Origin of the sequence: Kineosporia babensis (assembly GCF_021129305.1) — a bacterium.
Lineage (GTDB): Bacteria > Actinomycetota > Actinomycetes > Actinomycetales > Kineosporiaceae > Kineosporia > Kineosporia babensis.
This window is the reverse complement of sequence record NZ_JAJOMB010000004.1, coordinates 1-115,343: the sequence shown is the minus strand read 5'-3', so window position 1 is coordinate 115,343 and position 115,343 is coordinate 1. Positions and strand designations below refer to the sequence as shown.

Sequence of the window (115,343 nt, the reverse complement as noted above, 5' to 3'; positions counted from 1 at the left end):
ACCCGCAGGTGCGGGCCGGAGTCCTGCGGGTGCTCTCGACCATCCATGACGTCACGGTCGAGGAGACCACCACCAAGGGCCGGGCCACTCTCACCCTGAACTTCGGCATGAGCGTCTTCGATGACGACTCCTCGCAGAAGCTCGTGGTGGACGCCGAGACCGCCATGCCGATTTCTTCCGTCGTGAAGTCGGGCGATGCGACATCGGTCACGACCTACAAGGTCTCCCGGGTGACGCTCGCCGATCTCGCCGCGAAAGCCTGATCCCGAGAACATCTCTGCGGGTTGACGGGGTCTTGAGCCACGGCTCGGACCCCGTCTCGCGTGCAGTTTGGGCGGCGGGGCCTTCCTGCAGGACCGGTGGGCAGCGGCATGTCGATGCTTTGACCTACTCTGTCTCTGTGGTTCTCGGCGCAGAGCTCGTGACACGGATCGACCAGGCCGTCTCGCTCTACGGGCCCGGTCGGCCGATCCCCGAGCAGGAGCTCCGAGAGCGACTGAGCGGGATAGGACTGGAACCGGACCCGGAGTACGCAGCGTTCGTGGGCCGCTGGGGCGGGTGCTACGTCGGGGTTCCTGTCCACGCCTGGGACCATGCAAGCACTCTCGGCCGAGAGACTTGCGTCGACCTCACGCTCCGGGCTCGGGCCAACTTCGGCGAGGTGATCGACGGCCTGGTGTTCGCCGAGGACGGGTCCGGTAATCCACTCTGGATCGGGGCCGATCGGGCCGTCCACCTCTCGGACCACGACGGCGGTCCACAGATACGGCAGATCGCATCCAGTTTCAGCGCTCTGCTGAGCGAGAACGTTCACGATGAGAGCAGCACGACGTTCGGCTGATGGCCAGGTTGTCGAGATGCCCGTGCCAGACCTCGTCCAGCTGGACCCAGACTGTCGACGACAGCCTCAACATCCTTCATGGCTGCGGCTCAGAGCTCGCAGGACGGGCGCAGCACCGGGGCCGACGTCGGACGACGTGATGGTGCGCTGTCCTACTTCGCGGACGCCCAGGCGCAGGTGGCGCTGGGCAAGTGCGAGATCGCTGAGCAGGACGTGAATGCCGGGGATGCTGCCGCAGCGGAGCTGATCGAGGCCACGACGACTCTGAAGAGTCTGCGGGACAACGTCGTTCGTGCGCTCGAAGCCCGTTGCTGACGGCGCTGAACTGAAGTTCGCGGGATATTCCGGATCTCAGGCCGGCGGCGGGATCAGCGGCCCGCCGGATCGGCCCAGCCCGGACCGGCTCGGCTGGGAGCGGGGTGGTTCTGGACGAGCCGGTGGCTGGTGCGTGGCCGGCAAGATCGCGGTGTCCAGGACACCGGCGAAGCTGTCCTGCCATCCGAAGGGGGCGCCCACCCAGGAACTGGCCACCTCCAGAGCCGCCTGAGCCTTGGACCGGCCGTCAGCCCGCCAGCGCTCGTCCATCTGCTGGAGAACGGCCGTGCTCTGGGCCGGTTCGAGTTTCATCCCGAGGTCGAACATGACGGGGGTCCGTCCGTCCTTGGTATGGATGACGTTGACCCGGCTCTGTTCGGGCGTGTTGCAGATGGTCAGGCTTTCTCCACCGGCGCCGCCCATGGCGTTCTGGACCGGGGCGAGGATGCCGAGGACGGAGCCCTGCTCGAAGCAGAACCCGACGTCGGCCAGCGTGCCGACGCGCAGAAGAAGGTTCACCCCGGGATGGAAGAGCGCGATCGTTTCGGCGTAGCTGCGCGGTTGGACGTGCTCCGGCGCGACGGCGTACGCGGCGAGGACCCGCTGCACGTCCTGGCCGCGGCTGAGGCTCAGGCAGAAGCCGGCGGAGTTGAACGACAGGTCGGGCCAGTCCCACGGGGAGGAGGTCACAAGCAATTATCCGATCGAAGCAGCGGAATGCTGGGCCGGGCGCCCGGCGCGGGACGCCCGACCCGGCCTTGCAGATGTCGTCAGGCGGTGATGTCGAGGTAGTACTTGTCCAGGTCAAGCAGTCGCTGTCCCTGGGTGAAGTTCGACAGTGCGGTGCCGGCCAGCGAGTTGGACCCGCTGTCGACGTGCCCGATGACGCAGCGCTCGTTGCCCGTGGGTACCTTGCTCAGGTACCAATAGATCCCCCAGGTACCGTCGTCTTCCTTCAAGGGGAGGATCTCGGCGCAGCTGACGGCTGTTCGCCCAGTGGCCTCGTAGGTTGCGGCGAAGGGGAACTCGTCGCACGAGTCATTGGCGCCTACGTTCACCAGATCCTTGACGTAGACGCCGTTCTCGCAGGTGTTGTAGCGGTTCGAGTCTTGGATCGAGGTGTCGGCCAGCCGTCGCAGAGGCTGGTCCTTGCCCCATCCGTCGATCAGGACTTCCTGGGCCCAGAAGTAGGTCATGGCCGCACCGCCGTAGGTGGCGACCGACAGCGTCATGCGCGGGGTGATGCTCGGGTAGACGCACCCAGGGTTGTTGGAAACGATGTTGTCGCAGCGGATCACCCGGGGGTTGGTGAAATCGGCGCTGGGGTCGATCGGGATCGTCCCGGTCTGGGTGACGAAAAGAGAGTACTTGGTGGTGGTCTCGTCCGAAAGGCCCGTGGTCAAGGTCGTGGAGTAGCGGACCGTCCCGCTTGCGGACTGGTTCAGCGTCAGGGTACGGGCGCCGACCCACGGCGAGGCGGTGGTGGTCGTGCACTTGGACGAGCAGCTCGCGTTCAGTGCGACGTTCAGGCTGGGCACCCGAGCGGAGGTCGAGGTCAGCGTGACGGTGAGCGTGTCGCTCCAGGCGGTGCTGGTGGCGTTGAGGTTCATCGAGCCGTTGAGCGTCAGGACGGCCGTGCCCAGGGGTGCGCCCTTGTCGTCGTAAAGGGTGTACGTGACGCGGGCACCGCTCAGGCACGAGCTGAACCGGTCATACGTCCAGCTGCCGGGGGTGCAGGTGACCGCTGCCGCGCCGACATCGGAACCCTTGGAGGACTTCAGTTCTGAAGCCGGAATCGGGGTGGTGCGGGTGCACACCTTGGCCACGCCACTACGCGCTTGTGCCGAGGACTCGTCGGGGACCTGGCACTCCTGCCCACTGCTGCCCAGTGGTACCACCTGCTGGACATCGTCGGCGTCACTGGCGCCGGCCGGTGGTAGGTCGAGGGTGGCCCGGCCCATGCCGTCGAGATCATTCGGGTCGGATGAACCGGCCGCAGCGGCCGGCCCTCCGCCGAGCAGGCAGAGCGAGGCCAGCAGGAGCAGGGAAAGAAGGAGAGTGGGAAGAGAGCGTGGGAGAAGCCTTGGCATACGTTTGATTCCCATCAGTCAGGGCTGATCGACGGAATGTGTCGGCGGCATCAAAATATGACAGTTTGTCCGAGTTCAAGGTGTGTGGTGGAACACATTGCGATTCGGTCATCCGTCGTGAGTCGCCAAGCGCTGGGGAGATTCGGCGGAGGTTTCGATGACCGAGAAGCCTCGGCCGCGCAACCACCGACGTTCGTCGCCGAGGTGGGCCAGAGACCGCTCGCAGGTGCCTCGGGAGCGCGAAAGCGTCAGCTGGGAAGCTAGTTCCGGATCGTCGGCGGTGACAGCGTCGACGATGGCCAGGTGATCGTCGCGGGCCTGGGCGCGCGAGGGCGTCGCGCGGACCTCGAGCCAGCGGGTGCGGATGAGTCTGGCCAGTACGTCACGCATGCCCTCGGCCAGGAACGGGTTGCGCGACAGCCGGGACGGTGATGTTGCTCCTGGCCGCCAGCAGCGTCCTGCACCAGCCGATCCTGCCGGATCTGCCTGGTTCGGAAGGGCGCTCGGCATCCAGGACGCCGCGCAGTACATCGCCGAGCGTCTCGGCCTGGGCCCGGTCCAGCCCTGGAACCTCGAGGAAGCCGGACAGGCCTGGGGTGAAGGGTTCGCCCGCTTCGCCCTCGGATCCAACAGTCGGGTACGCGCAACCCGGGCCCGTGACCTCGGCTGGAGCCCTACCCGCACCTCCATCACTGCCTGGATCTGCGACGAAATGAAGATCGGCTGACCAGTTTTCTGACGGCGCCGACCCGGAACCCCGCAGAGTCCCGGCACTCCTGCGCAGGAATGGCTTCAGGGCAGCAGGACCGCGACCTTGCCGATCGCGCCTCCTGCGGCGACCACCGCGTGTGCCTGGCGCAGGGCCTCGGGGACGGGCCCCTCGAACGTGCGGGTCAGCGTGGTGCGCACCGCCCCCTCGTCGATCAGGTCCGCAACCTTGGTCAGCAGGCGTCCCTGCTCGGCCACGTCTTCGGCGTCGTTGGTGATCCGCGCGAACATCAATTCCCAGTGCAGGGCAGCCGATTTGGACTTCAACACCAGCGTCTCCTGGTTCTCTGGCTCGTCGATGGCCACCACGGCCCCGAACGGCTGCAGCAGTTGCGCGTAGATCGGCAGGTTTCCGCGGGTGTAGGGGGAGAAGATCCAGCGGACGCCGGTGGGGGCGACAGCGCGCAGGGCGGTGGGCAGGTCGTCGCGGTCGATCACGTGGTCGGCGCCCATCCGGAGGGCCCACTCCCGGGACTCCTCACGAGCGGCACTGGCGATCACCTGGACGTTCGGGGTGAGGGCTTTGGCCAGCTGGATCATGATGCTGCCGACCCCGCCCGCCGCTCCACCGACCAGCAGCGCACCCTTGTCCGTCGAACTGAGGCGCAGGTGGTCGAACAGCGACTCCCATGCGGTGATCGCGGTGAGTGGCAGAGCCGCGGACTCCGGCCAGGACAGCGTGGTGGGATGGCGGCCGACGATGCGCTCGTCCACGGCGTGCAGTTCGGCGTTCGTGCCGTCGCGGGTGATGTCCCCGGCGTAGTACACCTCGTCGCCCACCCGGAACCGCTGTGCCTGGGGACCGACCGCCTCCACCACCCCGGCCGCGTCCCAGCCCAGTTGCCGAGTCGCGCCGGCGGCCAGACCAGCCCGCACCTTGGTGTCCACCGGGTTCACCGACACGGCCCGGACCCGCACCAGGATGTCGTGCGGCCGCAGTTCCGGCACCTCCCGCTCCACCTCGAGGAACGCCGTCTCGTCGCCGGCGCCACCGAGGACCGGCCAGGCCTTGATGCTGCTCATCGTGCTCGCTCCCTTGATCGGTTTCCGATGCCGCCGACGGTAACTTGAAGACGCCAGTTACCCTCAAGGGGGACAAGTAACCTTTGGGAACCATAGGAGGTCAGGATGCCGACGGCCTGCTCGACCGGTCTACATGACGCACACGACGTCTACAATCCGGAATGCCCGTGCCGCGACCTGCTGGACGTGATCGCCAACAAGTGGTCGGCGCTGGTGATCGGCGCCCTGGAGCCGGGGCCGATGCGATTCGGTCAGTTGCGCACCCGGCTCAGCGGGATCAGCTCCAAGGTCCTGACCGCGACGCTCCGGCGGCTCGAGGAGGCGGGGCTGATCGAACGCGAGGTGTTCGCCGAGGTGCCGCCCCGGGTGGAGTACTCGCTGTCCGAGCTGGGCTACTCGGCCGCGCAGCCGCTGGCGGCGTTGCGGACCTGGGCCGAGGGGTCGCTGGACCGGGCCGTGGCGCAGCAATCAGGGTGAGACGGGTGCGGTGACCCGCAGGCGTCACTGGGTGATATCGGGCAGTGGGGTAGGTGCCTGTCGGCTGGGGCGGAGGCCGTCCAGCATGATTCCTACGACGCGGCGGTGGATCTGGGGGCCGCCCTTGCGCGATGCGAAGTCGATGCTGCTGACCGCGGCCATGGTGAGGGCGAAGAGGTCCGCGGTGGTCACGTCGTTGCGGATCACGCCGGCGGCCTGGCAGCGCTGCAGCATCTGTTCCAGCGAGGTGCGCATGAAATGATGGTGTTCCTGCACGATCTGCTCCACCCGTTCCGGCGAGGCACCCCGGGCCCAGCCGAAGCTGTCGGCATAACCGCTGACCACGAAATCGCGAAAACCCTTGTCCTGGGAGAACAGGCGCACGCCGCCCTCGAAGAACGTGACGAAACCCAGCCAGGGGTCCTCGGCCTCGATCGCCCGGCGCACGTCGGTCTGCGCCTTCTCGAAGTGGATCTCGAACAGGGCCAGGATCAGTTCGTCCTTGTTGGCGAAACGCCGGTAGACGGTGGCCACCCCGACTTCGGCCCGGGCGGCCACGTCGGCCAGGGTGGCGCTGAGTCCTTCGGCGGCGAACACCTCGCCGGCGGCGGCCAGGATGCGCTGCTGGATGTCGCCGGAGGCTCGGTGGACTGCGGTGGCCGATGCTTCGAGCGGCTCGGGCGAACTGTTCACCGGCCTAGCCTAGCAACGCGGAACAGTTATTCCGCTACAGTGGTCGTACGCCGGAACAGCTATTCCGCGTTTCGCCGCGCCTGCTGTCAGGTGTTGGCCCGTATGTACGAAAGGCAGACATGTCCGACCGCGCACGCACGGCGGCTTCTCAGACCCACGTCCCCGCCACCGGCCCAGACGGGCCGCCCGGCACCTCGCGCGCCCAGTGGCTGATCCTCGGGGTCATCTCGATCGCCCAGCTCATGGTGGTGCTCGACGCCACCATCGTGAACATCGCCCTTCCCGCCGCCCAGGCCGACCTGACGTTCGACGACGCCCAGCGGCAGTGGGTGGTGACCGCCTACTCCCTGGCCTTCGGCAGCCTGCTGCTGATCGGCGGCCGGCTCAACGACATGTTCGGCAGCAAGCTCGGCTTCCTCGTCGGCCTGGTGGGCTTCGCCGCCGCCTCGGCCCTGGGTGGCTGGGCGCCGAACTTCGAGATCCTGATCGTGGCCCGCGCCGCGCAGGGCGCCTTCGGCGCGCTGCTGGCCCCGGCTGCCCTGGCTATGCTCACCGTGAGCTTCGCCCACTCGCCCGACCGGGGTAAGGCCTTCGGGATCTTCGGGGCCGTGGCGGGTTCCGGTGCGGCGATCGGTCTGCTCCTGGGTGGAGCGCTGACCGAGTACCTGTCCTGGCGCTGGTGCCTGTACGTCAATGTGCTCTTCGCCGTAGTGGCCCTTCTCGGTGGACTGCGACTGTTGCCGGCCAACGAACGTGAGGGCGGACGTCCCTCGTTCGACTGGCCCGGATCCATCCTGGCCGTGACCGGAATCTTCTTCGTGGTATACGGTTTCGCCCGCTCCGAGACCGAAGGCTGGAGCGAGACGTTCACCCTGGTCAGTCTGATCGCCGGGGTCGTGCTGCTGGCCGGTTTCGTGGTGGCCGAGCGGACGGTGAAGCACCCGCTGCTGCCGCTGCGCATCCTGCTGGACCGGGTGCGCGGCACCTCGTACCTGGTGATGCTGACCGCGGCGATCGGCATGTTCGCCGTGTTCCTGTTCGTCACCTTCTACGTGCAGCAGGTACTCGGCTATTCACCGGTGAAGTCCGGCTTCGCCTTCCTGCCCATGGTTGTCGCCATCGGTGTCAGCGCCCAGTTCAACGGCAGCCCGGCCTTCCAGACCCGGATCGGCTCACGCCTGCAGATCGGGATCGGCTCGCTGCTGGCCGCCGCGGGCATGCTCACCTTTACCCGGTTCGAGGCCGACAGCAGCTACATCGCCGCCCTGCTGCCCGGCCTCGTCCTGGTCGGCCTCGGCCTGGGCTCGGTGTTCGCCGTCGCGATGGGCTCCTCCACGATCGGCGTCGAGGCGCATCAGGCCGGCGTCGCCTCCGCCACCGTCAACACCTCGCAGCAGGTCGGCGGCTCGATCGGGGTGGCCCTGCTGAGCAGCGTCTCGGCCTCGGCGGCCACCGACTACCTCGCCTCGCACGCGGCTGAAGGGGTTACGCCGCTGGTGGCGGTGCAGGCCCAGCTCGCCGCCTACGACGCGGTGTTCGTGTGGTCCGCGGTGTTCTTCGTGATCACCTCGGTCCTGGCCTTCCTGCTCTACCCCGCCCGGAAGGTCACGGCCGCGCTGGCCGAGGCCAACGACCAGGTGGCCGTGCACATGTGATGCGATCGGTGCCGGGCCCTCAGGGCCCGGCACCATCGATCGCGGAGCCCCTTTCTGGCCGAGGCAGAGCATCCGGGCCGCTGACTTCAGACCTGGGTCGAGCCACCGTCCACGTACAGTGCCGAACCCGTCATGAAGCTGCTCTGCTCAGAGGCCAGGAACAGCACAGTCGCGGCGATCTCCTCGGGCCGGGCCAGCCGCCCCAACGGAACCGAAGAAGCCATGCCCTGCTTGAAACCGGTGTTCTGGTCGGCGGGGACCAGGCCGTTCAGTCCCGGCGTCTCGGTCGGGCCGGGCATGATGGCGTTGACCCGGATGCCGCGCCCCTTGAGCTCGTTGGCCCAGGTGCGGGTGAACGAGCGCTGGGCGGCCTTGGTCGCGGCGTAGAGCCCGAACGCGGGTGCGCCCTGGTCGGCGTTGACCGAGCTGTTCAGCACGATCGAGGCGCCGTCGTTCAGGACCGGAAGGGCCTTCTGCACGGTGAAGAAGGTGCCGCGCACGTTGATGTCGAAGTGCCGGTCGTACTGCTCCTCGGTGGTGTCCTCCAGGGTCACGAACTCACCGATCGAGGCATTGGCGAAGAGCACGTCCAGGCCCTGGCCCCGGCTGCCGATCGCCTGGTAAAGCCGTTCCAGATCATCCAGTTTCGCGATGTCTCCGACGACCGGGGTCGCCGCCTCGGCGCCGATGGTCTCGACCGCGGCGTCGAGCTCGGCCTTGCGGCGGCCGGTGATGAACACGTGAGCACCCTCGGCGGCCATCCGCTCGGCGGCGGCCAGGCCGATCCCCGTGCTGCCGCCGGTGACCAGAGCGGTCTTGCCCTCGAGCTGTCCCATGACGCCTTCTCCCTGTTGTGTAGCGATCACTGCAGAACCAATGGACGACGGTGTCGCCCGCCGCTGCCGACTTCCGCATCGATCGATGCGGAATTAGGACCCTAACACTTCCGGATCGATCGATGCAGAATGTTCGGCATCGATCGCTTCAGAACGCTAAGGTGGTCGGCATGGTGACCAGGACGGACAAGCAGCGGGCGCCGATCGGCCGGCCCCGGGAGTTCGACGCCGAGGCCGCGCTGGAGAAGGCCATGCTCTTCTTCTGGGAGCACGGCTACGAGGGCGCCAGCCTGGCCGGCCTGACCAAGGCCATGGGTATCTCCACCACGAGCATGTACGCGGCCTTCGGCAACAAGGAGGAGCTGTTCCGCAAGGCCCTGCAGCGCTACAGCGAGAAGCCCGACTCCTACCTGGAACGCGGCCTGCTGGAACCCACCGCCTTCGGGGTGGCCAGCGTCGTCCTGAACGGCGTGGTGCGCAGCACTACCCAGCCCGAGCAGCCGCACGGCTGCCTCGGCGTCCACAGCGCCCTGGTCACCGGGGCCGGTGCCACCAGCATCCGCGAGCTCCTGGTCGAGTGGCGCACCGATTTCTACGAACGCCTGAACGAGCGCTTTCAGCGGGCGGCCGACGAAGGTGATCTACCCGAGGGCGCAGACCCGGCCGTGCTGGCCCGCTATCTCGCCACACTGGTCGGCGGTATCGCCGTCCAGGCCGCCGGTGGCGTCGCCCGTGAGGACCTTCAGGTCATGGCCGACGCGGCGCTGCGGACCTGGCCGCCCCGCTGAGAAATCGTAGGTGACTCCGAGGCGGTCGATTTCAGGGCATCGCCTCGATGAGGTGCGGGCTCGGTGGTCCCGGTGCCACAACGGCAAGGTCGTGGCACCGGGAGCCAGCTCGTCAGTGGATCGGGACGTCTCCGGTGGTTCCCCACACGGGCGGGTTCTGGCTGTAGGTCTCGGTGGAGCTGTAGAAGACCAGCCAGGTGTTGTTGGACGGGCGGAAGAGGGTGTGGTCGGTGCGGCCGTCGCCGTCGTAGTCGCCTTGGACGACCTGGTCGCCCTTGGTGCCCCAGTAGCGGTTCTGGGCGGTGTTGGTGGAACTGTTGATGACGTACCAGACGCCGTCGGAGGGACGCCAGAGCGCGAGGTCGGTGCGGCCGTCACCGTCGTAGTCGCCCGGGGCGACCTGGTCGCCCTTGGTGCCCCACTGCCGGTTGGTGTTCTTGCCGGTGGAGCTGTTCAGGACGTACCAGACGCCGTCGGAGGGGCGGAAGAGGGCGTGGTCGGTGCGGCCGTCGCCGTCGTAGTCGCCGGGGGCGACCTGGTCGCCCTTGGTTCCCCAGCGCTTGGTGAGCTGGGAGTTGGTCTTGCTGGCGATGATGTACCAGGTGCCGTCGGAGGGCCGGAAGACGGCGAAGTCGGTACGGCCGTCGCCGTCGTAGTCGCCGGGTGCGACCTGGTCGCCGGTGGTGCCCCAGTCGATGCTCTTGGTCCGGCCGTCGGAACTGGTGATGTACGTCCACGTACCGTCGTTGGGGTTCCACATCCCCACGTCGGTCTTCTTGTCGCCGTCGTAGTCGCCGGGGACCGGGACGTGGTCCTTCTGGCCGATGACGACTGCTGGAAGGGCCTTCGCCTGGTTCCCGATATTGGTGCGGGTGTGCCAGGTGCGGGTGGACGGGCGGTAGGTCGTCAGATCGCTCTTGCCGTCACCGTCGCGGTCCACGATGGCGGTCGCCGGATTGGTCAGACGCTTGGCGCTGAGGGCGTCCTGGGCCAGGGCGGCGCCGGAAGCGTGAGCGGCGCTGCTGGCCAGGGCGGGTGCAGGTGAGGCCACGAGCGCGCTCAGTCCGAGTGCGGCGCCGGCCAGGACGGTGGCCCGGGTGAAAGGGCGGTGAATTCTCATGGGCAGAACCATGGGTCAGGGCGAGCCCAAAGCCGTTGCCTGCCATCAAATGAGGGAAGGGGGCCGGGCCGGCGCAGGACGGTGGTGGTGCGATTCGGTGTAAAGTGCCCGTCGCTGGTGATGTGCTGCTGTGTCTTCACTTTCGTGTCACCGCCTGTTGCCCGGCGCCCACGAACGGTACTCATCCATGAACGGTCCGATCCGCCATCTCGCGGCGGTCATCACCCTGCTCTTCAGTGCGCTGTTCGTCGCTGTCACCTACATCCAGGTGATCGCCCGCGCCGACCTGGAGGACCACCCGAGGAATCTGCGGACCCAGGTCAAGGAACGCAGTCGCGAACGCGGCCAGATCCTGGCCGGGTCCACGGTCGTGGCCCGGTCAGAACCGGCCGAGGGCACCTACCCGTTCCTGCGCAGCTACCCCTTGGGTCCGATGTACGCACCGGTCACCGGCTACTTCGGGGTCAACCTGCAGCCGTTCGGTCTGGAGGGCCTGCAGAGCGAGTACCTGTCGGGCACCCACGACTCGCTGTTCCTGCCCAGCCTGGGCAGCCTGCTGACCGGAGAGCAGGCCAAGGGCGCCACGATCGAGACCACGATCAACCCCGAGGCCCAGAAGGCGGCCTGGGACGAGCTCGAGGACCAGCGCGGCGCCGTCATCGCCCTGGATCCGCGAACCGGCGCCATCCTGGCCATGGTGAGCCGGCCGTCCTACAACCCGAACCGGCTGGCCGTGCACGACACCGGGGCGGCGTACGAGGCCTACCAGAAACTCAACGCCGATCAGCTGCAACCGCTGCTGAACCGGGCCTTGCGCCAGACCTACCCGCCCGGCTCCACGTTCAAGATCGTCACCGCGGCGGCGGCCCTGGCCGACGGCTGGCAGGCCCGCTCCCGCGAGAACGTCAACGGCTCGAAGAGCCTGCGCCTGCCCGGTACCAACCATCGGGTCCGTAACAGCGGCGGGCACGGTTGCTTCGGCGGGCGGCCGACCCTGCTGCAGGCCTTCGCAGCCTCCTGCAACACCACGTTCGCGCAGCTGGCCATGGAGCTGGGCAACGACAAGATGCGCGATCAGGCGGAGAAGTTCGGCTTCGGACTCGAGCTGAGCGTCCCGCAGACCGTGACCCCCAGCGTCTTCGCCGACGGTGACCTCGACCAGTCCCAGCTGGCTCTGTCCGGGCTCGGTCAGCTGAACGTGCGGACCACCCCGCTGCAGGTGGCGATGCTGGCCGCAGCGGTCGCCAACGACGGTGTTCTGATGCGCCCCAACCTGATTCGGCGGGTGGTCAGCGCCAACGGGAAGACGGTTTCCGAGCCCGGTCCGGAGGAGCTGTCCACGGCGGTCAGCCCGGACGTGGCCGATCAGCTCGCTGACATGATGAAAGCGGCCGTGCAGAGCCCGCAGGGCACCGGTTCGGCGGCCCGGATCCCCGGGGTCGAGGTGGCCGGCAAGACCGGTACCGCCCAGACCGGTACCACCGACGACACTGCGCCGCACACCTGGTTCACCTCGTTCGCCCCGGTGGACGATCCCCAGGTGGCGGTCGCCGTGGTGGTGGAGAACGGTGGCCTGGCCGGTAACGAGGGCTACGGCGGCACGGTGGCGGCCCCGATCGCCGATGCCGTGACCAGAGCCGTCCTCAAGCGCTGACCAGCAGCCCGGATTGTGGTGGGGGTCTTTCTTGAGTTTCAGGCGGTCAGTCCCCACCAACGGCAGGGCGGCAGCGTCGGACAGCGGAAGGTTCTTGGGCTGAGCGCCCGCGCCTGAGCGATGGCTGAGAGGCCCGATCGCCGCAGGGCTGCTCTTTCTGCGGACTTGGCGCGATGCTGGCGGTGCGGGCCCGGTGCCCGCAGACGCACCTCAAGGACGAGCGTGCTGATCGGAGCGCGCCGCGGCGCCCGGCCGATCGTCCGGTGGTGCCGTCCCGGCCCGCCGCCCGCCATCCGGAAGGTGCGCTCCTTGCCTGCTCGTCGCCCGACCTTCGTCGGTGAACCGTGGATCTAGCGGGACGGCATGTGCGCGCCGCCACCGGAACGGATGCACCGGAGCACCGACCGGCGTCGAACCGCAGCCGGACGCTGTGGACCTTCACCGACCAGGCCCTGGCCAGCCTGTCGAACTTCGGCTTCTCGATCGTGGTCGCCCGTGAGCTCTCGGTGGGCGACTTCGCCTCGTTCAGCGTCATGCTGGTCACCTTCACCTTCCTGATCGGCCTGGGCCGGGCCGCGATCGGCGACCCGTACGTGATCCGGTTCACCGACGTGGCCCGGCCGGTCCGGCACCGGGCGGCCCGGCGGGCCACCGGTTCGGCACTCAGCTTCGGCGTGCTCAGTGGCATCCTCTGCGCGCTCGCGGCCGCTGTCGTCTTCGCCGTCTCCGGGAACGGGCACGCCGCCGTGGGCCTGGCCGGTCTGGCCATCGCCATGCCGGGCCTGATGCTGCAGGAGACCTGGCGCGGCGTCTTCTTCGCCGAGGGCCGCCCGCGCACCGCCGCCGGCAACGACGCGGTGCGCGCAGTGATCCAGTTCTCACTGCTGGCCGTCCTGCTCAGCCGGCCCGAGCCCTCGGTCCTCCTGATCACCCTGGCCTGGGGCGCCGGTGCCCTGGCCGCCGCCCTGTTCGGGATCGTCCAGGCCAAGGTCGTGCCGAACCCGTTCGGCGCCCTGGCCTGGTTCCGCGAGACCCGCGACATCAACGTCAAGATGGCCGCCGACTTCTCCTTCAACCAGGGCGCCACCACCCTGGTCATGTACTTCATCACCGGCATCGTCGGCACCGTGGCGATCGGCGCGATCCGGGCCGCCCAGACCCTGCTGGGCCCGCTGAACCTGGTGTTCTCCGGGATCTCCGCGGCCGGGCTGCCGCTGCTGACCCGGGCCGCGATCGGCGGCGGCTCCCTGATCCGGTTGTCGTTGCTGCTCAGCGGCGCGATCGGGGGCCTGGCCGGGCTGTGCGTGCTGGTCCTGCTGGTCCTGCCTGCCTCGATCGGCGCCGAGCTGCTCGGCCCGAGCTGGGCCAACGCCCGCGCGGTGATGCTGCCGATGGGCGTCATCGTGATCAGCGTCGGCTTCGTGCTCGGGGCCAGTCTGGGGCTGAAGGCCCTGCGTCAGGTGAACCGGATGCTCCAGGTCACCTTCGTGCAGGCGCCGCTGATGCTCGGCCTGGGTGCGCTCGGCGGCTGGCTGGGCAGCGCCCCGGGTGCGGCCTGGGGCATGGCCATCGCGCAGATGGTCGGCCTGGTGGCGTGCTGGGCGATCTTCGTACGGGCCGACCGTGCGCCCCGGCCGTGGATCGTCGAGGAGAACCAGGAACGGGCCCGGGAACCCGAACCGGTGTGATCACAGGGCTGTGACAGCGAGAACCAGTGTTGCGGCCGACAGCACGGTGAAGACCGCGGCCATCGGCATGCCCTTGAACGACCAGGCGCGCAGGTGAAAACCGAGGGCGCCCAGGAAGTACAGGGTGAGGCCGAGCGCGCTGGCGATGCCCAGTGGACGCCAGGCGATCCCGAGCAGCAGGCCAGTGGCACCGGCCAGGTTCAGCAGAGCCAGCGGGACGAACCACGAGCGGGGAACTCCGGCGGCCAGGAGCCCTGAGACGGCGGGCTCCATCCCCCGAATCTTGGCGTTGGCCGTCCCGGCGCTCATCAGGGCCAGAACAACAGCAACGGACGTGTATGCGGCGAACATTCGCAATCCTCAGTTCTTGACGGGGTGGAGTAGCGCGAACACGGGAAATCGTGCTCAAGGCATGTCCACGACGCTAGAAGGCCGTTAGGTACCTCCTGGTACCTTTCGGCTCATGAGCCTGCGCCCCGGCACGGTCTTTCTTGCCGACTGCCCGGCCCGGCTGGCGATGGAGATCATCTCCAGCAAGTGGGCCATGGTCACGGTGTTCGCGTTGAGCCAGGGCCCGGTCCGCCACGGTGATCTGGTGGAGCTGATCGGCGGAGTGTCGCGCAAGGTCCTGACCCAGACGTTGCGCCGGCTGCAGGAGCACGGACTGGTCGACCGGCAGGTGTACGCCGAGGCCCCGCCGCGGGTGGAGTACAGCCTTACCGAGCTGGGTCAGACTCTGGTGGAGCCGATCTCGGCCCTCACGGCCTGGGCCCGCGATCATGGTGAAGAGGTCTCCAGCCTCCATGAGGAGTCCGAGGCCGGCTGAGGTAGCCGTTCCTCACCTTCCGGGAGCGATCGCGTCATCCATGCTGAGGCCGTCTCTCTCGTCGTCCCAGGCCGCTGCGCTGATCCGCCATCCGCTCAGGGTCCGCACGAACTGGATGCTCTTCTTCCCGCGCCCGGTGAAGGAAACACCCTCGTGGATACCGGCCTTGGCGTAGCTGCACCAGTGCTGGGCGATGTCCCCGAAGACCTCGGTTTGCCCGGCCGTCTGCCACTCGCGAAAGTTCGCCAGTTTTCCGTTGGACAGCAAGGCTTTACGGGGAGCGATGAAATCCTCGACGCCGTACACCGTTGGTTCACCGCCGCAGGTTCGGACGATGACCGCGGCCGGCAGGAAGAGCGAGCGCAGGTCGTCCATCCGGGCGTCCAGGTCCGGGCCGGAGGTGAAGGCCGCGAAGAAGGTTCGCACGTGGGCGTCAATCTGCTCCAGGTCGCTGGCCGGAGCGGTTGAGGACGATCCATCGATGCTCATGCTCGAGGATCTCACCACCGGGCAGGACAGGTCCCCCGGTCTGCTGGCGGGACCGCTACCCACCGATGAAGGACGTTGGTGCGATCGGTGCCCACAAACGTCCCCCATTGGTAGTGGTCCAGTTCGGTCAGGTGCTGGGTACCGATTCGTTCGTCGTGCGAGGTGCAATCGAGGGGTAGTTCTGCTCGAGGAATTCGCGGTAGCTGGTGGGCCGGTAGCCGATGAGCTTTTCCAGGTCGTCGGTGTTCTTGCTGAACGAGCCGAGGCCGACGCCGGCGACCCAGGCCGTCAGGAATTCGGCGACGTGCTCGGGAATGCCTTTCTGGAGGTAGCTTTCGTGGAATTCTGCTACCGGCACGGGTAGGTACGGAACCGGCTTGCCGTGGATCGTGCTCAGGGTGGTGGCGATGTCCCGGTAGGACGCGGCCTCGCTCCCGTTCAGGGTGTAGCTCTTGTTCTCGTGGCCGTCCTGGGTGAGTACGGCGACGTTGCCGGCGGCGAGGTCGCGTAGCAGCGCGGGCGCCATCGTGCCCTCGCCCGGGGGAACCCGCACGCCGGTTTCGTAGGCGTCGGTTCCGATGTAGCCGGCGATCTGGTCCAGGTACATGGGGTTGTGGAGGATGGTGTAGGTCAGGCCCGAGGCTCGCAGCGTCTTCTCCGTGAAGACGTCGGATTCGGTGACTCCGACCTGGTTGATGCCCAGTTCGTCGTCGCGCTGGATCGACGTGTAGATCACGTGCTTGACGCCGGCCTGCCGGGCGGCCGTAATGGCCTTGTAGTGCTGGGTGTTTCGGTCCGTGAAAGCCTGTGCCGAGACGAGCAGGAGCTTGTCCACGCCTGCGAAGGCCTTGACGAGGGAGTCGAAGTCGGAGTAATCGCCCTGGCGGATGTCCACCCCCTGCGCGGCCAGGTCGGCGGCTCGCTCGGGGGATCGGGAGAGCCCGGCCAGTCGCTCGGCGGGGACGGTTTCGAGGAGTAGTTGCAGGGTGTGGCGGCCCAGATTTCCGGTGGCTCCGGTGACGAGGAGCTTGCTCATGATTCAGTTCCTGTTCTGGGTGATGACGGTTCTGCTTCGAGCGGAAAGGCTTTCACGGCGGCCGGCGCCTTCACTCGGGGTTCCCGTCCTGGCGCAGGGCGTGCAGGGCGGAGAGGGGGCCTGCGCCGACTTGCATGAGTCGCCCGCCTTCGCGCAACGGGCCCACGTCCACCGTCGCAAAGCCGACGGCTGCAAACGTCCTCTGGAAAAGGTCTTTCGCCTCGGTGTCGTCCCCGGCGTAGAAGAGCAACTGACGGCCCTCGGCATGCCGGGGATCTGCCGCGATGTACTGCCCGTACAGGGTGCTGAAGGCCTTCACCACGCGCGCACCCGGTGCCTGGCGGGCGACGATCTCGCTGCTGGTCTCCCCGCCGAGATCGGCGAGGTCGGCCGGGGTCGGACCCAGGATGTGATTGGTGGCGTCCACCAGGATGCGCCCATTCCATGCGGGCAGACCGGCCAGGGCGGTTGGTACGTCACTCCACCGCACGGCGAGGATCACCAGATCGGCTGCTGCCGCCTGGGCAGCGGTGCCGGCGCTGGCCAGTGGCCCGAGTTCGGCCACGACGGCTTCCAGTGACGCCGGGCCGCGACTGTTGCTCAGCATCACGCGGTGGCCCGCTGCCACGAGATGGCGGGCGATTGCTTGCGCGACGGTGCCGGCGCCGATCGTTCCGACGTCCATGCCTGACCTCACTTCCACTAACGATGACGGTCGTCATCGATATGAACAATGATGCTCGTCATCAATTGTTGTCAAGCCAGGGTGCCGAGCTCCCGGGTGGGCAATGATGACGGGTATCATCGACCGTGGGAGTGGCGTCGTCCCTGGTCGGACGCACGCCGTCGCCGGGAAGGAGATAGGCATGCCCCGCCTCACGCAGGAGCAGAAGAAGCTCAACCACGACAAGATCGTCGAGGCCGCCGGCCGGGGATTCCGGACCCGCGGCGTCAACGGCATCGGCATCGCCGAACTGATGAAGGCCGCCGAGATGACCCACGGCGGTTTCTACAACCACTTCGACTCCAAGGACGACCTCGCCCTGGAGGTGATCCGCGAGGGATTCAACAGTTCCCTTGCGGCCCTGGCGGGCATCCGCGCCGAACATCCCGGCTCGGCCCGGGCGGGACTGGATCACATGGTCGACCAGTACCTGAACGACGTGCACCGTGACCACCCCGAAATTGGCTGCGCATCAGCAGCTCTGGTCACGGACGCCGGACGCGAGGGCGTTGCGGCCCAGTCCGCGTACCAGCACGGGCTCGACGGCTTCTTCAGCGTCATCACGGACATGGTCCTCGAGAACGCATCGCAGTCCGGCACCGACCTGGACGCCGAACAGGCCCGCGAACAGGCCATCACCCTGTTCAGCCAGATGGTCGGCGCACTCGCCCTCTCGCGGGCGGTGGCCAAGTCCTCGCCGGAACTGGCGGACGAGATCATCCAGGCCAACCGCACGCGGCTCAAGCAGGCCTGATCGGAGGATAGCCACTGACCTGGCAGCGTTGGTGCTAAAGGGCTGCGGCCTCACCGGCATCCCCGTGAACCTCCTCGCTATCGTCTAGGCGCGGGTGGCACACCTCCTCCGGCGCGACTGGGTAGCGGTGTGGCATCCGCCATCTCGCCCGTTCGATGAAGGAAACGCAATGCCCGCACTGAAGTCGGTCACCGATGCCACATTCGTCGACGAGGTCCTCCTCGCTGCAGGGCCGGTGCTGGTGGATTTCTGGGCGCCGTGGTGCCGGCCCTGCCGAGCGGTGTCCCCGGTGGTCGAGCAGTTCGCCGCACGGAACCGGGGCAAGATCACGGTCGTGAAGCTGAATGCGGACGAGAACCGTGAGACAACAGGAACTTACGGCGTGAAGACGATCCCGACGCTGATGTTGTTCCGCAGCTGTCGCGAGGTGAGCTCGATCGTCGGTGCGCCGTCCCGGAAAGCCCTGGAGGCGAAGCTACGGGAGATGCTGTAGCCCGTCGCTAGGCCGCGGCGCAGAGCAAGTGTTTGAGAATCTCACCACCGCGCGGGACGAGGGCCCTGGTCGTCAGGAACCTGGCCGGCTGCCGCTGGCCACGGTGTTCGCGAGTGTCAGGTCCACCAGGGCGTCGATGAAGGCGGGGGTGACTGTCTCGCCGGAGACCAGCACACGGTAGTAGATGGGGCCGAACACCTGTGCGGCCAGCAGGTCCGGATCGGCGTTCTGGGGGAGTTCGCCCCGCTGCAGCGCGGCTTCCAGCGGCAGGCGTTCGTAGGTCTTCTGCTCGACCAGGAATTCGCTGCGCAGGCGTTCTGCCAAGTCGCCGTCGTGCTGGGCCTGGGCCAGCAGCGCCCGAAAGACTGCGCCGGCGTCGCTGTTGGCCATGAATTCGGCGACCCGCTGGGCGTGGGCGCGTAGGTCATCGCGAAGGCGTCCGGTGTCGGACGGAATCATCCAGTCGGAGGCGTCCTTGCTGAAGGCGTCCATCAGCAACTCGTCCTTGGAGGACCACCACCGGTAGATGGTCTGTTTCGACACGCCGGCCCGCTGGGCGATTCCCTCGATGGTCAGTCTCGCGTAGCCGATCTCGACGAGCAGTCCGTCCACGGCCTGCAGAACGCTGATTCGTGCCTCCTCGCTGCGGCGGTGCCGGTTGCCGTGGTGCCTGCGCGCGGCGGGGGCCGGTTCGTTCTCCGTGCTTTCCATGGCAGCAGTCTACCGTTGACTAGACGCAACGTTGCGTCTAGCGTAAAAATATGAACACGCTGACTTCCCCCGATGTGGCCGCCGTCCTCCATCACCTGCAGGCCGCCGCCGAGCACAGTGAAACCCATCCGACTCCCTGGACGTTGCCGAACTCCTTCTCGGCCAGTTCCGCCCAGGACCGGGCGGACGCACTCCAAGCCGACTACATGCCGGTGTCACGCTCGGGCTGTCACCTGCTCTATGCCCTCGCCCGCGCGTCCCGGCCCGAGGTGATCGTGGAGTTCGGTGCCTCGTACGGTCTCTCGACGCTGCATCTGGCCGCCGCGGTGGCCGACAACGGGACGGGCCACGTCTACACCACGGAAATGAGCGCGGTGAAGATCGCGGCTTTGCAGGAGAGCCTGCGGCGCAGCGGGCTTGACGACGTCGTGACCATCCTTCCGGGGGACGCCCTGGAGACCCTGAAAACGGTGGACGGCCCGATCGGCATGATCCTCCTGGACGGCTGGAAAGACCTCTGCCTGCCGGTCCTGCGCATGCTCGAGAAAGACCTCAAGCCAGGCGCTCTGGTGATAGCCGACGACACGACGTTCGAGAGCATGGCCGACTATCTGGCCTACGTGCAGGAGGCCGAGAACGGCTATGTCTCCGTGCCTTTCCCGGTCGAGGACGGCATGGAGATCAGCTGCCGGGTGTGAAACTCACCAACGGCACGGTCAGGACACGCGGAACACCGGCCATCCGATCTCGGTGCGCCACGCGGCCCGATCGCTCGTGTCCTGAGGCCGCACGAGGTAAACCTCCCGCACCGGCCCGGCCACCGACATCGCGTTCTCCACGACCCAGGTGCCGAGCTGGCCGTAGGTGACCTCGATGCCGTCGTGTTCACCGGGATGGGTGGTGACCGCCAGTTCGGCAGCAGGCAGGGTCACGGCGTGCACCCGCCCGGTGCGCGGTGGGGCGTCTGTCGGCAGGTAGAGCATGGCGTTGCCCTGGCCCTGCTCGAACAGGGAGTTGTCGTAATTGCCTCCGAAAGGCCCGGTCATCGCGTCGCCGACGGCTGCCTCCAGCTCGGCCATCGCGCCCGCATACCAGGCCGCGACGTCCCCTTTGCCGATCACGCCGGCCACCGCCGCGACGGTGCGGGCGGGCTCGGCGCGCAGCTCCACCGCGATCGGCGCAGGGCTGGGCTGCAGCAGGCGGCGCAGCGCCGCGACCGAGGCCCGGGTGCGCTCGAGCTCGGCCTCCAGGTGCTGCAGGTGGCCGGCGATCAGGGCTGCGCGGGCGCCGGGGTCGGGGGAGCGCAGGATCTGCTGCACGTCGCTCAGCGGGACATCGAGTTCGCGTAGCCGGTTGATGACCTGGGCCGTCGGGATCTGCTCGACGGAGTAGTAGCGGTAGCCGGTGGCCTCATCCACCACGGCGGGCTCCAGTAGGGCGCTGTCGTGGTAGCGGCGCAGGGTCCGCACACTCAGGTGGGTCAGGCGCGAGAACTCCCCGATCGTCAGCACCCCTGAATTATGAAGCCTCCCCCAGGGGGAGAGCCCAGTGCTTGACCCTCCGAGCACGCGAGGCCCCACGGTGGGCTCATGACGCAGAACAGCAACCTCCGCTCCGATCTCCTGCCGAGCACCATCAGCGGTTTCCTCGCCGCTCACATCGCCCTCGATGCCAACACAGCATCGACGTTCTTCGCCGAGAACGCAGTGGCCGTCGACCAGGGGCAGACCTTCCGCGGCCGGAACGCGATCCACGACCTCTTCCGCGACGCCGGCACCGAGTTCACGTACACGACCGAGCAGATCGGCGCTGCCCGGATCGACGACGAGCACTGGGTGGTGACCCTGCGCCTGGAGGGAAACTTCCCCGGCGGTGTCGCCGAACTCGACTACCGGTTCTCCCTGCGCAAGAACGTCATCGGTGAACTCGTCATCGCCAACCACGAGTCCTGACCAGACACGTCCACCAATACTTTTGAAGGAGAAGAAGTGTCCACTTCGGATCGCGATCGTCTTGACGGTCGCCGGGCACTGGTCACCGGAGGGTCGAAAGGCTCAGGCAAGGCCGTCGCGCAGCGGCTGCGGGAGCTGGGCGCCGACGTCTACGTGACGGCCCGGACGATGCCCGAGGGCTACGCATACCCCGACCGCTTCATCGCCGCCGACACCTCCACGATCGAGGGCACGAAGGCGGTGGCCGCCCGCATCGCCGAGATCGGTGGTGCCCTGGACATCCTGGTGCACGTCGTCGGCGGCGCCTCGACACCCTCCGGCGGGTTCGCGGTCATCACCGACGAGCAGTGGATGATCGAGCTGAACCTCAACTTCCTGGGAGCGGTACGCCTGGACCGGGCTCTGCTGCCGGCGATGATCGCGTCCGGGTCGGCGGTCGTGCTGCACTTCACCTCGATCCAGCGTGAACTTCCGCAGTACGACGCGTCTCTGGCCTACGCGGCAGCAAAGGCCGCGCTGCGCACCTACAGCAAAGGGCTGGCCAACGAACTGGCGCCGCGCGGTGTGCGCGTCAACGCGATCAGCCCCGGCGGCATCGAGACCGAGGCCTACGAACGGTTCGTGGACCGGATCGCCGAGGGCAACGGGATCAGCCGGGAGGAGGCCAAGCAGAGCATCTTCGACTCCCTCGGCGGTGTTCCCCTCGGACGGTTCGCCAACACTGATGAGATCGCCGACCTGGTGGGGTTCCTGGTCTCTGACCGCGCCTCGGCGATCGTGGGCGCCGAGTACGTGATCGACGGCGGAACCGTACCGACGGTCTGAGCACCCTGCACCCCGCTGACGACTGCCCTCCGGATGTCATGCGCTCTCAGACGGCTGCCCGAGAGCGCATGACAACGCGGGGTTCTCGTCAGGCCGGGGGAGCGCCCCAGGCCAGGGTGGAGCCGACGTAGGCCGTCACCTTGGTGTTGTCGGCGTAACTCGTGGCGGTGCCGCGGCTGTAGTCGTTCGACTCGTCGAAGTTCGACCAGTCGGTCTTGTTCAGCCGCAACTGGATCTCGCCGCTCTTAGCCCCCGCCGCCAGCGTGCCGCCGGTGAAACTGACCTCGAGGTAGGAGTCGGCGCCGTTCACTGCCGGGCTCAGCGGTACCACTCGCAGCCGGATCGTGTTGCAGTCGATCGTGGCGTAGTCGCACCAGGTGGAGAAGGTGCTGCTGCCGTTGTCCTTGGTGAAGTAGTACCTGGCCGTGACAGATGTCAGATTCAGCGCGGTGGTGCCAGGGTTGACCAGTTGCAGGCCAGGCTTGATCTGGTTGTCCCCGATCGCGGTGTCGTTGTTCTGGTACTGGACCTTCACGGCGCCGGAGCCACCCCCAGTGCCGCTGCTTGCCGTCGTAGCGGTGACCGCCGTCGACGGGCTGGACACGTTGGCGGCGGCGTCCTTGGCGCGCACGGTGTAGGTGTACGCGGTGGCCGCGCTCAGGCCGGTGTCGGTGTAGCTGGTGCCGGTTGTGCTGCCGGCCAGCGTGCCGCCCCGGTACACATCGTACCCGGTGACACCAACATTGTCGGTTGAAGCGACCCAACTCAGCGCGACGCTGCTGGCCGTTTTCGACCCGACTCTCAGGCCGGTCGGAACCGTGGGCGCGGTGACGTCGGAAGGCGGCCCGCTCGTGCCGAGCGGGAACTTGATCGAGGCCAGGTAGGCGTCCTTGGTGGTGTTGACCGTCGTCCAGTCGTCGTTCAGGATCCCTCCGGTGTCACCGGAGTTCGGGTTCCAGGACCAGAACGACCAGTTGAAACTGTCTCCACCGTTCGCTGTGGTGGGCCGGAGGTAGGAGACCAGGCTGCGCAGCCAGGTCTGGTCGATCGGGGCCTGCAAGGTGGTACCGAACTCGCCGACCCAGACCGGGGCGATGTTGTTCTTGTACAGGTATCCCCACGCGGCGTCCCAGATCGCGGGCATGTTCGCCGGGAACGTGGGGTCGTCGAACCAAGGCTGACGATGGACGCTGGTGGCGTACTCGTGCGGTGAGTAGACCAGCCGGTTGGCGACCGAGAGCCGGACCGGGTAGGTGCCTGCACCGCGCAGATTTCCGCCCCACCACGAGCTCGTGCCCTGGTACTTCTCCACCCCCTCGACGAAGATCAGCAGCTTCGGGGCGACTGACAAGACGGCGTTCCCGGCTCTTTCGGCGGCCAGCCGCCAGTCAGTGGTGGTGTCACCCGAACCCCAGGTGGCCGCGCCGTGCGGTTCGTTCATCAGATCGATGCCGATCACTGTCGAGTTGTTCTTGTATCGGGTGGCCAGGTTCTTCAGGCCCGCTATCCAGGTCGCCTCGGACACCGTGGGCGTGTACCAGAGTTCGGACTGGCCCGATGAGTCCGGCCGGTGCCGGTCCAGGATGATCTTCAGTCCGATCTGCCCCGCATAGGCGACAATCTTGTCCATGATCTGCAGCGGACTCAGCCCTTGCAGATCGGCGTTCTTGCCGCTGGAGAAGTCGATACCGTTCGGCACCATGCCGGGCTTGAAGATGTCGTCGCTGTACGGCAACCGGACCGAGTTGTAACCCGTGGTCTTGATCTGGTCGAGCATCGATCGGTAGCCACGGGTCCACAAGCCGTGCACGACATAGTTGGTCGTCTCGAAGCCGAACCAGTTGACCCCGGCAATCCGTACCGGTTTGTTGTTCTCATCGAGCAACTGCCGGCCACTGGTGTGCCAGTAGCCACTGCCGACCGGGTCACCAGCAGCAGCCTGAGCGGGGCTGATCAGCGTCAGCGAGGCCGCCAGCAGGGCCGAGATCATCGCCATGACGGCGACTGGTCGGGTACGCGTAATCGACCCGACCGTTGGTGGATTCGATCTTGCCAAGGTGTGCTCCTGTTCCGCGCCCGGCGACGCTGGACACTCGATGATCGAACGCCTGAGCGTCCATCACGGTCGGTGTCGAAGCAACGACCCGCAACCGTCGGGGCAGACCCCAATTGGGGCTACGCGGGAAGGCTCTCTGTCGTCGCCAGTGGCCGACTCCTTCGCTGAAGGCCATTGCGGTGAAGTAACTTTCGCCGGAGTATTCACCGAAAGATTGAGGTCGTGGGCGGTGTCACCGTGGCGAAGGGCGCTCTGACCGGAGAGCTCACCGACTCCACCGTGGAAGCCGGGCTGATTGATTCAATGCACGATTCCCAAACGATTTTCGCCGGGACCAGGCTTGAGGCCGGCTTGAAATCGGCCTCGATCCGGTGAAACGCGAGCTGCCGGTTGGTGAGCGGCGGAACGTCGAGACAGAACAGCGTGTGCTCCACAGCCGGCGATGGTGCAATCGGTCTGGACGGACAGCTGACGCAGGAATTCGGCCTTGAGCCAGTACGTCGCCGGATGTACGCCCCCGTACGTGTCGCAGGGCAGACGGTAGGCGGCCAGTGCCATGGGGGTGTGCATCAGTGCGGATAAGCCCAGCACCCGGACAGGCGTCATCGGCGAGATCGGTATCGGGAACCCGATACTTGTCGATTAGCTGCGGGAGATCGACCGGCGCAAGCCAGTGGGCACCTGATTCAGCTGACACGGGGTTGGTTGATCTCTATGGTGGTCGGCACCAGGGGCCCAGTCATGCGAGGTTTTCCCGGCTGGGCCTTTTCGTGTGCAGTTGGTGAGCTTTCCGTCAACGTCCCTGTTCTCCGGAGGCCCTGCCGTGGATCTGACCAATAGCAAGCGACTCCTGTTCACGGGTTCGTACGTGCTGACGAAATTCACGCCGGAGGAACAGCAGAAGGCCGAAGCCGAGTCGGGCGGGGCTTTCGTCAAGCTCAATTTGCTGCGGGCTATCGGTCTGACGTCCGATGACCTCGAGCGCCTCGAGCAGGCCCTGAGCGAGTCCAGGGTGGCGCACCAGTCGTCTGCCCTGAAGGAGCTCCTCACCACGGCCCGCAGGCTGGCGGCCTCGGACCGCCCCGGTGAAGGGCTCGATACGGCACCGCTGCTGGCTTCGGTGCCGTACGCAGCCTTCGACCTGCTGACTTCCCTGCTGGAGAGGGCGAATCCGGGCAAGGCCAGCTCGGCCCGAAGGCTGTTGAGGCTGAACAGTATGCGTCGTACGATCTCCCCGATCGGGCGGATTCATCTGGAGCGCATCGAGATGTACCCAGTCGGCGTGCAGCGGGGCGAGTTGGTCTTCACCGTGCCGATGGCGCCGGGGGAGAGCGTCACCATCGCCCACAAGGAATGGTCCGCTTCCAGCAGGGAATTCGAGGACGTCGTCCAGGACTACTTCGAGTCCTACAGCGAACGTGGTGTGGCTGAGACCGTCGATGCCTCGATATCGAGCGAGAACGAGGCCAAGCGCACGAACGGCCTGACCTTCGGGTCGTCACTCTCCGGAAGTTACGTCGGGGTCACCCTGACGACCACGCTCGGGATCACCCGGACCGGGGAGGAACGCGAGTCGGTCAAGCGGTCTGCGCAGGAGAAGCGCGAACTCACCGAGAAAGCCTCGGCCCGCACCCGTAAGGAACACAAGGTCTCGGTCAAGATCGTCACCGAATCCGGGGTGGAAGAGCAGTCGGGCAAGACCATCACCAACCCGGCGGCGACCCCGATCCGGATCGACTACTACCGGATGATGCGTAAGTGGCGCACCGATCTCTTCCGCTACGGCCTCCGGCAGACCTACGACATAGCCATTCCCGCTCCTGGCGTCAGATTGTGGGCCCTGCACCAGCAATTGGCTGGAATCGAGCAGGAGATCCGTAAGCCGCTGCAGTTCCCGTTGGAACCGAAGGACATCAACTGGACCAATTACGACCAGGAAGCCCGGAAGTGGGGAACGAGCGTGCCGGCGCCCCCGGCCGAGTCCATCGAAGAGATGAAGCACGGCCGCATCGACTGGCTCGATAGGAAGGATGCCGTCCGCACACGGTTCGGGCAGATCGAGTTCGATGTCCCCGCCGGATACGTAGTTGCGTCCAACGCTACGCTGCAGGCCGATTTCGCCCACTGGGCCGATACGAACTATTTCTTGCGGGTGATCAGAGGCGGCCCGGACACCGACCCGGACGACGATGTGGTCCGCAGCAATCTGGCCTTCCTCGCCGGCCGGTACGGCCATCTGACCGTGGTGTACTCCTATGCCAACATCAGTATGGGCAGTATCGAGATCAGGCTGAAGTACACCCTGACCCAGGAAGCCCGCCGGCAATGGCAGCAGACCGTCTGGCAGCAACTGCGGGCTGCAGCCGAAGCTCGCCACCTGGAGCGCGTTGCGGTGCTTCAGGAGCAGCGGGACACTCTGTGGCGCCTCCTGCACGCGAAGGACACCCTCACTCTCCGGCGGCTCGAACGTGAAGAGATCCTGCGCCTGGTGATGCAGTGGCTCCTGGGCCCGGACTTCCCGGTGGCCTCGGAAGGAGCCGTCGAGGACCTGGTCAGCCGGTTGCTGCAGAACGAGGTGGACTTCCAGCGAAATCCAGGTCTTTCAGATGCTGCCCGGCCGAACCCGACCTTCGCCGGGGTTCGCGAACAGCACTGGGAGCAGGCCGTGCTGTTCGGGGAACTGGTGAAATTCATTCACCAGGCGGTGGAGTGGGAGAACCTCATCTACTTCCTCTACCCCTACTTCTGGGGATCCGAGACTGTAGGACGCGGCAAGATGCTGTTCGAGCATCCTGATCCCGAGCACGAGCGGTTCCTGCGGGCCGGCTACACCAGGGTCGTACTCCCGGTCCGGCCGGGCTTCGAGGAGGAATTCACCGAACTGCTCGAGACGGGGGCACTGAGCAGACTCGGTTCCTCGCCCTACGTCAGCATCGCCCAGGAGATTGCCAACTTTGCGCGCACCAACTACGCGGGAGTACCGCCGGCGAACCCTGAGGAACACGCCCGGCCCCTGGTCTTTCCTGAGCAACGCGCGACCTGGGACACGATGCAGCAAGCCATGATCGACATCGAAACCTTCAAGAGCACCAACGGCCGCTATCCGACGGCCCTTTCCGAACTTGACAGCGGCATACCCGTCGATGCCTGGGGCAACCCACTCGTCTACACGCTGCCCGGTCTGGGCGCCGACTACGACCTCGTCTCCCTGGGGGCCGACAATGCCGAGGGTGGAACCGGATTGAACGCCGACATCTCATCTGCCGCCGGCGCCTCACTGGTGGCCACCTGGTTCGAGTACACCCCCACGAGCGCCCTGGACATCCACGTCGACACCCCGCTCACCGACCTGGCCTGAACACCGGAGCACATTTCGACGGCCCGAGAGGGAGACGTTGCCGCTGTGAAAAGGAAGAAGTACGAGGGGTGCTACGTCCTCGGTGAGATTTTCGACGTGACCAAGGACAAGGGGCAGATGAACGCCACCTCGGTCTTCGGTCTGGAGGTGGCGGAAAAGGTCATCTTCGGGGACTACGTGATGATGACCCACGAAGTGCCACCTCCATCCCCAGGCCTGAACACGATCGATTGGCCGGATCACGGCGGCAAGGGCGCTTACTGCAGGATGCTCAGTGAGCGCAACCAGAACGTCAGCCTCAGTCAGTTGATGAAACAGCCGATGCAATGGCCCGACATCGTGACCCACAACGGCCTTTCGGGGCGCCTGAGCCTGATCACCGGCAAGATCGTTCCAGCCGCCCCAGGACGTTACGACCGCAAGGAGTACTACGAGATCAAACCCGGCTCGGACGGTGGCCGGTATCGGGGCCGTCAGAAACTGAGGAACATCAAGAGCATCTACGACCAGTTCGCCCTGCCCTATCGACCCGGCAGCCTTTATCCTGCTCTTCGGCAGGTGTGGATTCCGCTGACCGGGGACCGAGCGTTCGGAAATTTCTGTCGAACACTCTGCGCGAGAGAGGGTCTCGCTGCTGTTCACGTAAGGCTGAAGGTTACCCGGCCGCAGGACGGTCTGCTCCTCTACAAAGTCTGCGTCGAGTTCGGCTATCGGGAGGAGCAGACTCAGAAGGTGAACGAAGCTGCCCTGGCCAAGCACATCATGGGCACATACCTCAGATGTATGGTTCCAGATCAGGTCAAACAGTTACTCGAGGAACTGGGCGACACCTCCTACAAAGGCGATCCGATCCCCCGGATCAAATGCCGGTTCGATGCGATCGAAGCACTCCGGCCCTACCAGCAGGCTATCGATGAGTCGCTGTTCCAGCGCGGGGCCGCCTATCCGGGCGACACCTTCCTCATCGTCTGCGACGAAGCCGCTTATCGTCATCTCATGCCGTATTACGGTCCGACCGTCCATTCGGTCTGGGCCAAGATCCGGGCCCTGGCCGAGACTTCGGCAGAGCTCTTCGCCGGACGGCAGGGAAAAACAGACCTGATCCAGCGGGTGATCGTTCCGGTCGAAGAGTTCGCCCGCCTGGCCGCTGAGCTCATTCCTGGGCTCAAGGAGTTCGCTGACGCCGTGCTCCGCTGGATCTACGAAAACCCTGGCAAGAGCGTCGCCATGGTGCTCGTTCCAGTGATCATCACCGGTGGCCTGGCGGTCGCGATCGAGCCGGCCCTGCTCGCTGCCGAGGCATTGATCGCCGAAGAGGCCCTGATCGCCACTGAGCTGACCGCCGGCGAGACCATCGGCGCGGAGATGATCGGAACACTTGGGCGAACTGCCCTTCCCCAGGCGCTGGTCGAGACAAGCTCCGGGAGCGCCGTAGCCTCCATGACAGCAAGCCGCGCAGTCGCCATGACCTTCGAGGAAGTGGCCCTGGCCCAACTAGGTGGAGCTGGGGCCGCCGCCAACACAACGAGCAACGTGGTCCCGCTGCTCACCGCGATGAAAGCCGCCGCACCGCACGTCATGCAGAAAGCTGGTCTCGCTGCCGCAGCAGGCGTTGCCGTCATGACCTTTTCGGCGCAGGCGTACGCGGACCCATCGCGGTCAGGAACACCGGGCTCGGCCAAGGGAGCCGGCACTCTGATCGCCGAGCACACCTCCGGGATCTATATGGTCCCCGAACGGGCGATGCCCGTGGGGCCCTCTCGCGGTCCGGTAAAGGATTCACTGATCAACATTCATGACTACGGGCAGACCCGCCAGAACAGTGGATCGTTGAGGCCCGCTGAGCGCCTGCCACCGCTAAAAGTGCGCTACCTCGGGAAAGTCACCATTTCCTGAACGAGGTACCGGCCTTGGCTGAAGCGCAGGTTCGGCCAGGGGATTGTGGCGCAGCCAGGGAGACTTGGGTAGGGACGAGTCGACGTTCCGTCCTGTCCTGGATCGCGCAGATCCGGTTGAAGCGTCGAAGGTAGGACTCATCGTGCTGCCGGGCCTGGGCTCCCACCAGGTCGTGTTTCGCCGAAGCGGTCAGAACGATCTTGTAGGGCGCAGGCCGAACTCTCGGCGCACCTCGGCGATGGTGAAGACGTCGCCTGCTTCGATGTCGGAGAGGCCTTCTCGAATGGCTGCAATCTCGTCGGGGTCGCTGAGGATCTCCAGGGTCTCCTCCAGAGCCTCGAGATCGTCCGCGGACATGAGAACGGCGTCTACCTCGCCGTTGCGGGTAATGCTGTAGCGGGCGTGCGTAGCCTTGACGTTGTCGAGCAACTCGCGCAGATTCGTCCGGGCATCGGCCATGGACAGGTAGGTCGCGCTGACAGGGATGGTCATGTGTACCTCACCTCGAGTTCAGCCAATGCTGGATGATCCCTCAATAGGGACACCGGTGGAAGACGGCCCCTGATTGACTATAGCCGCTTAGTAGCGGAAAAGCCGATGCGACTGTCGAGGCGATCGCGGCATGGTCGAAGGCGGTGACCTCGGTGTCCACCCGCTCGGCCGGGCAGGGCCGGCCCGGGCCCTCGATAGGCTCGGCGACGTGTCGACGATCCCGCGCCTCCGCAAGCCCAAACCGCCCCAGGTCAGCCGTGCTCTCACTCCAGCCACGATCCCCGACGATGCGTGGGCCGACGAAAAGACCTTGAAAGCAATGCTCTACGAGGGCACCGACTTCAGCGGGGCGCAGATCTACGCCTGCGACGTGGAGGAGAGCAGGCTGGAGGCGGTGCGCTTGTCCAATGCCTCGCTGGAGCAGGTCATCATCTCCGACGCCGTGATCGAGCGGTGTGACTTCGCCAACGTGCAGGGCCGCGATGTCTCGCTGCTGCAGAGCAGTCTGGAGGGATGCCGGCTGATGGGCTCGGCCTGGAGCGACGGCTTGTTCCGGGATCTGGTGTTCTCCGAGTGTCGGATGGATCTGTCGCGCTATCGGCAGAGCAAGCTGAGGCAGGTGGTCTTCGAGCGGTGCGACTTGCGGCAGGCCGATTTTCAGTGGGCCGAGTTGACGCACGTGCGCTTCTCCGGCTGTGACCTGACCGCGGCTCAGTTCGCGAACGCCAGGATGAGCAGCGTACTGTTCGAGAACTGCATCCTGGACGGGGTGGGCGGGGTGACCGGGCTCAAAGGGGCCACCGTGCAGAGTCAGGACCTCACGTCACTGGCCCCGAGTCTGGCGCATGAGCTCGGCATCACCCTGGCCGACTGAAGTGGCAGGACTGCGCTTCTGGCTCGAGGCAAGTGCTGAAACGTGTCGTGGATAAAAAGATATAGCGACGAGAGCACACCACCGTTGACCGGAATTGTGTCGCTGTACTGAACCACAACGTTTCCGGGCTGGACAGTCGCCGGTGCGTCCCGCGTCCTCACTTGTAACTTCTTATTGAGGACGATGGGCGCGCCGCCGCGGGTGGAGTCGCTTTGCGCAGTGGTCAGTTTCGCACTGGGCGAGTGCGGGTGTTCCTGGTCCAGAGGGCTCCGGCCACGGCCAGGAGCAGGGTGGCCAAGGCGGATATCGGCACCAGGTAGTAGCCGCCGCGAGGGCCCCAGTGGTCGATTGCGGTGCCGCCGATCAGGGCGCCGAGGGCGAAGCCGGCCAGGTTCGCGGTGGTGAGCCAGGCCAGGGACTCGGTGAGTCGTACTGCCGGGCTCTGTCTTTCGATCAGGCGGTTGGCGGCGACGCTGAACGGGGCGTAGGCCAGGCCGCCGGCGAAGCTCAGGGCCAGGACCGTGGGCACGTTCGAGGCGAAGGCCAGGGGCGTGTAGGCGATCAGGAAGAGCACGGCGCCGATGCTCACGCCCCGCTGGGGATCGGTGGTGGGGCTCAGCCCGGCCGTGAGGCCGCCGATCACCGCGCCCAGTGAGCCTGCTGCCACCACGGTGCCCGCCAGGCCGGGAACTCCGGCGTCCTTGGTGAAGGCTACTGCGGAGAGGTCGTTCAGCCCGAAGGTGATGCCGACGGCGAACATCGAGGCCAGGACGGCCAGGGCGGCCAGGACGCTGGGCGAGGTGGCGGGCAGGAACGAGAGTTTGCCGGTCGGTGCGGGCTTCGGGTCCGTGGCACCAGGATTCCTGGTGTCAGGGTTCTCGGCGCCGGGTTTCTGGGCGGCGAGCAGGATGCTGCCGAGGGCGCCCATGGCGCAGGCGCCGATCATGGCCAGGCGTGCGTCGGTGAGCGCAGCGAGGGCCGAGACGGTGACCGGGCCGCCCACCCAGACCAGTTCGTCGAGGACGGCTTCTACGGCGTAGGCCGTGCCGAGTCGTGCGCCATTCATCGGATGTCTGTCGGACGGCGTGTAGAGCTGTGACCAGCGGCCCCGGGTGAAGGAGCCGATCGGGACCACGCCCGCGCCGGCCAGGGCAGCGGCGGCCAGGATCGCCGGTGCGGGGGCGTGGGCGCTGGTTGCGAGCACGAACGCGGCCACGCCGAGCAGACTCAGGAGAGTGGCCGCGCGCAGGACCCGAGCCTGCCCGTGGCGATCGCCGAGGCGGCCAAGGGCCGGGCCGGCCGCAGCATTGGCGGCCACCACGACCCCGGAGACGGCGCCGCCCAGAGTGAAACTGCCGGTGGTGTCCTCGACCACCAGCAGCGCGCTGAAGCCGAGCACGGCCAGGGGCAGTCGGGCGAGCAGGCCGGCGCCGGCCAGGGCCTGGTGTGCGGGTGGGGCGAGGACCTCCGCGTAGGTGCGGGGCGAGGTGACCGGCATCGGGCGCTCCGTTGCGTCGCTATGCATTGACTGGCGGATCAGACATCCGATGTCTTGGGTAACGGTGCCGGGCGCGTCCAGGCGCTGTCAAGGAATGCGGGCGGACTCGGCCGATGAGTTCTGCGGACCCGTCCGGTCCAACCCGATGTACCGACGACACCGAACGACTTGGAGAGCTCGATCATGACCAGCACCCAGAACCCCGGCCGCATGTTCTTTCTCAACCTGCCGGTGGCCGACCTCGAGCGCAGCAAGGCGTTCTTCGCCGGTCTCGGGTTCGGCTTCGACCCGAACTTCACCGACGAGACCGCCGCCTGCATGCTGGTCGGTGAGCAGGCCAGCGTCATGCTGCTCACCCACGAGAAGTTCGCGCACTTCTCCAGGCTGCCGATGGGCAACGCCCGCACCCACGCCCTGGCGCTGTACTGCTTCAGCGTCGGTTCCCGGGAGGAGGTCGACTCGGTGACCAAGGCTGCCCTGGCCGCAGGGGCCACCGAGGCCGACGGCCTGGAGGACTACGGTTTCATGTGCTCGCGCAGCTTCTTCGACCTGGACGGTCACGGCTGGCAGGTGATGTGGATGGACCCTGCTGCTGCGCAGGCCGGTCCCGAGGAACTCATGGAGCAGACGGCTGGAGCCTGATCGTCATGCGCAACGGGGGTTCGGTCAGGAGCGGGGTCGCGAGCCGGACGTGGTGAGCTGGTTCTCCGCGAACTCAGCCTCAAAACCAGGCGACTCCGGCCTCGATGGCCGGAGTCGACGCGTCCTCAGTTTCTCAGCCCTTCACACCGCGGCCCGGTTCGCCCGCAACCGGGCGAGCAGCAGTTCCACCGCGATCGGGATCACCGAGACGGCCACGATGGCGATCAGCATCAGCTCGATGTGCTCCTTCACGAAGCTGATCTGGCCCAGGTAGTAGCCCAGCAGCGTCACGCCGCTGCCCCAGAGGATGCCGCCGCCGATGTTGTAGGTCAGGAAGGTGCGGTAGTGCATGTTGCTGGCCCCGGCCACGATCGGGGTGAAGGTGCGCACCACGGGCACGAAGCGGGCCAGGACGATCGAGCGGGCGCCGTACTTGGCGAAGAACTCCTCGGCCCGGACCAGGTTCTCCTGCTTGAACAGGCGCGAGTTGGGCCGGCGGAACAGGGCCGGGCCGACCTTGCGGCCGAACAGGTAACCGGCCTGGTCGCCGGCGATGGCGGCGATCGAGACCAGGAGGCAGACCAGCCACAGCGGCTGCTGCAGGTACTGCCCGTCGGCGACCAGCAGGCCGGCGGTGAACAACAGCGAGTCACCGGGCAGGAAGAACCCGATCAGCAGCCCGGATTCCGCGAAGACGATGACCAGGATCCCGAGCAGCCCGAACGTGGAGATCAGGTTCTCGGGGGTGAGAAACGACGGCATGACCCTCAGTGTGCCCGGACGAGCCTGAATGCGACCTGACCGTCGGTGCTCCGCCCGGGTGATTCGGCCTCATGGTGCGGACCCGGCCGAACGATCCTGCTGAGGTGGCTGCCGCGATGAAACTTCAGCTGTCGGTGCAGAAGTGGGCCAATGCGCCCGAACCGGACCTGAGGAACCAGGTCGTCCTGCTGTACGCCTTCCAGATGTTGTGCCCGAACTGTGTGAACGAGGCCACGCCGATGATGAACCGGGTGCACGAGGTGACCCGGCGCAAGGACGGCATCCAGGTGGTCGGGCTGCACACCGTGTTCGAGAACCACGCCAATATGGGCCCGGACGCGCTGGCCGGGTACATCGCCCGGGCCGGGGTCAGCTTCCCGGTCGGGATCGACCGGCACGACGGCGGCGACGACGCCCCGGTCACCATGCGCCGGCTGAACCTGATGGGCACCCCGAGCATCGTCACGGTCGATCGGGGCGGCACGATCCGGGAGAAGCAGTTCGGCACCCCGACCGAGGAGTGGCTGCTGCGGCGGGCCGACGGGCTGGCGGCCGAGGTGGCCTGAATCTCAAGACCTCAAGTCCGTGCCCGGGCGGTCGACTACTCCGGAGTCTGCTGAGCAAAAGGGGACATGGTGAGGGCCTGGACAGGTCAATGGCGGGCCGGGGCGTGGCAGTCGACGGCGTTCCCGGCCTGGGACGGCCCGTCGACGTTGGTGCTGGTGTTCGGCTCCGGCGAGGTGATGGATGCTGCCGTCGCGGCCGGGAGTGCCGACGCGGGGCCGATCAGTGAGGTACTGGCCGCGTATCCCACCTCGGTGGTGATGGGCTGCTCCACCGCGGGCGAGATCCTCGGCGAGGAGATCAGCGACGGCTCGATCACCGTCGCGGTAGCGAGTTTCGAGGCTTCGCGGCTGACCCTGCGGACCGCGGCGATGCCTGAGGGTGGCGATTCGCGCGCGATCGGGCATTCCCTGACCAGCGGGCTGCTCGAGGACGATCCGCAGATGGCCGCGGTTCTGGTGCTTTCGGACGGTCTGCGCGCCAATGGTGCGGAACTCGCCCGGGGTCTGAGCGAGGGTTGCGCGGGCCAGGCCGTCGTGGTCGGTGGGTTGGCCGGTGACGGGGACCGGTTCGACCGGACCTGGGTGCTGGCTGACGGTCAGATGCGCAACGGCGTGGTCTCGGTGCTGGGCCTGAGCGGCCCTCAGTTGCGGATCTGCTACGGAGCCGGCGGCGGGTGGGGCATTCTCGGCCCGGAACGCCGGGTCACCCGGTCCGAGGGAAACGTGCTGTACGAACTCGACGGCCAGCCGGCCCTGGAGTTGTACCGCAACTATCTCGGCGAGCGGATGGGCAGCACCCCGCAGTCGACCCTGCTGTTCCCGTTGTCGGTGCGCGGTGGCGACAGCGAGCAGAGCGCCGTGGTGCGCACGGTCCAGGCGTTCGACGAGGAGCGGCAGAGCCTGATCTTCACCGGCGACATCCCGCAGGACGGGGTGGCCCGGCTGATGCGCGCGAACATGGACGAACTGGTGGAGGGCGCGGGGGACGCCCTCAAGACCGCGGAGTTCATTCCCGGGGTGCCCACGCTGGCTCTGGTGGTCAGCTGCGTCGGCCGCCGGGCGGTGCTGCGTCAGCGCACCGAGGACGAACTGGAGACGGTGGCCGACCGGCTTCCGGCCGACGCCCTGATCGCCGGTTTCTACTCGTACGGCGAGATCTCGCCGATCGGTGAGCGGTCCTCGGGGCTGCTGAACCAGACCCTGACTCTCACCACCATCCAGGAACTGGCGTCGTGACCGATGAGCGATGAGCCCGACCTGCACCGGGTGCTGCGCCGGCAGCTGCGACGGCTGAAGCTCGGCCGGGACCAGGCCGTCGCCCCGGAGCAGCTGGAGCGGCTGCTCGAGCTGGTGTCCACCACCTATCAGGAGGCGGACAACGACCGGTACCTGCTGGAACGCTCGCTGGAGGTCTCCTCCACGGAGATGCGGCAGCTGCACGAGAGCGCGACCCGCAAGGCCCTGATGGACGAGCTGACCGGCCTGCCCAATCGCCGCGCGCTGCTGGAACGGCTGGAGCATCTGGTCGCCTCGCAGGGCCCGGACGGTCCGACGGTGGCGGTGCTGTTCATCGACCTGGACGGGTTCAAGCTGGTCAACGACAGCCTGGGCCATGACGCGGGGGACGAGTTGCTGGTCACCACCGCGCAGCGCCTGCGCACGGTGTGCCGCACCGACGACGTGGTGGCTCGCCTGGGTGGCGACGAGTTCATCGTGGCCGGCTCGTTCGTGGCCGCCGATCAGGCCCAGGCCCTGGCCGAGCGGATCGCCCACGCCCTGGAGGCGCCGCTGACCATCAAGCAGCGCAAGGTGGCGATCAGCGCGAGCATCGGCTGGACCCTCAGTGGGGTGCAGGACCTGGCCGCCGGGCCCGGTACCGACGCCATCCTGCAGCGCGCCGACCTGGCCATGTATGCCTCGAAGAACGGTGGCAAGGCCCGGATCAGCGCGTTCGACCACCGGATGCAGCAGGTCGTGGACGGCAAGATGCGGATCGTCTCGCAGCTGCGCTCGGCGATCGCGGACGACGAGCTGGCCCTGCACTACCAGCCGGTGATGGACCTGAACCGGCGCCAGATCGTCGGGGCCGAGGCCGGAGTGCGCTGGCAGCCGCCGGGTTCGGCGATCCTGACCACCGCCGACCTGGTGCCGATCGCCGAGGAGTACCGGATCATCGGCGACCTGGACGCCTGGGTGCTGAGGGAGGCCTGCCGCCGGGCTTCGCTGTGGCGTCCGGGGGCGGGCGGGATCTCGGTGAACATGTCGGTGCAGACCTTCGACTCGATCGATGTCGTCGCCCTGGTCCGCGAAACCCTGGCGAAGAGCGATCTTCTGGCCGATCAGCTGGTGCTCGAGCTGACCGAGGACTCGTTCCTGGCCGACAGCCCGGCGGTGATGGACAACCTGGCCGGGGTGCGCGAGCTGGGGGTCCGGCTGGCGATGGATCATTTCGGCTCCGGCCAGTCGGCGCTGTCACGGCTGCGGACCGCCCCGGTGCAGGTGCTGAAGCTGCACGACACGCTCACCGAATCGGTCGACCAGCACGAGGCCAGTGCCGCGATTGCCGGTGCCGCAGTGACTCTCGGGCACGCGCTCGGGCATCTGGTGGTAGCCGAGGGAGTGCGGCGCCGGGCCCAGGCCGAGGTGCTGCGCGCGCTGGGCTGTGATGCCGCCCAGGGCCCGCTGTTCGGCCTGTCCGGCCAGCCCGAGGTGCTCGACTCGCTCTTCGCGGCCGCGAATCCGCAGCCGATCGTCAGGTCGTGAGCGGAAGGCTCATCGCCAGCCGGAAACCGTGATCCGGCAACGGCTCGGCCTCCAGGCGCCCACGCAGCAGTTCGGCTCGCTGCCGCAGTCCGACCAGGCCGTGATGGGCGCCCGGCAGAGCCAGAACCGGTCGGGCCGGAGCGGAATTGGTGACGCTCGCGTGGACTTCTCCTTCTGCGGAAGAGATCTCGACCACCGCGGTGGAGCCGGGAGCATGCTTGCGGACGTTGGTCAGCCCTTCCTGAACCATTCTGTACAGGGCGCGCTGGACCGGAGGGGTGAGTTCGAGTTCGCCCGGCAGGTTCAGCTCCAGGCGGGCGTCCACGGCACTGTTCGCGACCAGGTCGGGCAGTTCGTCGAGGGTGGGCTGCGGGGTGAGCTCGGTGGCCGCGCTACCGGAAGTACGCAGCACGCCGACCATGTGGCGTAGCTCGTTCAGGGTGCGCACGCTGAGCCCACGGATCGTGCTGGCGGCCTCCTTCACCTCCGGGTCGTGGGTGCTGACCTGCAGCGCGCCGGCCCGCACGGCGATCAGGCTGACCTGGTGCGAGACCACGTCGTGCATCTCCCGGGCCAGCTGGGCGCGTTCGGTGGCCAGGACGCTCTGCGTGGTCAGGATCTGCTCGTGCGCCCGGGCTTGCTGGATCTCCCGGAGCCGCTCGGCCAGGTCGCGCCGGGCCAGGATCAGCTGGCCCAGCAGCACCGGGGCGAGCGCGGTGGCGGTGCCGTAGACCGCGGAGACCACGGTGGAGGTGGTGAGCATGTCGGCCAGCCGGGGATCCGGCCAGGGCAGCACCGTGCAGAACGCGAAGGCCAGGGCGCCGGCGATCAGCAGCAGCCGGTTGCGGGTGCGGGTGGCCAGGGTGAACAGCGCGATCAGCGGCGCGTAGATCGCCCAGGTGAGCGCGGCCGAGGGCAGGGTGGCCAGGAACACCAGGTGCGGGGCGCGGTTGCGGAAGGTCAGTGAGAGCGCGGCCACCAGCGCGAGGATCAGGCCGGTGCGCTCGTCGAAGTACACCTGGAACCAGACGTCCAGCAGCGAGACGACGACCAGCGCGGGCGTGATCAGGAACGGCGGGAAACGCCTCACCGCAGCAGGCCGGCCCGCTCGGCGGTCAGCGCGGCCTGGATCCGGCTGGCCACGTCGAGTTTCGTCAGGATGGCGCTGACGTGGTCCTTGACCGTGCCCGCGCTCAGGTACAGGCGCTCGCCGATCTCCCGGTTGGACAGGCCGTCGGCCAGCAGCACCAGCACCTCTCGTTCGCGCTGGGTCAGGCCCTCGACCGCCTTGAGGGCGAGGGCGTCGGCCCCGGCGTCCAGGTAGCCGTCGATCACGGTGCGGGTGACCGAGGAGGACAGCACCGTCTCACCCCCGGCCAGGGCCCGCACCAGGTCGCCGAGGCGTTCGGGATCGGTGTCCTTGAGCAGGAAGCCCGAGGCTCCCCGGCGTAGTGCCTCGGTGACGTACTCGTCGGCGTCGAAGGTGGTCAGCATGGCCACCACCGGCGGGGTGGCCAGCTTGCGGATGCCCTCCAGCACGCTCAGGCCGTCCACGTCGGGCATCCGGATGTCCAGCAGCACCACGTCCGGCTGCAGCGTGCGCACGCTGGCCAGGGCCTCGGCCCCGGTGACCGCAGCCACCGTCTCGATCCCGTCGGAGGCGTTCAGGATGTGCTGGAAGCCGCTGCGGATGAGGGCCTCGTCGTCGACCACTACTACTCGGATCACCCCTGATTGTTACCAGGTGCCCGGCCCGCCGGGTGGCTGCCGTTCACCCCCTGACCGGCGGATCAGGACTGAACCGAAGACGGATGGGCGCACCCCGGCTGGCTGGTCAGGATGGAGGACCGAACCGGTGGGGTCGCCCCTCGCCACGACCGAAACGAAGACATGACCTCCATCGCACCATCGGCGCAGCGCGAGCGACTGGCCCTGCTGTGGCGCTTCGCCCGTCCGCACCGCCGATCCCTGCTCCTGGCCCTGCTGCTCGGTCTCGGCACCTCCGCCTCCGGCCTGGTCAGCCCGCTGGCCACCCGCGAGGTACTCGGGGCCCTGGGCACCGGGAAGTCCCTGGCCGACCCGGTCCTGCTCCTGCTGGCGCTGATCGTCGTGGGCGCCGCGATGAGCTGGTGCCAGTGGCTGCTGCTGGGCCGCCTGGCCGAGCAGGTGGTCTACGACGTGCGGGAAGGGATGATCCGGCGTTTCCTGCAGGCCAAGGTGCTGCCGTTGCTGGCCCGGCCCAGCGGTGAGCTGGTCACCCGGGTCACCTCGGACTCGGTGCTGCTGCGCGAGGCCGCCTCCTCCAGCGTGATCGGCCTGGTCAACGCCTTCATCCTGCTGATCGGCACGCTGGTGCTGATGGCGGTGCTCGACTGGGTGCTGGCGCTGGCCACGGTGGGTGCGATCGCGGTGGTCACGGTGCTGTTCCTGGTCCTGATGCCGGCCATCGGGGTGGCGCAGGAGCGCTCGCAGGGTGCGCTGGGGGAGCTCGGTGGCGAACTGGAGGGCTCGCTGCGGGCGATCAAGACGGTGAAGGCGGCCAGTGCCGAGCCCCGTCAGCTGGAGCGGTTGCTGGAGCACGCTCGCCAGGCCCGGGCCGAGAGCGTGAAGGCGGTGCGGCGCGAGGCCCTGGTCTGGACGATCGCCTGGACCGGGGTGGAGACGGCGATTCTGATCATCCTCGGGGTGGGGGCCTGGCGGGTGGACCAGGGCGCGATGGACGTGCCCACCCTGATCGCCTTCCTGCTGTACGCCTTCGGTCTGATCGGTCCGGTGATGGACCTCAGCCAGAACGTGACCACGCTGCAGACCGGCCTGGCCGCGGCCGGCCGGATCGCCGAGGTGGAGTCGCTGGAGGTGGAGCAGCCGCCGGTGGTCCAGGGCCAGGCCCGGCGCCCGGACCAGGAGGCCCCGATCATCGAGCTCAACGCGGTCACCGCCCGCTATGCCCCGGGCGTACCGCCCGCGGTGAACCACCTGGACCTCAGCATTCCGGCTCGTGGGCATGTCGCCATCGTCGGGCCCTCCGGCGCGGGCAAGACCACGGTGTTCTCGCTGATGCTGCGCTTTCTGGAACCCGAGCACGGCCACCTGAGGCTGCGAGGCGTGCCCTACTCCGAGCTGGATCCGAGCGCGGTGCGCCGGCACCTGGCCTACGTCGAGCAGGAGACCCCGGTGGTGCCCGGCACGATCCGGGAGAACCTGCTCTTCTCCAACCCGGACGCCGACGAGGCCGAGGTGGCCGACGTGCTGCGCCGCATCCGGCTGCACGACAAGATCTCTGAGCTGCCCGAGGGCCTGGACACCCGGCTGGGCGACACCACCGTCTCGGGTGGGCAGCGTCAGCGCATCGCGCTGGCCCGGGCGTTGCTGGCCCGGCCCGCGGTGCTGCTGCTCGACGAGGCCACGGCCCAGGTCGACGGGATCACCGAGGCGGCGATTCACGATGCCGTGCGCCGGCAGGCCGAGGAGGGGGCCGTGGTGACCATCGCCCATCGTCTGTCCACGGTTCTGGACGCGGACGAGATCGTGGTGATGGAGGCGTCTCACGTTGTTGCCCGGGGTACCCACCCGGAACTCTTGGAAAGCAGCCCGCTGTACCGCGATCTGGTGGACGCGTTGCGGATCCGCGACACGCTCTGACCCGCGGGAGAATCTGTTATGCAACTCACGTGAACGTGATGAGTCGGACATATCCTGGCAACAGACTTCGTTCGGGCTTCATGTTCCTGATCATTCGGGTTTTCCTCGGTTCCCGAGCATGTCGGAATGCCCGAGAACCGCGCCCTCTCCGATTCCGCCTCGCTCCCGCTGACCTCGGCGCAGGCCGGCATGTGGTTCAGCCAGCAGCTGGACGACGACCGCGCGCACGTGATCGCCCTGTACATCGACGTGGTCGGCGCTTTGGACGCGGACCGGCTGGAACGCGCCATGCGGCAGGCGATCGGCGAGGTCGACGCGGTGCAGGCCCGGGTGGGGCACGAGGGGGAGCGGCTGCGGCAGTGGATCGAGGAGCCGGCCGGGTGGCAGCTGCCGCAACTGGATCTCCGGACGGCGGCGGATCCGGAGGCGGAGGCCGCGGCGTGGATGCGGGCGGACCTGAATCGCCCGCGCAGCCTGGACGATCGGCCGTATCACACCACCGCGCTGCTGCGGATCGCCGACGATCGGCGTTGGCTGTACCTGAGCATTCACCATGTGGTGCTGGACGCGCTGGGCGCGGCGATGATGGTCGGGCGGATCGCGGCGCTCTACGAGGCGCTGGCCGAAGGTAAGGACGTCGGGGCCGGGGCGCCGGGGCGGCTGGCGGACGTGGTGGCCGAGGATGCGGCCTACCGGGCTTCGGCGGATTTCGTTGCCGACAGGGACTACTGGACGCGGCAACTGGCCGAGTGTCCTGCCCCGGTTGCCCTGGCCGGAACGGTCACCCGGGCCACTCATCCGCCGCTGCGGCGGATGGAGAGCCTCGATCTGGTGATCGAGGCTGGGCTGAAGAAGGCCGCGCGCGCCGCGCGGGGGAGCTGGCCGGCCACGTTCGCGGCGGTGACGGCGGCCTACTTGCACCGGCTCACCGGTGAGCGGGACATCGTGCTCGGCTTCCCGGTGGCGGCCCGGGTCGATCCGGCGGCCCGGACGATTCCGGCGATGACCGCGAACGTGGTGCCGTTGCGGGTACGGATTCCGGAGGGCAGCAGCTTCGCCGATCTGGTCGGCGAGACCGTCGGGGCGATGAAGGAGGCGGTGCGCCACCAGCGGTACCGGCTGGACGACATCATCCGCGACCTGGGCCTGGATCCGGCCAAAGGCCACCTGCACGGCCCGATCTGCAACATCATGCCGTTCGACTACGACGTCAGGTTCGCCGGCGCCTCGGCGGCCATGCACAACCTGAGCAACGGCTGGGTCGCCGACCTGGTGATCAACTGCTACGGAGGACGTCCCGGGCGCAAGGAGCCGCTGCGGGTGGGCTTCGTGGCGAACTCGGGTCTGTACACGGACGAGCAGCTGGATGCCCACCGCGACCGGTTCCTGGCCTTCCTGAACGCCTTGGCCACCGATGAAAGCCTGCACCAGGTACCACTGTCCGAGGTCGAGGTGCTGGCGCCCGGCGAACGCGAGCAGGTCCTGAGCACCTGGAACGACACAGCCGCTGACCTGGCGCAGGACACGGTGCCCGCACTGGTCGAGGCACAAGCTCGCACGACCCCTCAGGCGGTGGCCGTTGAATACGGCGACGAGCAGCTGACCTACGCCGAGTTCTCCAGGAAGGTAGCGGCTTTGGCGTCGCTGCTGCGCTCGTCCGGGGTACAGGCCGAAGACCGTGTCGCCGTGGCGATGCCCCGCTCGGCGCACCTGCTGGTTGCCGTGCACGCCGTGCTGCGGGCCGCCGCGGTGTACGTGCCGGTGGACACCGAACAGCCCGCCGACCGGGTGGCCCAGCTGCTGGAGCAGGCGGCGCCGACCCTGGTGCTGACCATGTCGGGCACCGGCATCGACGGGCTCCGGATCGACCAGCCACTGCCGATCGCCGAGTTCGAGCTGGAACCGGTACCGGCGCAGCAGGCGGCCTACCTGATCCACACGTCCGGATCCACCGGCAAACCCAAGGGCGTGGTGGTCGAGCACCGCGCCATCGCCAACCGGATTGCCGGAATGCAGCGGGATTTCGGTTTGGACAGCACCGACCGGATTCTGCACAAGACCCCGATCGGCTTCGACGTCTCGGTCTGGGAACTGCTGTGGCCGCTCACCGTGGGCGCGACGGTGGTGGTGGCCGAACCCGGGGGACACCGCGACCCGGCCTACCTGGCCGAGCTGATCAGCGTTCGTGCCATCACCACGACCCACTTCGTGCCCTCGATGCTGCGCGTGTTCCTGGACGAGCCGACGGTCACGAGAGGTGCTCTGCGCCGGGTGATCTGCAGCGGCGAGGCGCTGCCCGGTGATGTGGCGCAGCGGTTCCAGCGGACCATCGGCGTGCCCCTGTTCAATCTCTACGGGCCCACCGAGGCCGCGATCGACGTCACCCAATGGCGGTTCGACCCGAGCACCGATGGACCGGTGCCGATCGGCCGTCCCGTGGCGAACGTCCAAACGTATGTTCTGGATGCCGCTCTGAACCCGGTGCCGCCGGGCCTGACCGGTGAGCTGTACCTGGCCGGAGCCCAGTTGGCGCGGGGCTACCGCGACGCTCCGACGTCGACGGCCGAGCGGTTCGTCGCCAATCCGCACGGCCCGGCCGGAAGCCGGATGTACCGGACCGGAGACCTGGCCCGCTGGCGCAGCGACGGTGCGCTGGAGTACCTCGGCCGCACCGACGACCAGGTCAAGATCCGGGGCGTGCGGATCGAGCTCGGCGAGGTGCAGGCTGTGCTGGCCGCGCAACCGGGGGTACGGGCCGTGGCGGTCACCGTGCGCGAGGATCAGCCCGGGCGCAAATACCTGGCTGCCTATGCTGTTCTCGACGACGCTGCAGCCGTGGAAGAACTGCGGGCGGCCGCCGAGAAGTCGCTGCCGGAGGCCATGGTCCCGGCCGCGTTCGTCACCGTTGACGCCTTGCCCACCACCCGCAACGGCAAGCTGGACCGGGCCGCGCTGCCGGCTCCGGACTTCGCCGCCACCTCCACCGCCCGCCCGCCGCGCACCGAGACCGAACGCGTCCTGTGCTCCTTGTTCGCCGACCTTCTCGGTGTGCCGAGCGTGGGCATCGACGACAGCTTCTTCGCCGTCGGCGGGGACAGCGTGCTGGCGATGCGACTGGTCGCGGCCGCGCATCGGCAAGGACTGGCGCTGACCGTTCGGGACGTGTTCGCGCATCCGACGGTTGCCGAACTGGGCGAGTTGGCCCGGCCGGTCGCAGGGTTCGCGGCCGCGGTGGAGCTTCCTGCGCTTGCTGATGACGAGATCGCCCGCATCGAGCACAGGTTCGGGCGGGTGGACGAGATCCTTCCGCTGACCCCGGTGCAGGAAGGTATTCTGGTCGAGTCGCTGCGGGGGGAAGGGCGTTACGTCGTTCAGGCCCGGGTAGAACTCCGGGGACCGGTGAACGAGAACCGGCTACGGCAGGCATGGCGGGCCTTGCTGAAACGGCACGAAGCCCTACGGGCGGTGTTCGTTCCGGATACCGCTCAGGGACCGGTCCAAGCCATCCTGGCCGAGGTACCGGATGCCTGGCAGGAATACGAGGGCGGCGACCTGGACCGGATCGCCGCCGATCAGCTGGCCGCCGGATTCGACGTTCGGCGAGCGCCGCTGATCCGGGCCGCTCTGGTGAAAATCTCCGCGCAGCAGCAGGTTCTGGTGGTGGCCTTCCATCACCTGCTGTTCGACGGCTGGTCGCAGCCGCTGCTGCTGGCGGAACTGCTGGCCTTGTACGACGATGCGGCATCCGTGAGCCAGCCTGCTCCTTCGCTGCGGACGCATCTGCAGTGGCTGGCCGGGCAGGACCGGGCCTCGGCGGTGACGGCCTGGAGGGAGGCGTTGGCCGGCGCGGAGCCGACGCTGACGGCCGCGGCCGAGGGGGCGGGAGCTTCGGTCGAACGGGAACTGCCGGCTGCGGTGACGACGCGTCTGGCGGCGCAGGCCCGTCAGCACGGCCTGACCATGAACACGGTGCTCCAGGGTGCCTGGGCGGTGCTGCTGGGAGCCATGCTGGGCCGTGATGACGTGGTGTTCGACGCGCCGAGCGCCGGCCGTCCGGCCGAGGTGGCCGGGGCCGAGCAGATGGTGGGTCTGTTCCTGACCACCGCGCCGGTGCGCGTCCGGATGAGGGCCGGGGAACCGTTCGTCCGTACGCTGGAGCGGTTGCAGTCCGAACAGGCCGAGCTGGCCGGGCATCAGCATCTGGGACCGGCCGAAATCGTTCTCCAGAGCGGTTATCCGGTGCTGGCCGACACTGCGGTGGTGTTCCTGAACCTGCCGGTGCGCCCGGAGGAGGTTGCTGCGGCTGCGGATGGAGTGCGGCCCGGGACGATCAGCGGTTCGGTGACGACCCACTATGCGCTGCGGCTGGCGGTGACGCCGGGGGAGCGGTTGCGGCTGGAACTCGGGTATCACACGGGTGGGTTGACGGCCGACGCTGCGCAGCGGGTGCTGGATCGGCTGGCGGCGGTGCTGGCTGAGTGTGCGGACGGGCTGGACCGGGTGGTGGCCCGGCACGGGGTTCTGGCGCCGGGTGAGCGGGAGCAGGTGCTGGGGGCGTGGGCCGGGCCGGTGCTCGAGGTACCCCGGCTGAGCCTGCCCGCGTTGATCGGGCAGCGGGCCGCGGAATGTGCGGATGTTCCTGCGGTGGTGTTCGGCGACGAGGTGCTGACCTACGCGGAACTGGATGCTCAGGCTTCGCTCCTGGCCCGGCGGCTGGCTGCGCGTGGGGCGGGCCCGGAGGTGCGGATCGCGGTGTCGATGCCGCGTTCGGCCGCTCTGGTGACGGCTCTGCTGGCGGTGCTGAAGACCGGCGCTGCGTATGTTCCGGTCGATCCGGGGTATCCGGCGGAACGGGTGCAGGCCATGCTCGAGGACGCCCAGCCGTTACTGGTGCTCGAGGACGCTGCCTTGGACGGCCCGGAGGTGGATCTCGACCCGGACCTGCATCCGGATCATCCGGCCTACGTCATTTTCACGTCTGGATCGACCGGCCGGCCCAAGGGTGTGGTGGTCCCGCACCGCGGTGTGACGGACTACCTGGCTCACTTGTGCGGCCCGGCCGGGCTGCGGGCCGGCGATGTGGTGCTGAACCTGGCGTCGATCTCGTTCGACCCTTCGGTGCGCGACCTTCTGGGCACGCTGGCCGCGGGCGGAACGGTGGTCATGGTCGGCCCGGACGAGGCGCGGGATCCGGTGGCCCTGGTGCGGGCGATGCACCGCCACCAGGTCACGGTGCTGCTGTCGGCCGTGCCCTCGATGCTGGCGGCGCTGGGTGATGCGGCGGAGCGGACGTCGGACTCGCCGGCGCTGCGACTGGTGATGACCTGCGGTGAGGCCCTGACCCGGGGGCATCTGGCCTCGATCCAGGCGCTGGGTGGTCCGCGGGTGCTGAACCAGTACGGTCCGACCGAGGCGACCATGACGGCCACGTACTTCCCGGTGGACGACTACCCCGGCACCGCACTGCCGATCGGTCGGCCCCGCCTGAACACCTCGGCCCGGGTTCTGGACCACCGGCTGCGGCCGGCCCCGCTCGGGGTGACCGGCGAGCTGTATCTGGCCGGCCCGGGCATCACGCGGGGCTATGCGGGCCGGCCGGGAGCCACGGCCGAGCGTTTCGTGGCAGACCCTTACGGTCCGGCCGGTGCTCGGATGTACCGCACGGGTGACCTGGCTGCCCTGGACGAGGCCGGGCTGCTGCACTACCGGGGCCGGGCCGACAACCAGGTCAAGGTGCGCGGGCAGCGGATCGAGCCGCGCGAGGTGGAACTGGTTCTGACCGCTCGGCCGGAAGTGTCGGCGGCCGCCGTGGCCGCGCACGGCGACCGGCTGATCGCCTACGTGGTTGGTCAGACGATCGATGCGGCGGCGTTGCGGGAGGCCGTGGCTGAGCAGCTTCCGGCCGTGTTCGTCCCGTCGGCGGTGATGGTGCTGGACGCGCTCCCGCTCACCCCCAACGGCAAGATCAACCGCCAGGCCCTGCCCGAACCGGCCCTCGAAGGACTGGCCGGCCGGGATCCGCAAACGCCGACCGAAGCGAGGGTCTGCGCGATCTTCGCCGATCTGCTCGGCGTGCCCACGATGGACCCGGACGCCAGCTTCTTCGACGTGGGCGGGCATTCGCTGCTGGCCACCCGGCTGGTCGGGCGGATCCGCGCCGAACTGGGCATCGAGGTCCCGATCGCGGAGGTGTTCACCCACCCCACCCCGGCCGCCCTGTCGGCCCGCCTGGACCAGAACACCGCTCCTGCCACCGTTTCGCTGACCCGCTACGCGACGCTGCCCGAGCCCCTGGCGCTGTCCGCCCCGCAACGCCGGTTCTGGGTCCTGGACCAGCTGGCCCCGGACGAGGAATCGGCTGCCGCCTACCACATTCCGCTGGCGGTGCGGCTGCGCGGCCCGATCGACATCGAGGCCCTGCGCTCGGCGCTGCAGGACGTGGCGCAACGGCACGAGGTGCTCCGGACCACGTACCCCGAGCATGACGGCACCCCCTACCAGCGGCTGTCCGCCCTCCCGAGGCTGACGCGGGATCGGCAGGCCGGCCGGTTCGACCTTTCCAGCGATTCCCCGCTGAGGGCAGAACTTCTCACTGAAGGACCGGACGAGCACGTCCTGTCGCTGACGCTGCATCACATCGCGGCGGACGGCTGGTCATTACGCCCGCTGGCCGCCGACCTCGCCCACGCCTACGCCCAGCGCCGCGCCGGTCTCGCACCGACGTGGGCGCCGCTGCCCGTGCGGTACGCCGACTATGCCCTCTGGCACGCCGAACACCTGGCTACCGGCGACGAACTGGGCTACTGGCGCAAGCGCCTTCAGAACCTTCCGGACGAGGTCACCCTGCCCGCCGACCGTCCGCGCCCGGACAGCAGTTCGACGGCCGGCACCGTTCACCTGGACCTGCCGGCCTGGCTGCAGGACGAACTCGGCCGGACCGCCCGCCGGCACGGCGCCACGGTCTTCATGACGCTGCACACCGCCCTCGCCGCGCTGCTCACCCGCCTTGGCGCGGGCACCGACATCCCGATCGGCACGGTCTCGGCCGGCCGCACCGACCCGGCGCTGGAGAACCTGGTCGGCTGCTTCCTGAACACCCTCGTCCTGCGGACCAGCACCGCCGGCGACCCCACGCTCGGCGACCTGCTGGACCGGATCCGCTCGAGCGACCTGGAAGCCTATGCCCATCAGCATCTTCCGTTCGATCGACTGGTCGACGAACTCGGCGTGACCCGGTCGCTGAACCGCACGCCGCTGTTCCAGATCCTGCTGGCCGGTCAGCCCGAGCTCACCGCCGACGAGGTGACTCTCGACGGCCTCGAGACCGAACTGCTGCCCACCAGCGTTCCCGGCGCCCGCTTCGACCTCTCACTCAACGCCCTGGAACGACGCAGCGCCGACGGCGGCGCCGAGGGCATTCAAGTGCGGGCGCAGTACCGCGCCGACATGTTCGACGAGAGCACCGTCCGGCGCTTCCTGGACAGTTGGGTGCTGCTGCTCACGGCCTTGGTGCGGGAACCCGAGGTCCGGCTGCATGCGGTAGAGCTTCTAGCAGAGGACGAGCGACGCGCCGTGGTCGGTGAGTTCAACTCAGCGCGGGTTGATTTTGAAACACCGCTGATTCCTCATGCCTTCGCGCGGCAGGCTGCTTCGACGCCTGCTGCAGTGGCCCTGGTGGAGGGGCCGGACAGCTGGACCTACCGTGAACTGGCCGCCCGCGTCGCGGATCTGGCCGAGGCGCTGCGCGGCCGGGGAGTCGGGGCGGAGGACCGGGTCGCGATCGTGCTGCCCCGTTCGGCGGATCTGGTGGCTGCGGTGCTGGCGGTCCTGATGACCGGCGCTGCGTATGTTCCGGTCGATCCGGACTATCCGCAGGACCGCATCGATCTGCTCCTGAGCGATGCGGCACCGACCTTCACCATCGACCCTGACTTCGTCGCCGGAGTGGTCTCCGGCGGGCGGGACCTGGACGTTCCCGCGATCGAACCCGAGCAGGCGGCCTACGTCCTGTTCACCTCCGGATCGACCGGGCGCCCCAAGGGTGTGGTGGTGCCGCACGCGGCGCTGGCCCTGCGGATCGCGGGCATGCAGCGCGATTACGCCCTGGACGCCTCGGACCGGATCCTGCACAAGACGCCGACCGGTTTCGACGTCTCGGTCTGGGAACTGTTCTGGCCCTTGACCACCGGCGCCGCGATCGTGCTGGCCCGCCCGGGCGGCCACCGCGAACCGGACTACCTGGCCGATCTCATCCGCACCGCCGGCGTCACCACCGTGCACTTCGTCCCCTCGATGCTGCGGGCCTTCATCGAAGAACCGTCCGCCGCCGGCTGCACCGGCCTGCGACGGGTGTTCTGCGGTGGCGAGTCCCTCAGCGGAGACCTGGCCCAGCAGGTGAGTTCCACGCTCCCGGCCATGTTGCACCACCTGTACGGCCCGACCGAGGCGACCATCGACGTCACCCAGGAACCGGATGTCCGCGACGCTGGTGACCTGGTGCCGATCGGGAAGCCGGTCGCCGGCACCCAGGTCTACGTGCTGGACGCCGCGCTGCGCCCGGTCGGTGTGGGCGTCACAGGAGAGCTCTACCTCGCCGGATCACAGCTCGCGCGCGGCTATTTCGGCGCTGCCGGGCTCACCGCCGATCGCTTCGTCGCCTGCCCGTTCGGCGCACCCGGTGCGCGGATGTACCGCACCGGCGACCTGGTGCGCTGGGGGAGCGACGGGCGTCTGGAGTTCCGCGGGCGCACCGATCAGCAGATCAAGGTGCATGGCGTGCGGATCGAACCGGCCGAGATCGAAGCCGCGATGCTGGCGCTGCCGGGCATCAGCCGGGCCCTGGTCCTGGCCCACACCACCGGCGAGGGCGCTCGGCATCTGGTGGCGTATGTCGTCGGACCGGCGCACGGGGTTCGGGAGCGGCTGGCCGAGGATCTGCCGGCGCATCTGGTGCCGACCACGGTGATCTCGGTACCGCAGATGCCGCTGACCGCCAACGGAAAGGTCGACCGGAAGGCCCTGCCGGAGCCGTCCTTCGCTGATCGGCCGACGGGTGGCCGGGCCGTGCAGGGCGCGGTGGAAGAGCAGCTGGCCGGCCTTTTCGCCGAGACGCTGGGGCTGGAGCGGGTCGGCGCCGATGAGGGGTTCTTCGCCCTGGGCGGCGACAGCATCATGGCCATTCAGCTGGCCGGGCGGGCCCGTCGGGCCGGTCTGACGATCGGTCCGCGCGACATCTTCGATCATCAGACGGTGGCTTCGCTGGCCTCGATCGTTGGTCAGGACGTTGCTGTGGTGGAGCCGCTCGATGACGGCGTGGGGCCGGTGGCGCTCACGCCGATCGTGCATCGCCTGCGGGAGCGGCCGGGCGCGGTTGAGGGTTTCTATCAGTCGGTCACGCTCGACGTGCCGTCCGGCCTGGACCGGTCGGCGGTGACGGCCGCGGTGCAGGCGCTGCTGGACCGGCATGATGCGCTGCGGCTCAAGCTGACTCGCAGTGCCGGTGGCCTGCTGTGGGCGCTCGAGGTGACGGCGGCCGGGAGCGTGCGCGCCGAAGACTGCGTCTTCGAGGAGAACTCGGACACCGCGGGACTGGAACAGGCGCTCGCCCGGCTGGATCCGTCGGCCGGGCGCATGCTGCAGGTCGCCCTGCTTCCCGACCGGATGCTCGTGGTGGCTCATCACCTGAGTGTTGACGGCGTCTCCTGGCGCATCCTCCTGCCGGATCTGCGGGAGGCGTATCAGGCGGCGCTCCAGGGGCAGCGCGCCCAGCTGGCGCCGGTCGCAACCTCACTGCGGACCTGGAGCCACCAGCTCGGCGAGCACGCCCAGGATCCGGCCCTGCTGGAGGAACTCACCTGGTGGGCGGAGGAACTGGGGGCACCCGGTGCCCGGATCGGAAGCCGGGCCCTTGACCCGTCCATCGATGTCGTTTCCACCGCCCGGAGCGTCACCGTCGATCTGCCGCACGTTTCCGATCCGGACGACACGCTGCTCGGTACCTTGGCGGTGGCGCTGCATCACTGGCGGGGCGGTGCGGCCCTGATCGACCGGGAGATCCACGGGCGTTCGGTCGATGGTCCGGGGGATCTTTCCCGCACAGTCGGCTGGTTCACCGCTGTTCATCCGCTGCGTCTGCCGGCTACGGGCGACGCTGTCGAGGCGGTGCGGCAGGTACGCGAGCATCGGGCCCAGGTTCCGGGCGACGGCACCGGGTTCGGTCTGCTGCGTTACGTGAACCCCCAGACCACCGCCCTTCTCGCGGCTCTTCCCAAGGCCGAGATCGCGATGAACTATCTGGGCAAGGTGACGGCCGGTGGCGGGCTGGACGGCTGGACGGTCCAGGGGACCGGTGCGGGTACGTCGCCGCAGGCTGCGCTGCCCTACGTCGTGAATATCACGGCGTTGGCGGTGGACGAGAGGCTCACGGCGACACTGACCTTCGCCGGGCAGATCCTGACCGAGGACGAGGTCGGCGAACTGGCCGGGCTGTGGGTGGCGGCGCTGCGCGGGGTGGCCGAGGAGCAGAAGGCCCCCGGTCTGGACGGGGAATCGGTAGCGCGGATCGAGGCGCGGTATCCGGGATTCGCCGAGGCGCTGCCGCTGTCCCGGTTGCAGGAAGGCCTGCTGTTCCACGCTCTGCACGAGACGTCGGACCCGTACACGCCGCAGTTGCTGGTCGATCTGGACGGCCCGGTCGACGGGGCCCGGCTGCGCTCGGCCTTCGACCAGGTGCTGGAGCGGCACGCCACGTTGCGGGTGGCGGTGCCGCACGACCTGGTGGATCGTCCCGTGCAGGTGGTCCTGCCGGGGCTGGGCGTGGGCTGGCAGGAACTGGACCTCAGGGCAACGCCTGGTCAGGCCGAGGAACTGGCGCGCGCTGAGGACTTCGTGCTGCAGGACCGGGCCCGGGGCTTTGACCTGACCCAGCCCCCGCTGATCCGGGTGACTCTGCTGCGCCTCGCCGACCAGCGCTACCGCATGGTGATCACCCACCACCACATCCTTCTCGACGGCTGGTCCATGGCTCTCCTGGCCCGCGAGCTGCTCACCGTGTGGTCCGGTGCTACCCCCGCCGCGCCCGTCCCTTATCGCCATCACCTGGCCTGGCTCGAAAAGCAGGACCGGGAAGCCGCTGTCGCGGCCTGGGCGGAGCGTCTGCACGGGGTGGACGGGCCGACACTCCTGGCCGGGCCCGGCGCCTCTGCTGCCGCTGGGGAACCGAGCATGCATGAGCAGGCGGTACCGGCGGGGCTGGGACGCCGGTTGATCGCCTGGGCCCGGGGGAACGGCCTGACCGTGAACACCGTGCTGCAGGGGGCCTGGGCGCTGGTGCTGGCCCGGCTCACCGGCCGGGGCGACGTGACGTTCGGTGCGGCGGTGTCGGGGCGCCCGGCCGATCTGACCGGGGCCGAAGACATGATCGGGCTGTTCATCAACACCGTCCCGGTCCGGGTGCCGGTGCCAGAGCACGTTGTACCCGTTGATCTGCTGAAGGATCTGCAGCAGGCCCAGTCCGCGCTGCTGCCGCACCACCACCTCGGCCTGTCTGATGTGCACCGCGCGGCCGGGCAGAGCGAACTGTTCGACACGCTGCTGGTGTTCCAGAACTACCCCGTGGCCGCTGACCTACCCTCGCCGCAGCCCGGCGTGGCCGTCACCGGCGTCACCTTCCGCGAGGCCACCCACTACCCCCTGGCACTGATCGCTTCGGACCGGGGCGGCGACCTGACGTTGAGGTTCGCCCACGACCCGGCGGCGCTGACGTCGGCCCGGGTGCAGGAGATCGCCGACCTGCTGGTGCGCGTGCTGGCGGCCGTGGTCGAGAACCGGCCGGTCGAGGCGCTGACCCCGGCTGAGGCGGACCTGGTGCTGCTGGCCAGCACCGGGGAGGACTCTGGCCGCACCCCGGCGGGGATCACCGAGACCTTCGCGCAGCAGGTGCTTCAGCGGGGTGACGAGGTGGCCTTGCGCGGCGACTTCGGCACGCTGACCTACGCCGACCTGGATGCCCGGGGGAACGAGCTGGCTCATCGCCTGGCAGCGCTCGGAGTGCGGCCAGGCGATCGCGTGGGCGTGAGGGTGCCGCGGTCGGTGGAGTACGTGGTCGCGCTGCTGGCTGTGCTGAAGGCGGGCGCGGCCTACGTGCCGGTCGACGAGCGTCTGCCGGATTCCCGGGCGCGGCTGATGCTGGAGGGCACGGCGGCGCTGGTGACTGACACGCCGGAGAACTCGCTCCACGCCACCATCGTGACCGTAGGCGCGTTCTCCGGTGCGGCGGAACCTCCGGCGCCGCATGCCCATCCCGATGACCTTGCCTACGTCATGTTCACCTCGGGATCGACCGGCGTGCCCAAGGGGGTCGAAGTCACCCAGAGCGGCGTGGTCGCGATCTGCACCCAGCGTCGCTGGGGTATTGCGGATGACGACGTGGAGCGGGTGCTGCTGCAGTCCGGTCCCGGCGGTGACCCGGCCACGTTCGAGGTCTGGGCACCGCTGCTGACCGGCGGCGAGATCGTCATTGCGCCCCCGGGCGAGCCCGGTGCCGCCCTGGTCCGCCACGCGGTGGGCAAGCACGGCGCCACCACCGCGCTGTTCACGGCCGGCCTCTTCCGTGTGCTCGCCGAAGAGGACCCCGACTGCCTGAACGGTCTCCGGATGGTCCTGACCGGTGGGGACATCGTCTCGGCCGCCGCCGTACGACGGGCGCTGACCCACGTCCCCCACTTGGCTGTCGCCGACGCCTACGGGCCGACCGAGGCCACGGTCTTCGTCACGTACTACGAAATGACCACCCCGGACGACGTCCCCGATGTTGTCCCAATCGGCAGCCCCGTGCCGGACGCCCGCGTCCACGTCCTGGGCCGCGATCTACGGCCCGTGCCTCCGGGGGTCCGCGGCGAGCTCTACCTGGCCGGCCCGCAGCTGGCGCGGGGGTACACCACGGCCACCGTCACCGCGGAACGCTTCGTCCCCGACCCGTACGGTCCGCCCGGAAGCCGGATGTACCGCACCGGCGACCACGCTCGCTGGACCGGGGAAGGCCTGCTGGAGTTCCTGGGCCGGACCGACGACCAGGTGAAGATCCGCGGCCACCGCATCGAACTGGCCGAGGTGGAGGCCCTGCTGACCGCCCGCGAGGAGGTGGCGGACGCAGTCGTCGTGGCCCGCGAGCAGCGGCTGGTGGGGTACGTGGTGCCCAGCGAGGCAACTGCTTTCGACCCGGAACAGCTACGGACACAGCTGCTCGCCTCGATCCCGACTCACCTGGTTCCGTCAGTGCTGATGGCCCTGCCGGTGCTCCCACTGACCCCACTCGGAAAGGTCGACCGCCGGGCCTTGCCCGCGCCCGCCGCGGTCACGACGAGCGCCGGGCGCGCGCCGCGCACCCCACGCGAAGAGCAGCTGTGCGAGCTGTTCGCCCACGTGCTGGGGGTCGAGCAGGTGGCTCCGGAGGACGGGTTCTTCGCTCTCGGGGGCGACAGCATCATGTCCATCCAGCTGGTCAGCCGGGCTCGCCGGGCCGGCCTGACGTTCACCACGCGCGACGTGTTCCGCTACCCCACGGTGGCCGAGCTCGCGGTGGTCTGCGAAGAGCTGACGGGGGACGAGGCCGCCTCACCTGAGGACGGGGTGGGCTTCGCCCCGTTCACCCCGGTGATGAAAGACCTGACCGCCCGCGGTGTGCTGACGGACCGCTTCCACCAGTCGGTCCTGCTGGCGGTGCCGGCCGGGCTGGGGGAGGAACCGCTGAGGGCTGCGGTGCAGGCCGTGGTCGAGCGGCACGACGCCCTCCGGCTAAGGCTCGACCGGGCCGGCCAGCGCCTGGAGATCCGGGCTGCGGGTTCCACTTGGGCCACTGAAGACCAGAAGCGCGAACCGGCAGGGGGAGGCCAGAACAGCGAACCGGCCGGTGGGGGCAAGAGCAGCGAACTGGCCGGGGGAGGCAAGAGCAGCGAACCGGCCGGTGGGGGCAAGAGCAGCGAACCGGCCGGGGGAGGACAGAGCGGTGAGCTGGCCGGGGAAGGGCAGAGCGGTGAGCCGGCCCGGGAAGGGCAGAACGGTGAACCGGTCGGAAAAGGCCAGAGCGGCGAACCAGCCGGGCCGGAGCAGCCGACGCAGGCCCGACCCGTCCAGCCCGGTCAACTCCTGCTCCGTCGGGTGCCGGTGAGCCCCAGCACCCTGGATCAGGCTCTAGCGGCCGAGGGCGAAGCGGCGGCGGCTGCGCTCGACCCGGAAAACGGCGATGTGCTGCGCGTGATCTGGTTCGACGCGGGCACCGAACCGGGCCGTCTGCTGCTTCTCGTGCACCACCTGGCGGTGGACGGCGTGTCCTGGCGCATCCTGGTGCCGGACCTGTACGAAGCCTGGCAGGCGGCAACCGAGGGCCGGGCGATCGAGTTGGCCCCGGTCGCAACCTCGCTGCGCGGCTGGAACCGGCACCTGGCCGAGCTCGCTGATTCTCCCCAAGTGGCCGGCGAAGTGGAGTACTGGCAGGCCCTGGGAACCGGCCCGGCGCAGGCACCCCGAGGCCCGGCCGTCCGCCATCGCCTCGACATCCCCGCCGGTGACCTGCTCGACCGCATCCCGGCCCGCTTCCACACCGGAGTCGACGACCTCCTGCTCGGCGCGCTGGCCGTCGCCCTGAACCGCGAAGCCCTGGTGGAACTGGAAACTCACGGCCGGGCCGAGCTCCCCGGAACCGACCTCACCAGCACAATGGGCTGGTTCACCGCCACACACCCCGTCCGCCTGCCGCTCACTACCGGCCACGGCCCGGCCGCCGCGGTCAAGCTGGTCAAGGAATCCCGCAGCGCGGTGCCCGGCGACGGTCTCGGCTACGGGCTGCTGCGCCACCTCAAGGGCGTTGAACTGCCCATCCCCGAGATCAGTTTCAACTACCTGGGCCGGGCCACAGCAGCCGGTAGCGCCGGTGCCTGGCACATGGTCCCCAACCCCCACGCTCCCGGCATGGGTGCCGACGTGCCACTCACCCACGTCCTCGCGCTGGGCGTGATCGTCACCGGCGAGACTCTCACCGCGAACTGGACCGCCGACCAAAGCCACTACACCGAAAGCGAACTCCGCGAGATCGCCGACCGCTGGGCCGAGGCCCTGCACCAGCTCCAGCGAACCGACGAGGGCGGCCACACCCCGTCCGACTTCCCCCTGGTCACGACCACCCAGGAAGACGTCGAGCGCCTGGAAGCGGCCTACCCGCAGATCGAGGACGTCTGGCCCCTGGCCCCGCTGCAGGACGGGCTGCTGTTCCACGCGCTGTACGACGAGCAGTCCGCTGACGTGTACACCTCGCAGGTGGAGCTGCGCCTGGACGGCCCGCTGAACCCGGCGGCGCTGAAACAGGCCTGGGAGATGCTGCTACGGCGCCACCCCAGCCTGCGGGCCGGGTTCGCCCACCAGGAAACCGATCAGCCGGTGCAGGTCGTGCTCGGCCACCCGGTGCTCCCGTGGCGGGAAACCACCCTGCCCGAGGCCACGCAGGAGCAGATCGACCAGCTCGCGGCCACGGAACAGGCCGAGAAGTTCGACCTTTCCCGGCCGCCGCTGCTCCGTCTGCTCCTGATCGCGGCCGGCCCGCAGCGCCACCACCTGATCTTCACCCACCACCACATCCTGCTCGACGGCTGGTCGATCGGCCTACTCGCACGCGAACTGTTCGAGCTCTACGCGGGCCGCGCCCTACCGGCCCCGGCGCCGTACCGCGACCATCTGGCCCGGCTGGCCGAGCGCGACCGGCAGGCCGCCCGAGAGGCCTGGCAGGAAGAGCTGAGCACCCTGGACGAGCCCACGCTGCTGGCTCCCGGAGCGCCGCCGGCCAAGGAAGCCGGAACGGTCGTCACCGCCGTGCCGGCCGACATCACCGACCAGCTCAAGGATCTCGCCCGTAGCACCGGCCTGACCATGAACACCCTGATGCAGGGCGCGCTGGCGGTAGTGCTGGCCCGGATGACCGGCCGGGACGACGTCACCTTCGGCGCGACCGTCTCCGGCCGCCCGGAAGACGTGCCCGGATCCGAGTCGATGATCGGCCTGTTCATCAACACCGTCCCGGTCCGGGTCCAGCTCGACGAGCCGGCGGACGCCCTCGACATCCTCACCCGGCTCCAGCACCGGCAGTCCGAACTCAGCGCGCACCACCATCTCGGCCCTGGCGAGATCACTCGTCTGTCTGGTCATCCCGAGCTGTTCGACACCCTGCTCGTCTTCGAGAACTACCCGATCGAGGCCCTGCCCAGCACGGCCGAGGGCCCCACCCTGGGCCACGCCGTGATCCGCGACGCCACGCACTACCCGCTCGCCGTTGCCGTGATCCCCACCGCCGGCAGCTATGAGTTCCGGCTCCGCCACAACCCGCGAGCCCTCACCGAAGCCCGCGTCACCAGCCTGGGTGAGCGACTCGTCCATACCCTGAAAGAACTGGCCGCCGACCCCCGCCGCCCGTTCACCGCGATCGATGCCCTACCTGCACCAGAAAAACACCGCATCCTCACCGAATGGAACTCCGGCACCTCTCCCCGCACGGACGCGTCGGTGACCGACCTGTTCGCCCGGCAGGTCACCCAGCAGCCGCAGGCCGTGGCCGTGCGCTGGGACGGCGGCCGGCTCACCTACCAGGAGCTCGACCGGCGGGCGAATGCCCTGGCCCAGCGCCTGAACCGGGCCGGGGTGAAGCGCGGCGACTTCGTGGCCCTGGCGCTGGATCGCTCGGCGCACGTGGTGGTGGCCGAGTTGGCGGTCCTGAAGGCCGGCGCCGCGTACGTGCCGGTGGAGGACCGGCTTCCGGACGCCCGCGTCCAGGTTCAGTTGGCCCAGGCGCAGGTTCGGGTCGCACTGGTGGACGAGCGACACGCCCCGGGTGCATCGGCGCGACTGGGCACCGAGCACACACTGCTGATGGACGACGCGACGGCCGACGAAGCCCCGCTGGTCCCGAGCGTTCCGGACGACGCGGCCTACGTCATGTTCACCTCAGGCTCGACCGGGGTGCCCAAGGGCGTGCTCATCTCCCACCGAGGGGTGGTCAGCCTGGCCACCGATCAGCGCTATCCGCGGGGCAACGACGAACGGGTGCTGCTGCATGCCCCGTACGGCTTCGACCCCTCCACGTACGAGGTCTGGCGGCCGCTGCTGCTGGGCGGGCAGATCGTCATCGCCCCGCCCGGAGACCTCGACGTGGCCACCATCAGCCGCCTGGTCTCGGACCACGGCCTGACTGAAATCCTGCTCACCGCCGGACTGTTCCGGGTCGTGGCCGAAGAGGACCCGGCCTGCCTGAACGGCGTGCGCGAGGTACTGACCGGCGGTGACGTGGTGCCCGCGGCAGCCGTGCGCCGGGTCCTGACGCACTGCCCGGGCACGCGAGTGAGCGACATCTACGGCCCGACCGAGATCACCCTGTTCGCCACCCAGTACCCGATGGACGAGGCGTCGGCCGTCCCGGCGAACGTCCCGATCGGCCGAGGCCGGGACGGCATGCGAGCGTACGTGCTGGACCACCGCCTGCGCCCCACCCCGCCCGGGGTCTCGGGCGACCTGTACATCGCCGGAGATGCTCTGGCCCGCGGATACCTGCAGGCACCCGGCATCACGGCCGAGCGGTTCAGCGCCGATCCGTACGCGCTCACGCCGGGCGAAAGGATGTACCGCACTGGCGACCTGGCCCGCTGGAGCGACGAGGGAGCGATCGAGTTCCTGGGGCGGGCGGACCACCAGGTGAAGATCCGTGGCTTCCGGATCGAGCTGGACGAGGTCGGCTCGGCCATCGCGGCGTGTGACGGGATCGTGGACGCGGCGGTCGAGGCGAAGCAGACCGCCACCGGCGCCAAGCATCTCGTGGGCTACGTGGTCACCGAGCCCGGGCACGTGCTGGACGAAGCAGCGGTGCTGAACCAGCTGGCCGCCGAACTACCGGACTACATGGTGCCCGGGCGCCTGGTCGAACTGGCCGTGATGCCCGTGACCAGCAACGGCAAGCTGGACCGCCGCGCCCTGCCCGACCCCGAACCGGCCTCCGCGACCGGGGCTGGGGGAGAAGCCCGGACTGCCGGCGAAAAGCTGCTCTGCGACTTGTACGCCGATGTGCTGGGCGTGGAACGCGTGGGCCCGGACGACGGATTCTTCGCGCTCGGCGGCGACAGCATCATGTCGATCCAGCTGGTGAGCCGCGCCCGGCGAGCCGGACTGCGGTTCGCGCCCAAGGACGTCTTCCATCACCAGACGCCGGCCGCCTTGGCCACGGTTGTCCAGGAGGAGCCGAACGGCGCCCCGCACGACGACGGCACCGGCGAGTTGTACCCGACACCGGTCATGGCCGATCTGCGTCGGCGCGGGAGACTGACGAACGATCTGCATCAGTCGCTGCTCCTGGAGGTCGGGCCGGACCTGGGTGAGCAGGCACTGATCGGCGCCGTGCAGACCGTGCTGGATCATCACGACGCGCTGCGGCTGTCGTGGGCCGGTGAGCTGCCGGTGATCTCGGCACCGGGCTCGGTCCGGGCCGAGGACTGCGTTCGCCGGGTGGCCGGTGATTTCCGCCAGGACGACGCGGAAGCCGCTGTAGCGCAGCTCGATCCGGCCGAAGGCCGCCTGCTGCAGGTGGTCTGGTTCGACGCCGGGCAGTTGCTGATCGTGGTCCACCACCTGGCCATCGACGGGGTTTCCTGGCGGATCCTGGTACCGGACCTGTACGAGGCCTGGCAGGGGAACCGGTCCCTCCTCGCCACCACATCACTGCGACGCTGGACCGCGCTGCTGCACGAACGTGCACAGGCTGCCGACGAACTGGCTTTCTGGAGCGATCTTCTGGGGGAAAGGGCTGCAGAACAGAGGACGATCGACGCGAGTGGGTCCGGCAGCGTCACGGTTTCGCTGGATGCGCGTTCGACGGAGCACCTGCTGACCAGCGTCGCTGCGGGCCCGGACGAACTGTTGCTCGGCGCGCTGGCCGTTGCCTTCCGCGGCTGGGACGAGGTCGGCGCGCTGGTCGATCGCGAGAGCCACGGCCGGCACACCGATGACTTCGACGACGTGGATCTGACCCGGACGGTGGGCTGGTTCACCTCGATCCACCCGGTGCGCCTGCCGGTGGGCGAAACCGATCCGGTCCAGGCAGTCCGGCTGGTCAAGGACCATCTGCGCACGATCCCGGGCCACGGCCTGGGCTACGGACTGCTGCGCCAGGCGCACCCGCAGGCCGCCGGACTGCCCTCGGCGCGAGCGTCGTTCAACTACCTCGGCCGGGTGCGGGCCGAGCAGAACATCGGCTCCTGGAAACGGCTTCCGAGCCCGGTCGTGCCCTCGCAGCACCAGGAGCCCGGCTACCCGCTGAGCATCAACGCGGTCACCGCCGAGGACGGCCGGCTCACCGCCACCTGGACCTGGGACCGGCGTTTCCTCACGCACGACGAGGTGCAGCAGGCGGCCACACGCTGGCTCACGACCCTGGAAGCCCTGGCCACCCAGCCGCAGGGCGGGCGTACCCCGAGCGACTTCCCCCTGGTCGAGCTGACCCCGGCGGACGTGGAGGCGCTCGAACAGCGGTACCCGGACCTGGAGGACGTACTGCCGCTCGGCCCGTTGCAGGAGGGCCTGCTCTTCCACGCCCGCGACGACCGCAGCACCACCGACGTCTACACCTCTGGCCTGTCGCTGGAGCTGACCGGCCCGCTGGACGAGCACGTTCTGCGCGAGGCCTGGAACACGCTGTTGCAGCGGCACCCCAGCCTGCGCTCGGGGTTCATCGACACCGAGGCCGGAACACCGGTGCAGGTGGTGCTGCGAAAGCCCGAACTGGCCTGGCGAACGGCCGATCTGCGCGGTGAGGCCAATGCCGAACAGCAACTCGAGGCTCTCACCGGGCAGGAGCGAGCAGCCCGATTCGACCCGGCGGAACCCCCACTGCTGCGTCTTCTGCTGGCGCGGCTGGCCGACGACCGGCATCGCCTGGTGGTGACCCCGCACCACATCCTGGTGGACGGCTGGTCGATGCCCGTCCTCGTCCGTGAGTTGTTGGCCCTTCATACCGGACGCACGTTGCCGGCGGCCGTGCCCTACCGCGAGCACCTGACCTGGCTGGCGCGGCAAGATCGTCGGGCTGCGCAGCAGGCCTGGGCCGCCAACCTGGACGGGGTGGACGGGCCGACCCTGCTGGCTTCGTCCACCGGCACTGCGCAGGAGCAGGAGTACCTGGCCGCGGATGTGCCGGCCCAGACGTCGGAGCGCCTGCGTCAGGTAGCGCGCACGGCCGGGGTCACCGTCAACACCGTGCTGCAGCTGGCCTGGGCTCTGGTGCTGGGACGGCGTACCGGTCGCAGCGATGTGGTGTTCGGCGCCACCGTCTCCGGACGGCCGGCCGAGGTGCCGGGGGTCGAATCCATCGTGGGCCTGTTCATCAACACCATCCCGGTCCGGGTCACCCTCGACCCCACGGCCTCGCTGAACCAGGTGCTGGCCAGCCTGCAACGGGCTCAGGTGGCGCTGTCGGAGTACCACCACCTGGGCCTGACCGAACTGCTGCGTGCGGCCGGTCACCCCGAACTGTTCGACACGCTGCTGGTCTTCGAGAACTACCCCCTCGACCCGGCCACGGCTTCGGCCGGTGGCGACCTGCAGATCAGCGGCGTTCAGGGCCGGGAAGGTACGCACTACCCGGTCAGCCTGATCGTGCTGCCGCGTCAGCAGATCTCGCTGCGGCTGGGCTACCGGCCGGACGTGGTCGGCGCCGCCCTGGCCTCGAGCCTGACCTGCGAACTCCTGAGCGTGCTGAACCGGCTGGCCACCGACCCGGACCAACCGGTGGCTTGCGTGGATCCGCTGGCGGCCGACGAACGGGACCGCGCCCTGGCCGCGGCGATCGGCGCTCACGCAGCGGTTCCCGAGATGTCCCTCGCACACCAGGTGGCTCAGCAAGCAGCCCGTACCCCCGAAGCCCTGGCCATCGTCGACGGCAACCAGCGCCTGACCTACGCCGAGTTCGAGCGGCGCGTCGGCGACCTGGCCGCGCAGTTGCGTGAACTCGGCGCCGGGCCGGAGCAGCGGGTCGCGGTCCAGCTGCGGCGCGGGGCCGGGCTGCTGATCGCGGTGCACGCGGTGCTGCGGGCCGGCGCGGTCTACGTACCGATCGACCCGGACCAGCCGGCCGAGCGCATCGCCGGGCTGCTGGCCGAGGCCGACCCCGTCCACGTCATCACCTCGCTGCCCGAGAGCACCGGCCGCGAGCTGAAGCCGGAGCCGGTGCACCAGCAGCAGGCGGCCTACCTGATCTTCACGTCGGGCTCCACCGGCCGTCCCAAGGGGGTGGTGGTGCCGCATCACGCGATCAGCTCGCGGATCGCGGGCATGCAGCAGGAGTTCGGCCTGGACACCGGCGACCGGGTGCTGCACAAGACCCCGATCAGCTTCGACGTGTCGGTCTGGGAACTGCTCTGGCCACTCACCACCGGCGCGGCCATCGTCATCGCCCGCCCCGACGGCCACCTGCAGCCCGACTACCTGGCCGCACTGATCCAGGCCGAACAGGTCAGCACCGTGCACTTCGTCCCGTCGATGCTCGCGGTGTTCCTGAACGAGCCGGCGGCCGGGCAGATCACCTCTCTGCGCCGGGTGATCTGCAGCGGGGAGGCGCTCGGCCCCGAGGTGGCCGCGCGACTCGACCGGACTCTGAACGTTCCCCTCTACAACCTGTACGGCCCCACCGAGGCGGCCATCGACGTCTCTCATTGGCGTCACGTACCGGGGGAGACGGTTGTGCCGATCGGCCGCCCCGTCCCCAACACCGCCACCTATCTCCTGGACGGCGCGCTGCGGCCGGTGCCCGACGGCGTCCCGGGCGAGGTTTACCTGGCCGGGGACCAGCTGTCCCGGGGGTACCCCGCCCAGCCCGCCCTGACGTCCGCTCGCTTCGTCGCCGACCCGTTCGGAGCTCCTGGCGCACGGATGTACCGCACGGGCGACCAGGCCCGCCGACGTCCGGACGGCGCCCTGGAGTACCTGGGCCGGGCCGATGACCAGGTCAAGGTGCGCGGCGTGCGGATCGAGCTCGGCGAGATCGAAGGCGTTCTGCTGCGCCACCCCGCCGTCGAGCAGGCCTCGGTCCTGGTGATCAACTCGACGCTGACCGCCTATCTGGTGCTGAACCGTCCGGCGGCCGACCTCAGGCAGTACTGCCGGACCCTGCTGCCTGAGGTCATGGTGCCGGCGGCCCTGGTCGAGCTGGACGAGATGCCGCTCACCCGCAACGGCAAGCTGGACCGCGCGGCCCTGCCCACCCCCGAGACGGAGACCACGCACGGGCGGGCCGCCGCCACCCCGCAGGAACAAGCCTGGTGCGACCTTTTCGCCGAGGTCCTGGAGCTCGGACCGGTCGGCGCCGACCAGAGCTTCTTCGACCTGGGCGGCCACTCCCTGCTCGCTCTGCGCCTGATCGCCCGCGCCCGAACGGTTCTCGGCGCAGAAATCGGTATCCGGGCCTTGTTCGAGCACTCCACACCGGCAGCCCTGGCCCAGCTCACGTCGCTCGATGCGGTGGGCGACCCACTCGTGCCGCTGCTGCCTCTGCGCGTGGAGGGCGAGCGTCCCCCCTTGTTCTGTGTGCACCCGCATACCGGGGTGGGCTGGCCGTACGCGGGGCTGCTGCCGGTCCTGCCCGATCGTCCGCTGTATGCGTTGCAGGCCCGCGGACTTCGCGAGATCGACCGGATACCGGCCTCGATCAGCGAGATGGCCAGGGACTACGTCACCCAGCTGCGCGAGGTGCAGCCATCCGGCCCGTACCACCTGCTGGGGTGGTCGTTCGGCGGGCTGGTCGCGCACGAAATGGCCGTCCAGTTGCGCGAAAGTGGCTCGCAGGTCGAACTGCTGGCAATTGTGGACGCTTTCCCGCCCGGTTCGGTGGACGAGAGGGCGCTCTACGGCGACGCCGAGATGCCCGAGCAGCTGCGGGCCTGGATCAGCGGTCAGAACGTGCCCTGGCGCGCAGTGCTCGGGCACCACACCGAGCTGATGAAAGCCTTCCGGCCCAGCGTGTTCGACGGTTCGGCGCTGCTCTTCACCGCCGACCGCGGGCGCGGTGACGAAGGCCCGGGCATCGAGCACTGGCGGCCCTACGTCAGCGGCCCTCTCGTCCGGCACCGCCTGGACACCACCCACCACAACGTCACCGAACCCGCGGCGCTCGCCCGGATCGGCGCCGAGATTTCCCGCAACACAATGGAGGAAACGCAGTGAGCAACCCGTTCGAGGACCCCGAAGGCCAGTACTACGTCCTGGTCAACGACGAGAACCAGCACTCGCTGTGGCCGGTCTTCGTCGACGTGCCCCAGGGCTGGCGGATCGCCTTCGGGGCGGCGCCTCGGCAGGAGTGCCTGGACCACGTCGAGGCCACCTGGACCGACCTGCGCCCGAAGAGCCTGATCGAGCGGATGGACGCGCAGGTGAAGACGCCGTGAGCGCCGGGTACGTCGAGGCCGGCCGCAAGCTGATCGATGCGCTGATCGGGCAGGATCAGGCCGAGGCCCGGCTGCTGCGCCACCGCTTCCTGGCCGAGTACGCCGAGCAGGTGTACGCCGAGCTCACGGACAACGGCCGGGAGTTCCTGCGGGTGGACGAGCTCACCGCGCAGGCAGCCGAGCTGCTGCCCGGCCTGGTCCCGGCCAAGGACGAGCTGGAGCAGGAGTATTCGCTGCCGCAGGCCGAGAAGAAGGGCCTCGAAGCGGATCACGGCATCTTCTTCGGCTCACTGCTGCGGCTGGCCGGTCCGGGTGCTCATCTGACCGAGGCGATGCGGCGCCCTACGACACGGGCCCTGTCGTTGCTGCCCGGCTTCCGCAGCACCGGCCAGGTCGACCTGGGCATCGTCCAGGTACACCGCAACGGCGACGTCGGCGAGGTGACGGTGGCCAACACCTCCGCCCTCAACGCCGAGGACGACCGGCTGGTCGCAGCGCTGGAAGTGGCCGTGGACCTGGTGCTGCTGGACGATTCGGTGCAGGTCGGCGTGATGCGGGGCGGCGTGATGAGCCACCCCCGCTACGCCGGGCGCCGGGTGTTCAGCGCCGGTATCAACCTGACGGCGCTGTACCAGGGCGAGATCACGTTCAACGGCTTCTTCATGGCCCGCGAGCTGGGCTACATCAACAAGATCTACCGTGGGCTGAGCACGTCCGGGCAGTCCTGGGCGCCGACCCCGATCGAGAAGCCCTGGGTGGCTGCGGTGGACAGTTTCGCGATCGGCGGCGGGGCACAGATCGCGCTGGTGTTCGATCGGGTGATTGCCGAGGAGGGAGCCTATTTCACGCTTCCGGCGCTGCGCGAGGGCATCATCCCCGGTCTGGCCAACCTGCGGCTGCCACGGGTGGCGGGCGGGCGGATCGCCCGGCAGTGCATCTTCGCCGACCGCCGGATCGACGCGAGTTCGCCGGACGGGCAGTGGTTCTGCGACGACGTGGTCCGGGCCGAGAACATGGACGCCGCTGTTGTTTCGGCGGCTGAGCGGTTGGCCGACCCGGCCGTTCCCGCCAACCGGCGCGTGCTGCACCAGCACGAGGAGCCCGCGGCGGTGTTCCGTGCCTACCTGGCCGACTACGCGGTGGAACAGAGCCGGCGGCTGGTCTCACCGGACCTGATCACCACACTGGAGCGTACCTGGATCTCCCGGCGCGCAGCCAAACCGGCTTAGACATCACAGGGGTGGCCGGAAGGCCACCCCTGTGATCAATCGCGGCGGGGAAGGTCACGCACGCCCCGCACCGGTCCCAGCAGCAGGGCGAGCGCGGCCAGCGACAGGCCCACCGCTCCGGCCCAGAGCGCCGGCCGCACGCCGAAAGAGGCGGCCAGCGCAGCCCCGGCGAGCGCACCCAGCGGCGCCGCACCGTTGACCAGGGTCATCACCGCTGCGGTGACCCGGCCCAGGATCTCGGGTTGGCAGTAGGTGAGGCGCCAGCCGGCGGTGATGACATTGCTGCCGACCAACCCGATGCCCACGGCCAGGCTGCCCACCGCGAAAAGTGCGATGCCCGGGCCGGAACCGGTCAAGGGCACCAGCAGAGCGAAGGGTGCGGTGCCGGCCTGCAGCACCAGCAGGCCCTGAGCGGTGCCGAAACGCCGCGTCAGCAGGGGCGTCACCAGCGCGCCGAGCACTCCGCCCAGGCCCAGAGCACTCAGCAGAACCCCTGCGGTGGCGGCGGTGAGCCCCACCTCCCGCACCAGGAAGACGACCTGGACCGACTGGGTCAGGGCCCGGGCGAAGGCTGCCAGGGCGGTGGTGATGGTGACGGCTCGCAGCAGCGGATCCCGCAGCACCAGGCGGGCCCCGGCCAGGATTCCGCGCGGACGCTCGCGCGGGGCAGCGAGTTTCGCCGGTCCGGTGGCGGCCATGGTGATCAGCGAGCTCAGCGCCGTGACAGCAGCGAAGACCGCGCCACCCGCCGCCCCGGCCAGCTGCATCACCAGGCCCGCGATGCCCGGACCGCCGGCCCGGGCCGTCCATTCGGTGGCCTGCATCCGGGCGGTGGCATCGGGCAGCTGAGCGGAGGGGACGATCGAGGGCAGGACGGTGCGGTAGGCCAGGGACAGCAGGAGGGCCGAGGTGCCCACGACGAACGCGGCCAGCACCAGGTGCACCATGCTCAGGGCCTGGGTCCAGGCGGCCAGGGCGACGGTGAGCAGGGTCAGAGCGGTGACGGCGTCGCAGGTCAGGATCACCCGGCGGGGCGGGACGTGGTCGACCAGCCAGCCTCCGGCCAGGCCGAACAGCAGGGCCGGGGCGGCCGCAGCGGCGGCGAGCAGGGCCACGACAGCGGCGGAGGCCCCGGCTTCGGTGGCAGCCAGGGGCAGGGCCACGGTGGCGACGGTCAGGCCCAGGGTCTCGGCGGTGGATCCGGTCCAGACCAGGCGGAATCGGCGGTGCCGGGTCAGCGAGCTCATCCGGGTCACTATGGCGGGCACCGGCGGGCTTGAGAACGGGCGGTATCGGACTTTCATGCGCTATTCACCGCAGGCTCGATTGCGCAGCCGCCGGGCGCCCTTTGACCCGTTTAGCGTCACTCCGGTGGTGAAACCCGACCTCGATCTCGATGACCTGCACCCCAGTCTGGCCGACGACGACCTGCTCTCGATGAACTTCCTCAGCGAAGTGGCCCTGCGCTATCCGAAGGCGATCTCGTTCGCCTCGGGCCGGCCGATCGACGAGCACTTCGACGCCGCTGACGTGCACCGCTGGCTCGATCTGTTCCTGGCCCAGGAGAACGTGGACGCCCGTTCGCTGTTCCAGTACGGCCCGGCCAAGGGGGTCATTGCCGGGCACGTGGCCCGGCAACTGGCGGTGGACGAGGGGATCGATGTGGACCCGGCCTCGATCATTGTCACGGTGGGCGCCCAGGAGGGGCTGCACCTGGTGTTGCGGGCCCTGCGCCGGGACGAGAAGGACGCGGTGCTGGCCGTCACGCCGACCTACGTGGGCCTGACCGGAGCGGCCCGCACCATGGACCTGCCGGTGTTCGGGGTGAGCGACGGCGCGGACGGCATCGACCTGGACGACCTGGACCTGGTGGTCGCCCAGGTGCGGGACAAGGGTCTTCGCCCGCGGGCGCTCTACCTGATGCCCGACTTCGCCAATCCCTCGGGCCGTTCGATGGGCACCGCCACCCGGCACCGCCTGCTGGCTGCGGCCGCGGCGCACGGCCTGCTGCTGATCGAGGACAACCCCTACGGCTTCTTCGGCCCGCACCGGCCCACCCTGAAAGCGCTGGACACCGGCCGCCAGGTGGTGCACGTGGGGACCTTCGCCAAGACCGTGCTGCCCGGTGCCCGGGTCGGTTTCGTGGTGGCGGACCAGCGCGTGGCCGGTGGCGCGCTGCTGGCCGACGAGCTGGCCAAGCTGAAGAGCATGGTCACGGTGAACACCTCGACGGTGGCCCAGGCGGTGATCGGCGGGCGGCTGATCGAGGCGGGCTACCGGCTGCGCGAGGCGAACGCCGCCCAGATCGCCGTCTACCGACGAAATCGTGATCAGATGCTGGCCGGCCTGGCCCGGCGGATCACCGACCCGCAGATCACCTGGAACACCCCCGACGGCGGGTTCTTCCTCGTCGTGGACGTGCCTTTCGTCGTGGACGACGCGTTGCTGGAACGTGCCGGGCGGGAGCACGGGGTGCTGTTCACCCCGATGTCCTACTTCCTGCGTGGTGGCCGGGCCACGAGCCAGATGAGACTCTCGTTCAGCCGGGTCAGCCCGGACGAGATCGAGACCGGCCTGGACCGCCTGACCGCACTTCTGTCCTCGGGAGGCGCACGTGTTTGATCCGATCGATCTCGACCCGATCGAGACCGCCTCCCGGGACGAGCTGCAGGCCCTGCAGTTACGCCGTCTGCAGTGGTCCCTGCGGCACGCCTACGACCATGTGCCCTTCTACCGGCGCTCTTTCGACGCCGCGGGCGTGCATCCGGACGACTGCCGTTCGCTCGAGGACCTGGCCCGGTTCCCGTTCACCACGAAGGAAGACCTCCGGGCCGCCTACCCCTTCGGGATGCTGGCGGTGCCCCGTGAGCGACTCAGCCGGGTCCACGCGTCCTCTGGTACCACCGGCCGGCCGACCGTGGTCGGTTACACCCGCCGTGACGTGGACACCTGGGCGGACGTGATGGCGCGCTCGATGCGGGCGGCCGGGGCCCGGCCCGGCGACCTGGTTCATGTTGCCTACGGCTACGGGCTTTTCACCGGTGGCCTGGGCGCGCACTACGGTGCCGAGCGCCTGGGCTGCACGGTCGTGCCGGTCTCGGGCGGGATGACCGAACGGCAGGTGCGGTTGATCGCCGACCTGCGGCCCGACGTGATCATGGCCACGCCGTCGTACCTGCTGACGATCCTGGACGAGTGTGACCGGCAGGGTTTCGACCCGCGCAAGGCGTCGTTGCGGGTGGGTCTGCTGGGCGCCGAACCGTGGACCGAGAGCATGCGGCGGGAGGTGGAGGAGCGGTTCGACATGCATGCGGTGGACATCTACGGCCTGTCCGAGGTGATGGGCCCGGGAGTGGCCCAGGAGTGTGTGGAGACCAAGGACGGCCCGCACATCTGGGAGGACCACTTCTACCCCGAGATCGTCTCCCCGGCTTCAGGTTCCGTGCTGGAGGACGGTGCGGCCGGTGAGCTGGTGTTCACCTCGCTGACCAAGGAGGCGCTGCCGATCATCCGCTACCGCACCCGGGACCTGAGCCGGCTGCTGCCCGGCACGGCCCGGAGCATGCGCCGGATGGCCAAGGTGACCGGCCGCAGCGACGACATGATGATCCTGCGCGGGGTCAACGTGTTCCCGAGCCAGATCGAGGAGATCGTCCTGCGGGTGCCCGGTCTGGCCCCGCACTACGAGTGCGTGCTGGAGCGCCCGGGCCGGCTGGACGAGCTGACCGTGCGGGTGGAAGCCCGCACGGCCCTGGATGCGCGGCAGAGCGAGCAGCGGGCCGCTGCCCTGGCTGCGGTGGTGAAGGACAGCGTCGGTGTGTCGGTGAAGGTGGATGTGCTGGCGCCGGGCGCTCTGGAGCGCTCGATGGGCAAGGCCCGGCGCGTGGTCGACCTACGCTGAGCGAACCGGCCGGAACTCCACCGATTCCCGGGTGAGAATCCGCTCCTCGACGGTGACCGGGCCGTGGCGGGCCAGGTGGGTGAGCACGTCGTCGACCATGGTCGGGGGAGCGGAGGCCCCGGCGGTCAGGCCGATCACGCTGACGCCCTGGAGCCATTCCGGGGCGATCTGCTCGGCGCTGTCGATCAGGTGGGCCGGAACCCTTCGGCGCCGGGCGGTCTCGACCAGGCGCAGCGAGTTGGAGGAGTTGGTGGAGCCGATCACCAGCACCAGTTGCGCCTCGTTCAGCACGGCGATCAGCGCGTTCTGGCGGTTGGTGGTGGCGTAGCAGATGTCGTCGGTGGCCGGGCCGCGCAGGTGCGGGAACCGGGCCCGCAGCGCGGCGATGATCTCGGCGGTCTCGTCCACCGCCAGGGTGGTCTGGGTCAGGTAGGACACCCGGGTCGGATCGGGCACCTGCAGGCCGGCCACGTCGTCGATCGTCTCGACCAGGAGGAGGTGCTCGGGAGCCTCGCCGAGCACCCCTTCGACCTCTTCGTGACCGGCGTGACCGATCAGGAAGGTGGTGTCGCCCCGGGCCGCGTAACGCCCGGCCTCGGCGTGCACCTTGGCCACCAGCGGGCAGGTGGCGTCGATCACCGGCAGCTGTCTCTGCGCGGCCTCGCGGCGGACCGCGGGGGAGACGCCGTGCGCCGAGAACACCACCGGGGAGCCGGCCGGAACCTCCTCGAGTTCGTCGACGAAGACCGCGCCCTGGGCCTCCAGTTCGGCGATGACGTGCTGGTTGTGCACGATCTGCTTGCGGACGTGGACTTTTCCGTGCTCCCGCAGCAACTGCTCGACCACGGAGACGGCCCGTTCCACCCCGGCGCAGAACGAGCGGGGAGAGGGCAGCAGCACGGTTCGTTCTCGGGACATGAGGGCTCCTTGATCAGAACTGCCGGTGCACACACAGATGGGCCAGGGAGCGCAGGCCCGCCTTCCCCTCCGCGGCGAGATTGCCCTTCTCCAGGGCCTTCTCGACCTCCTCGAGCAGCTCCTCGGCCCGCTGCAGGGCCCACCGGCGCCCACCGGACTCCTCGACGAGTTCGGCGGCCCGGGTGGTCTCGGCCGGACCGATCGGGCTCTGGTAGAGGCGGGCCAGTTCCCGCCCGGCCGGGGTGCCGGAGGTCAGGGCGGCCACCACGGGCAAGGACTTCTTGCGGGTCTTCAGGTCGGCCCCGGCGGCCTTCCCGGTGACCTTCGGATCGCCCCAGATTCCGAGGACGTCGTCGGTGAGCTGGAAGGCCAGCCCCAGGTCGCGTCCGGCCTGGGTGAGCAGCCGGACCTGCTGGGGCGAGGCGGCGGCGCTCAGCGCCCCCAGGCCGAAGCTGCTGCCGATCAGGGCGCCGGTCTTGGAGCCGGCCATGGCCAGGCACTCCGGCAGGCTCACCGCCGGCTTGCGTTCCATCGCCAGATCCTGGATCTGGCCGAGGATGAGTTCCTGCACCGCCTCGGCGGTGACCGCGGCGGCCTCCGGGGCCCCGGCCAGCGTCTGCAGGGCCAGGGTCAGCAGGGCATCCCCGGCCAGCACGGCCGGGCCCACCCCGAACACGCTCCAGGCGGTGGCGCGGTGCCGCCGGGTCACGTCGCCGTCCATCACGTCGTCGTGCAGCAGCGAGAAGTTGTGCACCAGGTCCACCGCCACCGCAGCCGCGAGAGCCCGCTCCTGCTGGTGCGATGGATCCACCGCCGCAGCCGCCAGCAGAACCAGGGCCGGGCGCAGCGCCTTGCCGCGCCCGGCGTCGCAGTCGTTGCCCTGAGCGTCCTGCCAGCCGTAGTGGTAGAGCGCCACCGGGCGGACCGATTCCGGCAGGCGCTCCAGAGCGATCCGCAAAGCCGGTTCCACGCGCCGGCGGGTGTCCTCCAGAACCTGCGGCGCCGCGTCCCTGATGATCTCGAGGCCCGTATCGGTTTCGGTGCTCATCGTCCTACCTCCACGGAGTCGAGAACGCCCAGCGCATCGGGTACCAGAACGGCCACCCCGTAGTAGGCGCTGAGCTGGTACGTGATCACCGCACTGGGATCGATCCCCTCGAACCGCAGGCTCAGGCCCGGTTCGAGCTGGTCGGGCAGCTCGGCCGGCAGCAGCCCGACCACCCCGCCGCTGTCGTCCCCGGTGCGCAGCGCCAGGATCGACGTGGAACCGGTGCGCGAGATCGGGATCTTGTCGCTCGGCAGGATCGGGACTCCCCGCCAGGCGGTGTGCTGACCGGACTGGTCGAGATACAGCCCGGCGGCGGTGCACTGGCGCCGGAAGGCGGCGATCGCCCGGGGATGAGCCAGGAAGAAGGCCGTGCTCCGGCGCCGGCTCAGCAGGTCGTCGAAGTCCGCCGGGGTGGGCGGGCCCTTGCGAGCGGTGATCCGCTGGCTCGGGTCGACGTTGGACAGCAGGCCGATGTCCGGGTGGGTCAGCAGTTCTCGTTCCTGACGCTCGCGCAGGGCATCCACGGTCAGGCGCACCTGCTCACGCGTCTGGTCCATCGGCTTGCCGTACAGATCGGCCACCCGCGAATGCACCCGCAGCCGGGTCTGGGCCAGGTTGAGGTCGTACTCGCGCGGCTCGAGGTCGTAGTCCACGAACCCTTCGGCCAGCTTCTCCTCGCCGGAATGCCCCGAGGAGAGGCGGATCTCGCTCTCACCGTACTTGTTGACCCCGTGCGCCGACGGTGGCCGGCTCAGGTGATCGCGCAGAGCCGGGGCCGAGTCCAGCAGGCCTTGCAGGCGCTGGGCCGAAACCGTGAGCAGCAGGCAACTGGTCTCGGTGCGGGCGGTGAACGGCCACTGCAGGTCCGGCCGGGTGAGCAGATCAGCGCCGATCTGCTCACCCGAGCCCAGCACCGCGGTCACCACCGGATCGCCGAACTCACCGGGCACCGAGCGGCTGACCGTCCCGTGCACGATCAGCACCAGCTGCCCCGCCGCCGAACCGGATTCGGCCAGCACCGTGCCCGGCTCGACCTCCTGCGACTCGAACGCGTCGGCCAGCGCCCGCAGCACCTCGGCGTCCGCGAAACCGTCCAGCAGCAGAAGCTGGTTCAGGCTGCTGGCCAGCACCCGCGGCTGGGGCCCGCTGCGGTCGAAGCGGACCAGCCCGTCCCGCACCGGCCGCCGACGCCGGCGGTTCACCCGGTAGGTACCGGCCTCCAGCGTCTTCCACGGTAGTTCGGACAGCAGCCAGCGCGGGCTCGACGAGGTGGCCTGCGGGGCCGACTTCGTCGTGGTGGAAAGGTTCTTGGCGGCGTGTCTCGGCAGGCTGGTGACATCACCGGGATCGAGGCTCACCTCAGCCCTCGCGTCCGACCTCGACGTTCTCCAGCACCGCGAGCGCGTCCGGCACCATCACCGCGGCCGAGTAGTAGGCGCTGACCAGGTAGGAGATCACCGCCTTCTCGTCGATCCCCATGAACCGCACGTTCAGGCCCGGCTGGTACTCGTCCGGCAGGCCGGTCTGGTGCAGCCCGACCACGCCCTGGTTCTGCAGGCCGGTGCGCAGCAGCAGCACCGAGCTGGTGCGGGCGCTGCTCATCGGGATCTTGTTGCAGGGCAGCACCGGTACCCCGCGCCAGCTCGGTACCTGGTGCCCGAACAGCTCGGTCAGCTGCGGGTACACGCCGCGGCGGGTGCACTCCTGGCCGAACGCGGCGATCGTGCGCGGATGCGCCAGGAAGCAGGCCGGCTCCTTCCAGACCAGGCTGAGCAGCTCGTCGAAGTCGTCCGGGGTGGGCGGGCCCTGCCGGGCCTGCAGCCGGAACGAGAGGTCGGCGTTGTGCAGCAGGCCGAAGCTGCGGTTGTTGATCAGCTCGTGCTCCTGCCGCTCGCGCAGGCCCTCGACGGTCAGCCGCAGCTGCTCCTCGGTCTGGTTCATCGGCTTGTTGTAGAGATCGGCCACCCGGCTGTGCACCCGCAGCACGGTCTGGGCCACGCTCAGCTCGTACTCGCGTGGGGCCAGCTCGTAGTCCACGAAGGTCTGCGGTAGCTGGTACTCGCCGTCCAGGCCGGAGGTCAGGTCGATCGCGGCCTCACCGTGCTCGTTCTGCGGCCGCCCGGCCTCGGTGCTGCGCCGCTGGATGTGTGCGCGCAGGCCCCCGGCGTTGCCGTTGAGCTCGTCGAACGACTGCCGGCGCAGGGCCAGCACGGTGACCGCGGTGGCCGCGCGCAGGGTGTACTCCCAGGTGTGGCCGGCGTCGGCCAGGACCTGGTCGCCGAAATGGTCTCCGGCCGCGATCATTCCGTGGGTGGCCGAGTCGCCGTACAGGCCGGGCCGCAGCCGCTCGATCTTGCCGTAGGCCACCAGGCCCACCACGTCGGCCTGCTCGCCGGCGGTGTGCAGGATGTCGCCGGGCTGGTACTCGCGCTGCTCGAAGCGCTCGGCCAGGGCGCCGAGCATTCCCTCGTCCTCGAAGCCGCGCAGCAGCGGCAGTTCGGTGAGTTCCTGGGGGATCACCCGCACCTGGGTGCCCTCGCTGATGAACTGGACCCGCCCGTCCCCCAGAGCGTAGGAGGCGCGCCGGTTCACCCGGAACACGCCGCCGTCGGCCTGGATCCAGGGCAGCATGCGCAACAGCCAGCGCGAGGTGATCGACTGCATCTGCGGGGCGGACTTGGTGGTGGTGGCCAGATTTCGGGCCGCCGCCACGTCGAGGCTGGTGCGCGGGTCGAGCAGGGCTGCGTCGGGCTCGATGGTCATGCTTCTCCAGTCCTTGGGGCTTTCAGGGAGGACGTGCGATGGGCATTCCGCTTGCCGCACAGGGATTCCGGGGGTGATTCCGGCCGGCTGTGTCGGCGGATCGCGCACGCTGCGGCCGATGACGTTGTCGTGACGCTGCGTGCTGGCTGGACCATGAAATACCGGTGAACCGCCGTTCGGCAAGGCTGGTCCGGCGTGTCGGGGTATCACCCCAGGTGAACTGAAACCGATGGGCCGTCTGTGATTTGGAGATTTCACAGCTACTGGTCAGGATTTCGCCCGGGCTGGACAGGTTCGGGTGCGAAGCGTTCTAATCGCTACTGCTCGTGACGGGTCTGTGGTGATCCGGCGGGCGTCCCGACATCTCGTTCGTTCCCAGGGGGTACCCGGTGTCCTTCCAGCTTCCGGACTTCTATCTGCCGCACCCGGCCCGCCTGAACCCGAACGTGGAGCACGCCCGGGTGAACAGCACCCGCTGGGCCCGCGGGATGGGCATGCTGGACGCCGCCCGCCCGGACGGCTCGCCGGTGTGGACCGAGCAGAGCCTGGCCCGGATGGACTACGCGCTGATGTGCGGCTACACGCATCCGGACTGCGACGCCCCGATGCTCGACCTGATCACCGAGTGGTACGTGTGGGTGTTCTTCTTCGACGACCACTTCCTCGAATCCTTCAAGTACTCGCGGGATCTGGCTGGTGGTCAGGCCTACGTCGACCGGCTCGAGGAGTTCATGACACCGGACGGCCTGACGCTGAACGATGCGCAGAACCCCTCCGAGGCCGGCCTGGCCGACCTGTGGGCCCGGACCGTCCCGGCGATGTCCGGGGCCTGGCGCGCCCGGTTCGTCACCAGCACCCACAACCTGCTGGTCGAGTCGATGTGGGAACTGCAGAACATCGACGCCGGACGGGTGGCGAACCCGATCGAGTACGTCCAGATGCGGCGACGGGTGGGCGGCGCCCCCTGGTCGGCCAACCTGGTGGAGTTCGTGACCAACGCCGAACTGCCCTCCAGCGTGGCCGAACGGCGGCCGCTGCGGGTGCTGGTGGACACGTTCTCCGACGCGGTGCACCTGCGCAACGATCTCTTCTCGTACCAGCGCGAGGTCGAGGAGGAGGGGGAGAACTCCAACGCCGTGCTGGTTTTCGAGCGGTTCCTGGACTGCGAGACGCAGCGCTCGGCCGACCTGGTCAACGATCTGCTCACCTCCCGGCTGCAGCAGTTCGAGAACACCGCGCTGACCGAGATCCCGGCGCTGCTCGCCGAGCACGGGGTGCTGCCGGGCGAGGCGCTGGCGGTGGCCACCTACGTGCAGGGTCTGCAGGACTGGCAGGCCGGCGGCCACGAATGGCACGCCCGGTCCAGTCGCTACATGAACGCCGGGGCGCAGACCGCCACCTGGTCGCTGCCGACCGGTGCCAGCGGGCTGGGCAGTTCGGCGGGCCGGGTGTTCGGGCCGGGCGTGAAGGTGCGCAACCGGCAGTACCTGCACGCGCTGTTCCAGCCGGTCGGCCACCTGCCGCTGCCCGACTTCCACATGCCCTTCCCGGTGCGGATCAGCAGCCATCTTGACGCCGCCCGCCAGCACAACCTCGAATGGTCCGAGCGGATGGGCATGTTCGAGGGAGTCTGGGACGCCACCCGCTTCGTCGGCATGGATCTGGCCTACTGTGCAGCGATGATCCACCCCGACGCCTCCCCGGAGCAGCTGAACCTCTCGTCCGACTGGCTGTCCTGGGGCACCTACGGCGACGACTACTTCCCGGTGGTCTTCGGCAACGCCCGTAACCTGGCCGGGGCCAAGGCCTCGCACCAGCGGTACGGGCTGTTCATGCCGTTGGACGGCGGCGCAACGCCCGAGCCGCAGGATCCGATGGAGCGCGGCCTGGCCGACCTGTGGGCCCGCACGGCCGGCCCGATGCCGATCCAGGCCCGGGCCCGGTTACGGCGCGCAGTGCGTGCGATGACGTCCAGCTGGATCTGGGAGCTGGCCAACCAGACCCAGAACCGGGTTCCGGACCCGATCGACTACATCGAGATGCGGCGCCGCACCTTCGGTTCCGACCTGACCATCGCGCTGTCCCGGTTCACCCACGCCGAGGTGGTGCCGCAGTACCTGTTCGAGCACCGGGTGCTGCACGAGCTCGACACCGCTGCCCAGGACTACGCCTGCTTCCTCAACGACGTGTTCTCGTACCAGAAGGAGATCGAGTTCGAGGGGGAGATCCACAACCTGGTCTTCGTCCTCGAGCAGTTCCTCGGAACCGACCGGCTCAGCGCCCTGGGTGTGGTGAACGACCTGATGACCGCCCGGATGCAGCAGTTCACCCTGATCGCCGAGCACGACCTGCCCGCCCTGATCGAGGAACTGCACCTGGCCGACGAGGTGGCCTCGGCCCTGCGCCAGCACGTGGACTACCTGAAGAACTGGATGTCCGGAATCCTGGAATGGCACCGCAAGGCCACCCGCTACACCACCGCCGAGCTCCAGGAGCGGCGCCTGCTGGTGGGCTGAGCCAAGGACTCGCGTCCGCGGTCGAAGTTCAGTAATCTGGTCAGGATTGCTCGGACGAGACCCGATGGCCGGACAGGGGGTTCCTCATGCTGCACATCGCGACGACCATGGTGACCTCCGGCTGCCTGGGGAGCTGTTGTCGAGGCTGATTCTTTTGCCTCGCACCTTTTCCTTCTCGTCCGACGGAGTCCTTCGCGCATGTCCGCAGCCCTGGCCACCCCTGTCCCGCCGCGCTCACTTTCCGGGCATTCGGTGGTTTTCGTCCACGCTCATCCCGACGACGAGGCCATCTTCACCGGCGCCGTGATGCACGCCCTGGCCCGGGGCGGCGCCCGGGTGACCCTGGTGGTGGCCACCGACGGCCACGCCGGGCAGGACCTCAGCGGCGCCACCCGCCACATCGGGCAGGTGCGGGCCCGGGAACTACAGCGGGCCGCGTCCGTGCTTGGCGTGCACGAACTCTTCACACTGGGCTGGGCCGACTCCGGAATGGACGGCCCGCTGCCGGATCGTGCGCTGGCCCGCCAGGCGGTGAGCGATGTCGCTGCCCAGGTCGATGAGATCGTGTCCCGGGTCGGCGCCGACACCATCGTGGGCTACGACGAGGGCGGCATCTACCCCCACCCCGACCACGTGGCCGTACACCGGGCCGTCGCCGAAGTGGCCCGATCACAGCCCGGACTCAGCTACTGCGAGGCCACCGTCGACGCCGAGGGCCTGGCCCAGCGACCGGTTCGCCACCTGGTGCTCGGAGCCAACGACGCCGCCCGCCGGGCCGGCCTGCCCAGCGTTCCGGTGGGGCTGCCCGCCTCCCGCATCGCGGCCAGCTACCCGGCCGACGCCACCGACTTCGCCGCCAAAGTGGCCGCGATGCAGGAACACTCCAGCCAGATCGACGCCGCCCACCTGCAGCAGGACGATCTGTGGTCGGCCTACGGCGTGGAATGGTTCACCCGCACCGGCCCGGCCGGGGCGATCGACCAGTTGCTGACCGCCTCCAAGACTCAGCAGGCTCAGGCCGTGTCGTCGTCGTAGACGGTCAGAATGCCCCACGGGTCGCCCACGATCGCGTTCCTCGGCGCCGAGAGCGTCATGTCCAGCCGGGCCAGCGGCTCGGCCTTGCGGTTGCCGCGCATCCGGATCTCGGCCACTGCCTTGGTCTTTCCGGCCGGGAAGGTGACTTTGACCCACTTGGCCGGCACGCGTCCCTCGCCGTACATGATGTTCGTGTCCACGTTCACCACCACCGGCACCGAGGACGGCCGGGACAGGTTCACCGGGATCCGCACCCGCTGAGACTTGTTGCGCTCGAACACGATCTGATCGCCGATGCTCGCTGCGGGCAGTGCAGTGGGGCCACCGATCACGCTGGACGGCGTGTCGAGAGCCAGATCGGCCAGGACGACGTCCCCTGTTTTCGAGGCCCGGGCGAACGAAACCTGAGCGATCGCACCCGGATCGACCCCCTTGAACGAGGTCAGCGGGATGCGCACGGTCTGCATGATCACCTTGGCCGAGCCCTGCAGCCGGGGCAGCGGGCTCAGCGCGTTGCTGACCTTGGCCACGCTCACCGTGGCCTTGGCGCCGGAGCGATCGGTGACGGTCACGTCCAGCCCGGCCTTGCTGCTCAGGGTGGCCGCGCGGAACGTGAGGGCCTCACGGGCCGTCGGGCTGGAGGCCTTGATCGAGACCAGGGTGCGCGGCTTGGTCTTCGTGGTCCACTTCAGTCGAGCAACGGACGTGGTGGGCACGTCGGGCGCGAAATAGGACGGTACCCAATGGGGAAAGTCGGTCGACCAGCCGTCACTCTTCGCGCAGGCCGGCAGCAGACGCTTGTCCTTGCTGGGCGGGTTTCCGGCGCCCGCGCAGTAACTAGCGGCCTTGGACGTGGTCACCGAGGCCTTGGGCAGGGCGAAGCTGGCCAGATCGGTGCGTGAGGCGGACGGTTGCTGCGCCTGGGTGTAGACCACGGCCTGGCCGGCTGACTTCGCCCGGCCGTTGGTGCCGTCGAACATCGGCAGGAACTGCTGCTCGTCGCCCAGATTGAGCCGGAAGAACCCGCTCAGGTAGGCAGCCCCGACGGCCTGCTGCTGCTTGGGCGAGAGCCGGCCCGGCGCCTTGCGGCCACAGACCGGATCCTTCTTGTCGCCCCAGTCGTCGAACGAACCGGCCTTCGAGGTGGCCGGCGTCCACTCGGTGTTGAAAAAGTTGTGGTTGGCGCCCAGCATCGTCAGGGTCGTGCGCAGCACGTTGTCCTTGCCGGCATACCGCGAGTCGTCGTAGAAGTGCTGCCCCTGCTGATCGGAGACGTCTCCGTCGCAGTAGGGCAGGATCACGGCCATCGCGGCGCCGGGCAGTGTGTTCCGGGCGAAATCGGTCGGGGCCAGCGGCAGCACCGCTCGAATACCGTACGGCGAGGGCCGGGCCGAGTTCAGCGCGGCCGCGGTGACCACGCCTTCACCACCCCGGGAATGACCCATCAGCCCCACATTGGAAAGATCCAGGCGGCCACTGAGCTGGGAATCGCTGTCCGAGACCCACTGACGCAACTGGTCCAGGTGCGCCAGAACCAGTTCGCCCCGGGCCTGAGTGCCCGCATCGGGCGCCGATTCGTCCAGCGTGGCATTGACCCCGTTGGCGCTGATCGAGACCACCGCGTAGCCGTGCGAGGCCAGCGCCTTGGCCGGGGACTCGTAGCCCAGGTAGCTCGGCACCGGCTTCATGCCCTTGGTGCAGGGCCAGTTGATCGCCGGCGTGCCGGTGGTCTTGCCGTAGCAGAACTGGTGCATACCGTGCAGGAACACGGCCACCGGCCGAGCGCCCTCCGCACCCTTGGGCAGGTAAACAGCGGCCCGCATCTCCACCGCCTGCCCACGGAGCCCGGCCAGCCGGACCGCGGTGTCGCCCAGGTCGTAGTCGGCGCGCTCCACCCCGTACGGGCCAGGAGCAGCCGGGTCCTCCTCGAGCACCGGCCCGACCGGAGCCGCCGCCTGGGCCGTCCGGGCCGAGGCTTGATAATTCTGCGAGCCGGCCCCGGCCACAGCGCCGTTCCAGGCCAGTTGCACCTTCTTCGCCTTGACCACCCGGGCGTTCGAGGTCAGCAACGAGATCGTGCGACCATCGGCCGCCCGCTCCGCCACCCCGATCACCCGCCCGTCCACGGCGATCTGCGGCAGAGCCGCCCGGAACACCACCGGCTGGGGCAGACGCAGCTTCACCCGCCAGGTATCACCCTGGCCACGTCTGGTCACGCTCCAGTCGGCCCCGGCCGTACGACCGGACGCAACTGTGCCGTTCGACGGCTTGGGATCGGCCGATGCCGCTCCACCCGGCACCGCGATCAAGGCGACGGTCACCGCGAGCGCCAGCCAGAACGTCCTCAATGTACCGACCACAGCCGCCCCCACCTGATAGTCCGACTTTCCCGGTATATCAGGCTTCTCGGCCTGGGAAAGCTCGAATCCGAATTTAAGTCGGTACCTTCGGCCGCAAACGCGAGCCGGTCCGGGACTTTCGTCCCGGACCGGCTGATGATCAGCGAGCGTTACTCAGAAGTCGAAGTCGCCGATGTTCTCCTTGGTGAACCCGGTCGGTTCACCCAGCAGCACCTCGCCGTTCGCCCCGACGGTGTATTCGCCGAGCTCGCCGGCGGTGAACGTGTCGCCTTCCTTGCCCTCGATCTCGCCCTTGGCCAGGGCGGCCGCGGCGTAGGCGGCCAGGGTGCCCAGGTCGGTGGGGTTCCAGAGGTAGAACTCGGTGACCGTGCCGTCCTCGATGAACGAGCGCATCTGGTTCGGTGTGCCCAGGCCGGTCAGGGCGACCTCGCCCTTGGCCTTGGAGGTGGACAGGTACCGCGCGGCGGCGGCGATCCCGACGGTGGTCGGGCTGATGATGCCCTTGAGGTCGGGGTGGGTCTGCAGCAGCGCGGCGGTCTTGTCGAAGGAGGTCTGGTCGTCGTCGTTGCCGTAGACGGTGTCCACCAGCTTGATGTTCGGGTGGTTCTTCAGTTCGGTCTCCATCAGCGCGATCCAGGCGTTCTGGTTGGTCGCGTTGGCCGAGGCGGAGAGGATCGCGATCTCGCCCTCGTCGCCGATCTGCTCGGCGATCCCGTCGATCTGGGCCTTGGCGATGCCCTCGGGGGAGGCCTGGTTGATGAACAGGTCGCGGTACTGGGGTTCGGTGTCGGAGTCGAAGGTGACGATCTTGGTGCCGCCGTCGCGGGCCTGGGTGAGTGCGCTGCCGACCGCCTTGGGGTCGTTGGCCGAGATCACGATGGCGCTGGCCTTCTGCTGCGCGGCGGTGTTGATGTACTGCACCTGCGCGTCCGGGCTGGCGGTCTGCGGGCCGACCTCGGAGAAGGTGCCGCCCAGGGCCTCGACCGCGGCCTTGCCCCCGGCGTCGCTGGCGTCGAAGTACGGGTTGCCCAGGTTCTTCGGCAGGAACACGATGTTCAGCGGCTGGTCGCCGCCCTCGCCGGAACCGCTGTCGCTCTCGCCGGTCTCGGCCTTGCCGCAGCCGGTCACGGCCAGGGCGAAGGTCAGGCCGAGGGCACCGAGCAGGGTGCCGTTTTTGCTGAAGGTCCGCATGGAGGTGTTCCTTTCACGTCAGTGTGAAGAAGTGGAGCGCTTGGTGCGGGACACGGAATCGGAGATCCAGGTCAGGAAACTGGTGGAGAGCACGGACAGCACCAGCAGCAGCCCGATGATGATGTTGATGACGTTCACGGTGACGCCCTCCAGTCGCAGCGCGCTGGAGATCACCCCGATCAGCAGCACCCCGGCGATCACCCCGGGCAGCTTGCCCTTGCCGCCGAAGATCGAGACCCCGCCCAGCAGGACGGCCGCGATCACCTGAAGTTCCAGGCCGGTCGCGTTGTCGCCGCGGGCGCTGCCGAAGCGCAGGGTGTAGAAGATCCCGGCCAGCGCGGCCACCGTTCCGGTGAGCACGAACAGGATCAGCTTGGTGCGCTGCACGTTCACGCCGGAGAACTCGGCCGCCTCGGTGCTCAGCCCGATGTCGTAGATGCCCCGGCCGAACGGTGAGAAGTGCAGCAGGGCAATGAAGACGGCGGCCAGGGCGGCGAAGACCAGCATGAACGTCGGGATCCCGGTCGAGCCGATGATGCGGGACGTCTGTTCGGTCCAGCTGGTGGGGAAGTCGGTGACCGCCTCCGTGCCCAGGAGCCCGACCGCGACACCCCGGAACAACGCCAGCGTGCCGATGGTCACGGCCAGCGAGGGCAGCCCGACGTAGGCCACCAGAAACCCGTTGAACAGCCCGCAGACCACGCCCACCACCAGCGCGATCAGCACGGCCAGCGGCATGGCCACGCCGTCGCGCACCAGCAGGCCCAGGACCGCACTGGACAGCCCGACCACGGACGCGATCGACAGGTCGATCTCACCGGTCACGATCACCAGGGTCATCGGCAGAGCGATCAGCAGGATCGTGGTCATGTCGATCAGGATGTACGTCAGGGTCAGGGTGTCCCCGAAGTACGGGATGTTGCTGTAGCCGTACAGGTAAACCACTGCGACCAGGGCGATCACGGCTGCCTCGCGGCTGAGCAGCACCCGCCGCCAGACGGGCCGGGCATAGGCGGGAATGGTGGCTGCGCTCATGCTTCGTCCCTCGCTTCGATCAGCTTGCGCGCCTGCCGGGCGGCCAGCACCCGGTCCAGCACGATGGCCGCGATGATCAGCGCCCCGACCAGCGCCTGCTGCCAGAACTCGGAGATCCCGATCAGCGGCAGCGCACTGTTGATGGTCACCAGCAGCACCGCGCCGATGCCCGCACCCCAGGCCGTGCCCGAGCCACCGAAGATCGCCACCCCGCCGACCACCGCCGCGGCCACCGCCTGGAATTCGATACCCGTTCCGGCGCTGGAACTCACCGTGCCGTAGCGGGCCGCGAAGATGACCCCGGCCAGACCGGCCAGCGCCCCGCTCAGGACGAACGCGCCGATCACCCGCCGCCGCACCGCCAGGCCGTAGAGCACCGCGGCCTCTGGATCGGACCCCACCGCGTACAGCTCCCGGCCGGACTTGGCGGTCTGCAGGTAGTAGCCCACCGCCACCACGATCACCATCGCCACGATGAACAGGACCGGGATCGTCAGGATCTGCGCGGTGCCCAGGTCCAGGAAAGCCTTCGGCATCTGCGAGGCGCTGATCAGCTGGGAGCCGGCCCAGGTGAGCACGATGCCGCGGAAGATGTACTGCGTGCCCAGGGTGATCACCAGGGCGGGCACCTTGCCGTAGCCCACCAGCACGCCGTTGATCAGGCCCAGCCCGGCGCCGGCGGCGATGCCGATCAGGAAGGCCAACAGCGGCGGCATCCCCGGATAGGACAGGAACAGGTCTCCGGTCAGCCAGGCGCTCAGGCCGAGGATCGAGCCCACCGACAGGTCGACGTTGCGGGTGATGATCACCACCGTCTGCCCGGCCGCCAGCAGCAGCATGATCGAGGGAGTCAGGAGCAGGTCGCGCCAGCCGGTCGAGCTGAACACGAAGTCCGGGCTCTTGATCGCGGCAGCGACGATCACCAGCAAAAGGACGATCGCCACCGACAGTTCGCGCGAGCGCAGCACGGTCCGGATCAGCCGGTCCCGGTGGGAGAGCGAACTGGGTTCCACCAGAAGGGTGGTCGGTTGCGCGGTCGGCGCGTTCATCACGCCACCTCCTGACTGCCGTGGGTCGCGGCGTGCATGACCCGTTCGGGGGTGGCCTCGGCCCGGGAAAGGTCGGCGGTGAGCCGGCCTTCGCTGATCACCAGCACCCGGTCGGCCATGCCTAGCACCTCGGGCAGCTCGGACGAGATCATCAGGACGGCCAGACCCTGCCCGGCCAGTTCCGAGAGCAGCCGGTGCACCTCGGCCTTGGTCCCGACGTCGATACCCCGGGTCGGCTCGTCGATGATCAGCAGGTCCGGCTCGGTGGCCAGCCACTTGGCGATCACCACCTTCTGCTGGTTACCGCCGCTCATGGTTCTCGCCGGGGCGTCCAGCGCGCTGGTCTTCACCTCCAGCCTGGCCGCCCACGGCCCGACCGCCCGGTTCTCGGCGCCCCGGGTGAGCAGCCCGGTCCTGGCCAGGCCGCGCCGGATCACCCCGGCCACGTTCTGCGCCACCGAAGCCTCCGTCACCAGCCCTTGCTTGCGCCGGTCCTCCGGGATGAAGGCCATGCCCGCCCGGATCGCCGCCCGTGGGTTCTTCGCCGGTACCGCAACGCCCTTCATGGTGACCCGGCCGGCCTCGTACGGGTCCACCCCGAACACCGCCCGCGCGATCTCGCTGCGCCCGGCCCCGACCAGCCCGGCCAGGCCCACGATCTCGCCCCGCCGGACGCTGAACGAGATGTCGTGGAACACCCCGGTCGACTCCAGGCCCGTGACCTCCAGAACCACCTCACCGAGCTCGGCCTCCTGCTTGGGGAAGAGCTCGGCGACCTCCCGCCCGACCATCAGGGCGACCATCTCCGCCACACTGGTCCCGGCGATCGGGCGGGTGGCGATGTACGAGCCGTCACGCATCACGGTGACCGTGTCGCACAACTCGAACACCTCGTCGAAGCGGTGCGAGATGAACACCAGGGCCCGGCCCTCGTCGCGCAACTGCCGGGCCACGGTGAACAGCCGCTCGACCTCCACCCCGGACAGCGCGGCGGTCGGCTCGTCCATGATCAGCACCTTGGCGTCCAGCGAGATGGCCTTGGCGATCTCGATGATCTGCTGGTCGGCGATCGAGAGCCCAAGTGCCGGGCGCCGCGGATCGATGTGCACCCCGAGCCCGGCGAACAACCGCTCGGCCTCGGCGTACATCGCGGCCTTGTCGATCCGCCGCATCCGGCCCAGGATCTGCCGGCCCATGAAAATGTTCTCGGTGACCGAAAGATCAGGGAACAGCGTCGGTTCCTGGTAGATCACGGCCACACCCGCCGCCTTGGACTCGGCCGTCGAACCGAAGTCCGCCGCCTGCCCGTCCAGCTCGAACACCCCACCGTCGCGGCGATGCACCCCCGCGACAATCTTGACCAGCGTCGACTTTCCGGCGCCGTTCTCACCCACGAGCGCGTGGATCGAGCCGGCCGCAACCTCCAGACTGCCCGACCGCAGAGCCACCACCGGGCCGAACGACTTTGACACATCGCTTAACCGCAACGCGGCCTGAGCTGGGCTGACCATGAGCACCTTGCCTCGTTGAAAGGATTCAAAGGCCGAAAATAAGATGGCTGTACACCGCTGTCAAGCAACGGAATATCTCGTTCGGTGAACGGGAGTGCTTTTCCCGCACCTGATTTCGCCAAGCCCTCACTACCTGGGGACGATCGGCGCCAGCAGGTGCGTCAGGTCCCTCGGTCTCGGAGTCGCCTTGGGGGCGGAACAATCCGCCTCACCGGACGTCGTGACGTGCCTCAACCGACGGCGTGGCGGGGACGGCCGGACCCGATTGGCTACCGCGCTGACCAGGGCTTCGCTGCAACGCGCTTCTTCTTCTGCTCGCTCTGCGCACGTGCCGCTGCTCTGGGCGCCGGGAGGGTGACCGCCTGTGTGACGTCGACACCGCATTGCCCGAGTGCTTGGGGGTGGCAGTCGCCGGCGGTGGCACCGACCCCGGTGGAGCCTTGCTCTCGGTGGCGGCCAGCGGTCGGCTGCGGCGGGTCGGTGGTGGGGTCGCACTGGGAGCAGGGGGTACAGCAGGGGCGGCCCAGTCGGGGGTGGGCTGCTGGCCCGAGTTCGCGGCGCCCGGCGGATGGATGACAGGGCCTGCATGCTCGGCTCGTACTGGAGCGACGGCAGCACAACGGACGGGGCTTGGCTGGCTCTGGGACTGCCGGGCGTGCGGTGACCGTCTGCCACGTCGGCCCACTGTGTGCGAGGGCGGAGTCGTCTGCATCGGACTCTCCTTTGAGTCCGTGAGATGAAACGTTTCAGGTACCTTTGGCCAGCGTAACGGGGGCGGTTGGCCCTGGCAACGGATTGAATGGATCGCCCCGGAAAAGATTTTCCAAGGTCGGTAGTGACGGATTGTTCTGTGTCGACGACCCGCTGGCCGGGCCTGTTCGCGGCCGGTGACGCGGCTACGACGGTGCCACCGTCGATGGCTGCCGCTGTTGCATCGGGACATCTGGCCGGGGCCGGCGCGGCGGTTCGTCTGGCGGCGGGCTACTGACCTTCTGTTTCGGCCGCTGCGGATGGGGTTGCCCGGACGCAGTGAGCGCCGCTGTGCGCTCCACAAGTGGAGCGCACAGCGGCGCAGCACAACGAGAACCTGCAGCCTCAGCTGGACTTCGGTGCTGCAGCCTCGGCTTCCACGACCTCTTCCACGGGGTGGAGGGGGTGACTGCGTTCCAGCTTGGCTCCCTCGACGTCGATGTCGGGCAGGATGCGGTCCAGCCACTTCGGGATCCACCAGGCCTTGTCCCCGAGCAGGTGCATCGCTGCGGGGATCAGGAACATCCGGACCACGAAGGCGTCCACCAGAACGCCGAAGGCCAGGGCGAAACCGATCGGCTTGATCACCGTGTCGTGGGAGAAGATGAACCCGCCGAACACCGAGATCATGATGATCGCGGCCGCGGTCACCACGCTGCGGCCGGCCAGCAGACCGCGGCGCACGGCCAGCCGGGCCGGGGCGCCGTGGGCGAAGGCCTCACGCATCCCGGAGACCAGGAACAGCTGGTAGTCCATCGCGAGCCCGAACAGGATGCCGGTGACGATGATCGGCAGGAAGCTCAGGATCGGGCTGGGCTCGTGGATCCCGAACAGGCCGGCCATCCAGCCCTCCTGGAAGATCGCGGTCAGGCCACCGAAGGCGGCCAGGAGCGAGAGCACGAAGCCCAGGGTCGCGGTCAGCGGTACCAGGATGGACCGGAAGACCAGGATCAGGATCACCAGGGACAGGCCGACGACGATCACCAGGTAGACCGGCAGGACGTCGGAGAGCTTCTGCGAGACATCGATGTTCGCGCTCGCGTTACCGGCGACCCCGAGGTCGGCGGTTCCACCGCCGGCGGTCTGCGGGGTGAGGTCCCGCAGGTCCTTGACCAGTTCGGCGGTCGACTCGCTGTTCGGCCCGCCGTTGGGCACGACCTGGAACGAGAGCGCAGAACCGTCCTTGGAGACGCCGATCGGCACCACTGCGGCGACGTCACCGACGTCGTAGATCGCCTGGCCGACGGCAGCCTGCTCGGCCAGCGTGGTGGCCTCGGTGACCGGGGCAGGCAATTCGGCCAGCACCAGCAGCGGCCCGTTGACGCCGTCCCCGAACTTCTCGGACTGGACCTGGTAGGCCTGGTAGGCCTGCGAGTCCTCGGGCTGCCCGGCGCCATCCGGCAGTCCGAGCCGCATGTTCAAGGCGGGCAGGGCGATCACGACGAGCACGGCGATCCCGGCGACGAGCGAGAGCACCGCGGCCCGCGTCGTCATCGGCTTTTCCGCCGGGCGTGAGGTGGCGGGGGCCGCCGTGTCCTCGGTGTTCTCGAGGGCGGCACGCTCCTTGGCCTGCAGGATGCGCATGCCGACCAGGGACAGCAGCGCGGGGGTGAACGTCGTTGCGACGAGGACCGCCACCAGGACCGCGGCTGCGCCGACGGTGCCCATCAGGCCGAGGAACGGGATGCCGGTGACGTTCAGGGCCAGCAGCGCGATCGCGACGGTGAACCCGGCGAAGACCACGGCGTTGCCGGAGGTGCCGTTGGCCAGACCGATCGACTCGTGCAGGTCGACGCCCTGCTTGAGCTGCTTGCGGTGCCGGTTGAGGATGAACAGCGAGTAGTCGATGCCGACCGCCAGGCCGAGCATGATCCCCAGAACCGGGGTGACGGACATGAACTCGACCAGGCTGGAGAACGACATGGCCGCCAGCGTGGCCACCCCGACCCCGAGACCCGCACTGGCCAGCGGCAGGACCGCACCGATCAGCGTGCCGAGCATGATCACCAGAACCGCGGCGGCGACCAGCAGACCGACGATCTCACCGACGCCCAGCACCGAGGGAACCGTCTGCGAGATGTCCTGGCTGATCAGGACGTTGACCCCGTCGATCGGGTTCTCCTCGACCAGGTCCTCGATCGCGGTCTTGCTCTCGGCGGGCACCTCGGCGACCGGCAGGGCGAAGGAGACCGTGGTGACGGCGGCGGAGCCGTCCTCGGAGATCAGCCGGAAGCCGGAGGACAGCTGGGCGACCTGGGAACCGAGGCCGAGGGCGGCGGACTGCTGCTCCAGCTGCTCACTCTGGGTCTGCAGCTCCTTGGCGCCGGCGTCGATCTCTTCCTGAGCCGCGTCGAGCTGCTCCTGAGCCTGAGCCAGGGCGCCGCTCTCCTCGGCCGCCTGACGCTGCTGGTCCAGCTCTTCCTGAGCCTTCTCCAGCTCCGTCTGCGCGTCCTCGATCTGGGCCTGACCCTGGTCCAGCTGCTCGCGGCCCTCACTGAGCTGGGTCGCGCTCTGCTGGAGCTGGGCCTGGGTCGCGAACGGGTCGATCGCCCCTTCGACGTCCTCGATCTGCCCGAGGGACTTCAGCAGTTCCGAGATCTCGCCCTGCTGGGCCTCGGTGAACGCCTGACCGTCCGTGGTCTCGAAGACGATGCCGCCGGAGCCGCCACTGGAGTTCTCGAACTCCGCGGCCAGCTGCTCGGTGACCTTGTTGGTGGGGATGTCAGGGATGGTGATGGCGGAGGTGATCGTTCCCGCGAAGAGAACGAACGTCAGCCCGCCGACCAGCACCGCGGCAATCCAGCCGCTGATCACCGTCCAGTGCCGCCGCGCCGCGAAACGTCCTACGCGATAGAGGAGTTCAGCCATGATGCTGCTCCCGGGTCCTTTCGTCGTGATGCCCCAGGCGGAGCACTTCCGTGAGCTGGCCGACCGCTTCGTTGCGAACAGGACGAGCTCTTGACTGCAACGGGTCCGAGCCCCGGCCAGGTTCTGGTCTACTCGGCCCGGTATCCGTGCTGGATGGCGACGACGAGACGGTCCATGGTGGCGTCCCAGTCCTGCCGGGAGACGGCCGTGACCTGACCGCCGTGCGTCTCCACCCATTCGTGGGCCATCAGACTGGTGCCCTTCATCAGGAACTCGATGGTCAGCCGGAGCGTCAGCCGGTCCAGATCCGGGACGTGCTCGAGGACCTTGGCGGTCAACTGCCCGCCGACCTTGTCCAGGGCGGTCTGCGAGATGGCGTTACGCCGCAGATCGTCCTGAGCCGAACTGGAGAGCGCGCCGACGATCTCGGCCATCACCTGCGGCAGATCGGCATCCCGAAGCGAGGCGCACAGGCAGTCCAGCGCCGCGATGGCACCCGAGGCGCCGCTCAGGCGCCGGTCGAGATGACCCAGCACCTGCTCGACGACCTCTTCGAGGATCTGGTCGCACACAGCCACCAGGAGCGCATCGAAGGACGCGAAGTGGTTGAACACCGTACGCCGCGAAACACCCGCCGCCGCAGCGACTTCGTCCACCGTCAGACCGTCCGGGCTCTGCTTCGAAGCCAGATCCCGGGCCGAGGCGAGGATCGCCTGGTGGTGACGCTCGCGAAGCAGCGTGCGCCCGTCGAGCCGCCGTACTTGCATGACGACGACCGTAACACAAGTTGCATACCGTGCAGCTTGTGGGGTCACTCGTGCGGCTCAGACGTGCTTGAGCCCGGAGAGCGACCGCTCACACCGCCATTCTGGTCGCCTTGATCAGCGCCTCGACATCGTCGGGCGTGGTGTCGAACGACGTCATCCAACGGGCCTGACCCTTGGTGACGTTCCAGTCGTAGAAGTGGAACTGCCCGTGCAACTGCTTCAGGGCCGGGGCCGGCAACTCGACGAACACCGCGTTGGCCTGCACCGGATGGCTGATCGTGACCCCGTCCAGACCATCGGCCAGCCGAGTGGCCATGGCGTTGGCGTGAGTGGCGTTGCGCAGCCACAGGTCCGACTCCAGCAGCGCGAGGAACTGGGCCGAGACGAAGCGCAGTTTCGAGGCCAGCTGCATGGACGTCTTGCGCAGCCGGTCCAGCCCACGGTCCAGAGCGGGATTGAGGACGAGGACGGCCTCGCCGAGCATCAGGCCGTTCTTGGTACCGCCAAAGCTGAGCAGGTCCACACCGACATCGGTGGTCAGCGCCCGCAACGGAAGTCCCAGGTGGGCAGCGGCATTGGCGAGCCGGGAGCCGTCCATATGTACTTTGAGGTCGTGCCCGTGGGCGAACTCGGTGATCGCGGCGATCTCGCCCGGGGTGTAGACCGTGCCCAGTTCGCTGGACTGGGTCAGCGTGATCACCTGCGGCTGAGCGCGGTGCGGGTCGTCGAAACCCCAGGTTTCGCGCTGCAGGACCTCGACGGTCAGCTTGCCGTGCTCGGTCGGTAGCGGCAGCAGCTTGATCCCGGCCATCTTCTCCGGGGCGCCGCCCTCGTCGGTGTGCACGTGCGCGGTGTCCGAGCAGATCACCGAGCCCCAGCGGTCACAAAGAGCTTGCAAACTAAGGACGTTTGCGCCGGTCCCGTTGAGAACCGGATAGGCGCGCGTGTGGTCGCCGAAGTGGACGCGGAACACCTCGGCCAGGCGCTCGGTGTACACATCGGCGCCGTAGCTGACCTGGTGCCCGCCGTTGGCCTCGCTCAGGGCGGCCAGGATCTCGGGGTGGATGCCCGCGTAGTTGTCGCTGGCGAAGCCGCGCAGTTCGGTGTCATGCAGTCTCACCCGGACGATTTTCCTAACCGTACGAGCCGGAGGGAAATGGTTTTCACAAGCGCTGAGCACGAGATCTTCCGATGCTCGGCTCCTCCCGCCTCGATAGGCCGTGCTCGGGAGATCACTTCTGGGGGGCTGCGGGGACGCTCGCGAGCAGGGCCCGGCTTTCGGCGATGTAGCGCGCGTGGTAGTCCGGGTTGCTGACCTGGCGGGAAGCTTTCATGGGTTTGCCGTTGGCGCCGGAGTAGGTGCCGGTGGCGTCCGAGGTGTCGGTCAGGACCTTGACGATGTTTCGGGCTGCGCGCTTCGGCGTGCTCATGGCCGGGAGCAGGGGAGCGATGAGGGTCAGGGACTTCGTCATCAGCTTCATCATCGGTGGCAGGTCTCTGGACAGGCCGGACGCAGGGCTGAAACCGGGTTCGACGGCCCGGAAGTGCAGTTGGGGATGCTCTTGGGCGAGGGTGAAGACGGCGGCCAGGTTGCCTTGCTTAGAGGTGGCGTAGGCGTCGCCGCCGGGCTGGATGCAGCCGCCGGGGCGGTACTCACCACGGGCTGTGGCCTGCGCGGAGAGGTAGCGGCTGCCCCGAAACCCTGCCCGGGTGGCCATCGGGTCCTCCGGATCCTCGGCCGAGGAAGCGATGAAGACGACGTTGGCACCGTCGGGCAGCGCCGGGACGAGCGCATCGGTGAAGGCCAGCGGGCCCAGGTGGTTGGTTGCGAAGGCCAGTTCCCAGCCCTGCTCGCTCCAAGCTGGGCGAGTGGGCATGATCCCGGCGTTGTTGACGAGCCCGGCCAGGGGAAGATCCAGGGAGGCGACCTCTTCGGCTGCACGACGGGCGCTGTGGATGTCGGACAGGTCAGCGTGCACGGAAATCGCTGCTCCACCGGCTGCTTCGATGTCGGCCTGGACCTTCCGCAGTTTGGCGGGGTTGCGTCCGACCAGGACGACGGTGCCGTGCTCGGCGACCTCCAGGGCCGTGCGGTAGCCGATGCCCGAGGTGGGGCCGGTGATGATCCAGGCCCTTCGGGTAGCGCTCTTGTCGTTCATGCTGCATCTCTCGCTCGTTGAACTGGCTGAAGGCTCAGGCGACATCGGTGACGTGCTCGTATCCGGCCTGGCGGTTGAAGTCCCCGGCCAGCCGGGCGATCACGGTCCGGGGGAAGATCCGGGTGAGGAAGGGGTTGAGCCGGTCGGACGGTCGTCCGGGGTAGGAGGCCTGGCGGCCCCGGGCGTAGTCCCTGAGGATGCGGGCGGCGATGTCTTCGGGGGAGACCGCTTTGCTGTTGATGGCCGCGTCCGTGGAGTCGAAGAATCCGGTCTGGACCGGTCCCGGGTGGGCGGCCATGACCCGGATGCCGCTGCCGCGCAGTTCTTCGGCCAGGGCCTCGGTGAAGGTCAGGACGAAAGCCTTGGTACCCGAGTAGCTGGCCTGGTAGGGCAAGGGCTGGAAGCCGGCCATCGAGCCGACGTTGATGATGCCGCCCTGGCCGCGTTCGAGCATGCGGGGGCCGAACTCGTGGATCATGCCCAGCAGTGCGGTGACGTTCAGATCGACCGACTGAAGAGTTGGCTTCAGCGGCCGGGTCAGGAACGGACCTACCGCCCCCATGCCTGCGTTGTTGATGAGCAGATCGATCTCGACGCCGCGCTGGAGGAGTTCGGAGGCAATGGCCTGCGGTGCCTGCGGATCGGCCAGGTCGGCGGGGACGACGTGGAACTGGCCGCGTCCAGGGGCGCCGAGGCGGGCAGCGAGGTCTTCCAGGGCTCTGGCGGAGCGGGCCACGAGGACGAGGTTGGCTCCCTGCGCAGCGAGGTTGTGCGCGAACTGCTCGCCGACGCCCTTGGAAGCGCCGGTGATCAGAACGGTCTTCCCGGAGAAGACGGTGTGCTTGGGCATCGGGATTCCTTCGAAAGTCGTTCATGGGCGTGGCATCGGGCGATCGGCTGGACCGGACGTCCCTCGATGCTTCGAGACTCAAAATATATGTTGCTTCGAGTCTTGAAGCAATCCCCTGGGAAGATTCTTTCGACCCTCGAAGCTTTGCTAGAGTGGCGGCATGGCCACGCCCACGCTCACCGAGGTCGTCGCCGCGACGCACGAGATCTGGCTGCGCACCAATGCCCTGATCAACCAGGCGCTGGCCGAGCATCAGCTGACGCCCGCGACCTTCCAGGCCCTGTGGGCCATCGATCCGGATCAGCCGCCGCCCTCGATGAAGGTCATGGCCGAGCGGCTGTACTGCAACGCCCCGAACGCCACCTTCATCACCAAGCAACTCGTGGAGCGAGGGCTGGTCGAGCGGACCGTGGACCCGGACGACCGCCGCTCGCGCGTCCTGGTGATCACCGAGAAGGGCCGGCGGGTCCGCGAGGAACTCGTCCAGGCGGCCATGGCGGTGACTCCACTCGCTGCCCTCACCGACCGTGAGCTGAGCAGCCTGGCGATCCTGCTCGGGAAGGCTGCCGCCAAGTAGGCAGGCTCCTGATCTGGTGGGGTGCCACGGTCAGCGTTGGCGAGTGCCGGGCGTCGACCAGGATCTGCCGAGTGGGAAGGGATGCCCGGGCTACGTTGCGCGCGCCGCCGGCCCGCAGGCCCAATCCCTCATCCAGGTCGCGCAGGAATCGTTCGTCGATGCATGGCAGCAGACCATGTGGGCTGGAACCGCCGTGATGGTGCTGCTGTTCGTCTCCTCCGCCTTCCGAAGACTGGAACGCGACGAGCTGCCGACCGCGTCACCCGAGCCCGCGCAGGTGACCAGAGAGTGAGCCTCACGTGGCCACCGTGCGCGTGCGGTCGTTGAGAGCATCGTGCTTCCTCTACGCCGTCACGCTGGCGACGGTCCATCGCAGGCAGCGATGCAGCTACGGTAAAGCACCGTGACCACCCACTCCACCGCGTTCGTGGGGCCGGGCGACGACCCGGCACTATGGAGGACGCTGGAAGCGGCGGGCCTGCAGGCCGCGGGGCGCTTCCAGCTCAAGGCCGGCTGGGTGAGTCGCGCGTGGGTCGGGGACGAGTACGTCGTCCGGCTGAACACCGACCCACGCCATCGCGAGGCCTACCGCCACGAGGCCACAGTCGTCGGTCTGCTCGCCGGCAGCGAGGTCCCGCACGCCCGGCTCATCGCGCACGGCGATGGTCCGGACGGGACCTGGTACATCTCAGAGCGTCTGCCCGGCCGGACCCTTCACGACGCCTGGCCGGCAGCGGACCACGCCACGCGGCAGGAGATGATCGAAAGCCTCGGCACAGCGCTGCGGGCCCTTCACCGTGTCCAGGCCCCGGCCGACCTGAGGCCGCCCTGGCTGGTCGGCGCCCTCGCCGGTGAACCGTGGCCAGCGTTCCACCCGCCCGTCGTGAATGCGACGCGACAACTGATCGAGGCCGCCCGACGGTTGCCCGATCGCGACCCAGGCCTGCTCGAGGACGTTACCGAGTGGGTCCAGGAGCGGCTGGGGCTGTTCGCCGCCGATGAACTCGTCCTCGTCCATGGCGATCTGCACGGATCCAACGTGATCGTCGACCAAGGACGCGTTACCGGGCTCATCGACTTCGCGGAGGCGGTGGCCCAGTCGGCCGATGCCGAACTCGACACGATTCTGCGCTGGTGTGCGAGGGCAGGGGAGTACCCACCCACACCCCGCGACACCGGACTCGATGCGAGAACGCTCGTAAACGTCCCCAGTTGGCTGCGTGGCACGTACCCGGAACTGTTCGGGCGCAGGTATCTCCGCGAGCGGTTGAACTTCTACGACCTGTATGTCGAGCTCGCTCTCTACGCCCACCATCCCCGATCCGAGACGCGAGAGGCGGCGCAGGGAAGCCTTACTCGCCTTCTGGCCGGTCGTAACCATCTGGATGAACTCATCTGGTAGGTCGTCAGCAGAGCCCTTCGCGTATCACCGAGCAGCCCAGCTCGTGCAGGCGCCCGATCAGCGCGGCCGGGTCGGGGAAACAGGCCCGGTCGAACTGCCAGGTGCCGTAGTCACAGGCCCAGTTGTCGTCGATCAGGACCACCCTGGGCGGCATTCCGCTCTCCAGCAGGCCCTCGGCGAAGCGGAGCACGGACTCCTGGGCCGGGGCGTAAGAATGCTCGATCCAGGTGTTGTACTGCGGCCCGGCCCGATGGGGGTGGCCTCGTTAGGCGCCGGCCTCGACGGTCTCGACGCAGCGGGCCAGCGCCGCGCGCATGTAGCGGCGCCAGAGGACGGCGAAGGGGCCGGCGACGATCCAGCGGCGCCCCGGGCGCGGCTTGAACTCGTAGGACCACCGGATCAGGGTGCCTTCCCCGTCGGGTGCGAAGGTCCATTCGCCGCGCACCCCGACGGCCAGCTGGGCCAGGGCGTTCGTGAAACCGGTGAGCTGGTAGGCGAAGCTGCTTCCCTCGGTGTACTCGGTGAGTTGCTCGTTCGCCTGTGAGCCGTCCCCGAACTGGGGGTTACGGCTCGGGCCGACGTGGTCCCAGGCCTCGGTCTGGTTGAGCACGCCGGTGACGCCGGGGAAGGGAGCCACCGGCTTGAACACGCTGGACAGGTCGATCGGAACGATGATCCGGAAGGCCTCGGCCGGGGACTTGGTGGTGCGCTGCTGCACGGTGATCGGGACGGTGCGGTCGGCCGGGGTGATGAGGAGAGGAATGTTCATGCCGAAAAGAGTGACGTGAGGGCTCCGGAGGCTGCCAGGGACCAGCAGTGCTACCCAGGTCGGCTGGAACGGGATACTGGTCGGGTGAGTGAACTGGCAACGCTGATCCGGGCCTGGCGGGACCGGCTCACACCCGGCGAGATCGGGCTACCCACGCAGGGCGATCGCCGCAGTCCCGGTCTTCGCCGGGAGGAGCTGTCTGAGCTCGCCATGGTGTCTGTCGACTACCTGGTGCGACTGGAGCAGGGGCGTGCCCAGAACCCGTCCCCTCCGGTGGTGGCCGCGCTCGCCCAGGCTCTGCGTCTGAGCGAGGAGGAACGAGAACGGCTCTACCTCGCGGCCGGGCTCGCTCCTCCGGCCACCGGATCGATCTCCTCACAGCTGAGCCCCGGGTTGCGGCGCATCCTGGCGCGTCTGAACGACACGCCGGTCGGCGTCTATACGGCCGCCTGGGACTTCGTTGAGTCCAACCGGCTGTGGGACGCCCTGTTCACCGGCGAGAAGCAACGGACCGGTCGGGAGGCTAATCTCGTCTGGCGGGCGTTCACCGTGGCCGACCTGCCGATCGTCTGGTCGGAGGGGCAGGCCGCCGGCTTCGCCCGGGAGATGGTCGCCGACCTGCACACTGCCTCCGCCAGGTATCCGCAGGACCGCGAACTGGCCGCGCTCGTCACCGATCTGCGCGGGGCGAGTCCGTTGTTCGGGCAGCTTTGGGACGAGTGGCGGATCGGGCGGCGGGCGAACGAACTCAAGACCGTCAGCTCGCCCGAGGTCGGACCGATCACGTTGGACTGCGACGTTCTGTCCGCTGTCGATTCGGACCTTCGCCTCATCGTCTACACGGCCGAAGCGGGCTCTGCCGACGAGGAAAAACTGCGGTTGCTCAGGGGAATGGGCAGCTTCCGGTGAAGGCGGACGTGAGAGGCTTTGCAACCGCAGTGGTCGTACGCAAGAAGGCTTATGGGAAGGAACGTTTTCACGAAATGCGTTCCAGATCAGGGGACGTCACCTCTCCGGCCAGTTCACCGGTGCGGACGTAGCGTTCGATTTCGTCGGCCACCGAGTGACCGATCCGGCGCAGTTCGTTGCCCAGTGAGCCGGCGATGTGCGGGGTCAAGGTCACGCCGGGCAGAGTGAAAAGCCGGTGACCAGGCGGAAGTGGTTCCGGGGCGGTGACATCGAGGACGGCGCGCAGGCGGCCGGAGGAGACTTCGGCGACGAGTGCGTCGGTGTCGACCAGGGCGCCGCGAGCCGTGTTGATCAGGACAGAGTCGTCACGCATCAGGGCCAGTTGCTTCGGGCCGATCATGTGGCGGGTCTCGGGCAGCGAAGGCGCGTGGACGGTCACCACGTCCGACTGCGTGAACAGGTCTGGGTACGAGACCGGATGGGTGCCGAGCGCGCGGCACTCGTCGTCGCTGAGGGAGGGGTCGAACAGCAGGCAGGTGATGTCGAAGGGCTTGAGGAGTTCGATGACGCGGCGCCCGACCCGTGAGGCCCCGATCACCCCGACGGTGATGCCGTAGGTGCCGAACCGGCCGGTGGGCAGCGAGGCGCGCAGGTCCTGTGAGGTTGTGAAGAGGCGACTGGCCTCGAGGGTGCGCTTGGCGCTGAGCAGGATCATCGCGAGGGTGTACTCGGCGACGGGGTAGGCGTTGGCCTGGGCGCTGCTGGAGACCCGGATGCCACGTTGCCACAGCTCGGGCGTGACCAGGCGTTTGACCGAGCCTGCGGCGTGGATGACGACCCGCAGATCCGGCCAGCGCTCGAGTTCCTCGGCGGTGAGGCGAGGGGCGCCCCAGCCGGTGATCAGCAGCTGGGTCTTCTGGACATCGAGCTGGTCAGCAGGGGAGGGGCTTTCGTCCAGATCGAGGACGTGGCGCAGACGGGTGAGGGTCGCGTGGTCGAACAGATCGGTGAACAGGGTTCGCGAACCGGCCACGAACCGGGCGGGAATGCGCGTCACAGCTCGAGAACTCCTTCGGCCTCGACCTCGTCCACCACCGAGTCGGGCCAGGTCACCGTCACCCGACCGGGTGCCACTTGCAGATGCGGCGCCTGCTGGGGGATTTCAGGCGCGAGCACGACGAGGGCAGCGGCGACCTGTCCGGGCTGGATGAAGGACGTCTGGGCCCAGGGGGTACGCGATGCGCGGGAGAACGGGGTTGCGGCTGAGGTCTGCTGGGAACCCGAACTGTGGATCGCGCGAACAGGCAGGACGCTGCTGCGGATGCCTTCCGCTGTTGCGGTGTCGCTGACGTCGTCCACCGGTAGTTGCCAGCCGTAGAACCGGATGCGCCAGGGGCCTGGATCGGCCGGCCAGACCGCGTCGGCGTCCTCGGCCGGACTGGGATGTGGGGTGGACCGGGCCGGTTGGTGCCAGGCCAGACGGAGTTCGTATGGGCCATGGACGACCGAGGCCGTGGTCAGGATCGGTCCCCGGCGCTGGCCGGCCCAGGAGTCGTTGTCCGGAAGGTTCGCCGATCCGGGCAGGTCGACCCAGTGAACCCGGGACCGGGACACGGCCAGGCGCGAACTCAGTTGCATCGTCTGGATACGGCCGCGGTGCGAGGGCTGACCTTCGGCATCGAGCAGGCAGGTGTGGCTCTCGCGGGGAGCGGTGGTGCCCTCCGGGGAAAGATCGGGCGCGGTGACGTTGGAATAGGCCATCCGCTGGTACAAAGGCCGGTCCACCGGCACCAGGCCGTTGGAATGACGCTCTCCGTCGGTTCCGTGGTTGATCACCCGTACCACCCCGTCGTCGTGGGTCCGCACGACGATCCAACCGGGAGCCCGCAGCGCCCGTTGTCTGACCGGCTCGACCGGGGGCTCTGGTGGATTACGGGTCCACTCCGGGTGATCAGCCGGAAGGAGTAGCCCCAGAAACCCTTTCGACGCCCAGTAGACCGATCCGGACCCGGTGTACAGCTGACGCAGCGGGAGGAACCGGCCGTGCCATCCGATGGACAGCAGGCCGTTCTCGTCGACGGCGCCGGCGTCGAGGAAGTATCGCATCACCCGCTCGGCCAGGGTCCGGACCTCACCGGCGGCCAGGGGGCCGGCTCCGGCGATGGCCGCGGCCCAGAACGGAGCCAGGACGGCGAAACGGTAGGTCAGTGAACGGCCCTGGAGAACCGGCGCCCCTTTGGAACCGATGAGCTCGATGGCCTGCCCGACATAGGCAGCGAGGCGTTCGCGATGCTGGGCGCTCAGGTCGCGGCCCTGGATGCGAGCGTGCAGGAGGGGGTAAACATGCCAGGCCCAGCCTGCGTAGTAGTCGAAGTTCTGTCGGGTACCGGTGGGGCCGGCGCCGTCGGAGTACCATCCGTCGCCGATGTAAAGCGATTCCTGGATGGCCTCGTTACGATCCAGGTCGTCCTGGCTCCACGGGCCTCCCACCTGGGCCAGGAACGCCTCGATCACGGTCTGGAACCACGTCCAGTTGTTGGTGTATCCGGCCGTACCCACCACTCCGGCCAGGTACTCGACCGTCTGTTCCCTCGTGCGTGACGGGAGCTGGTCCCACAGCCAAGGCTTGGTCTCGCTGAGGGCGATGGCCAGGGATGCGGCCTCGGGCACCGACTGGCGGCGTTCGGCGATGGTGGGCCAACGTTCGGCATGGTCAGGGTCGACTCCGGCAGCCAGCCCGCGAGCGTACCGCTGCGCCCATCCGTGAGGGTCGGCTCCACCAGACCCGTGCAGACCGAAGGCAGCCGCCAGGAAGGTTCGGGTGAAGCCTTCGTGCGAGGTGCTCCAGCGGCCGGAAGCGCTTGCCGGGCCAGGAAGATCGATCAGTGAACCGGACGGTGAGGCGTGCTTCCAGGCGGCCTCGAGTAACTGGCTGGCGAACGACTCCCACGCGGCCCGGCCGTCCAGACTCGTTGGCGCACTGCTGGGTCCAGGGTCTGGGCGCCGGGCGGAAGGCGAAGGCATCGTCGTCACAGAGCTGATCGTGCACTAAAGTTTTGTGCGCATTGACGTATCTAACAATTTCGAACAAGTGCGTCATGTTCTCCACGAAGGAGTGGACCAGGCCATGGGCAATCCCCTGCCGAGGACCCGGCACGAACACATTCTGCGGCGCATCGAGATCCACGGGACCATCAACGCCGCGGAGGTGGCCAGGGACCTCGCGGTCTCGGCCATGACGATCCGGCGTGATCTGGACGAGCTGGAACGCGCCGGCCAGCTGGTGCGGGTGCATGGGGGAGCCATGGCCGCCGACTTGCCGGCTGTTCCGCAATCAGCGCTGACCAACATCGGTGTGGTGGTTCCCTCTACGGTGGGCCACTTCTCGGTGATCATCGCCGGGATGGACGCCGCGGCCCACGGTCTGCGGGCCCGGCTGGTGCTGGCCACCTCGCAGTATCGTCCCGAACTGGAACGTCGCCAGGCCGAGCGGCTGATCGAGGCCGGCGTCAAGGGCCTGATCCTGGCTCCTACCCTGCGCGAGCAGACCGAACAGGACCTGGCTCGCTGGGCCCTGAAGCAGCCGGTTCCCTTGCTGTTCCTGGAGCGCCGCCTGGGCTCCAGCGAGATGGCGGCGTTCGACAGCGTGCGCAGCGATCACGCCCGCGGCGCCGAACTCGCGGTGGAACACCTACACCGGCTGGGCCACGACCGGGTGGCGCTGGCCCTGATGGAGCGCACCCCGACGACGCCGCTGATCAAGGAGGGACATACCCGCGCGGTGCAGCGACTGGGACTGCAGGACGCGCCGTTCAGGACCCTGCCCAAGCGGTACGAGGATCATGACGGCGAACTGGACGAGCATCTGCAGACCTTCCTGCAGGAATGCGCCCGGACCGGAACCCGAGCCGCTCTGGTGCACACCGACTCCGAGGCCGCCCGCATCCTGGAGCTGGCGATCGACGGGGGAGTACGGGTACCCGAGGACCTGGCTCTGGTCGCCTACGACGATCACACCGCCGGGTACGCCCTGGTGCCGCTGACCGCGGTCACCGCTCCCCGGAGGGACCTGGGAGCCGAGGCGCTGGGAGCAGTCATGCAACGGGTGACCTGGACGAGCGAACGACCGCGGGCCCCACGACAGCTGGTGATCGTGCCCCGGCTGACCGTTCGTGCCTCGTGCGGTGCGGGTTCCTGAGCGAATTTGTGTGCTTGAACGCAGACGCGCACGCGTCGTGTCAGCATGCAGTCTCTCGCGTCCTTCGACGGCCGAGTTACCGCAGATCGCAGGTCAACTGAGCAAGGAGGCTCCGATGACATCTCGAGCGCGCAGGGGCGCTGGCCCCCGACGGCACCGTGTTGGCCGGATCGCCGGCAGCTTCGTGGCGATCGGTGCCCTTCTGGCCGCGAGCGCCTGCACGGCCGGCGGGTCCTCGGCCCCGTCCACCACGATCGATCCGCAGGAGAAGGTGACGCTCAACTTCACCTGGTGGGGGGATGCCAGCCGGGCCGAGCGTTACGAGAAGGCGATCGACCTGTTCGAGGCGGCCAATCCCAACGTCACGGTGAAGACCAGCTTCTCTGCCTTCGCCGACTACTGGACCGCACGCAACACTGAGGCCGCCAGCCGTACTCTTCCCGACGTCTTCCAGATGGATCTGGCCTACCTGGCCGAGTACGGAGGCTTCGGCCACGTCGCCCCGCTGGAGGACTACCTGGGTGGGCTGATCGATGTCGATGCGGTGGACCCGGCCCTGGTCGAGGCCGGGAAGGTCGAGGGCAAGACCGTGGCGGTCACCACCTCCAGCAGCACGATGGCGGTGATGCTCAACGAACCGCTGCTCAAGACGCTCGGGGTCGAGGTTCCCGACGCCGACATGACCTGGGACGAGTGGGATGCCTTCCTGGCCCGGGCCGGTGCGGCCGGGGCCGGCAGCGACCCGGAGGTCTACGGTGGAGTGGACTACACGGCGTACTTCTGGCTTTTCCAGATCTGGCTCGGGCAGCAGGGCCTGGCCTTCGTCGAGGACGGCCGGCTCGGGTTTGAACCGGCCGACTTGGCGCGCTGGTTCTCCCGTAGCCCGGCCTTGAACGATTCCAGGGCGGTCATGCCGCCGGAGCGTAAGGCTCAGTTGGACGGTGTCGATGCGCTCGGCATCGCAGAGGTCTCGGCCGACATCAACTGGGCCAACTTCCTGCCGCGTTTCGCCGAGGGCCCCGCCAGTCCGGAGTTGTCCCTGCTGCTTCCGCCGCATGACGAGGGCCAGGACACCGGTTTGTTCCTCAAGCCGGGCCTGATGCTGTCGATCGGGGCGAACTCTGATCACCCCGCGAACGCGGCCCAGTTGGTTGACTTCCTGCTCAACGACCCCGAGGTGGCAGGGATCTTCGGGATGTCGCGAGGTGCCCCGGCCTCCAAGACCGCGACCGAGGGGATCGAGGCGAACAGCCTGGACGAGAAGATCCTGGACTACCAGGACCAGATCGCCGGTTCCCTGGATGGCACCGCCCCGCCGGCGGTCAAGGGATTGGGGACGATGGAACAGACCTTCGTCACGGTTGCCGACGAACTGGCCTACGGGCGCACGAGTCCTCAGGAGGCCGCGGATCGCTGGTTCGCTGAAGCGGAAATCGCCCTCGGCTGAGTGGGGAGACGCCATGACTCTGGAACTCACCCAGGTTCCGGCCGGCGAGCGGCGAAGTCACCTCCATCCTCGGCCCAGGAACCGGAGAAGAACTGAGAACGTCCGTGCTGCCTATGTTTTTCTCGGTCCCTGGCTGATCGGTTTCCTGCTGTTGACAGCCGGTCCGATGGTGGCTTCGCTGTACCTGGCGTTCACCGACTACAACCTTTTCACCGCACCCCAGTGGGTCGGGCTCGACAATTTCACCCGACTGCTGGACGACCCCAACTACCTTCAGGCCTGGAAGGTCACCGGCGTCTACGTGCTCGTTGGCACGCCGTTGAAACTTGCTGCTGCTCTGGCCGTTGCGCTGCTGCTGAACGCAACAGTCCGCGGTGCCGGCTTCTACCGGTCGGCCTTCTACCTGCCCTCGCTGGTCGGCGCGTCGGTGTCCATCGCGATCGTGTGGAAGGCCCTGTTCATGGACGAAGGGCCGGTCGACGTGCTGCAGCAGTTCCTCGGCCGCCCGGCCGGAGGGTGGGTGGGTGACCCGGACATGTCGATGCGGATGCTGATCCTGCTGACCATGTGGCAGTTCGGTGGTCCGATGGTGATTTTCCTGGCCGGGCTCAAGCAGGTGCCGAAGGAACTGTACGAGGCTGCTGCCGTGGACGGGGCCGGTCCGGTCCGCAAGTTCCTGGCCATCACCGTGCCCATGCTGTCCCCGGTGATCTTCTTCAATCTGCTGCTGGAGACCATCAATGCCTTTCAGATCTTCGCCTCCGCGTTCATCATCTCCGGCGGCACCGGGGGACCGGCCGGATCGACTCTGTTCTACACGCTGTATCTGTACCTGCGTGGATTCCGTGACTTCCAGATGGGATATGCCGCAGCCATGGCCTGGATCCTTACCCTGGTGATCGCCCTGATCACGGTGCTCTTCTTCAGGACGTCCAGGTTCTGGGTCCACTACGCGGGAGACGAGGGACGATGACCACTGCGGCCACGACCACCCGGACTCTCGTCCACCGGCAGCGACGAGCACGGACCGTGGGTTTCCATGCGGTCGTCCTGGTCGTTCTTGCCGTCATCCTCTACCCGGTCGCGTGGATGGTGCTGTCCACGTTCAAGCCCTCGGCCGAGATCGGCGGCGACGCCTCGCTGCTGCCCACGGCCGTCACCTTCGACAACTACACCAAGGTGCTGGGCGGCGTCGGCGGTGTCTCGTTCTGGACCTTCTTCCAGAACTCCGTCCTGCTGGCGGTGCTCTCGGTGATCGGTACGGTCGCCTCCTCGGCGCTGGCCGCCTATGCGTTCGCGCGCATCCAGTTTCCCGGCCGGGGAGTCTATTTCGCGGTCATGATCGGCACGCTGCTCCTGCCGTTCCACGTCGTGATCATCCCTCAGTACATCATGTTCAACAATGCCGGCCTGGTGGACACCTACATACCTCTGCTCATCGGGAAATACCTTGCGGCCGATGCCTTTTTCGTCTTCCTCATGGTGCAGTTCATGCGTGGGCTGCCGCCGGAACTCGACGAGGCCGCCCGGGTCGACGGAGCCGGCCACTACCGCACGTTCTGGTCGATCATGCTGCCCCTGCTGAAACCGGCCATCGTCACCAGCGCGATCTTCAGCTTCATCTGGACCTGGAACGACTTCCTCGGTCCGCTGCTGTATCTGAAGAACCCGGAGCTCTACACCCTGCCCATCGCGCTGCGGCTGTTCGTCGACCAGACCTCCAGCGCCGACTACGGTGCCCAGATGGCGATGGCCGTCCTGGCCCTGGTGCCGGTGGTCCTCTTCTTCCTGATCTTCCAGCGCTACCTGGTCGAGGGCGTCGCCACCCAAGGACTGAAAGGATGAGCATGAGCCAGACCGCGGTAACGTCCGGCCGGACCGGCCTGTTCGCCGAGATGCTGGTGGTGAGTCTGGCCGTCGCGCTGCTCGCCCTGCCTGGGCTCACCGCCCTTCCCGCGCTGGCCGCGGGGTGCGCGCACCTCCGCCGCCATGTCGAGGGCAGTTCGGACTCGTTACGCTACTTGTGGGCCGATTTTCGGCGTGCTGTGCGTCACGGGTGGGGTTGGGGCGCCCTCACCGCAGTGACAGCAGCGGCAGCGGTCACCACCTTCGCCCGGGCCGACCTTGAAGGTATGCCGGGCGGTGGCAGCGCCGCCTGGATCTCGGCGGCCGTGACCGTGGTAGCCGCAATCGTGCTGCTGCGCGCCGCGGCGCTGTGGAGCCCGGACCAGCGCTGGCCAGACCTGATCCGGGCTGCTGCTGAGGCCACGGTGCGCGACCTGGGCGGCTCAGCGCTGCTGCTCTTAGCCCTGGGGTTGAGCTTTACCATCGTCTGGATGTTCGCGCCCACCGTGGTCCTCGTTCCCGGCATGCTGGTGCTCGCCGCCTGCGCGGTAGTCAGCCGTCAACGGTCACCGTTGCACTGAGCGGCGGGGTCTCGACTTCGGTCGGACGAGCGCCGACCAGGCTTGCTGTGGGGCGTTTCGGAATTGTGGACGCGTGACAGTTGCCTTTGGGTTGTTGTCCCCGGGCCGAGGATCTCCCGAGGACAACGTTCAAGGCCGTTCCTACTTGGAGAGACCGTCCAGGCTGCCGGACTTGGCCGCGCCCAAGAGTTCGGCGTAGGCGTGGCTGCTGATGGTGAGGACGGCGCCGTCGGGGTGCTTGCTGTCTCTGATCTGCCGAACGGGGCCGTTCTGGCGCTGTTCGACGCACTGGCCTTCAGAACCGGATCGTTTCGACTTCGCCCAAGGCGTGATCACGCTGTTCCCTCCCTGATGTCGGTGGTCCCAGCAGCGATAATAGAGTCGGCTACGCGCTTGTAGCGCTCGACGATCCGTGCGTCACTCACCCAGTTCGACCCGTTGAACGACTCCATGTAGATCACGGTCTCTGTGTCGTCGATTTTCATGAGGGTGAAGGCCCCGTAGATCATTGCCTGGTGCGCCTTGTTCGAGGGAATGAACCGAATATCCACGTTCGGAAGACTGGCGATCCGTCGAAGGTGCCTTATCTGTTCGGCCATCACGCTGCTGGAGCCGACCCGCTGGGTGAGCGCGGATTCATCCATCACCACGGTGAGGCTCGCGTCGTCACGCTCGAAAAAGAGGGACTGCCGTTGAGCGCGCAGTTCGATCTCCCGATCGGCATTGGTGAGGGGCGGGATCAGTTCGCACAGACCTCGGTGGTAATCGCGGGTCTGGAGAAGTCCATTGATCACCGTCTCGTGGACAGCAACGATCTCGCGCGCCTCCTGCTCGGTTTCCAAGTACAGCCCGAACCGCGTTCCGTACGGCTCGTGGAAGCTGTTCTCCCGCCACCGTTCGGTCATCTCCAGCAGCTTGTACATCTGGTCAGGCTCCGCGCCGTACCTTCCGCACAGCGCCCTGACCTTGACTTCGCTGTACGGCCCCTGTCCGGACTCCAGGCGCCAGAGCGTCTGGCGCGACATGAAGCCGGAGCGGTCGAGGTCGGGCATGTCGACGCCGGCCTCTTCTCTCAGGCGTTTGAGTTGCGCACCGATTCTGCGGCCGACAAATGTCGTGTTGCTCTTTCCTCGCTCAAATGTGCTCCGGGGCATGTACTCATGATGACCCATCTCTCGGTAACCAAAAGACCGTAGCCGATGGCTACATTTCGTACCCTCAGGTAATTCGGAAAGACTGTACGCAGGCGCACGTCGGGGATTCGCGGTCCCTCCCCGCCCTCCGGCGTGCGCCGTCAGAAACTCCGGTCGACCAAGAAATGCTTCGGGGTCGGCCGGAATGGTTCGGCGGACGGTGAGAAGCGGGTGCCAGGCGCATGGAAATCGTCCACTGGCCCGTTGTTTTCCTGCGGGGATCATCGTCCGCCGGACTGTACTCAAGAATCTTCAGGGGATGCGACGGGGGAGCGCGAGATGCGCGAGGTTCAGCATGGAGAGCAGCACCTCTGGCAGCGGTCGTCCGTGGTCGATGAGGAAGCCATTGATCATGAGCGGGTGATCGCTCAGGTCGAGGCAACCGGCGAGATGGTTCGGGTCCGGGTTGCCCAACGCGTCGACCTCGATCTGCTGGCCGATCCGATCGTCGTTCGGGTCAGCTCGCCTCGTGTCACCGTGGGCGACTGCTTCGAGCTGACGAGCGCTCAGTGCGCGGAGTTGGGCACGAGGCTGCTGGAGGCCAGCCGATTCGTGGACGAGGAGGTCGGTCCGGAGGGGCGGACGTTTCAGCTGGCCGAGGTATCTGCGCCCCGTCTGCGGCTGGTCGCCGGAAGGTGAAAGGCGGGTGCCTGGTCTCTCCTTCTGAAGGCACGGGCTTGTGCGGTTCGCGCTCTGGTTGGTGGCGTAGCGGCACCGTACGATTCCTGGGTGCCGCATGACTCGATCACGCCCGATGTTGAGGTTACGAGAGTGATGACCGCCTCGCCTGACCAGATCTGGTCGGCGTGGATCGACCCGACGGCGATCGCCCGCTGGTGGGGACCTAGTGGGTTCACCAGTACGGTTCTCGAACTTGACGTCCGCGAAGGTGGCCGATTCGACGTGGTGATGCAGGGCCCGGACGGTTCCAGATTCGACAATCTGTACCTGTTCGACGACGTTGAACCAGGTCAGCGGGTCACGTATGTCCATCAAGGCTCTGCCGAACATGGTTTGGCCCCTTCTCGTTCGGTGGTGACGATCGAGGCGGTGGACGCGGGGGCACGAACCTCCGTGACTTTACGGTCGTTCTACGCTTCAGACTTCGACCGGGAGAAGCATCTGGTGGACTTTCAGGCGGTCGCCGGGGCGCAACAACTTCTGGAACGGCTCGAACAGGTTGCTGTGCGCAGCGCGGAGTACCGTTCGGGCGAGGGCGTCTGATCGTCAACGGGCCAAGCGTTGGCATGGCCGCCGTCAGTGCTGGGCGCTGGTGTGGGACCCGTCGCTCGCAGACGGGTCCCACACCGGAGCGGCCTGGATCAGGCCTCGGGGATGTCGCCCTTGAAGGTGTCCAGGGTGATCAGGGCCGGGTCCGGACCGCCACGAACGCCGGTGTCCAAGGCATCGATGGTGGCCAGTTCGCCTGCGGTGAGCTCGAACCCGAAGACATCCAGGTTCTCGGCGATGCGTCCAGGGTTGGCGGACTTCGGGATCGCGGAGCGTCCCTGCTGCAGGTGCCAGCGGAGCATCACCTGGGCCGTGGTCCTGCCGTGGCTCTCGGCGATGGCGACCAGGGTCGGGTCGGTCAGGGCGCTCGGGTGGTTGGTGCTGCCGGCCCAGCCCGGGTAGAAGGTGACACCGCCGATCGGTGACCATGCCTGGGTGAGGATGCCGTGTTCGGCGTTCAGCTTCTGCACGCCCGGCTGGGTGAAGAACGGGTGCAGCTCGATCTGGTTCACGGCCGGCACCACGTTCACCTTCTCGAGCAGCATGTTCAGGGCGTCCACCATGAAGTTGCTGACCCCGATCGCCCGGACCCGGCCGTCGGCCAGCAGAGTCTCCAGCGCCCGGTACGCCTCCAGGGTGCGCTCGAAGGCAGAGGGCAGCGGCTGGTGCAGCAGGACCAGGTCGATCTGCTCGACGCCGAGCTTGCGGGCGCTCTTGTCGAAGCCGTGCAGCGTCTCCTCGTAGCCGTAGTCGCTGATCCACAGGCTGGTCTGGAGGAAGAGATCGTCGCGGCCGATGCCGGAGGCCGCGATCGCCTCACCGACCTGGGGCTCGCTGAAATAAGCCGCTGCCGTGGTGATCTGACGATATCCGGCCGCCAGGGCGCTCTCCACGCTGGCGCGGGTCTCGGCAGGCGGGTTCTGGAAGACGCTGAAGCCCAGGGCAGGCATCGTCACACCATTGTTGAGGGTGAGGTTGTTCATGGGTTCAGGTTCCTGCGGGTGTTCAGGGCGAACCAGTACTCTCCACTACGGTAGGAACCGCGTTACCTGGCAACGCATTCAGGGCACCGACTCGCAGGAACTGCAGGCGCTCGGCATCCGGGCCTCCCGCCGCGGCGGTGTAGACGGTGATCTTCAGGTCCGACCCCGGCACGGTCAGGACGTCACAGTCGAGGACGAGTTCACCGACCAGTCGATGATGCATCGTCTTTCGGGAACTGAAGTGTTGCCCGGCGACTCCTGAGGCCCAAAGGTCGCGGAATCTTGGGCTTGTCTCGCAGACCTGGGCCACCAGAGCCCTGAGATCTTCGTCGTTCGGGTAGGTGGTCACCGCATGGCGCAGGTCGGACACCAGAGCGCGCTCGAGCGCCTCGTCGGTCCCGTGCATGGTCGCCCACGCCGGTGCCTTACAGAAAGTGGCGCTGATCAGGTTGCGTTCGCCCGACGGATCGGCCCCGGGGTCACCGCTCAGCGCGCTCCACAGCGCATTCCAGGTGATCAGGGTCCAGTCAGCTGCGTACACCGCGACCGGGTACTCATCCATCCGGGTCACCAGACGCTGGACTCCGGGCGGAACGTGCACCGGAACGGTCTGGCCGGTCGGCACCGGCAGCCCGGCCGCCCGGTAGAGGACAGCGCTTTCCTGCTCGTCCAACTGCAGGGCTCGGGCCAGCGCAGCAGTGACCGACGGGCTGGGACGGCGTGATCGGCCCTGCTCCAGACGAACGAGGTAGTCGACGCTGACGCCCGCCAGGCCGGCCAGTTCCTCCCGGCGCAGCCCCCGGGCCCGGCGGCGACCGTGAGCCGGCAGACCGACGTCGACCGGTGAGCATCGGTCGCGCCAGGCGCGCAGCAGGGCGCCCAGGTCGTTCTCTGGATCAGGCATGCCCCCATGATGCGGCGCGCACCGGCAGTTCTCCTGGTAATGCCATTCCTACCGTAGCTGCGGGTACTGGTCCGGCTCGCGAGCCCGGCCGAAGCTGAGCTCATGACAGATTCCCTGGCCGGACGCACGGCAGTGATCACCGGATCCAACAGCGGCATCGGCCGCGCCACCGCCCGTTCCCTGGCCTCGCGAGGCGCGAGGGTGATCCTCGCCGTCCGCGATCCGTCCAGGGCCGCGCCGCTGCGGTCGAGATGGGCAGCCGGGCCGAAGTCCGCCGGCTCGACCTGGCCGACCTGGCATCGGTACGACAGTTCGCGGAGCTGCTCGGCGACCCCGTCGACCTGCTGATCAACAACGCCGGCGTGATGATGCCGCCCCTGGGCCGGACCGCTGACGGATTCGAACTGCAGTTCGGGATCAACCACCTGGGCCACTTCGCCCTGACCAACCTGTTGCTGCCGAAGATCCAGGGACGAGTGGTCACGGTCGCCGCGGGCGGGCACACGGCCGGAAAACTGGATCTCGACGACCCCAACTGGGAACGCCGTCCCTACCGTCCTTTCCCGGCCTACGCCCAGTCCAAGCTGGCCAACATGCTCTTCACCGCCGAGCTCCAGCGCCGCCTGAGCACCGCCGGGTCCTCAGTCATCGCCACCGCCGCCAACCCGGGCCTGGCCTCGACGAACCTGCTCCAAAACCAGAGCGGGCTCGGTAGCCGCCTGATGAACATGCTGCTGAGCCCTTTCGCACAGACCACCGAGGGCGGCGCCGCCACGACCCTCTACGCGGCCACGGCGGATCTTCCGGGCGACAGCTACATCTCCCCAAGCGGTTTCCTGCAGGCTCGCGGCGAGCCCGCAATCAGCGAGCGTTCCAAGGCCGCGCAGGATCGGGACCTGGCCCGTGAGCTGTGGTCCAGGTCCGAGGAACTGACCGGCACCACTTTTCCGTTGGCCATTCGATCAGCTCGATCTTGAGGTACAAATCGATGGTCATCATCTGGCCGGTATCGATCCTGGTCCTGCCATCGAGTGCACCCTGAGCGGTCCGGAAATTCTCGATTGACGGCCCGTGACAGAGAATTCCACCGGAACAGCACGAGCCAGCCGCCCGCGATCCGGACATAGCGAAGATACCGATCACAATGGTCGACATCGGCGCGCTCCTACGCCGCCGTCGACTGCTCACCTTACGCATCTTCGCTGTCCCCGCCGCCACGATCATCATTGCGGCGGCTCTGAGCAGCGTTTCCGCCTGGCAGTAGGGGGTGCACAACGGGACAGGTTTCGGCTGGTACTGGCTCCTGCCCGGCGGCAGCGCACTGCTGGTCGGGTTGATCGCCTGGTAGACCGCTTGTTGGTGGTCTCCGGGTCCCTACCGGAGGCCGCCGGCTTCGGACCGGTCTTTCCTCGTTCTCGTCGAGCGGCGCGGTAGTCAGCCGTCAGCGGTCCTCGTTGCACTGACCGGCCTGGATCTCGAGTTCGGTCGGACGAGCGCTGACCAGAGATGTCTTGCCGGTGTGACCGGTGGCAACCAGACGAGCGAACACTTTCAGCGCGATGCGGGCCGAGGTTCGTATCAGCAGAAAGGGGTGGTACTGATCCGCCGCCGCCCTTTTCCGCTTCTGGGTGGTCAGTGCCCCAGTGACGCGCCTCCGTTGACCTGGATTATCTGCTCGCTGACGTGCCGGGTGGTGGGGGAAGCCAGCCAGCGCACGGTCTGCGAGACATCCCTCGGTAGTCCGGCTCGCCCGGTGAGAGTCTGCCCGACCAGGGTGTCGTGCCGGGCCGAGGACATGGAGCCCTGGAAGATCTCGGTCTCGGCGATGTAGCCGGGAGCCACCACGTTGACCTGGCCCGAGCCCCGGTGGGCGGCGATCGAGCTGAACAGGACGATGCTGGCTCCCTCAGCCACGGCGTCCAGTTCGCGTAGCCCCTCGATCAGGGTGACTGCGGTCAGGACGTTAGCCCGGAAGTTGGCCCCCAGTGCCAGGCTGCCCAGGCCAGGCCTTCCAGGCAGGCTGGAACCTGCGGCCCGATCGCCGCTTTGGCCGAGGACGCGGCCACGATCACGTCGTAGCGGCCACCTGCGGCAGCGTCCGTCAGCGCGTCGCCGGGGGCTGCGAGGTCCGCAGTCACCGAGGTGACCGAAGCGGACCGGCCGCGCGCCTGGCCGGCCACCTCGTCCACAAGCTCCTGACGACGTGTGATCAGGGTGAGGTCGGCCTGGTCGGCGGCCAGGCCGAGGGCGATGCGGGCGCCGATACCGCTGCTGGCTCGGGGCCTGCGGATGTGTCGGTCACTACCTGCAGTTCCATACTCTCGCCGGGTGTGCCGAACTGGCGGAGCACGATCTGGGCCTGCTGGGCGGCCGGGTGGCTGAGCGCGGCCTGGTGCGGCTCGTCCGGGTAGAACAGGATCGACAGGAACTTGATCTGCTCGTCGTCGCAGTCGTTCACGGCGAAACCGCGCGGGGCGCCTCACAGGCACTCCCTTGCCTCGCCGCGATCGCCCACCCGGTACCGCACGATCGGGTTCACAAACTCCGCGCAGACAGGTGACCAGGATCCGCCCGTCTACGAACTCCACCTGCTGGTAGGGCAGGACGTGGAAGGCGCCCAGCGGGCACAGGGGCCACTGGTGCCGATCACCCAGGCCCTCGGTGACACCATCGACCTCCGAGGTTGCCTGAACCGAGCCTCCATCAGACCCAGGGTGCTTCACTTCCAACGGCGCCGACGGGCCAGCAGCCCGCATCGCCCAAATCGCCCAGACCCTGGCCGGTCTGGGCGTTTGGCTTAGAAGAACCCGAGCGTTGATCTCGCCGCTACCCGCGATGCCCAGTTTGATCGCCGAAATGCTGCCATTTCTTAGTCTCGCTTGGGCGAGCGAGGAACCTCTCGGAGAACGTCTTCGATACGGCCGTTCCCCTCCTCATAGCCCTCGCCGCCGTCCTCCAACAACATGATCCGGCGAATCTGATGTGGGGATAGACCGCGATCATGCAGGTCAAGTACCTGCTCGCGCCATGCGATGGCCGACATCGCACCGTCGAACTTGAACTGCTGGTTAGCCTGGAGTCGTGCCGCTGCACGGGCTTGGCGAGCTGCAACCGCCGAGACAACAACTGCTATCAGCGCTAGCGCTGCCGTTGCTATGTCGTTCGCTTCCACCTGGATCCCCCCGAGGATCTGGCGCCTCGACTGGCGTCGTATACACAAATGTAGCGCTAGGACCATGCCCTACTGGCAAGTAGTACAAATGCCCCTCTAGTTCTCGGTCTGGACATAGCGATTTGCGCTGCACGGCGTACTCTCCTCCCCTCCTACGGGGAGGTCGCACGTAGGGCCCGAAAGCAGCGACGCCCAGACCGACGCCCAGACCGACGCCACCAGCACCGACACAGCCGTTGCCTGACCGCCAAGCCCTCGCGGGATCGCCAGAGTGGCGTCAAGGAGATTGAGTTGAGGGCTCAAGCTAAAACGTCATCCAAGACGAAGCCGGTCCGGGACTGGGTCGTGGAGTGAACCGTTTCGAGGGGCCAGTCGATCCCAGGTTCCGCCGATATCCCAGAACCAAGTTCAACGGATCAGACGAATCCTCCTCTGGCAGCAACTCTGACGTCCCACGTTGCAATTGACGCCAGGCATTTTCACCTACCGACAGGTGGCGTTTACTGCACCAAGGGATATTTCTGGCCAGTAAGCGCCCCGGCTGTTCTCCGTTGTGGAAAGCTCGCGATACTGGCCGAGGGGGCTCGATGATTCCAGGTATAGAGTATGTGGCTGGTTATGTCGCCGGGTGGCTTGTCCGCAAGACCGGCCGCGCTGCGAGCGCAGCCGATGCACGCTGGGACGACTTGCAGGATCAGGCGATCCAAAAGGTGTACGAGATCGTGGCCATCAAACTGGCTGGAGACCCGGCCCTAAAACGTATCGAGGCTCAGGCTGCCAGCAGCGACATTGTCGCCCCGCAGACGCAACAACACCTTCAGATGGCTATTGAGGAAGCGGCCAGCACGGATGATCAGTTCGCTGCTCGCCTGGGTCAGGTGGTCGCCGCCGTCCACGGCGGAGCACCTTGGCCCCAGGTCGATCTGCGGGGGGCCCAGGGCGTACAAAACATCTATGGCGAAGGTGGCACCCAGACGAACCACTTTTCATGAGTGCGATACAGGACGGGTGGAGATGGGGATGGCGGCCCAGGAACGCAAAGCACAGTTCATTCCGTCCGTCACCCTGCCGCATGCCCGGGGTGTCATCGTCGGACACCATGCTCGTCAAACGAACTGGTTCCTGGCCCGGATCAATCTGCCCCGTAGCGTGGAGATCGCTCTGCTACTGCTGATTGTGTTGGCCATGGTTGCCGTCGGCGGGTGGGCTGTGATCACCAAGGTGCTACCCAGGTTCGCGCCACTATACCGGACAGTCTTTGTGATCGACTCCAGCCTCGCTTCCTCTCCCCAGGCCAACGAGGACGTCATCAGTTCCCTGAACTCGGCGGTAGCGAACTCCGGGGATCGGGATGCTCTGGCGCTGCGAGGGTTTGGCGGGAACTGCGGCGACTCGGGCAACACGCGCAGACTCATCGATTTTACGACCGAGAACCGTGGTGACATCGCGCAGATAGCATCTGCGGTGGAACTTAGCGGTGCAGCCACTCTCCAGAGAGGCATTGTCGGCGCGATCGAGGACCTTTCGCAACCGTGGACGGTAGCGCCGCAACTAGGCAACCGAATCATTGTTGTAACCCGCAACGCCATCGACGCCTGCGATCCGGACAGTGCATTCGTCAGTGAAGATCTGAAAAAACGGATCGGTGCAGCGGATATCGACATCTCGTTCCGCATCGTCGGGTACCAGATTGACAGGGGCCAGCGAACCGGACTGAACAAGACGTTCGAGGGCGTGGGAGACACGCCACCGGTATACGCCGACACCTCGGCCGAACTGGACGAGATGCTGTACTGGTACACCAATGTCGAACCGCTGGTCAGGAGCGCGAACGACATCGCTGACATCCTCAACCCGACCGCCGCCGAGGTGGAGTTTGCCGCGCAGTCCATCCGCGGCGGCCGTCTCGACAACGCCGAGGTCAGTTTGGACGCCGCCGCCGAGGAACTCCAAAGGACGAAGCTGACCTTTGAAGACCTGAGAAGCCGTACGAGCACGACCGAAGGGCAACGTATAGGCGCTCTCGCTGGGCGTCTGCGGCAGCAACAGGAGAAGCTGGTGTCAAGTGTACGAACCCTGCGGCGTCTGGCCGCGCGCGAGCAACCCCTCAGTCGGGCCTTCGAGGACTTCCAGAAGGCCGCGGTCGAGTACAACTCCGACGCGGACGATCTCAATTCGGAGGTCCGCACGTTGCGGGCTCAAGCACCTGAGAGCACTTCGTGACAGGCGAGCAGATGCTCGTGGCGTCCACGCCTGGACACCGATCACGTCGCACATGGTGGCTGGGTGCAACGGCCACCGTCGTCGTACTCGCGCTGCTGCTTGCCGGGGCTGGACTCATCGGCTACCGAATGCGCGCTCCGGAGCACCGCATCGACTTTCTGCTGGACGCCTCCATGCCAGACGAAGCGCACAACCGACTTGGCCTTGAGGACGTCGTGCAGGCCCTGTCGGGCGCGGTGCAGAACGTCGGTGACTCCGATGCCGTATCGCTAAGGCGCTTCGGAGGCAGTTGCGGTACGGCTGAGAGCGAACTACTGGTGCAGTCCAAGGCCGGCAACAGGGACCAGATCCTCGCCGCGGCCGCGGCGATCGAGCCTCGTGGACAGGCGACGCTGAACGCTGGAATTGAAGCTGCGGTCAGGGAATTCTCGGGATACTTTCCACCACGAGGACGTAAGATCAACGAACTCGTCGTGGTCACACGCCACGGCTCGGACGCCTGCAACGATAAAGTCGGCCTGCACGAGGTTGAACGTCTTGCCAAGCAGGCCAAGGTGGATTTACGGCTCCGCATCGTGGGATACCAAGTCCCCCCAAGCGAACGTACCTCGTTGACATCCGATGTTGCCGATTCCTCCACGTCCACGACACCGATCAGCCTTCAGTTCGTGAACGATGCCCAGCAGTTGCACAAGCTCCTCCAACACATCACGATCCCAGACCTGCCTGAGGCTGCCCTCATCGAGGTAGCGCCCCCGCCGACGCTCCTAGGCGAGGCATGGGTAGATAAGGAACAGCCGGACTACGTCATCACCTTCGCGGACAATGGGCTGGGTGGGAAAGCGATCAAGGGAACCTTCGGGGCCTACGTGCGCGACCCTGGCCCCAGTGGATGCCTTGAGTTCGTTGACTACACCTCGGCGCTGAATGTCTCCGAGGTTTACGAACGCCCATCATTCATCCCAGCTGGCGAAGCCACGAACACCACGTTTTACACCGGAATTGCTCGGCGATGTGACGCGTCTGGCAAGAAGTCCACGACTAGGGTGCAGCTCAGTGTCGGCGATCAGTCGGCGACCCTCTGCGAAAGTACGCGCAAATGCCACGAACTAGCAAGAGTCGAGCAGCAAGAGGGCTGGACCTGGAGGACCGCGCGTCAGGTGGACTGGTGGGACGAGTTGGGGGCTTACATTACGGACTGCGCCAGCGATTTCTGGGAGGACTCCCAGCTCAAGGACGTCATCCCAGACCCGACCGAAGACCTTCTGATCAAAGACCTCACCGGCGACGGGCAGGCTGACCTTGTGGTCCAGGCTCGATGCATCACTGGGGCATCCACCTGGCCGCAACACACCATGATCTTCGACGGTGCCGCCGCCCCGACACGGCTGAAGCTGCTACTGAACATCGGCCCCAACACGGACATCATCCTGGCCGACAGCGATGTGCGGTTTGGCCAGGATGAGGTAACCGTGGAAGGCGCTACCTGGGGCCCAGGTGAACCAACCTGCTGCCCAACCTGGTGGGTCACAGGAACATACCGCTGGTCTCAGGGCAAGTTCGTCCGCACAGCGCGCGAACGCTACAGCAGCCCACCCGATATCTGATGCTGCATGAGCGGACTGCTCAGCTCGGGGTGTCCCAGCCTCCTGAAAACTGACTCTGGCGCAGGTTCGGTGATCATGGATCAGGTCCAGGAGAAGGGAGGCGTTCGTATGATCGAAGTCCATTCCTGGGGCAGGAATTCGCAGTGCTTGTTTGAGATCCTGCCGAGGCCAGATCGAGGGCCGCGGGCGGGGCGGCGCGGGCGAAGACCCCTAACCGTGCCTCGGGGCAGGCTGGTGCGACGCATGGCCTCGCTCAGCGAGAGCTTCTGATCGAGCAGGTCATGGACAGTGTGCCACCGTTCTTGATGCCGCGCGTCGAGCCCGGCCATGGGACCCGCTGCGACGATGCTGCTCGTTGCCGGCTTGTTCAGTACCCCTTCTTGCGAGGTCGCTTCCACACCCCTGAGAATGTTGAAGTTGTTCTTCGGACGTGTTTTTCACCGGTGCCGAAGTCGTGTTTGGCTACTTTCTCGACGTGGCCATCGAGGTTGTGCCGCAAATGCCAGCGATCGCCTATCTGCACCGCATCAGGAATTGCGTTCCGCGCGGCCTGCAGGCATTGGATCCGTCACGTCTTCATGGGC

The 115,343-nt window shown here is 68.1% G+C and carries 92 protein-coding genes and 1 pseudogene (1 of these 93 running past the window's edge); 47 read left to right on the top strand and 46 right to left on the bottom strand.

What is annotated here, in order from left to right; genetic code table 11:
• The 3 genes from LR394_RS09455 to LR394_RS09445 form a co-directional block, all read left to right on the top strand.
• Window positions 1–263 carry the final stretch of a hypothetical protein gene (locus LR394_RS09455; protein ID WP_231440300.1) on the top strand. The gene continues 808 nt to the left of window position 1, outside the view, so 263 of the gene's 1,071 nt are visible here — the last part of the coding sequence; its start codon lies beyond the left edge, outside the window; its stop codon occupies window positions 261–263.
• 137 nt (window positions 264–400) lie between these two features.
• Entirely contained in the window at window positions 401–841 is a 441-nt protein-coding gene (locus LR394_RS09450) for an SMI1/KNR4 family protein (RefSeq protein WP_231440299.1), read from the top strand.
• Between the two features lie 78 nt (window positions 842–919).
• Window positions 920–1,156 carry a hypothetical protein gene (locus LR394_RS09445; RefSeq protein ID WP_231440298.1) on the top strand — a complete coding sequence of 79 codons (237 nt, stop codon included), beginning with the start codon at window positions 920–922 and terminating at the stop codon, window positions 1,154–1,156.
• Between the two features lie 36 nt (window positions 1,157–1,192).
• On the opposite strand, the gene LR394_RS09440 is transcribed toward LR394_RS09445, so the two are convergent.
• The 3 genes from LR394_RS09440 to LR394_RS09430 form a co-directional block, all read right to left on the bottom strand.
• Window positions 1,193–1,846: a hypothetical protein gene (locus LR394_RS09440; protein ID WP_231440297.1), complete on the bottom strand. Its 654-nt coding sequence runs from the start codon at window positions 1,844–1,846 to the stop codon at window positions 1,193–1,195.
• 80 nt (window positions 1,847–1,926) lie between these two features.
• Window positions 1,927–3,261 (bottom strand): hypothetical protein, encoded by a 1,335-nt coding sequence (locus tag LR394_RS09435; RefSeq protein WP_231440296.1) that lies wholly within the window; start codon window positions 3,259–3,261, stop codon window positions 1,927–1,929.
• A 93-nt stretch (window positions 3,262–3,354) separates the two neighbouring features.
• On the bottom strand, window positions 3,355–3,636 hold the full coding sequence (locus tag LR394_RS09430) for a GntR family transcriptional regulator (protein ID WP_231440295.1): 282 nt from the start codon (window positions 3,634–3,636) through the stop codon (window positions 3,355–3,357).
• Here LR394_RS09430 and LR394_RS09425 point away from each other — a divergent pair.
• Entirely contained in the window at window positions 3,635–3,973 is a 339-nt protein-coding gene (locus LR394_RS09425; protein ID WP_231440294.1) for a hypothetical protein, read from the top strand. The two genes, LR394_RS09430 and LR394_RS09425, sit on opposite strands and share 2 nt — an antisense overlap.
• A gap of 65 nt (window positions 3,974–4,038) precedes the next feature.
• Here LR394_RS09425 and LR394_RS09420 read toward each other — a convergent pair whose 3' ends face one another.
• Window positions 4,039–5,037: a zinc-binding alcohol dehydrogenase family protein gene (locus LR394_RS09420; protein ID WP_231440293.1), complete on the bottom strand. Its 999-nt coding sequence runs from the start codon at window positions 5,035–5,037 to the stop codon at window positions 4,039–4,041.
• Window positions 5,038–5,142: 105 nt separating this feature from the next.
• Between LR394_RS09420 and LR394_RS09415 the strand changes: the two genes are divergently transcribed.
• Complete coding sequence (locus LR394_RS09415) at window positions 5,143–5,514, top strand: winged helix-turn-helix transcriptional regulator (RefSeq protein WP_231440292.1); 372 nt, start codon at window positions 5,143–5,145, stop codon at window positions 5,512–5,514.
• A 24-nt stretch (window positions 5,515–5,538) separates the two neighbouring features.
• On the opposite strand, the gene LR394_RS09410 is transcribed toward LR394_RS09415, so the two are convergent.
• Window positions 5,539–6,207, bottom strand: a complete 669-nt coding sequence (locus LR394_RS09410) for a TetR/AcrR family transcriptional regulator (protein ID WP_231440291.1) — start codon at window positions 6,205–6,207, stop codon at window positions 5,539–5,541.
• A gap of 119 nt (window positions 6,208–6,326) precedes the next feature.
• On the opposite strand from LR394_RS09410, the gene LR394_RS09405 reads away from it, so the two are divergent.
• Entirely contained in the window at window positions 6,327–7,862 is a 1,536-nt protein-coding gene (locus LR394_RS09405; RefSeq protein ID WP_231440290.1) for an MFS transporter, read from the top strand.
• Window positions 7,863–7,948: 86 nt separating this feature from the next.
• Here LR394_RS09405 and LR394_RS09400 read toward each other — a convergent pair whose 3' ends face one another.
• The gene (locus LR394_RS09400; RefSeq protein ID WP_231440289.1) at window positions 7,949–8,698 is read right to left on the bottom strand and encodes an SDR family NAD(P)-dependent oxidoreductase; all 750 of its coding nucleotides are present in this window, start codon (window positions 8,696–8,698) and stop codon (window positions 7,949–7,951) included.
• A 170-nt stretch (window positions 8,699–8,868) separates the two neighbouring features.
• On the opposite strand from LR394_RS09400, the gene LR394_RS09395 reads away from it, so the two are divergent.
• Complete coding sequence (locus LR394_RS09395; protein ID WP_231440288.1) at window positions 8,869–9,486, top strand: TetR/AcrR family transcriptional regulator; 618 nt, start codon at window positions 8,869–8,871, stop codon at window positions 9,484–9,486.
• 112 nt (window positions 9,487–9,598) lie between these two features.
• Here LR394_RS09395 and LR394_RS09390 read toward each other — a convergent pair whose 3' ends face one another.
• Complete coding sequence (locus LR394_RS09390) at window positions 9,599–10,606, bottom strand: FG-GAP repeat domain-containing protein (protein WP_231440287.1); 1,008 nt, start codon at window positions 10,604–10,606, stop codon at window positions 9,599–9,601.
• 187 nt (window positions 10,607–10,793) lie between these two features.
• Here LR394_RS09390 and LR394_RS09385 point away from each other — a divergent pair, with 187 nt between their 5' ends.
• Together LR394_RS09385 and LR394_RS09380 are read left to right on the top strand one after the other, a co-directional pair.
• Window positions 10,794–12,260 carry a peptidoglycan D,D-transpeptidase FtsI family protein gene (locus LR394_RS09385; protein ID WP_231440286.1) on the top strand — a complete coding sequence of 489 codons (1,467 nt, stop codon included), beginning with the start codon at window positions 10,794–10,796 and terminating at the stop codon, window positions 12,258–12,260.
• 365 nt (window positions 12,261–12,625) lie between these two features.
• Window positions 12,626–13,948: an MATE family efflux transporter gene (locus LR394_RS09380; RefSeq protein WP_231440285.1), complete on the top strand. Its 1,323-nt coding sequence runs from the start codon at window positions 12,626–12,628 to the stop codon at window positions 13,946–13,948.
• Here LR394_RS09380 and LR394_RS09375 read toward each other — a convergent pair whose 3' ends face one another.
• Window positions 13,949–14,299, bottom strand: coding sequence for a DoxX family protein (locus LR394_RS09375; RefSeq protein WP_231440284.1), 351 nt, complete (start codon window positions 14,297–14,299; stop codon window positions 13,949–13,951).
• A gap of 112 nt (window positions 14,300–14,411) precedes the next feature.
• Here LR394_RS09375 and LR394_RS09370 point away from each other — a divergent pair, with 112 nt between their 5' ends.
• Window positions 14,412–14,774 (top strand): winged helix-turn-helix transcriptional regulator, encoded by a 363-nt coding sequence (locus tag LR394_RS09370; protein ID WP_231440283.1) that lies wholly within the window; start codon window positions 14,412–14,414, stop codon window positions 14,772–14,774.
• Between the two features lie 12 nt (window positions 14,775–14,786).
• On the opposite strand, the gene LR394_RS09365 is transcribed toward LR394_RS09370, so the two are convergent.
• The 3 genes from LR394_RS09365 to LR394_RS09355 form a co-directional block, all read right to left on the bottom strand.
• A complete protein-coding gene (locus LR394_RS09365) occupies window positions 14,787–15,263 on the bottom strand; it encodes a hypothetical protein (protein ID WP_231440282.1) in 477 nt (158 codons plus the stop codon).
• Between the two features lie 127 nt (window positions 15,264–15,390).
• Window positions 15,391–16,299, bottom strand: coding sequence for an SDR family oxidoreductase (locus tag LR394_RS09360; protein ID WP_231440281.1), 909 nt, complete (start codon window positions 16,297–16,299; stop codon window positions 15,391–15,393).
• Between the two features lie 70 nt (window positions 16,300–16,369).
• Entirely contained in the window at window positions 16,370–16,984 is a 615-nt protein-coding gene (locus tag LR394_RS09355) for an NADPH-dependent F420 reductase (RefSeq protein WP_231440280.1), read from the bottom strand.
• 181 nt (window positions 16,985–17,165) lie between these two features.
• Between LR394_RS09355 and LR394_RS09350 the strand changes: the two genes are divergently transcribed.
• Both LR394_RS09350 and trxA read left to right on the top strand, forming a co-directional pair.
• A complete protein-coding gene (locus tag LR394_RS09350) occupies window positions 17,166–17,777 on the top strand; it encodes a TetR/AcrR family transcriptional regulator (protein ID WP_231440279.1) in 612 nt (203 codons plus the stop codon).
• Window positions 17,778–17,946: 169 nt separating this feature from the next.
• Complete coding sequence (gene trxA, locus LR394_RS09345; protein ID WP_231440278.1) at window positions 17,947–18,270, top strand: thioredoxin; 324 nt, start codon at window positions 17,947–17,949, stop codon at window positions 18,268–18,270.
• Window positions 18,271–18,342: 72 nt separating this feature from the next.
• Here the strand turns inward: trxA and LR394_RS09340 are convergent, their stop codons facing one another.
• Window positions 18,343–18,981, bottom strand: coding sequence for a TetR/AcrR family transcriptional regulator (locus tag LR394_RS09340; protein WP_231440277.1), 639 nt, complete (start codon window positions 18,979–18,981; stop codon window positions 18,343–18,345).
• A gap of 50 nt (window positions 18,982–19,031) precedes the next feature.
• Between LR394_RS09340 and LR394_RS09335 the strand changes: the two genes are divergently transcribed.
• The gene (locus tag LR394_RS09335) at window positions 19,032–19,679 is read left to right on the top strand and encodes an O-methyltransferase (protein WP_231440276.1); all 648 of its coding nucleotides are present in this window, start codon (window positions 19,032–19,034) and stop codon (window positions 19,677–19,679) included.
• An 18-nt stretch (window positions 19,680–19,697) separates the two neighbouring features.
• Here the strand turns inward: LR394_RS09335 and LR394_RS09330 are convergent, their stop codons facing one another.
• Complete coding sequence (locus LR394_RS09330; RefSeq protein WP_231440275.1) at window positions 19,698–20,492, bottom strand: MerR family transcriptional regulator; 795 nt, start codon at window positions 20,490–20,492, stop codon at window positions 19,698–19,700.
• A 78-nt stretch (window positions 20,493–20,570) separates the two neighbouring features.
• Between LR394_RS09330 and LR394_RS09325 the strand changes: the two genes are divergently transcribed.
• Together LR394_RS09325 and LR394_RS09320 are read left to right on the top strand one after the other, a co-directional pair.
• Window positions 20,571–20,933, top strand: coding sequence for a nuclear transport factor 2 family protein (locus LR394_RS09325; RefSeq protein WP_231440274.1), 363 nt, complete (start codon window positions 20,571–20,573; stop codon window positions 20,931–20,933).
• A 36-nt stretch (window positions 20,934–20,969) separates the two neighbouring features.
• Complete coding sequence (locus LR394_RS09320) at window positions 20,970–21,758, top strand: SDR family oxidoreductase (RefSeq protein ID WP_231440273.1); 789 nt, start codon at window positions 20,970–20,972, stop codon at window positions 21,756–21,758.
• Between the two features lie 88 nt (window positions 21,759–21,846).
• Here LR394_RS09320 and LR394_RS09315 read toward each other — a convergent pair whose 3' ends face one another.
• Window positions 21,847–23,754, bottom strand: a complete 1,908-nt coding sequence (locus tag LR394_RS09315; RefSeq protein WP_231440272.1) for a cellulase family glycosylhydrolase — start codon at window positions 23,752–23,754, stop codon at window positions 21,847–21,849.
• 282 nt (window positions 23,755–24,036) lie between these two features.
• Here LR394_RS09315 and LR394_RS09310 point away from each other — a divergent pair, with 282 nt between their 5' ends.
• The 3 genes from LR394_RS09310 (at window position 24,037) to LR394_RS09300 (ending at window position 29,068) form a co-directional block, all read left to right on the top strand.
• The gene (locus LR394_RS09310) at window positions 24,037–24,189 is read left to right on the top strand and encodes a hypothetical protein (RefSeq protein ID WP_231440271.1); all 153 of its coding nucleotides are present in this window, start codon (window positions 24,037–24,039) and stop codon (window positions 24,187–24,189) included.
• Between the two features lie 448 nt (window positions 24,190–24,637).
• Window positions 24,638–27,172 carry a type II secretion system protein GspG gene (locus tag LR394_RS09305; protein WP_231440270.1) on the top strand — a complete coding sequence of 845 codons (2,535 nt, stop codon included), beginning with the start codon at window positions 24,638–24,640 and terminating at the stop codon, window positions 27,170–27,172.
• A gap of 96 nt (window positions 27,173–27,268) precedes the next feature.
• Window positions 27,269–29,068: a hypothetical protein gene (locus LR394_RS09300; RefSeq protein WP_231440269.1), complete on the top strand. Its 1,800-nt coding sequence runs from the start codon at window positions 27,269–27,271 to the stop codon at window positions 29,066–29,068.
• 189 nt (window positions 29,069–29,257) lie between these two features.
• Here the strand turns inward: LR394_RS09300 and LR394_RS09295 are convergent, their stop codons facing one another.
• Window positions 29,258–29,560 carry a type II toxin-antitoxin system Phd/YefM family antitoxin gene (locus LR394_RS09295; RefSeq protein ID WP_231440268.1) on the bottom strand — a complete coding sequence of 101 codons (303 nt, stop codon included), beginning with the start codon at window positions 29,558–29,560 and terminating at the stop codon, window positions 29,258–29,260.
• A gap of 208 nt (window positions 29,561–29,768) precedes the next feature.
• On the opposite strand from LR394_RS09295, the gene LR394_RS09290 reads away from it, so the two are divergent.
• Window positions 29,769–30,434 (top strand): pentapeptide repeat-containing protein, encoded by a 666-nt coding sequence (locus LR394_RS09290; RefSeq protein WP_231440267.1) that lies wholly within the window; start codon window positions 29,769–29,771, stop codon window positions 30,432–30,434.
• Window positions 30,435–30,657: 223 nt separating this feature from the next.
• On the opposite strand, the gene LR394_RS09285 is transcribed toward LR394_RS09290, so the two are convergent.
• Window positions 30,658–31,932 carry an MFS transporter gene (locus LR394_RS09285; RefSeq protein WP_231440266.1) on the bottom strand — a complete coding sequence of 425 codons (1,275 nt, stop codon included), beginning with the start codon at window positions 31,930–31,932 and terminating at the stop codon, window positions 30,658–30,660.
• 183 nt (window positions 31,933–32,115) lie between these two features.
• Here LR394_RS09285 and LR394_RS09280 point away from each other — a divergent pair, with 183 nt between their 5' ends.
• Complete coding sequence (locus tag LR394_RS09280; protein ID WP_231440265.1) at window positions 32,116–32,574, top strand: VOC family protein; 459 nt, start codon at window positions 32,116–32,118, stop codon at window positions 32,572–32,574.
• 141 nt (window positions 32,575–32,715) lie between these two features.
• Here the strand turns inward: LR394_RS09280 and LR394_RS09275 are convergent, their stop codons facing one another.
• Complete coding sequence (locus LR394_RS09275) at window positions 32,716–33,336, bottom strand: DedA family protein (RefSeq protein ID WP_231440264.1); 621 nt, start codon at window positions 33,334–33,336, stop codon at window positions 32,716–32,718.
• 116 nt (window positions 33,337–33,452) lie between these two features.
• On the opposite strand from LR394_RS09275, the gene LR394_RS09270 reads away from it, so the two are divergent.
• The 3 genes from LR394_RS09270 (at window position 33,453) to LR394_RS09260 (ending at window position 36,665) form a co-directional block, all read left to right on the top strand.
• Entirely contained in the window at window positions 33,453–33,902 is a 450-nt protein-coding gene (locus tag LR394_RS09270; protein WP_231440263.1) for a TlpA disulfide reductase family protein, read from the top strand.
• A 69-nt stretch (window positions 33,903–33,971) separates the two neighbouring features.
• Window positions 33,972–35,138 (top strand): FIST signal transduction protein, encoded by a 1,167-nt coding sequence (locus LR394_RS09265; RefSeq protein WP_231440262.1) that lies wholly within the window; start codon window positions 33,972–33,974, stop codon window positions 35,136–35,138.
• Window positions 35,139–35,141: 3 nt separating this feature from the next.
• Window positions 35,142–36,665, top strand: coding sequence for a putative bifunctional diguanylate cyclase/phosphodiesterase (locus LR394_RS09260; RefSeq protein WP_231440261.1), 1,524 nt, complete (start codon window positions 35,142–35,144; stop codon window positions 36,663–36,665).
• Here the strand turns inward: LR394_RS09260 and LR394_RS09255 are convergent.
• Entirely contained in the window at window positions 36,655–37,755 is a 1,101-nt protein-coding gene (locus LR394_RS09255; protein WP_331283052.1) for a sensor histidine kinase, read from the bottom strand. The genes LR394_RS09260 and LR394_RS09255 overlap by 11 nt on opposite strands.
• Window positions 37,752–38,393 (bottom strand): response regulator, encoded by a 642-nt coding sequence (locus LR394_RS42805; RefSeq protein WP_231440260.1) that lies wholly within the window; start codon window positions 38,391–38,393, stop codon window positions 37,752–37,754. Before LR394_RS42805 ends, LR394_RS09255 begins: the two co-directional genes overlap by 4 nt.
• 162 nt (window positions 38,394–38,555) lie before the next feature.
• Between LR394_RS42805 and LR394_RS09245 the strand changes: the two genes are divergently transcribed.
• The 4 genes from LR394_RS09245 to LR394_RS09230 all read left to right on the top strand — a co-directional run bounded on the left by LR394_RS09245 (window position 38,556) and on the right by LR394_RS09230 (window position 64,998).
• Window positions 38,556–40,307 (top strand): ABC transporter ATP-binding protein, encoded by a 1,752-nt coding sequence (locus LR394_RS09245; protein WP_231440259.1) that lies wholly within the window; start codon window positions 38,556–38,558, stop codon window positions 40,305–40,307.
• Window positions 40,308–40,433: 126 nt separating this feature from the next.
• Window positions 40,434–63,548, top strand: a complete 23,115-nt coding sequence (locus LR394_RS09240; RefSeq protein ID WP_231440258.1) for a non-ribosomal peptide synthase/polyketide synthase — start codon at window positions 40,434–40,436, stop codon at window positions 63,546–63,548.
• Window positions 63,545–63,769 carry an MbtH family protein gene (locus LR394_RS09235; RefSeq protein ID WP_231440257.1) on the top strand — a complete coding sequence of 75 codons (225 nt, stop codon included), beginning with the start codon at window positions 63,545–63,547 and terminating at the stop codon, window positions 63,767–63,769. The genes LR394_RS09240 and LR394_RS09235 overlap by 4 nt, the downstream gene beginning before the upstream one ends.
• Window positions 63,766–64,998, top strand: a complete 1,233-nt coding sequence (locus LR394_RS09230; protein ID WP_231440256.1) for an enoyl-CoA hydratase/isomerase family protein — start codon at window positions 63,766–63,768, stop codon at window positions 64,996–64,998. Before LR394_RS09235 ends, LR394_RS09230 begins: the two co-directional genes overlap by 4 nt.
• 35 nt (window positions 64,999–65,033) lie before the next feature.
• Here the strand turns inward: LR394_RS09230 and LR394_RS09225 are convergent, their stop codons facing one another.
• Window positions 65,034–66,245 carry an MFS transporter gene (locus LR394_RS09225; RefSeq protein WP_231440255.1) on the bottom strand — a complete coding sequence of 404 codons (1,212 nt, stop codon included), beginning with the start codon at window positions 66,243–66,245 and terminating at the stop codon, window positions 65,034–65,036.
• 124 nt (window positions 66,246–66,369) lie between these two features.
• Here LR394_RS09225 and LR394_RS09220 point away from each other — a divergent pair, with 124 nt between their 5' ends.
• The gene (locus LR394_RS09220) at window positions 66,370–67,620 is read left to right on the top strand and encodes an aminotransferase-like domain-containing protein (protein WP_231440254.1); all 1,251 of its coding nucleotides are present in this window, start codon (window positions 66,370–66,372) and stop codon (window positions 67,618–67,620) included.
• Entirely contained in the window at window positions 67,613–68,899 is a 1,287-nt protein-coding gene (gene paaK, locus LR394_RS09215; RefSeq protein WP_231440253.1) for a phenylacetate--CoA ligase PaaK, read from the top strand. The genes LR394_RS09220 and paaK overlap by 8 nt, the downstream gene beginning before the upstream one ends.
• On the opposite strand, the gene ispH is transcribed toward paaK, so the two are convergent.
• The 4 genes from ispH to LR394_RS09195 are packed head-to-tail and all read right to left on the bottom strand — an operon-like array spanning window position 68,891 to window position 73,628.
• On the bottom strand, window positions 68,891–69,817 hold the full coding sequence (gene ispH / locus LR394_RS09210) for a 4-hydroxy-3-methylbut-2-enyl diphosphate reductase (RefSeq protein WP_231440252.1): 927 nt from the start codon (window positions 69,815–69,817) through the stop codon (window positions 68,891–68,893). The genes paaK and ispH overlap by 9 nt on opposite strands.
• A 13-nt stretch (window positions 69,818–69,830) precedes the next feature.
• Entirely contained in the window at window positions 69,831–70,865 is a 1,035-nt protein-coding gene (locus LR394_RS09205; protein ID WP_231440251.1) for a polyprenyl synthetase family protein, read from the bottom strand.
• On the bottom strand, window positions 70,862–72,223 hold the full coding sequence (locus tag LR394_RS09200; protein ID WP_231440250.1) for a family 2B encapsulin nanocompartment shell protein: 1,362 nt from the start codon (window positions 72,221–72,223) through the stop codon (window positions 70,862–70,864). The genes LR394_RS09205 and LR394_RS09200 overlap by 4 nt, the downstream gene beginning before the upstream one ends.
• A 1-nt stretch (window position 72,224) precedes the next feature.
• Window positions 72,225–73,628 (bottom strand): family 2B encapsulin nanocompartment shell protein, encoded by a 1,404-nt coding sequence (locus LR394_RS09195; RefSeq protein WP_231440249.1) that lies wholly within the window; start codon window positions 73,626–73,628, stop codon window positions 72,225–72,227.
• A 389-nt stretch (window positions 73,629–74,017) separates the two neighbouring features.
• Between LR394_RS09195 and LR394_RS09190 the strand changes: the two genes are divergently transcribed.
• Entirely contained in the window at window positions 74,018–76,144 is a 2,127-nt protein-coding gene (locus LR394_RS09190; protein WP_231440248.1) for a terpene synthase family protein, read from the top strand.
• A gap of 198 nt (window positions 76,145–76,342) precedes the next feature.
• Entirely contained in the window at window positions 76,343–77,179 is an 837-nt protein-coding gene (locus tag LR394_RS09185) for a PIG-L deacetylase family protein (RefSeq protein ID WP_231440247.1), read from the top strand.
• Here the strand turns inward: LR394_RS09185 and LR394_RS09180 are convergent.
• From LR394_RS09180 to LR394_RS09160, 5 genes are all read right to left on the bottom strand, one after another.
• The gene (locus LR394_RS09180; protein ID WP_231440246.1) at window positions 77,158–79,539 is read right to left on the bottom strand and encodes a poly(ethylene terephthalate) hydrolase family protein; all 2,382 of its coding nucleotides are present in this window, start codon (window positions 79,537–79,539) and stop codon (window positions 77,158–77,160) included. The two genes, LR394_RS09185 and LR394_RS09180, sit on opposite strands and share 22 nt — an antisense overlap.
• A 153-nt stretch (window positions 79,540–79,692) precedes the next feature.
• The gene (gene rhaS, locus LR394_RS09175) at window positions 79,693–80,730 is read right to left on the bottom strand and encodes a rhamnose ABC transporter substrate-binding protein (protein ID WP_231440245.1); all 1,038 of its coding nucleotides are present in this window, start codon (window positions 80,728–80,730) and stop codon (window positions 79,693–79,695) included.
• 18 nt (window positions 80,731–80,748) lie between these two features.
• Entirely contained in the window at window positions 80,749–81,765 is a 1,017-nt protein-coding gene (locus tag LR394_RS09170) for an ABC transporter permease (RefSeq protein ID WP_231440244.1), read from the bottom strand.
• On the bottom strand, window positions 81,762–82,814 hold the full coding sequence (locus LR394_RS09165; RefSeq protein ID WP_231440243.1) for an ABC transporter permease: 1,053 nt from the start codon (window positions 82,812–82,814) through the stop codon (window positions 81,762–81,764). The genes LR394_RS09170 and LR394_RS09165 overlap by 4 nt, the downstream gene beginning before the upstream one ends.
• On the bottom strand, window positions 82,814–84,325 hold the full coding sequence (locus LR394_RS09160; protein WP_269328881.1) for a sugar ABC transporter ATP-binding protein: 1,512 nt from the start codon (window positions 84,323–84,325) through the stop codon (window positions 82,814–82,816). The genes LR394_RS09165 and LR394_RS09160 overlap by 1 nt, the downstream gene beginning before the upstream one ends.
• Window positions 84,326–85,175: 850 nt before the next feature.
• Between LR394_RS09160 and LR394_RS09155 the strand changes: the two genes are divergently transcribed.
• Window positions 85,176–85,313: a hypothetical protein gene (locus tag LR394_RS09155; RefSeq protein WP_231440241.1), complete on the top strand. Its 138-nt coding sequence runs from the start codon at window positions 85,176–85,178 to the stop codon at window positions 85,311–85,313.
• A 107-nt stretch (window positions 85,314–85,420) separates the two neighbouring features.
• On the opposite strand, the gene LR394_RS09150 is transcribed toward LR394_RS09155, so the two are convergent.
• From LR394_RS09150 to LR394_RS09130, 5 genes are all read right to left on the bottom strand, one after another.
• Entirely contained in the window at window positions 85,421–87,943 is a 2,523-nt protein-coding gene (locus LR394_RS09150) for an MMPL family transporter (protein WP_231440240.1), read from the bottom strand.
• 128 nt (window positions 87,944–88,071) lie between these two features.
• Window positions 88,072–88,710, bottom strand: coding sequence for a TetR/AcrR family transcriptional regulator (locus LR394_RS09145; protein WP_231440239.1), 639 nt, complete (start codon window positions 88,708–88,710; stop codon window positions 88,072–88,074).
• Between the two features lie 88 nt (window positions 88,711–88,798).
• Window positions 88,799–89,830 carry a threonine aldolase family protein gene (locus tag LR394_RS09140; RefSeq protein ID WP_231440238.1) on the bottom strand — a complete coding sequence of 344 codons (1,032 nt, stop codon included), beginning with the start codon at window positions 89,828–89,830 and terminating at the stop codon, window positions 88,799–88,801.
• A gap of 112 nt (window positions 89,831–89,942) precedes the next feature.
• Window positions 89,943–90,869: an SDR family NAD(P)-dependent oxidoreductase gene (locus tag LR394_RS09135; RefSeq protein ID WP_231440237.1), complete on the bottom strand. Its 927-nt coding sequence runs from the start codon at window positions 90,867–90,869 to the stop codon at window positions 89,943–89,945.
• A 34-nt stretch (window positions 90,870–90,903) separates the two neighbouring features.
• The gene (locus LR394_RS09130) at window positions 90,904–91,719 is read right to left on the bottom strand and encodes an SDR family NAD(P)-dependent oxidoreductase (protein WP_231440236.1); all 816 of its coding nucleotides are present in this window, start codon (window positions 91,717–91,719) and stop codon (window positions 90,904–90,906) included.
• Window positions 91,720–91,879: 160 nt separating this feature from the next.
• On the opposite strand from LR394_RS09130, the gene LR394_RS09125 reads away from it, so the two are divergent.
• The 3 genes from LR394_RS09125 to LR394_RS09115 all read left to right on the top strand — a co-directional run bounded on the left by LR394_RS09125 (window position 91,880) and on the right by LR394_RS09115 (window position 93,698).
• On the top strand, window positions 91,880–92,296 hold the full coding sequence (locus LR394_RS09125; protein ID WP_231440235.1) for a MarR family winged helix-turn-helix transcriptional regulator: 417 nt from the start codon (window positions 91,880–91,882) through the stop codon (window positions 92,294–92,296).
• Window positions 92,297–92,339: 43 nt separating this feature from the next.
• Window positions 92,340–92,588, top strand: coding sequence for a hypothetical protein (locus LR394_RS09120; RefSeq protein ID WP_231440234.1), 249 nt, complete (start codon window positions 92,340–92,342; stop codon window positions 92,586–92,588).
• Window positions 92,589–92,699: 111 nt separating this feature from the next.
• Complete coding sequence (locus LR394_RS09115) at window positions 92,700–93,698, top strand: phosphotransferase family protein (RefSeq protein ID WP_231440233.1); 999 nt, start codon at window positions 92,700–92,702, stop codon at window positions 93,696–93,698.
• A gap of 4 nt (window positions 93,699–93,702) precedes the next feature.
• Here the strand turns inward: LR394_RS09115 and LR394_RS09110 are convergent, their stop codons facing one another.
• Both LR394_RS09110 and LR394_RS09105 read right to left on the bottom strand, forming a co-directional pair.
• Window positions 93,703–93,921, bottom strand: coding sequence for a TIM-barrel domain-containing protein (locus LR394_RS09110; RefSeq protein ID WP_331283057.1), 219 nt, complete (start codon window positions 93,919–93,921; stop codon window positions 93,703–93,705).
• A 42-nt stretch (window positions 93,922–93,963) separates the two neighbouring features.
• On the bottom strand, window positions 93,964–94,467 hold the full coding sequence (locus tag LR394_RS09105; RefSeq protein ID WP_231440231.1) for an SRPBCC family protein: 504 nt from the start codon (window positions 94,465–94,467) through the stop codon (window positions 93,964–93,966).
• An 84-nt stretch (window positions 94,468–94,551) separates the two neighbouring features.
• Here LR394_RS09105 and LR394_RS09100 point away from each other — a divergent pair, with 84 nt between their 5' ends.
• The gene (locus LR394_RS09100) at window positions 94,552–95,376 is read left to right on the top strand and encodes a helix-turn-helix transcriptional regulator (protein ID WP_231440230.1); all 825 of its coding nucleotides are present in this window, start codon (window positions 94,552–94,554) and stop codon (window positions 95,374–95,376) included.
• Window positions 95,377–95,443: 67 nt separating this feature from the next.
• On the opposite strand, the gene LR394_RS09095 is transcribed toward LR394_RS09100, so the two are convergent.
• Both LR394_RS09095 and LR394_RS09090 read right to left on the bottom strand, forming a co-directional pair.
• Window positions 95,444–96,433 (bottom strand): hydroxyacid dehydrogenase, encoded by a 990-nt coding sequence (locus LR394_RS09095; protein ID WP_231440229.1) that lies wholly within the window; start codon window positions 96,431–96,433, stop codon window positions 95,444–95,446.
• Window positions 96,430–98,400 (bottom strand): DUF2264 domain-containing protein, encoded by a 1,971-nt coding sequence (locus LR394_RS09090; RefSeq protein ID WP_231440606.1) that lies wholly within the window; start codon window positions 98,398–98,400, stop codon window positions 96,430–96,432. Before LR394_RS09090 ends, LR394_RS09095 begins: the two co-directional genes overlap by 4 nt.
• 103 nt (window positions 98,401–98,503) lie before the next feature.
• Here LR394_RS09090 and LR394_RS09080 point away from each other — a divergent pair, with 103 nt between their 5' ends.
• From LR394_RS09080 to LR394_RS09060, 5 genes are all read left to right on the top strand, one after another.
• Entirely contained in the window at window positions 98,504–99,574 is a 1,071-nt protein-coding gene (locus LR394_RS09080) for a substrate-binding domain-containing protein (RefSeq protein WP_269328880.1), read from the top strand.
• 115 nt (window positions 99,575–99,689) lie between these two features.
• Window positions 99,690–101,021, top strand: a complete 1,332-nt coding sequence (locus LR394_RS09075) for an ABC transporter substrate-binding protein (protein ID WP_231440228.1) — start codon at window positions 99,690–99,692, stop codon at window positions 101,019–101,021.
• 13 nt (window positions 101,022–101,034) lie between these two features.
• Complete coding sequence (locus LR394_RS09070) at window positions 101,035–101,994, top strand: carbohydrate ABC transporter permease (protein ID WP_407937010.1); 960 nt, start codon at window positions 101,035–101,037, stop codon at window positions 101,992–101,994.
• Window positions 101,991–102,866 carry a carbohydrate ABC transporter permease gene (locus tag LR394_RS09065; protein ID WP_231440226.1) on the top strand — a complete coding sequence of 292 codons (876 nt, stop codon included), beginning with the start codon at window positions 101,991–101,993 and terminating at the stop codon, window positions 102,864–102,866. Before LR394_RS09070 ends, LR394_RS09065 begins: the two co-directional genes overlap by 4 nt.
• Window positions 102,867–102,868: 2 nt before the next feature.
• Window positions 102,869–103,447: a hypothetical protein gene (locus tag LR394_RS09060; protein WP_231440225.1), complete on the top strand. Its 579-nt coding sequence runs from the start codon at window positions 102,869–102,871 to the stop codon at window positions 103,445–103,447.
• Window positions 103,448–103,588: 141 nt separating this feature from the next.
• Here LR394_RS09060 and LR394_RS09055 read toward each other — a convergent pair whose 3' ends face one another.
• Together LR394_RS09055 and LR394_RS09050 are read right to left on the bottom strand one after the other, a co-directional pair.
• Window positions 103,589–103,783 carry a DUF397 domain-containing protein gene (locus LR394_RS09055; RefSeq protein ID WP_231440224.1) on the bottom strand — a complete coding sequence of 65 codons (195 nt, stop codon included), beginning with the start codon at window positions 103,781–103,783 and terminating at the stop codon, window positions 103,589–103,591.
• Window positions 103,780–104,601 carry a helix-turn-helix domain-containing protein gene (locus tag LR394_RS09050; RefSeq protein WP_231440223.1) on the bottom strand — a complete coding sequence of 274 codons (822 nt, stop codon included), beginning with the start codon at window positions 104,599–104,601 and terminating at the stop codon, window positions 103,780–103,782. Before LR394_RS09050 ends, LR394_RS09055 begins: the two co-directional genes overlap by 4 nt.
• Window positions 104,602–104,919: 318 nt before the next feature.
• Between LR394_RS09050 and LR394_RS09045 the strand changes: the two genes are divergently transcribed.
• On the top strand, window positions 104,920–105,279 hold the full coding sequence (locus LR394_RS09045) for a hypothetical protein (RefSeq protein WP_231440222.1): 360 nt from the start codon (window positions 104,920–104,922) through the stop codon (window positions 105,277–105,279).
• A 90-nt stretch (window positions 105,280–105,369) separates the two neighbouring features.
• A complete protein-coding gene (locus tag LR394_RS09040) occupies window positions 105,370–105,864 on the top strand; it encodes an SRPBCC domain-containing protein (RefSeq protein ID WP_231440221.1) in 495 nt (164 codons plus the stop codon).
• Window positions 105,865–105,962: 98 nt separating this feature from the next.
• Here the strand turns inward: LR394_RS09040 and LR394_RS09035 are convergent, their stop codons facing one another.
• Together LR394_RS09035 and LR394_RS09030 are read right to left on the bottom strand one after the other, a co-directional pair.
• The gene (locus LR394_RS09035; protein ID WP_231440220.1) at window positions 105,963–106,853 is read right to left on the bottom strand and encodes an aldo/keto reductase; all 891 of its coding nucleotides are present in this window, start codon (window positions 106,851–106,853) and stop codon (window positions 105,963–105,965) included.
• 22 nt (window positions 106,854–106,875) lie between these two features.
• Window positions 106,876–107,757 (bottom strand): helix-turn-helix transcriptional regulator, encoded by an 882-nt coding sequence (locus LR394_RS09030; RefSeq protein ID WP_231440219.1) that lies wholly within the window; start codon window positions 107,755–107,757, stop codon window positions 106,876–106,878.
• Window positions 107,758–107,859: 102 nt separating this feature from the next.
• On the opposite strand from LR394_RS09030, the pseudogene LR394_RS09025 reads away from it, so the two are divergent.
• Window positions 107,860–108,734, top strand: a pseudogene (locus tag LR394_RS09025) (oxidoreductase).
• A gap of 655 nt (window positions 108,735–109,389) precedes the next feature.
• On the opposite strand, the gene LR394_RS09020 reads toward LR394_RS09025, so the two are convergent.
• The 4 genes from LR394_RS09020 to LR394_RS09005 all read right to left on the bottom strand — a co-directional run bounded on the left by LR394_RS09020 (window position 109,390) and on the right by LR394_RS09005 (window position 110,929).
• Complete coding sequence (locus tag LR394_RS09020) at window positions 109,390–109,671, bottom strand: SDR family oxidoreductase (RefSeq protein ID WP_231440218.1); 282 nt, start codon at window positions 109,669–109,671, stop codon at window positions 109,390–109,392.
• 41 nt (window positions 109,672–109,712) lie between these two features.
• Window positions 109,713–109,946, bottom strand: a complete 234-nt coding sequence (locus tag LR394_RS09015) for a hypothetical protein (protein WP_231440217.1) — start codon at window positions 109,944–109,946, stop codon at window positions 109,713–109,715.
• Window positions 109,947–109,966: 20 nt separating this feature from the next.
• The gene (locus LR394_RS09010) at window positions 109,967–110,215 is read right to left on the bottom strand and encodes a hypothetical protein (protein ID WP_231440216.1); all 249 of its coding nucleotides are present in this window, start codon (window positions 110,213–110,215) and stop codon (window positions 109,967–109,969) included.
• A gap of 411 nt (window positions 110,216–110,626) precedes the next feature.
• Window positions 110,627–110,929, bottom strand: a complete 303-nt coding sequence (locus LR394_RS09005; protein WP_231440215.1) for a hypothetical protein — start codon at window positions 110,927–110,929, stop codon at window positions 110,627–110,629.
• Between the two features lie 608 nt (window positions 110,930–111,537).
• Between LR394_RS09005 and LR394_RS09000 the strand changes: the two genes are divergently transcribed.
• From LR394_RS09000 to LR394_RS08990, 3 genes are read left to right on the top strand one after another with little or no spacing between them, the layout of a single operon-like run.
• A complete protein-coding gene (locus tag LR394_RS09000) occupies window positions 111,538–111,921 on the top strand; it encodes a hypothetical protein (RefSeq protein ID WP_231440214.1) in 384 nt (127 codons plus the stop codon).
• Between the two features lie 28 nt (window positions 111,922–111,949).
• Window positions 111,950–113,152: a hypothetical protein gene (locus tag LR394_RS08995; protein ID WP_231440213.1), complete on the top strand. Its 1,203-nt coding sequence runs from the start codon at window positions 111,950–111,952 to the stop codon at window positions 113,150–113,152.
• Entirely contained in the window at window positions 113,149–114,759 is a 1,611-nt protein-coding gene (locus LR394_RS08990) for a hypothetical protein (protein ID WP_231440212.1), read from the top strand. The genes LR394_RS08995 and LR394_RS08990 overlap by 4 nt, the downstream gene beginning before the upstream one ends.
• Window positions 114,760–115,343 lie beyond the last annotated feature (584 nt).

Bases quoted from the DNA above. Each gene is read 5' to 3' on its own strand.
- LR394_RS09445 (WP_231440298.1), top strand. From the start codon at position 920: ATGGCTGCGGCTCAGAGCTCGCAGGACGGGCGCAGCACCGGGGCCGAC.
- LR394_RS09435 (WP_231440296.1), bottom strand. From the start codon at position 3,261: ATGGGAATCAAACGTATGCCAAGGCTTCTCCCACGCTCTCTTCCCACT.
- LR394_RS09425 (WP_231440294.1), top strand. From the start codon at position 3,635: ATGCCCTCGGCCAGGAACGGGTTGCGCGACAGCCGGGACGGTGATGTT.
- LR394_RS09430 (WP_231440295.1), bottom strand. From the start codon at position 3,636: ATGCGTGACGTACTGGCCAGACTCATCCGCACCCGCTGGCTCGAGGTC.
- LR394_RS09420 (WP_231440293.1), bottom strand. From the start codon at position 5,037: ATGAGCAGCATCAAGGCCTGGCCGGTCCTCGGTGGCGCCGGCGACGAG.
- LR394_RS09415 (WP_231440292.1), top strand. From the start codon at position 5,143: ATGCCGACGGCCTGCTCGACCGGTCTACATGACGCACACGACGTCTAC.
- LR394_RS09405 (WP_231440290.1), top strand. From the start codon at position 6,327: ATGTCCGACCGCGCACGCACGGCGGCTTCTCAGACCCACGTCCCCGCC.
- LR394_RS09400 (WP_231440289.1), bottom strand. From the start codon at position 8,698: ATGGGACAGCTCGAGGGCAAGACCGCTCTGGTCACCGGCGGCAGCACG.
- LR394_RS09395 (WP_231440288.1), top strand. From the start codon at position 8,869: ATGGTGACCAGGACGGACAAGCAGCGGGCGCCGATCGGCCGGCCCCGG.
- LR394_RS09390 (WP_231440287.1), bottom strand. From the start codon at position 10,606: ATGAGAATTCACCGCCCTTTCACCCGGGCCACCGTCCTGGCCGGCGCC.
- LR394_RS09385 (WP_231440286.1), top strand. From the start codon at position 10,794: ATGAACGGTCCGATCCGCCATCTCGCGGCGGTCATCACCCTGCTCTTC.
- LR394_RS09375 (WP_231440284.1), bottom strand. From the start codon at position 14,299: ATGTTCGCCGCATACACGTCCGTTGCTGTTGTTCTGGCCCTGATGAGC.
- LR394_RS09370 (WP_231440283.1), top strand. From the start codon at position 14,412: ATGAGCCTGCGCCCCGGCACGGTCTTTCTTGCCGACTGCCCGGCCCGG.
- LR394_RS09365 (WP_231440282.1), bottom strand. From the start codon at position 15,263: ATGAGCATCGATGGATCGTCCTCAACCGCTCCGGCCAGCGACCTGGAG.
- LR394_RS09360 (WP_231440281.1), bottom strand. From the start codon at position 16,299: ATGAGCAAGCTCCTCGTCACCGGAGCCACCGGAAATCTGGGCCGCCAC.
- LR394_RS09355 (WP_231440280.1), bottom strand. From the start codon at position 16,984: ATGGACGTCGGAACGATCGGCGCCGGCACCGTCGCGCAAGCAATCGCC.
- LR394_RS09350 (WP_231440279.1), top strand. From the start codon at position 17,166: ATGCCCCGCCTCACGCAGGAGCAGAAGAAGCTCAACCACGACAAGATC.
- trxA (WP_231440278.1), top strand. From the start codon at position 17,947: ATGCCCGCACTGAAGTCGGTCACCGATGCCACATTCGTCGACGAGGTC.
- LR394_RS09340 (WP_231440277.1), bottom strand. From the start codon at position 18,981: ATGGAAAGCACGGAGAACGAACCGGCCCCCGCCGCGCGCAGGCACCAC.
- LR394_RS09335 (WP_231440276.1), top strand. From the start codon at position 19,032: ATGAACACGCTGACTTCCCCCGATGTGGCCGCCGTCCTCCATCACCTG.
- LR394_RS09325 (WP_231440274.1), top strand. From the start codon at position 20,571: ATGACGCAGAACAGCAACCTCCGCTCCGATCTCCTGCCGAGCACCATC.
- LR394_RS09315 (WP_231440272.1), bottom strand. From the start codon at position 23,754: ATGGCGATGATCTCGGCCCTGCTGGCGGCCTCGCTGACGCTGATCAGC.
- LR394_RS09295 (WP_231440268.1), bottom strand. From the start codon at position 29,560: ATGACCATCCCTGTCAGCGCGACCTACCTGTCCATGGCCGATGCCCGG.
- LR394_RS09285 (WP_231440266.1), bottom strand. From the start codon at position 31,932: ATGCCGGTCACCTCGCCCCGCACCTACGCGGAGGTCCTCGCCCCACCC.
- LR394_RS09280 (WP_231440265.1), top strand. From the start codon at position 32,116: ATGACCAGCACCCAGAACCCCGGCCGCATGTTCTTTCTCAACCTGCCG.
- LR394_RS09275 (WP_231440264.1), bottom strand. From the start codon at position 33,336: ATGCCGTCGTTTCTCACCCCCGAGAACCTGATCTCCACGTTCGGGCTG.
- LR394_RS09270 (WP_231440263.1), top strand. From the start codon at position 33,453: ATGAAACTTCAGCTGTCGGTGCAGAAGTGGGCCAATGCGCCCGAACCG.
- LR394_RS09260 (WP_231440261.1), top strand. From the start codon at position 35,142: ATGAGCGATGAGCCCGACCTGCACCGGGTGCTGCGCCGGCAGCTGCGA.
- LR394_RS09245 (WP_231440259.1), top strand. From the start codon at position 38,556: ATGACCTCCATCGCACCATCGGCGCAGCGCGAGCGACTGGCCCTGCTG.
- LR394_RS09240 (WP_231440258.1), top strand. From the start codon at position 40,434: ATGCCCGAGAACCGCGCCCTCTCCGATTCCGCCTCGCTCCCGCTGACC.
- LR394_RS09225 (WP_231440255.1), bottom strand. From the start codon at position 66,245: ATGAGCTCGCTGACCCGGCACCGCCGATTCCGCCTGGTCTGGACCGGA.
- ispH (WP_231440252.1), bottom strand. From the start codon at position 69,817: ATGTCCCGAGAACGAACCGTGCTGCTGCCCTCTCCCCGCTCGTTCTGC.
- LR394_RS09205 (WP_231440251.1), bottom strand. From the start codon at position 70,865: ATGAGCACCGAAACCGATACGGGCCTCGAGATCATCAGGGACGCGGCG.
- LR394_RS09195 (WP_231440249.1), bottom strand. From the start codon at position 73,628: ATGACCATCGAGCCCGACGCAGCCCTGCTCGACCCGCGCACCAGCCTC.
- LR394_RS09185 (WP_231440247.1), top strand. From the start codon at position 76,343: ATGTCCGCAGCCCTGGCCACCCCTGTCCCGCCGCGCTCACTTTCCGGG.
- rhaS (WP_231440245.1), bottom strand. From the start codon at position 80,730: ATGCGGACCTTCAGCAAAAACGGCACCCTGCTCGGTGCCCTCGGCCTG.
- LR394_RS09170 (WP_231440244.1), bottom strand. From the start codon at position 81,765: ATGAGCGCAGCCACCATTCCCGCCTATGCCCGGCCCGTCTGGCGGCGG.
- LR394_RS09165 (WP_231440243.1), bottom strand. From the start codon at position 82,814: ATGAACGCGCCGACCGCGCAACCGACCACCCTTCTGGTGGAACCCAGT.
- LR394_RS09160 (WP_269328881.1), bottom strand. From the start codon at position 84,325: ATGGTCAGCCCAGCTCAGGCCGCGTTGCGGTTAAGCGATGTGTCAAAG.
- LR394_RS09150 (WP_231440240.1), bottom strand. From the start codon at position 87,943: ATGGCTGAACTCCTCTATCGCGTAGGACGTTTCGCGGCGCGGCGGCAC.
- LR394_RS09145 (WP_231440239.1), bottom strand. From the start codon at position 88,710: ATGCAAGTACGGCGGCTCGACGGGCGCACGCTGCTTCGCGAGCGTCAC.
- LR394_RS09135 (WP_231440237.1), bottom strand. From the start codon at position 90,869: ATGAACGACAAGAGCGCTACCCGAAGGGCCTGGATCATCACCGGCCCC.
- LR394_RS09130 (WP_231440236.1), bottom strand. From the start codon at position 91,719: ATGCCCAAGCACACCGTCTTCTCCGGGAAGACCGTTCTGATCACCGGC.
- LR394_RS09125 (WP_231440235.1), top strand. From the start codon at position 91,880: ATGGCCACGCCCACGCTCACCGAGGTCGTCGCCGCGACGCACGAGATC.
- LR394_RS09105 (WP_231440231.1), bottom strand. From the start codon at position 94,467: ATGAACATTCCTCTCCTCATCACCCCGGCCGACCGCACCGTCCCGATC.
- LR394_RS09090 (WP_231440606.1), bottom strand. From the start codon at position 98,400: ATGCCTTCGCCTTCCGCCCGGCGCCCAGACCCTGGACCCAGCAGTGCG.
- LR394_RS09080 (WP_269328880.1), top strand. From the start codon at position 98,504: ATGGGCAATCCCCTGCCGAGGACCCGGCACGAACACATTCTGCGGCGC.
- LR394_RS09075 (WP_231440228.1), top strand. From the start codon at position 99,690: ATGACATCTCGAGCGCGCAGGGGCGCTGGCCCCCGACGGCACCGTGTT.
- LR394_RS09070 (WP_407937010.1), top strand. From the start codon at position 101,035: ATGACTCTGGAACTCACCCAGGTTCCGGCCGGCGAGCGGCGAAGTCAC.
- LR394_RS09065 (WP_231440226.1), top strand. From the start codon at position 101,991: ATGACCACTGCGGCCACGACCACCCGGACTCTCGTCCACCGGCAGCGA.
- LR394_RS09060 (WP_231440225.1), top strand. From the start codon at position 102,869: ATGAGCCAGACCGCGGTAACGTCCGGCCGGACCGGCCTGTTCGCCGAG.
- LR394_RS09050 (WP_231440223.1), bottom strand. From the start codon at position 104,601: ATGCCCCGGAGCACATTTGAGCGAGGAAAGAGCAACACGACATTTGTC.
- LR394_RS09045 (WP_231440222.1), top strand. From the start codon at position 104,920: ATGCGCGAGGTTCAGCATGGAGAGCAGCACCTCTGGCAGCGGTCGTCC.
- LR394_RS09035 (WP_231440220.1), bottom strand. From the start codon at position 106,853: ATGAACAACCTCACCCTCAACAATGGTGTGACGATGCCTGCCCTGGGC.
- LR394_RS09030 (WP_231440219.1), bottom strand. From the start codon at position 107,757: ATGCCTGATCCAGAGAACGACCTGGGCGCCCTGCTGCGCGCCTGGCGC.
- LR394_RS08995 (WP_231440213.1), top strand. From the start codon at position 111,950: ATGGCGGCCCAGGAACGCAAAGCACAGTTCATTCCGTCCGTCACCCTG.